Below are 114,717 nucleotides of genomic sequence, written 5' to 3' on the forward strand. Positions count from 1 at the left end.
CCCGAGCCGGGAGTTGGCCCGGTGGACGCTGGGGGAGCGGTCGTCGGAGCGCGCGTCGGGTCGACGGGGCGGCTGACGCACGGTTCGGCCGGCCGGTCGGCGGGGGCTGGCCGCGATTTCCGAGGCCCCCTGATTTCGCGGTCCCCCGGTCTCAAGTCCCCTGATTCCAGGGCGGCCAGGCACGCGACCTCTTGACGGCGCTGGTTCAGACCTTTAGCGTCACGGCACACGCAGGTTCACAGGTGAACGCGTTGTTCACTCACATGAACAGTGGGTCCCTTGCCGTCTGGTCCGGACGATCGCCAGGAGGGACGCCGCCATCACCGGGCGGACCGGTTCACACCGGACCCGCGGAACGCCTTCCGTCCCCCACGATCAGCGAAGGACGTCAACATGACCCGTTCCAGCCTTCTGACGACGGCCACCGTCGCGGGCGTCGTCGTCGCAGCGACCGTCCTCGGCACCGGCGGCGCGGGCGCCGCCGACCCGAATGTCGCGCCCGGCGGCAACTTCGACCTCTCCGTCTGGCAACTGCAGGAGCCCGTGGGCTCCCCGGGCTCGCCCACCACCATCTCCTCGTCCCGGCTGCAGGGCGCGAACGGCTACCAGGACGCGTACTTCTACACGGACACCCGCGACGGCGCGATGACCTTCTGGGCGCCCGAGAAGGGCGTCACGACGCCGAACTCCTCGTACGCCCGCTCCGAACTGCGGGAAATGAACCGCAGCGGCAGCGCGGCGAACTGGTCACTGAGCGGCAGCCACCGGCTGAGCGCGACGCTGCGGGTGGTGTCGGTGACCTCCAACGTGTGCGTCGGTCAGATCCACCTCGGCACCGGCGGATCATCCACCAAACCGCTGGTGGAGCTGTACTACCGCTCCAGCGGCGACATCGTCGTCGGCACCGAGAACTCACCGTCGGGCGGTCAGACACCCCACACCGTCGGGCATGTGGCGGTCGGCAAGACGTGGACGTACACGATCGCCGTCTCCGGCGGCAACACCATCGACCTGACGGTCAACGGCAGCACCACGCACTACCCGATTCCGTCGTCGTTCTTCCCGTACAAGCAGTACTTCAAGGCCGGCTCGTACAACCAGTCGTCCTCCGACAGCACGACGAAGGGCGCGCGCGTCGCGTTCTACGGGCTGAACGTCTCGCACGGCTGACGGGCCGGTCCCTGCGGCAGAGGGGTGAGCACGGCGAAGACGCCGCGCTCACCCCTCTGCCGCAGGGAACGCTCGGTCAGAGCGACGTCATGACGTGCTTGATCCGGGTGTAGTCCTCGAAGCCGTACGCGGAGAGGTCCTTGCCGTAGCCGGACTTCTTGAACCCGCCGTGCGGCATCTCGGCGACGAGTGCCATGTGGGTGTTGATCCACACGCAGCCGAAGTCGAGGTTCTTCGACATCCGCATGGCCCGCGCGTGGTCCTTGGTCCACACCGAGGAGGCCAGCGCGTAGTCGACACCGTTGGCGTACTGAACGGCCTGGGCCTCGTCCGTGAACGACTGGACGGTCATGACCGGGCCGAAGACCTCGTTCTGGATGATCTCGTCGTCCTGCTTCAGGCCCGAGACGACGGTCGGGGCGTAGAAGTAGCCCTTGTCACCGACCCGGTGACCGCCGGCCTCGACCCTCGCGTGCTCGGGCAGGCGCTCGATGAAGCCGCTGACCTGGGCGAGCTGGCCCGCGTTGTTGAGCGGTCCGTACAGCACGTCCTCGTCGTCCGGCTGACCGGTCCTCGTCTCGGCCGCGGCCTTGGCGAGGGCGGCGACGAACTCGTCGTGGACCGACTCGTGGACCAGGACGCGGGTCGCGGCCGTGCAGTCCTGACCGGCGTTGAAGAAGCCGCCGACCACCAGGTCCTCGACCGCCTTCGCCAGGTCGGCGTCCTCGAAGACCACGGCCGGGGCCTTGCCGCCGAGCTCCAGGTGGACCCGCTTGACGTCCTTGGCCGCGCTCTGGGCGACCTGGATGCCGGCACGGACCGAACCGGTGATGGAGGCCATCGCCGGGGTCGGGTGCTCCACCATCAGGCGGCCGGTCTCACGGTCGCCGCAGACCACGTTGAAGATCCCCTGGGGCAGGCCCAGCTCCTCCAGGACACCGCCGATGATCTCGGCCATCAGCACGGTGGAGGCCGGAGTGGTGTCCGAGGGCTTGAGGACCACCGCGTTGCCCGCCGCGAGCGCCGGGGCGAACTTCCACACCGCCATCAGCAGGGGGTAGTTCCACGGCGCGACCTGTGCGCACACACCGACCGGCTCGCGGCGGATGATCGAGGTCATCCCCTCCATGTACTCGCCGGCCGAGCGGCCCTCCAGCATCCGGGCCGCGCCCGCGAAGAAGCGGACCTGATCGATCGCGGGGGCGAGTTCCTCACTGAGGGTCAGATGCAGCGGCTTACCGGTGTCCCGGCTCTCCGCGGCGACCAGCTCCTCGGCCCGTGCCTCCATCACGTCGGCGATCTTCAGCAGCGCCCGCTGCCGCACGGACGGAGTCGCGTCACGCCAGACGGGGAACGCCGCGGCCGCTGCCGCCATCGCCGCGTCGACATCGGCCGCCCCCGAGAGCGGGGAGGTCGCGTAGACATCACCGGTGGTGGGGTCCACCACATCGAGCGTCCGGCCGTCCGCGGCGTCCGCGAAAGCACCGTCGATGTAGTTGCGGAACGTGCTGCTCATGGAACGTCTCTCCTGGTCAGGCGGTGGTACGGGCGGACAGGTGCTCGTGGACGGCCGCCCAGGCGCCGTCCGCGGAGCGGGCGAAGACGATGGTCTCCCGCTCGTGGACCGTCTCCTCGCCGGCGTTGGTGGCGACTCGGGTCTCCACGTCGTGGCTGAAGACGGCCGTGTCGCCGAAGGGCTGGATCAGCTGCGCGGACGAGGTGCACCCGAGGATGCGGAAGCCGTCCTGTTCCACCCACTGCTGCCACAGGGCGCGGTACTCGGCAGTGGAGCCGAGCCGCTGCGGCGTGCTGTGGAAAACGAACGTCGCGTCCGGCGCGAAGGCCCCGAAGTAGTCGTCGAGGCGGCCCTCGGCGAAAGCGGCGACGAGCGCGTCCGCGGCGGTCCGGACTTCCTGCACGGTGGTGGTGCTCATGCGCTGCTCCTGGTCAGGGGCGCCCGGCGGTCAGGACCGGGCGCCCAGTCGGGGGTGTCGGTGACGGTGAGGACTCAGAGAGCCGCGGCGGGCTCGGGGGTCTGCTCCTCGGTGCCACCGGTGATCGGCGCGATGTCGGCGTCGGTCGCTCCGACGAAGCGGGGGCCGGCGGGCCCGTACACGGCGCGCGGCTCGGGGAACAGGGCGAGCGCGGCGAGGTAGAGCACGACCGCCAGACCGAGGCCCACCGGCAGCGAGATGTCCGCGCCGTTCGCGAGGTTGCCCAGCGGGCCGACGAACTGGCCCGGCAGGTTGGTGAAGAGGAGGGCCACGACGGCGCTGACGATCCAGGTGCCCATGCCGCGCCAGTTCCAGCCGTGCGCGAACCAGTAGCGGCCACCGCGCTGACGCCGGTTGAAGACCTGCAGTGCCTCGGCGTCGTACCAGCCGCGCCGTGTGACGTAGCCGAGCGCCATGACGACCATCCACGGCGCGGTGCAGGTGATGATCAGCGTGGCGAAGGTGGAGATGGACTGCGTGAGGTTGAGTGCGAAGCGGCCGAGGAAGATGAATCCGATGGACAGGACACCGATGAAGAAGGTGGCCTGGACGCGGTTGAAGCGCGGGAAGACGCTGGCGAAGTCCAGCCCCGTGCCGTACAGGGACGTCGTGCCGGTGGACAGGCCGCCGATCAGGGCGATCAGGCAGAGCGGCAGGAAATACCAGCCGGGGGAGATCGCCAGCAGTCCGCCCACGTAGTTCGGGGCGGCCGGGTCGACGTACTTCGCGGCCTTCGTCGCGATGATCGACGCCGTGGCCAGGCCGAAGACGAATGGAAGCAGGGTGGCGATCTGGGCGAGGAACGCGGCGCCCATCACCCGGCGGCGCGGGGTGTTCGCGGGGATGTAGCGCGACCAGTCACCGAGGAACGCGCCGAAGGAGACCGGGTTGGAGAGCACGATCAGCGCGGCGCCGATGAAGGACGGCCAGAACAGCGGGTCGGCGGTCGAGGCGAAGGCGCCCGCGTATCCGGGGTCGAAGTCACCGGCGAACGCGAACGCGCCGAGCACGAAGAGGGCCGAGGCCGCCAGCACCGCGATCTTGTTGACCAGCAGCATGAAGCGGAACCCGTAGATGCACACGACGAGCACGAGTCCGCCGAAGATCGCGTACGCGATGCCGTAGGTGACGTCCGACTCGGGGAGGTTCACGAGCCGGTGCGCGCCTCCGACGAGCGCGTCTCCCGAGGACCACACCGAGATCGAGAAGAACGCGATGGCGGTGAGCAGGGAGAGGAAGGAGCCGACGACCCGCCCGTGCACGCCCAGGTGCGCGGAGGAGGAGACGGCGTTGTTCGTGCCGTTTGCGGGGCCGAACAGTGCCATCGGGGCCAGCAGCAGCGCACCCGCGACCAGGCCGAGGACGGTCGCCGCGAGCCCCTGCCAGAAGGAGAGGCCGAAGAGGATCGGGAAGGCGCCCAGCACACAGGTCGCGAAGGTGTTGGCACCGCCGAATGCGAGCCGGAACAGGTCGATCGGCCGGGCCGTGCGGTCCTCATCTGGGATTCGCTCGACGCCATATGTCTCGATTTCGGTGACCGAGGTCGTCACGGGCCCTCCAGTGTCCGTTAGTGCACCGTTCAAATCGGTGGCCTCCACAGTGTGGGGCCCCCGGTGACCTGCGACAATGGTGTCCATCACAGATGCGTACGATGTCATTTGTGGCCAGCAACAAACTCACCATCCAGGACCTGCTCTCCTCCCCGGCCCTGCAGCTCACGCTGAAGGCGGGCGGCGGTCTGGACCGGTCCGTCTCCTGGGCGCACGCCAGCGAGCTCGTCGATCCGACGCCGTGGCTCCTGGGGGCCGAGGTGATCATGACCGCGGGCCTGGCGATCCCCCGTACCGCCGACGAACAGCGCGCCTACCTGGAGCGGCTGGACGACGCCGGGGCATCCGGTCTCGCGCTCTCCGCGCAGCTGCACATGCCCCCGCTGCACGACGCGTTCTTCCAGGCGGCGGAGGAGCGGGACTTCCCGGTCCTCGAAGTGCCGCTCGCCGTTCCCTTCATCGCCGTGGCCCAGGAGGTCGCCGCCTCGGCCCAGGAGGAGGCCCGGCACCGGCTGGGCGCGCAGCTCCAGGTCTTCGGCGCGCTGCGCTGGCTGGTCACGGAGGATCTCGACACCCCGACACTCCTGCGCCGGCTCGAAGGCCTGTCGGGCTACGACGTCCTCCTCTGCACACCTCAGGGCCGCCCGCTCCTGCCCGGGGTCCCCGTCCCGGATCCCGCCGTCCTGCCCACGTCCGTCGACGCTCCGCCGACGATTCCCGGCGGATTCGTCCTCCCCGTCCCGGCGCCCGGCGGCCCTGCCGGCTTCCTCGTCGCGTACGAGCGCGCGGGCGCCCGGCCCGCGGGACTCGCCGTCGTCCAGCACATCGCCACCGTGGCGGCGCTACGGCTGGCCATGGTGCGCAACGAGCGCGAGACGCTGCGCCGCGAGGGCGCGGAGACACTCGCCGAACTGCTGCAGGAGGTGCTCGACCCGGAGGCGGCCCGCCGCCGGCTCGCTCGGCACGCGATCGAGGGCGACACCGTCCTCCTCATCGTGCGCCACACCACCGACGAGGCGCTGCTGCGCTGCCTGGAGGACCGGCCTCATCTCCTCCTCACCCGGGGCGAGGACCGTTACGTCCTCGGGGCGCCGGAGCTGGCGGCGGCCGTCGGTGAGCTCCCGGCGGTGGCAGCCGGGACCAGCCGCCCCTTCCGGCCGGGCGCCGCACTCAAGGTCGCCCAGCGCGAGGCGCTCTGGGCGGTGTCGAAAGCCGTCGAGTCGGGCCGTCCCGTCGTCCACTACGGCGACGACGGCGCGGGCCGGTGGCTGCCCGACGACCCCGCTGTCCTGAGCGCGCTGGTCGAGCACGTCCTCGGTGACGTCCTGCGCTACGACGAGACCCATGACTCGCAGCTGCTGGTCTCCGCCCGTACCTGGATGGAGCGGGACCGCCGCACCGAGACGGCCGCGGCGGCCCTCCACATCCACCCCAACACCCTCGCCTACCGGCTGCGCCGCTTCGGCGCTCTGTCCGACCGTGATCTGACGTCGACGGGGGCCCTGGCCGAGGTCTGGCTGGCGATCCAGGCGGCGGGAGCTCTGGGCCTCACCGACTGAGTGGGCCCGTGGGCGGCTCGGCGTGATCGGCCTCGAACTCGATTCGACCTGGGCTTGGGCTCGTGGTCGGCCCGGGCGGCTGTCCGGGCCGTGGTCAGTGGGGTTGGCGCAGGCCCGCGATGAGGAGTTCGACCAGGCGTCGTGCGTCGTAGCGCTGGTCGTTGTGGGCGCCGATGCAGAGGTTGCCGACGCCGCGCATCAGTTCGTACGCCGTCAGCCCGGGCCGGATCTCGCCGGAGACGGCCGAGGCGTCGAGGAGTTGGGTACATACGGGGAGAAGGCGGTCGAGGAAGTAGGAGTGCAGGGCGTCGAAGGCGGTGTTGTCGGGCTGGAGAACGGCGGCGAGTCCGTGTTTGGTGACGAGGAAGTCGACGAAGAGGTCGATCCATTGCGCCAGCGCGGCATGGGGGGATGCGCAGGTCCTCAGCAGGGCCGGCCCCGCCTCGGCACAGGCTTCGACCTGGTGCCGGTAGACGGCGACGATGAGATCCGCCCGCGTCGGGAAGTGACGGTAGATCGTGGCCGTCCCGACGCCTGCCCTGGCCGCGATGTCGCGTACGGGCGCTTCCACGCCTGACGTGGCGAAGACCGCGGCGGCCGCTTCGAGCAGCGTCTCCTGATTGCGCCGGGCATCGGCTCGTCTGGGCCGGGCCGGCTGCCCCGCGCTCTCGTCGCTGTCGTTCATCGCGCCCTTCCCTCCGTGACCCGGCCGCCAAACGGAACGGTGTCCCGTATCGCCTTGCTAAGCGGGACAGTGTTCCGTATCGTCAAACGGGACGGCGTTCCGTTTGCCCATGATGGCAGATCAGGGACCAGGCAACCAATCCACGCCGCCACCACGCTTCACCCGCAATGGAGGAGTCACGGTCATGCAGTACCGCACCTTGGGCCGCACCGGTGTTCAGGTCAGCTCCCTCGCGCTCGGCGCGATGAACTTCGGCAGCATCGGGCGCACCGGCCAGGACGAGGCCACCGCCATCGTCGATGCCGCTCTCGAAGGCGGGGTCAACCTCATCGACACCGCCGACATGTACGGCGACGGCGAGTCGGAGGAGATGGTCGGCAAGGCCATCGCGGGCCGCCGCGACGACATCGTGCTCGCCACGAAGGCCGGCATGCCGATGGGCGACGAGCGCAACCACCGGGGCGGTTCGCGCCGCTGGCTGGTCACAGAGCTGGACAACAGCCTGCGCCGTCTCGGCGTCGACCATGTCGATCTCTACCAGATCCACCGGTGGGACCCGGACACCAGCGACGAGGAGACGCTGTCGGCCCTGACCGACCTGCAACGCGCGGGAAAGATCCGCTACTTCGGCTCCTCGACCTTCCCCGCCTACCGCCTCGTGCAGGCCCAGTGGGCCGCCCGCGAACACCACCTGAGCCGCTACGTGACCGAACAGCCCAGCTACTCGATCCTGCAGCGGGGGATCGAGACCCATGTACTGCCCGTGACCGAGCAGTACGGGCTCGGTGTGCTGGTGTGGAGCCCGCTGGCCTCGGGCTGGCTGTCGGGCGCCGTCCGCGAGGGCCTGGACGTCACGACTCACCGCTCGACGGTCATGCCGCAACGCTTCGACACCACCCTCCCCTCCAACCGGGCCAGGCTCGACGCCGTCGAGCGACTGGCCGCGGTGGCCGACGAGGCCGGTCTGACCATGATCCAGCTCGCCCTCGGATTCGTGACCGCGCACCCCGCCGTGACGAGCGCGCTCATCGGCCCCCGCACGCCGGACCACCTGCACGCGCAACTCGCCGCCGCGGACACCGTGCTCCCCACCGACGTCCTCGACGCGATCGACGCGGTCGTCGCCCCCGGCACCGACCTCGCCGCCCACGAGAAGTTCGACACTCCGCCCGCGCTCCTCGACCCGTCGCGGCGACGCCGCTGATCACCCGGGGTCGCCCTCCGCGCCGTTGCTCCCGAGTCCGCGGACATCGCGCGGGTGCCCGGCGCCCGCCGAGCGACCGCTCTTCCTCCAGCCTGCCGGAGCGCTGCGGTCGGCGTCGCCGGCGTCGAAAGGACCGATGGACCCATGCCGCACATACCCCGGCCCCGTTTCGGCATCATGACCGCCCCCTCGCAGGTCGACTACCACGACGTCCTACGGGTCTGGCGCGAGGCGGATGCGATCCCACAGATAGAACACGCGTGGTTGTTCGACCACCTCATGCCGATCTTCGGCGACCAGGACGGACCGACGTACGAGGGCTGGACACTGCTCTCCGCCCTGGCCGCCCAGACCCGACGGCTGCGGCTCGGCGTGATGGTGACCAGCAACCGGTTCCGGCCGCCCGCGATGCTCGCCAAGATCGCCGCGACCGTGGACATCGTCTCCGCCGGACGGCTGGACTTCGGCATCGGCGCCGGCTCACGCCCGGGCCATCCCCTGGCCCGGCGCGAGTACGCGGCACACGGGCTGCCCTTCCACGACTCCGCGCACGCCGTCGGGAGCCTTGCCGAAGCCTGTACGGTGATCCGGCGGCTGTGGACCGAGGAGGAGCCGTTCGATTTCCTCGGCACCCACCACCAGCTCACCGGAGCGTTCGGCAACCCCAAGCCCGTCCAGCGCCCCCACCCGCCGATCCTCATCGGCGGACGCTCGTCCGCGACGCTGCGCGTGGTCGCCGAACACGCCGACCTGTGGAACATCCCCGGCGGCGACATCGACGACGCGGTCCGTCGCGGCGCGCTGCTGGACCGCTACTGCGCCGAGATCGGCCGCGACCCCGCCTCGATCTCCCGCTCCATGGTCCTGCCCGTCTCCTACGACCGGCCCGACATGACCCGGGACGCTATCGGTGACGCGCTCGCCGCAGGCTTCAGGCACATCGTCCTTGGGATTCCGGCGCCCTACCCCGCCGACGTCGCACGGTGGGTCACCGAGAAGCTCATCAGCCCGTCGGCCTGACCGGCCCGTGACGGAAGCCCTTGGCGGCCCCGGCCCGGACCAGAGATCCGGGCCGGGGCCGCCACGAACACGGAGGAACACGGAGGCACGCGGAGGAGAGTCCCCGTAGTCAACTCAGCCGCTGTAGGCCTCGAGTTCGGAGAGTTGTCCCGCGGGCCAGCCGGTGTTGCCCGTGATGAGGACACGCAGATAGCGGGTGGGGGTGCCGGACAGGGTCAGGGTCACGGTGTTGCCGCTCGACGGGTCGAACGTGTACCCGGCTGAGGGCTTGAGTGTGGTGAACGTGGAGTTGTCGGTGCTGCCCTGGACACTCAGGGTCTGCGTGCGCGTGGCCCACGCGGCCGCCGGGGGAAGCTTGAGGACGACACGCTTGACCGCTTTCGCGGCGCCCAGGTCGACGGTGACGGACTGCGGGAAGGCGTGGTTGGCGCTCTCCCAGTAGCTGTCGGCGTTGCCGTCAACGGCGTTGGTGGCGGGGTAGACGTCGGTGTGACTGGTCTCGGTGACCGGCCGGTTCTTGGCGAGATTCAGGGTGGGGTCGGTGGGCGGGTCGGTCGGAGGATCGGTGGGCGGGTCGGTGGGCGGTGTGCCCCCGCCCGGCACCCCACCGTTGGTCCATTTCGGCTCCGGCCAAGTACCCGTGCAGACCGGCGGGTCGGCGTACCAGCCGCTGTTGCCTGCGCCGCGGGTGATCTGGAAGCCGGAGCCGACGCAGTTGTGGATCGGGTTGGACTGGCCGATGTTCGTGGCCGTGACATTGCTGAACGAGGCTGTGCCCGGCGCCTGGATCTGGAGGGCGTAGGTGCCGGCTCCGTCGATCCGCACATGGTCGAAGTGCAGGCCGTTGGTCGCCCCCTCGATGTTCATGATCGCGGCGTAGGAGCTGTCGAGGATCTCGCTGTCGGTGATGTTGACGGTCGCGTTCAGGGGCTCGTTGAGGCCGCTGAACCAGACCGCGCCGACCCCGAACTGCCAGTTGTAGTCGTTGTTCCCGGTCCGTATCAGGGTGTTGCGGGCGGCCGTGGTGGTTCCGGAAACGGCCGTGCCCTGGCCGGAGTTGACCCCGGGGTAGCGGTTGGCGACGTGCAGGCCACCGCCGTTGGTGATGGTGTCCGCCATGACGTTGTCGGAGATGGTGATGTCCTTGCCGCCGTACGTGACGATGTTGTTCGCGAGGATCGGCAGGATCACCGTGTTGAAGGTGAACTTGTTCTTGACGTTCGGGACGCTCTCCGCCCACATCGCGAGGCCGTCGTCACCCGTGTTCCTCACCAAGGTGTTGGTGACGGTGGAGTTGGTGACGCCCATGTGGAAGTTCACGCCGTCGGCGGTCTGATCGAGGATGCGGCTGTTCTTGACGGTGAAGTTGTCCATCGGCCCGTCCATCCAGGCCCCGCACTTGGTGTGCTGCATCCACACGTTGTCGACCGTGGAGTCGGACATCGCGCCGCCGATGGCGTTGACCTGGTCGTTGTCCACCCGCTCGCGGATGTCGCCCATGATGGCGAAGTTCTTGAGGGTGACGTTCTTGCTGCCGCCCTGGCTCGCGTACTTGCCGTAGACGCCGACGGCCTTCGACCGGTCGACCGGGTCGCGGCCGGTGAGGACGCTGTACCAGGGGCCCGCCCCGGCCAGCGTCACCTGGTCGACGACGATGTGATCGCGTACCTGGAAGGTGCCCTGCGGGATGTACACGGACTTGCCCTGCGCCTTGCCGGCGTCGACCGCCGCCTGGAACTTGGCGGTGGAATCGGATGCTCCGGTCGGGTCCGCGCCGAAGTCGCCGACGACGTCGAGGGCTCCGGACGGCTTGCCGACGGGTGCGCCCACCTGCTCGAAGTCGGCGAGGTCGATGGTGAACGTGGGTGAGGCGCTCGTGGAGGAGACCTGGAGGCGCACCTTGCTGCCGGCCGGCAGCGTGGAGCCGAACATGGTGCGGGTCTCGTCGTAGAAGTGGTGCGGGTTGGTGTCGCCGGGGTTGTTGTTGAACGGGTAACCGCCGTAGTACCAGCCGTACTTGGAGGTCACCGGGACGCTCTTGAGCTGGTTGCCGTCGACCTTGAGGTCGAGGCTCGCGTCGCGGCCGCTGCCGGCCGCGTTGTCGGGCAGCGAGTAGCGGAACGACATGGCGTTGGCCGGCGCGGTCAGCGTGAACTCGACGTACTCGCCCGTCGCGTCCAGCGTCACCGCCTGGCGCCCGGACGCCTCGGAGGGGAGATGACCGTACAGGCGGTCCGGACCGATGAGGGCGCCGTTGGTGGCGGCGTACTCGGCCTCCTGTTCCTTGAACGGAACATCGGCGCCCCGGCCGGAGATCCCGACGGGGGAAGGGGCGGGCACTCCCGCCGCGACCGCGCTGGGGGCGAGCGCCACGGCCGCGACCGTACCGGCCGCCGCGAGTGCCAATGACACGGATGCCGCTACGCCGCGGCGCAGGGGTCTGCCTTGGGGAGAGGAAGTCACAGGCGTGCGTCCTTAGGGCTCGTGGGGTGAGCGGACGCAAGAAGGCTAGGAGTGGCAGTAAAGGAAGTCCATGTACGTGCGCAAGATTGATACTAGCAGCCGCAAATAATTGACTGCGCGTCCCGGAGAAGACCGACCCCATCCGCAACCGAAAGAAGCGCGGCTCCCTCGGCGGCCGACCGGCCAAGTTCGACAGGTCGACTACCGTGAGGGCCACGCCGTGGAGTGCGGAATCAGCCGCCTGAAGAGGCACCGCGCCGTATCAACGCGATACGACAGATCGGCCGTCCGCTGCTGAGCGACCGTCCTGGTCGCCGTCATCAACGAGGTGCTGTGACCAGCGCCTTCCCAGCGGACCTCAATCCTTGATGTCGAGCGCCGTTCCGTACATCTGGTCCACCTTCAACCGGATGACGACGCGGCGTTCGGCGACGAGCTGCCTCAGGAACGCATCTTCGTCTTCCGGCTCCGCGCCCTTCGGGATCATCCCGAGCAGTTCCCGCCCCACCTCGTCACCGGGAAGCATCGTCACCTCGGAGACCGCGGCCTTGCCCTCGGCGACTGCGAAAGACCACACGTCGTCGCCCTGCACATGCAGGGCTGCATGCGGGTCGCGCCGCAGGTGCTTGACCTTGACGCGGTCGGCTGTCGTCGAGAACCGCAGGATGCGGCCCTCGGCATCCCAGCTGTAGAGCATGGTGGTCAGGTGGGGATGGCCGGTGCGCTTGACAGTGGCGAGGGTACCGAACTGCTGCTTGCCGAGCAGCTTGGAGAGGGCTTCGTCGGACAGTGGGCGAGGAGCGGGTCCTTGACTCATGACCTGATCAACGTCGGTGGCTACACAGGTATTTCTGGCGATCCAGTTCGCAACAGGCCCTGGTTTGCCGAGGTGGGCGAGGGCCGCCGGACCGTGGTCCCCGACCGTGAGTTCCGGTCCGGCGGCGGGGTCCGTCAGTCCTCAGGCCGCTCGGGCGCCAGCAGCTCCCGGAGTTCGTCCATCGCCTCCCGGAGCCGGTCGGCGAACGTCCGCATCTGCGGGGCGACCGCCAACGGCGTGCTCAGGTAGAGGTTGAACCGCTCGGGAAGCAGCACATAGGCGACACCGATGCACTGGCTGCTGGTCGACCCGAAGCCGAAGTACTGGATATTGACGGACGGCGCGGAGCTCGTGCTCAGGTAGTCGTCCCGCATGGTCAACCAGCCCGGCGTCCGGTACAGCGCGGGCTGCTCGGTCACCCCGAGCTCGGCCCCCCGCCGGCGCTGGATCAGCTCCAGCTCCCACAGGTGCTGCTCCGGCACCTGCCCGGCCTGGCACGCCTTCGCGCGCGCCACATGGGCCTCCGTGGCTGCCCGAAACGCGGCGCGCCGGGCGTCCGCGTCCGCTGCCGGGTCCTCCATCGCCGCCACGAAAGCCACCATCTCGGTGGTGACGACGCGCATCGCCTCGGTCCGCCCGTGCCGGTACTGCCGGGTGGCGATCGACTCGTACGTGGCGCCCAAGTGCCCCTTGGCGCGCTGGTGGGCGAGCTGGTAGGCGGCCTGGACGAACGCGTCCGGCGAGACCCCCAGCACCTTGGCCGCGCTGCTGCCGAAGTCCGCGAACGACAACGTGCTGGTCGCGGTGTTCTCCCCGTACGCCGCGAACGCGTCGGCGGCGGAGCGCGCCTGGTCCCGCAGCGCGTCGTCCAGTTCGAACACGATCGGCTCCAGCGCCGGCAGCCCCTGGGAGCGGGCTCCGGACTGCCGGGACTGCTCCTCTGCCGGGGTGTTGAGCAGGGCGTCGGTGAAGGTGAGGATCGTGGTCCCGTCCAGCTCGCAGTGCTCGACGTTGATGCCCGCCCGTCCGTCGGCGAAGACGACGAAGGACACGGCCTTGTCGAACCAGCGGTTGCCGCGGTCGCCGTACAGAAGCTGGTCACAGGCGTCCTGGACGTCCGCGGGGGCGAAGTCCTCCAGAGCGACGCAGAACAGCGCGGTCTCGACATCGTCAAGAGCGTCGGCGTTGCGGGGGTGGCAGGCGAGAAGGGACTCCCGGGCGGCCGCCCACTCCGCGCGGGCCATGGTGGTGAGGTGGCCCACCGAGGTGTCCGCGTCGGCCGGGTCGGCCTTCATCACGGCGCGCAGCCCCGCCTCGATGTCGTCCAGGCTGTGCGGGACACCGTCCGGACCCAGCACGTCCAGCCGGAACATGCCGCCCCGGAAGAACACCACGACGTGCCGGGCCTCGGACGGGCCAGGCCACTCCTCGGTGTAGGGGGCGCGGACGGTGTCCTGCCGCGCGCCGGGGATACGCGTGTTGGAGAACAGGAACTTGTTCTGCACCATCGACTGAGGTGCTCCGCGCTGCACCACCGGTGGAATCAGCCCCTGATCGAGCTGCCGCTTGTAGTTGAGGGCCCCGGCGACGAGCCCGGCCGACCGCTCCACCTGCGCCTGGCCGGAGTCCTGGAACAGGAAGAAGAAGTTGGCGTTGAGGGCGATCCGGTCCCGGCGGCCCAGGTAGCGGTACGGCCAGAAGGTGTCGAGCCAGCTGTGCACGCCCTCCGTGGCGTCGTGTTCCTCCAGCGCGGCATGCAGTACCCGGCCGGGGCCACCGGGTCGGAGAAAGGCGGCGACCTCCGCCTCGGTCGCCGACCGCTCGTCGGCGGTCAGCAGCGGCGTACACCAGGCGAGAAACCTCTCGCAGCTCGCATCCAGCGTAGGCAGCGGCACGCGCGGGAGGCTGTCCTCCTGGGCGAAGGTCGCGTTGCCTGACGCATCCTGACTGATCTTCAACTCTGTTCTCGATTCGGATCGTCGGTATCTGTGATGTCGTACGGCCGGGAAAGGTAGAGCTGTGCGTACAGCCAGCCTTCCGCCTCCAGGCCCCGTGGATCCACCCCTGCGGCCGACATGCTGTCGAGCACGAGCGCCTGCTCGTGCGGGGAGGCGAACCGCCGCTGTCTGAACACCTCGTCGACGCGGACGGTCCGGTAGCCCAGACTCGCCAACGCGCGCTCGACGGAGTCGAACGGGAACATCCGCAGTACGAAGTGCGCCATCCAGGGCCGGCGGATGCCCTGCGCCTGGACGACTCGCGTGAGCGTCCGCTCGGTGACGTAGCCGACGCAGCCCGTCGAGATCACCAGGTCCGTACCCGAGAGTTGGGCGCGCTGTCGTGGTGTGGGCTCGTGCTTCTCCAGGTCGGCGTGCACCACGTCGTCGAGGAACCCGGCCTCAAGAGCGTAGGACAGCGCGCTGCCGGAGGTGTCGAGGCCGACGAAGCGGACCGCTTGCGGGGGTTGGCGTGACCGAGCGAGCTCCCGGTCGCGGGCCAGCAAGGCCTCGCGGGTCTCACCCGCACGCTCCTCGTCGCCGTAGCGCGCGTACAACTCGTCCATGGTCGCGTCATACTTCAGCAGGGCGGCGTTGATTCCGTACGAGCAGCCGATGTCCAGCACCTTCGGTACCGCGACGTGCTGGGACTCGCGGTACTCCGTGATGATCTTGCCGAAGTAGGGCTTGGCCTGCTGAGGAACGCCGTAGTCGAGCGGGCGCAGCGCCGTGAAATAGGTTCGCGGGTCGGGCTGGTCGTAGATGTGGTCGAGTGAGACTTTTCCGGTCACGTCGAAACGCACAGGGCTTACTCCTCCGTGGGATCGCACAGGGGGAAACGGCCTACGGCGACTACGGGTTCTCTTCGCCCGCTAGTCGAGGAGCCGGTCGCCGCGGACCGCACGGCCCTCGGCCGCCAGGTGCTCGGGCAGCACCCGGCCGAAGAGCTGCCGGGTTCGTTCCACGCTCCCGATGACGCCGGGGCGCTCGCTGTAGGCGAATATCGCGGAGTGGCGCGCGACCTCGCCGCGCACCGGGCTCACTCGGTGCAGCGAGTAGCGCCCTTTGAACAACTGCAGGTCACCCGGTTGCAGGGGGAGGCGCCGGGTCAACCGCTCGCCCCGGCCGTCCACTACGTCCCGGACGTCGTCGAAATTCTCGTCCTGCGCGGTCCGAATGTTCGGGCAGTACTCGAAGACGCCGCCGGCCTGCGCCTGCTGGGTGAGCATGCTCACGGTGAACTCGTTGGTGTCGAAGTGCCACGGGTGCTCCATGCCCGGCGCGATGACGTTGAGAACCAGCCCGGAGAGCGGGTCCGCCAGCTCGTGCAGCTCCGGCAGTTCGAAGCAGCCGGCGATGAAGTGCCGGAACACCGTGTCGGAGTAGAGCCGGCTGATGAGGGAGTCCACGGGGATGCGGTCCCGCGCGACGAAGGCGTTACCCCGCTCGAAGGTCTTCCGGCCCGGATGGTCCTCCGGCAGCGCCGAGTCCACCGCGATGTTGTAGACGTTCACCGTCTCGACGTCGTGATGCGCCCGGGGGGCGATGGCCGAGCACTCCTGCCGCAGCACATCGCGCAGTGACGGGCGGACGAAGTCCGGCAGCACGGTGCAGCCGAGAGTCGACAGGTCGCGCCGGGCACGGGAAACCACGGCCTGTCCCCTGGGGCTCGCGAGTTCCGACAGGGGATAGCGAGCCGTATCGACTACCTGATCAAGCGTCAGGGCTTCCAAAGAGCGCATTCGATCCTCTCCACTCCGCATGCGGCCGCCCCTCTCGCCGGTTCCCTCGCCGGCCCGCGGTTCCACCTCGTACGCACACACGGGACGAGCGAGCAAATCCGTGCGGTCGGCCGGACCTCACTCTCGGCTTATCGGTAACTCGGCTGGCAGGAAGGGCACTTGAAGTTCCCACAGCGGTGCCGTGTTGTCTGTGACGCGTCACACTGCCCAACTGTGCGCTCCAACATGCCTCCGCGGGTTCGATATGGCCCGCCGACGCTCACCCTCGGCCCGCAGCCTCCTGGTCCGTGGCCGAAGCGCCGGACAGGCTCTGGCCGATGGTTCCGTACGCAGCCATGAACATGTCCAGGAGTCCGTCGACCGCGTCCTCGTCGATGGGGCGGTTCGACAGCAGGCTGCGGTAGTACAGGGCGCCGCACAGCACCTCGGCGGCGAACTCCAGGTTCGCCTCCGCGTTCAGCTCACCGGTGCGCTGGGCGCGGGTGATCCTGTCGAGGGTGCTCTGCTCGACGGTGGCCAGGAAGCGTTCGTGCAGGGTCGCCCGTAGCGTGGAATCGGCCTGCGCCTCGGCGATGACCGCTCGGTAGACGGGGCCGATCGGCGGGCTGGACAGGGCGAGGCCCGAACGGAGGAACTGTTCGCGCAGGTCCTCGCGGACGTCCCCGGTGTCGCGGTAGTCCAGGTCGCTGGTCCATACCCGGCTCAGCGCGTCGAGCAGCAGTGCCGCCTTGGAGGGCCAGCGCCGGTAGATCGTGTGCTTTCCGACCCCGGCCCGTCGGCCGACGGCCTCGATGCTCAGGCCCGCGTAACCGACCTCCGCGGCCAGATCGAGGGTTGCCTGCAGCAGTTCGTCGGTGCGCGCGGCGCCCCGGCGGCGTGGCGTGGCAGGCAGGTCGGTCATGAAGCCATCTTATCGGCACGTGCCGTGCCGTTGACAATGCCGACGACTGAGCGGAGGATTCATTCCATCATCGGCACGCTGCGTGCCGATGATGGAATGGTGGCGTGTCGCCACCTACGAGCCCAAAGATCCCGCACATCAGATCCTCAAGGGGACATCTGCCATGAGCACCACCGAAAGCGGTAAGCACGAGGGATTCACGGCCGAGGAGCGGGCCGCGATGAAGGACCACGCCCAGGAGCTGAAGAAGGAGGCCCGCCGCAGCTCGCGCGCGGACAAGGCCGCCGAGGCGGAGCGGGACGTACTCGCGAAGATCGCCGAGATGCAGGACTCCGACCGGATCATGGCCGAGCGCGTCCACGCCGTCGTCAAGGCCGTCGCTCCGGTCCTCGCGCCGAAACTCTGGTACGGCATGCCCGCCTACGCACTGGACAGCAAGGTCGTCTGCTTCTTCCAGAGCGCGGAGAAGTTCAAGGCGCGCTACGCGACGCTCGGGTTCAGCGATCTGGCGAAGCTGGACGACGGCACGATGTGGGCCTCCGCCTTCGCCCTGACCGAGCTGACGCCCGAGTCGGAGGACCGGATCGGCGCGCTCGTGAAGCAGGCGGTGAGCTGAGGCGCACCCGGACACCACTCCGGCGAGGTCGGCGAGGCACGGACACCCTTCCGGGCCGTGGGAACGGGGGCGCTCTCCGCGGCATCGTTCGACGAACCGGACCTCACCCGGCTCGATCGAACGCGAGGGCCCGGAGCGTCACGCCCCGGGCCCGCGCGGGACGGGCGCCGCTGAGGACATCTCGTCCGGCGTCAGCGGCTCTTGCGCACCCGGGCCGCCGCACGGGCCTCCGCGGCCTTGCGGGCGTCCGCGGTCTTTCGGGACTCCTTGGCGGGACGCCCCGGACGGGTGCCGATGCCGCGGAAGGGCGCGTTGCCGGTGGGCTTCGGCCCGGTCGGCGGGCGCTTGGCACCGGTGATGGCGGTCAGGGCCGCCTCGCCCGACCGCACCTGGGTGACGATCGGCCGGATGCCGGCCTCGGACATCATCCGGTTCACGTCGCGCCGCTGGTTGGGGGTGACCAGGGTGACCACGCTCCCGGACTCCCCGGCGCGAGCGGTGCGCCCGCCCCGGTGCAGGTAGTCCTTGGCGTCGGCGGGCGGGTCGACGTTGACGACGAGGTCGAGCGCCTCGATGTGGATGCCCCGGGCGGCGACGTTGGTGGCCACCAGCACGTTGATCTCACCGTTCTTGAACTGGCCGAGCGTGTGCGTGCGCTGCGGCTGCGACTTCCCGCTGTGCAGGGCGGAGGCCCGGATGCCGCTGGCCCGCAGGTGGCGGGTGAACTGGTCGACTCCGGCCTTGGTGTCCAGGAACATCAGCACCCGGCCGTCCCGCGCGGCGATCTCGGTCGCCGTCGCGTACTTGTCGGCGCCGTGAATGTTCAGCACGTGGTGTTCCATCGTGGCGACCGAGCCCGCCACCTGGTCGACCGAGGCGAGAACCGGGTCGTGGAGGTAGTTCCGTACGAGCTGATCGACGTTGTGGTCGAGCGTGGCCGAGAACAGCAGCCGCTGCCCGTCGGAAGGGATCTGATCCAGGAGGTCGGAGACCTGCGGCAGGAAGCCCAGGTCGCACATCTGGTCCGCCTCGTCCAGCACCGTGATCCGCACCTGGTTCAGAAGGCAGTCACGGCGTGACACCAGGTCGGTCAGTCGTCCCGGTGTCGCGATGACGACCTCGACGCCGGTCCGCAGCAGCGCCTGCTGCCGGTTGATCGACAGGCCGCCGACCACCGTCGCCAGTCGTACGTTCATGGTCTGCGCGTACGGTTCGAGCGCGTCGCTCACCTGCTGTGCGAGCTCCCGGGTCGGCACCAGGACCAGTGCCAGCGGCCGCTTCGCCTCCGCTCGCCGGCCAGCCGTCCGGGCGAGCAGGGCAAGTCCGAAAGCCAGCGTCTTGCCGGAACCGGTCCGTGCCCGTCCGAGGACGTCGTGACCGGCCAGCGCGTTGGGCAGCGTCGCGGCCTGGATCGGGAAAGGATCGGTCACCCCGAGGCCGGACATCTTCGTCACCAGCTCCGGCGGCAGTCCGAGCGCGTCGAACGACGCCGCGGGAGGCAGACCCGTGGAGACCGTCTGCGGTGTCGAGACGTCGCCCTGCGGCGCTGTCGTCGGCTGGTGCCCGCCAGCAGAGGAGCGTCCAGGGGCCGGCGGCTTCGCGTTCATGGGGGAACCTTCCTCAGTCTGACGCCCGGAACGCCCCGGGGCCCGTACCCCTCGGCACGGGCCCCGGCGACACGAAGCGTGTCCTTATTTTACCAGCGGGCACCAAGGCGCCCGTTGCGGTCCGCGTCCCAGTGGTGTGCGTGCTCGCCTTACGGCGGACGGCCGCGCGGCACGCGCGACAGGTACATGGCCGAATCCGGGCAAGGCCGCCATACCGACTCGACTCATTCGGACAGGGTGGCCCGGATGTGACCTTTTCCATTGCGACCGGCGGACCGGTACGGCAAGTGTCTCCCGCAACGAGTCTCCGAAGAACTGTTATCCGAGGTTCTGCGGGCGGTCTCCCAGGTGACGGCAGCATCGTTCGGAGTCGAGGACAGGGAAGTTTTCATGAGGAGACAGCACGGGGTGGCGACGGCGGCACTGGTGACTGCCGCCCGAGGGGGCGACCCGGAGGCCCAGGACGCCCTGGTCGGCGCTTTTCTCCCCTTGGTCTACAACATCGTGGGGCGAGCTCTGAACGGCTCCGTCGATGTCGACGACGTCGTGCAGAACACCATGCTCCGCGCCCTGGACGGTCTGGAGGGGCTGCGTACTCCGGAGAGCTTCCGCTCCTGGCTCGTGGCGATCGCGATGAATCAGGTCCGAGCGCACTGGCAGGACCGGCAGCGCGCCCCCGGCACCGTGGAGGAGGCCGAGGACCTCGCGGACCCCGGCGCCGACTTCGTGGACCTGACCATGGCGCGGCTCCAGCTTTCCGGCCAGCGCCGGGAGACCGCGCTGGCGACCCGCTGGCTCGAGCCCGACGATCGCGGCGTTCTCTCGCTTTGGTGGCTGGAATGCGCCGGTGAACTGACCCGGACCGAGGTGGCCGAGGCCTTGGAACTGTCGCCTCAGCACACGGCGGTCCAGGTACAGCGGATGAAGGCGCAGTTGGAGACGTCCCGCGTGGTGGTACGGGCCCTCGACGCGCGGCCGCCCTGCGAGGAACTGCGTGGTGTCCTCGCCTCCTGGGACGGTCGGCCCTCGGCTCTGTGGCGCAAGCGCATAGCCCGGCACGCCCGCGACTGCGCACGCTGCTCCGGCCTGTGGAGCGGGTTGGTGCCCGCGGAGGGACTGCTGGCCGGCCTGGCGCTGATCGCCGCATCACCTGGCCTGCTCGCGGCCCTGCGTACCACCTCCGACGGGATGGCTGCCGCAGGCTCGGCGTCACAGGTCACGGGCGCCGCGGGCCGCGGAGAAGCGGGCTCGGCGGCGGTCGGGCACCGTGGGCCAGGTGCCAGGTCGACCTCCCGCAGCGAGGCTCGCCGACGCCGACGTGTCCGGCGCCGGGCCCTCGGCGGCGCCCTTCTGGCGGTCTGTGTGGCGGGCGGCGGACTCTGGTACTTCGGTATCGGGCCCGGAACGCGAACCGACGGGGCGACCTCCTCGCGGACCGCGGGCGACCCCGTCATGGACCTTTCGGCCCCCGGCGCCGCCGGCCCCTCCGCGTCCGACACGGCATCGGCCTCTCCCTCTCCGTCGGCGTCCGGTTCGAAATCGCCGAAGGCGAAGCCTTCCAAGAGACACCGCTCGGCCAAGCCGAGTGCGTCGGCTGCCGCGACCTCGACTCCGCCGACTCGGCGGGTGTCCGGCACACCGCAGGCGCAGTCGGCCCCGTCGACCACCGTGGGCCAGGTGGTCGCGCTGGTGAACAAGGAGCGGGCCGCCGCCGGTTGCGGTCCTCTCACGGAGGACGCGCAACTGGAGGATGCCGCCCTGGCCCACTCCGCGGACATGGACGCCCGCGACTTCTTCGACCACAGCAACCCCGACGGCACCGACCCCGGTGAGCGCATCACGGCCGCCGGCTACCGCTGGTCCACGTACGGCGAGAACATAGCCATGGGCCAGCAGACCCCGCAGGCGGTGATGGATTCGTGGATGAACAGCCCGGGCCACCGCGCGAACATTCTCAACTGCTCGTTCAAGAACATCGGGGTGGGTGTGCACCGAGGTTCGGGCGGCCCGTGGTGGACACAGGACTTCGGGGCCAAGCTGTGAGGTCTCGTGATCCCTCCGGCGTGGGAAATCCGTCGGTCGTGGTCGTCCCACAGGCCTCAGGTGACGTGCCAGCCCGGTTCGAGGCGGTCGAGGAGGGCGTGGAAGGCCGCGTCGGCCCGGTCCAGGTCGCCGTCGGGCAGCGAAGCGATGAGCACACCGAAGGTCGCGTCGACCAGGACGGCGGCCTCGGTCCGGGCACGGGCCTCGGTCATTCCGAGGTCGCGGAAGGCGGAGCCGAGCAGGCCGGTCCACTCGGTCAGGATGTCGTGCAGGACAGGCCCGTACCGCTCGGTGTGGAGCAGGCCGGCGGTCATGATCTCGAGGTAGAGGGGGAGCGCGGAGCGCAGGTCGGGAGCGCGGAACTGCTCCCAGACCTCCTCCATGAAACGGCGGAGTTCCGCCGGGTCCCGGGGGGATCCGACGTGTTCGAACACGCTCCGGGCTCGCAGCAGTGGGCGCCTCTCGTCCAGGGCGAGTGCCTCCGCGACCATGCCTTCCTTGGTTCCGAAGTAGTAGAGGAGCATGCGGTCGCTCGTACCCAAGGCCTGCGCGAGGGGGCGCAGGGAGAGGTCGGCCAGGCCGTTGCGAATCAAGTACGCGCGGACCCGGTCGATCAGGTCGAGGCGTTTGGCCTGGTCGGTCGGCCGTGGCATGAAGGCTCCCCACTGTGGCTAGGGTGTGGCGACGTAAGACCGAATGCATCCCATACGCCTGGATGAGTAGCATTAGCATGCATATTTACCGTAACGAGTGCTACATGTATATTTGTTATCGTGACGAGCGCCACGTGAACGCGTGACCTGGCACATGCTCGGACCGGTCGGTCGACGGATCCGAGCCGCTCCGGCAGTCGTCGTCGCCAGCAGTGAAGAAGGGACTGATTCCCATGGCCCCGGGGGCCATCGATCTCCTGGCGACCACTCGTCGGGGGCGCTTCGCCCGGTTCTACCGCCGGCGCGAGCAATCGGGGCACGAGGACGCCGCGAACCGCGCTCAGGAGAAGGACCCGTCCTCAGCGGCCGTACCCACGTCGTGGATCGCCCGCAACCAGGCTCTCTGGTCACGCGCGCTGCAACCCATACGACCGTTCGACGCGCCTCGGGCCTGTGTCACCCCCTGGGACGCCTCCTGGCCCCTGTCGCGGGAACTGACCTCGGCCCGCCGGGCCCGCCAATTGGTGACCGCGCAACTCGGCGAGTGGGATCTGGAAGGCCTGGCCGACACCGCCGAGCTCCTGGTCAGCGAACTGGTCACCAACGCTCTGCGCCACACATGCGGCCCCCTGCGGCTCAACGTGTGTGTGCGTGACTCCCGCCTGCGGTGCGAGGTCGAGGACACGGACCCCGCCGGCCCCGTACGCCGCGAGGCCGACACCGACGCGGAGAGCGGACGCGGTACCGAACTGCTCGATCTGCTCGCCGAAGCCTGGGGCAGCAGGCGCATGCCGACCGGCAAGACCATGTGGTTCGAAATACCGACGGACACGTCTTCGCAGTTCCTGCTGTAACCGGTCTTGCTCTCATCGCTTCTGAGCAAGTCCCCGCCCGGAGCCCGCGGCGCCCATGAGGACAGCAGCGGCCCGTTCTACGGGTCCTCCGCGACGGGCCCGGCCCCCCGCCTGCGCACCCCGGCACACAGTCGATCAGGCGGCGCCCGCAGACCGCCTAACGCCGCCCCTCCCGCCGACGCGGAAACAGCGCGCCGAGAGTCGCCGCCACGGCCGTCCCGAACAGCAGCCCACCCCAGGGCAGCGCCCCGAGCGCCCGGTGCCGGAACAATCCGTACGCGATCACGCCGAGCCCGCCTCCCAGGAGGAAGAAGGCTCCGCCGCGCAGCCCGAACCACCATCGGGGGCGCTCTCTCTCCGACATCATGACGAGGATTATCCCCTTGCGACGCCACGGCGGGGCGAAGTCAGTGTTCAGCTACGGGTGGCCACATGGGTGGCGAGGAAGTCCAGCAGCGCGGCGTTGAACCGGCCCGGCTGTTCGGCACCGGGGAGGTGGCCGGCGCCCTCGACGACGGTCAGGATCGCGTGCGGCACGAGGCCGTGGATGGCCTCGGCGTCGGCGACCGGCGTGAAGGCGTCGTCGGCACCGACGACGATCAGGACCGGGGACTGCACGGCGGCGAGGGTGTCCCGGTAGTCGGGACGTTCGGCCCGGCCGCGCAGGGCGGCCGCGGCGCCACGGGGGTCGGTGGCGCGCATCATCCGCAGGACGTGCGCGGCGACGTCAGGCATCGCCATGACGTTGTAATCGGCGAGCATCTTGCCGATGACCTCGTCCGCGTAGCCGTCCATGCCCTCCGCCAGGAGACGGTCGGCCAGCCGATTGCGGAAGGCCTTGCCCTCGTCCGTCTCGGCCGGCGCGGAGGTGTCCGACAGGACGAGGGCACGTACGCGATCGGTGTGGCGGCGCTGGAGTTCCATGGCGATCTGGCCGCCCATCGAGACACCGCCGACCACCGCCCGGTCGATGCCCAGGTGATCCAGGAGTCCGACGAGGTCGTCGGCGAAGTCGGCGAGCAGGACGGGGCCGGCGTCGACCCCACTGTCCCCGTAGCCGCGCAGGTCCGGGGTGACCACACGGTGCCCGGCCGTGACGAGCGCCTCGACCTGCGGGGCCCACAGGGTCCGGTTGAAGGGATGCCCGTGGATCAGCAGGACGGGCAGCCCGGCCGAGGGACCGGCGTCGTCGAAGTGGAGCGTGGTGCCGCGCAGGACTATGGAGGTCATGCCCGGCACCCTAGTCTCAAGATCGTTTCGAGGGAGAGTACGGAACCGGTCTACTCGGCCATCCGCGGGACGCTGTAGGCCTCATCGGCGCCCGTGTCGATGTAGTGGGAGGCGTGCTCATGTGCGGCGGGCCATTGAGGGGAGGCGGACGACCAACTGTCGGCCTGCGGGCCGTGGTGCGCCGTCGACGCCGACGCGGTCTCGATGCCCGGCACCGGCACCGGCATGCGGGTTCCGCTCACCGCGGCCGCGGAGCGTCCCCGGGCGGACTTGTTCCACTCGCCCTCTCCGAGGATCAGGACCGGGTCGAACATCACGATGGCCGCCGCCAGGATGAGGAAGATGACCGGGCCCAGGAGCATGGGCAGCAGCAGGGAGGCGCCGGACTGGCCGCTCGCGGCCTCTTGCGTGCCGGTGTGCAGATGGACGCTCACGGCGGCCATGCCGGTGTAGTGCATGCCGGTGACCGCCAGGCCCATGACGAGGCTGGCGCCGAGGGAACGAAGGACGCCCTGCACGGAGACGGCGGCCCACAGGGCGGCTGTCGCCGCGACGAGGGCGATGACCAGGGACATGGCCACGGTGAACACGTTGTAGCGGAGGTCGCCGTTGAGCCGCATCGCGAACATGCCGAGGTAGTGCATCATCGCGACGCCCACACCGGTGACGCCACCGGCCACGGTGAGGGAGGTCCGCGTGGCGCCGCGGTAGCCGACGATGAACACGCCCGAGGAGACCACCACGATCGCCACGATCAGACTGAGCACGGTCAGAGGGACGCCTGGTAACGATGACAAATTCTCAGGCCAGTGCTGTTTGAAACTTGCACGATTGTTATCGGTGCCCTGTGGGGTGGTCGGCCCTGCCGGTCGGCGGCACGGCTGACCCCTCTCCGGGCCCAGGGTCCCGACCGGGAATTTCGACCGGCACTTTCGGCCTTGTGCAGATCGGTGCCGTGTCGCTGCGAAGGCGGGGGAGAGATGGACCGCCGAGAGTGCGCGCGGCGGCGCCTGTGCGAGTCTGTCGGAGACAAGGAAGAAAGGGTGCGTGCGATGAGCCGGAACGAGGAGAAGGCGCTGCTGGCGGGCGGCTGTTTCTGGGGCATGGAGGATCTGATCAGGACGTTCCCGGGCGTGCTGGACACGCGGGTGGGATACAGCGGCGGCGATGTCGCCGACGCGACGTATCGCAACCATGGCACGCACGCCGAGTCGATCGAGATCACGTTCGATCCCACGAAGACCGACTACCGGACGATCCTGGAGTACTTCTTCCAGATCCATGACCCGTCGACGAAGAACCGGCAGGGCAACGACATCGGTCTCAGCTACCGGTCCGCCATCTTCTACGTCGACGACGAGCAGAAGCGTGTCGCCGAGGAGACCATCGCCGACGTCGACGCCTCCGGGCTGTGGCCGGGGAAGGTCGTGACCGAGGTGGCACCGGCCGGTCCGTTCTGGGAGGCGGAGCCGGAGCACCAGGACTACCTGCAGCGCTACCCCGACGGCTACACCTGCCACTTCGTACGTCCGAACTGGCGGCTGCCGAGGCGCACGGAATCCTGAGCCGGGTCTGAACCCCCAGCGCCTGCGCGCACTGCGCGCGCGGGCCGTGCATCCCCATACCGACGTCGGCCGGGCCGCCACCGTTCAGCGGTGGCGGCCCGCTGCACGCGCTGCCGTTCGCCCCCAGAGAGGCGTTTTTAGAGAGGTGCCGCCGACGGTGTGCTCTCCGCTCCGGAATTGCCCATGTGCCCTGGCCGAACTCGTCGCCGATGAGGGGGATCTGCGGGCTCTCCGGCTCTAGACCGAGGTGGAGGCGCGGGTGAGGGTCTGGTGCAGCGCGGCCAGGCCCTGCGTGTAGATGCCGTGGAACAGGGTGACGGCCTCGCTGTCGCTGATGCCGTCGGGCGTGAAGGTACCGGACCATTCCACGCGGGCCCTGTCCTGGCGGGGCGTCTCGTGCACCGTGAGAGTGGAGCGGTAGCCGGTGACCGGGAACGGGGCCCGGACGATCGAGTAGCTGTACGTCCGGGCCTGGTCGTCGAAGGCTTCGAGCCGCTCGATGATGACGTCGCCTTGCTCGTTCTCGAGGCGGCGCAGGCGTCCGCCGTCACAGAGGTCGCTGGTGGGGATGTAGGGGAGCCAGTCGGGCAGCGAGTCGAAGCCGCCGATGAGCTGCCAGACGCGGTCGGGTGATGCGGCGATGTCGATGGACGCGGTGGTCGTGGCCACGGGATTCTCCTGGGAGTGTGCGGGTGGGAAGGGTCAGGCGGCGGGGACGGGAGCGTCCTGCGCGATGAGCCGCTCCTCGCGCAGGTCGGTCCAGAACGCGGCCGGGATCGTCTCGCCGAGAGCGGCGACGTCCTCGGCGATGCGACCGGGCCTCGTCGCGCCGGGGATCGCGGCCGCCGCCGCCGGGTGGGAGAGGGAGAACTGCAGCGCGGCGGACTTGATACCGACTCCGTGCCGCTCGGTGAGCGCCTTGATCCGCTCCACCTTGTCGATGATGTGCGCGGGCGCCTTCTGGTACTCGAAGTGCGTACCTCCGGCGAGGATGCCCGAGCTGTACGGGCCGCCGACCACGATGTCGACGTCGTGGGCCGCGGCGGCGGGCAGCAGACGCTGCAGGGCCCGGTCGTGGTCGAGAAGGGTGTAGCGGCCCGCGAGGAGGAAGGCGTCGGGCTTCGGCTCGTCCAGGTCCAGCGTGAGCTCCAGGGGTTCCACGCGGTTGACGCCGAGGCCCCAGGCCTTGATGACCCCTTCCTCGCGCAGCTTCTGCAGCACTCGGAAGGCGCCGGTGCGGGCGCTCTCGTAGCAGGCCAGCCACTCGTCCCCGTAGAAGTCCTGCGCGACATCGTGCACCCACACGATGTCGAGGCGGTCCGTCCGCAGACGCTTGAGGCTGTCCTCTATGGAGCGCAGGGTGGCGTCGGTGGTGTAGTCGTTGACCATCTTGTTCGGGCGGCCGTGCTCGAACAGGCCGCCCTTCTCGCCGAGGTCGCGGGCGGCCGGGTCCTCGGTCTCGTCGAGGACGACGCGACCGACCTTCGTGCTGAGGACGAACTCGTCGCGCGGGTGCTGTGCCAGGACGTCACCGAGCCGGATCTCGGAGAGGCCGGCGCCGTAGAAGGGCGCGGTGTCGAAGTAGCGGATGCCCTGGTCCCAGGCTGCCTCGACGGTGGCCGCGGCCTCCTCGTCGGGGATGGCGCGGAACATGTTGCCGAGCGGTGCGGTGCCGAAGCCGAGCGCGCCGGGCAGGAGGGACTTGATGCTCATGGGGGGATCCTCGCGGTGGTGGTTCAGACGGAACTGTCACGGAACGTGCGATCCGTCGGGCTTGCGTGTTCGAGGCTAGGATCCGTAGATGAGACTGTCCAAGACTTGCTTGGACACAGTTGAGTCCTCCGAGGTCCTACATGCTTGACCTGCGTCAACTCCGCTACTTCGTCGCTGTCGCCGAAGCCGAACACGTCGGCCGTGCCGCCGAGCGGCTGCACATCTCCCAGTCACCCCTCAGCCGGCAGATCGCCCAGCTCGAGAAGAACCTGGGACTCACCCTCTTCGAACGCAGCCAGCAGCGCATCCGGCTGACCTCCGACGGCAGGGTCTTCCTGACCGAGGCGCACGCCCTGCTGCGCCACGCCGACCGGCTGGAGAACCTCGGCCGACGGCTCGGCCGCGGCGAGGAGGGCGGCCTGTGCATCGGCTACGTGGCCGATGCCATGCACACAGGCGTCCTGCCGTCCGCCCTGCGCACGCTGCGTGACCAGCGACCGGGTATTCACGTCGCGCTGTACGACCAGGAGTCGGCGGAGCAGTTCGAGGGCCTGCGTCAGCGCAGCCTGGACATCGCCCTGGTGCGTACGCCGCCGCCCGAGGACGACCCGGACCTGGACGCGGCGTCCTTGCTCCGGGATCCGCTGCTGCTCGCGCTGCCCGAGAAGCATCCCCTCGCCCTGACGGAGGAGCTGACGCCCGAAGTCCTCGACGGTCAGCCGTGGATCGCGGTGGGCGACGCCCGGGATCCGGCGTGGCGCGACACGTTCGTGGCGTCGTGCGTCGCCTCCGGCTTCACGCCGGACATCCGTCTCGACGCGGCCGACCCCCTCACCGCGCTCGGTCTGGTCGCGTCCGGACTGGGCCTCGCGCTCATTCAGAAGAGCATGGTGCGCGGCACGTCCGACGGCGTCGCGGTACGCGAACTGCCCTGGTACGAGGGGTCCGTTCAGCTGTGGGCGGCCTGGCACCGGGTTGACCTGCGGCCCGTGGTGGCCGCCTTCCGCGCAACGGTCCTCGATGATCGGACCGACCGGTGATCGGAGGCGGCGGCGAGTACGCGGATACAGATCGCTCCGCAAGCAGCGACCGGTGTGGCCGCCGACCTCAGCGGTAGTCGTTCTCCTTGAGTTCGATCACCCATGCGCGGCGTTCGCAGATCTTCCCGTCGCGCATGCGGAACACCTCGGCCATCGACATGCGCATCACGTCACCTGCCTCGCGCTTCACGTTTCCGGTGAGCTCGGCCACGACCACGTCGTCCTCCTCGACCATGCGTACGACCTCCAGCTGCGGAGGCGGGACGAAGCCGGAGCCTTCGATGGCGGCGTCGTACGCCTCCTTGCCGGTCAGATGGAAGCCGCCGAACACGGTCCACTCGATGTCATCGGTCAAGCAGCTCAGGATCTGTGCGTGATCGTTCTTGCGGAAGCCGTCCAGATAGGTCTCGACGGTCTGCTTGTTCCGGGACATGGTTCCTGGTTTCCTTCCGCTTGCGCCGTGCAACTGCTCGCACACTATCCGCCACCACCCGCGGAAGGGCTCGACTGCGGGGGCGGCGCCGGCCAGTGGCTGCGACTGGTGGGGACGGCCGGTACGCCCGAGGCTCCGGCCAGCGCGACGGGGGTCACGATGCCGGCCACCACGGCCTGGATGAGGACGTCGTTGGCGGCCCGTTCGCTGCCGACTCCGGCCAGGTAGAGACGCACGGAGACGGCCACCATGAGGGCCCACCAAGGGGAGTGGAGCCAGGTCAGAGCGGCGGTCAGACCCACGATGGCGTAGGCGACGTTCTTGCGGAACTCGGCCTCACCCACGGCGCGGTCGTACTCGTTGAACAAGTCGTAGTTGGCGATGAGGAGTTTGGTGCGCAGTTGCCTCGTCTCGCCGAGGATGTCGCGGGCGACGAGGTTCATCACCAGGCGTTCGCCCTGGGTTCGCGCGGGCTCCCCGGCCGCGTCGGCGCCCGACGACGGAGCCGGGATGCGCCCCTGTTCCTGGAGGAACGAGATCAGGTCGTCGAACGCGATCCGGGACACCCGCGGTGTGAGGGTGGCGCCACCCTTCCAGAACCGTGCGGATTTCGGTGCTTCATGGGTGTTCACGGGCACGACGCGGACCGCGAGCATGGCGCCGACGAGGTAGGCGAGAAAGGCTCCGGCCGCGAGCACCCCGGCGGGCCCCACCACGGCGCCCAAGCGATACAGCGAGGCCCACACACCGCCGGCCTGTTGCCGCGTCGGGACCCGCTCCTCCAGGAACAGCCAGAGCGTCAGAAGCCAGATGCACCCCGTCGACAGGGGCGCTCGCACATCCCGCAGTCCGGGCAGCAGATTCGTGAGCACACCGTCCCCCTGATCCTTTCCGCGGACCGCCACTTTCCGACCAGGCAGCGTGGCACACGTCCTGGATGCTCAGGCGCGATCAACCCAACCTCTGTACGGCAACTCCGCCAAAACGACCGATACGAAAGGGACAAGAACGGCAAACGGGGCCCGGTTCGGTATGGCAAGCCCGGCAATCCGGCTTGCGGACCGGGCCGCACGCCGTCGACGCACCTCCATAGCGCTGTTGTGTGCAGGAGGCAAGCACCGCTCACTCGAAGGTGTGGTGGTCTACGGCAGATAGAGTGACCGTCCTCGAAAGGCGTAGTGTCATATGCCTGTTGCCCAGGGCAGAGGGGTAACTCGCAGGCGGGGGCCAGGGGAGAGGACGGCATCACGAGATGACGAGCACCGACTGGAGCGACCGGGGACTGTGCCGTACGGCCGACCCCGACGACCTGTTCGTCGAGGGCGCCGCGCAGAACCGGGCCAAAATACTGTGCAGCGGCTGCCCCGTACTGACCGAGTGCCTCGCCTACGCGCTGGACCATCGCATCGAACACGGCGTGTGGGGAGGCATGACCGAGCGCGAGCGCCGGGCCCTGCTGCGCCGTCGGCCCACGGTCACCTCCTGGCTGCACCTTCTGGAAACAGCCCGCGTGGAACACGAGCGCACACACGACGCAACGGCGGTCGCCCACAGGGCGAGTTGACGCCCCGAAGTACCCAGGCGCGCGCGGCACTCGGCGATACGGCGCCCGGACCCGGTGTGCGACGCAGTGAGTGGTGCTCGGATCGCCGCTAGCCTGTGAGGCATGTATCAGTTCCGGCGGCGCGACCGGCGCCCGGCTCGCCGTGGGGGACCGGAGTCCGCTGAGCGCCGGGCTGTGCCCATCGAGGTGGCGGGGGCCAATGTCATGATCGTCGGCTACTTCTCCGCGAAGGAGAAGAGCTACGTCGCGCTCATGGATGCGGCGGCCTCGGAACTGACGGCGCGCGGTGCTCGTATCGTCGGGCGGACCGTGCAACGGCGTGGCGTATCGGACGGCGGGGTCAAGAAGATGGCCCTGCCGTATTCCTCGCGGACCCTGCTGAGTTCTGGGAAGGTCCGCGAAGTTGCGGCAGCCTGTGAAGGGGCCGATGCCGATGTCGTGGTCTTCGTGGCCTCGCTGACGGAGCATCAGCAGCGTGTGCTGACAGGGATACTCGGCCGCCCCACCGTGAGCCTCTCCGAGACCCGCGCTGCTGACTGACGGCCCACTCGGCTGGAGACCGCTTCCGCCGCTCCCGACCCGCTCCCGCGCGACACGTCAGAGCAGTGAAGAGAACTGCAGCGGGGACTCCGGCGCACGCGACCGCCGCCAGAGCCCCCTTGGGAGTCAGTAGGCGGCGAGTCCGTGGACGTCGGTGCTGGTGAACAGCAGCCAGAAGTTGGTGCCGTCCCTGACGTCGGTGGCGGCCAGCCCCCAGGTGTTGGCGTAGACCGTGCGCCAGCCGTTGCAGTAGTAGCCGCCGCTCGTGGGTGCGAAGCAGGTCTGCACGTCGATCGTCCGGGTGATCTTGACGTTGATGTCATTGCAGTTGGACGTGGTGTACGTGGAACCACTGGGCGGCCAGTGGCCGTTGTCGTCGGTGCCGTTGATGGTCTTGGCGCTGCCGTAGCACGAGGTGGCCGCAGCGGACGCCATGGGCGCGGGGGCGAGGAACAGCCCGGCCATGGCGGTGGTCGCCGCCGCGAGCGCGATCATCCTTCGTCTCTTCAATGGTCCTCCCCTGTCGCGCGCAGAGAATTCTGCGCGGTGGACGCGGGGCCAGCATGTCGGCACCGGGTGCGGGGCAACAATGCCGTTCAAGCCTCGTGTTGGCGTGTTTTGCATCAGGCGCAGCTTCAGGTGGGGACTGGGGCAACCGACTGTCGAGCACCATGCCGATGACCCGCGCCGCGAGCTCGGCGAAGTCCAGGCACGACACCTGCTGGACGAGGTACGACCCGCGCTGTACGCGGCACGGCAGGCGTTGGCCACCGTGCCCACCTTCCCCGAACACCCCATCCTGCGTCCCCGTGGCACGCCCCCTGCGGCCCTGCGCCCCCCGGGGCACGCACTCTGCGGCCCTGTGCCCCCGGTGGCACCCTGCGGCCCCCGTGGCGCCCCGCGGCCGCCTCGGCCACTCCGTCACGGCGGATAGGATGAAAGGGCTCGGCTGCCGCCCCGGCTCCAGGCCCACGCAGCCGGAGAGGACTCCGTAGTGACCCAGCATCCTCCGGCCCGTGCGGCGGTGTTCTCGGCCGGGTCCTGGGGTACCGCGGTCGCCAAGATCATGGCCGACGCCGGCGCCGACGTCATCGTGCACGCCCGCCGCAGCGAGATCGCCGACGGCATCAACACGAGGCACCGCAACCCCGGTTACTTCCCGGACGTCGAGCTGCCCACCTCCCTGACGGCCACGACCGATCCTTCCGCCGCGCTGGACGGCGCGCACTACCTCGTCCTGTCCGTCCCCGCGCAGTCCCTGCGCACCAGCCTCGCCGCCTGGGCGCCGCACATCGGATCCGGCACCGTGATCGTGTCGCTGATGAAGGGCATCGAGCAGGACACCGGGAAACGCGCGAGCGAGGTCATCACCGAAGTGACCGGTCTCTCCGCGAGCAGGGTCGCCGTGCTGTCCGGACCGAACCTCGCCCGCGAGATCATGGCAGGCCTGCCTGCCGCCGCCACCGTCGCCTGCCCTGATGCGGACACCGCCCGACGCGTTCAGCAGGCCAGCCACACCCCCTACTTCCGGCCCTACACCAGCGCGGACGTGGTCGGCTGCGAGTTGGGCGGCGCGGTGAAGAACGTCATCGCGCTGGCCGTCGGCATCGCCGCCGGCATGGGCCTGGGCGACAACGCCGCGGCCCTGCTCATCACCCGCGGGCTGGCCGAGACCACTCGCCTGGCCACGGCGATGGGAGCCCGCCCGGCCACCCTGTCCGGTCTGGCCGGACTGGGTGATCTGGTGGCCACCTGTACCTCCCCGCTCTCCCGCAACCGCACCTTCGGCACCCACCTCGGTCACGGTCTCAGTGTCGAGCAGGCGGCGGCCGCCACGCGGCAGACCACCGAGGGCGTCAAGAGCGCGGAGGCGGTCCTCGCCCTGGCTCGGGCCCATGACGTCGAGATGCCGATCGCTGAAGTGATCTCCGATCTGCTGCACGGGAAGGTCACTCTCGACCAGGCCGCGACCGCGCTGATGCAGCGGCCCCCCAAGCCCGAGAGCTGACCCTCGGCGCCGCGTAGCCGGAGCCGGATCATTCCGGCGAGGCGGCCCCCAGGCCCCCCAGGCCCCCCCCAGGCCCCCCAAGTCCCCCAGGCTCTGCGGGCCCCCAGGCTCCGCGAGCCCCCGATCGCCGGATCGACCCTCGATGCCCAGACCACCCCGTCACCCCGGTCGGCCTGGCCGACGGCTCGGCGGACAGGGATACTTCGGTAGCCTTGCGGCCGCTGCCGACCAAGAGCCGACTCGGTCGCACGCCGGAACACGCCTCCGGCACTGGGAATTTGAGTGCCGGGGTCGGCAGAGACCCTCACGTCCGCGCATCAACACCCACTCACAGAGGTCCGATGCCCACTCTCAGATTTGGCAAGTACCTGACATTAGCGGCTGCCGCCCTCCTGCTGCTGGCCACCGCTCCCGGGGCGGTCGCCGCCACCGCCGATCCGGGGGACGGAGCACCGACGGCCTCGGCCGGTGCTCTGGCGACCGAGACGTGGCAAGCGCCGCTGTCCACCCGCGGGCGTTACATCGTCGACGCCGACGGCAACCGTTTCCGGCTGAGGTCGGCCAACTGGGACGGTGCGCAGGGTTCCTGGACAGGCAGCGGCAGCACGGCCGACCCGGCCAACCACCACGCCGGCCAGAACTCCTACGGCATCCCCCTCGGCCTGGACCGCGTCCCCCTGCCCCAACTGCTCGGTGACTTCCACCGACTCGGCATCAACAGCATCCGGTTGCCCTTCTCCAACGAGATGATCCATGCGACGACGCCTGTTCCGGACGTCGCCGTCACGGCAAACCCGGGGCTGCGCGGCAGGACACCCCTGCAGGTCTATGACGCTGTCGTCGCCGCCCTCACGCAGGACGGGTTCGCGGTTATCCTCAACAACCACACCAACACCTCGCGTTGGTGCTGCGGCGTCGACGGCAACGAACGGTGGAACAGCGGGCAGTCGACCCAGCAGTGGGCGGACGACTGGGTCTTCATGGCCCGCCGCTACGCCGGTGAGCCACGCGTGGTGGGCGCCGACCTCTACAACGAAGTACGCCGCGACATCCTGGACGACCCCAACTGGGGCCTGGGCGACGCCCACGACTGGTACGCGGCCGCCCAGCTCGCCGCGGACCGTATCCTCGCCGAGGCCAATCCGCGTCTCCTCGTCGTCATCGAGGGGATCAACTGGACCGGCCTGCCGGTCGACGGGCTGCCCCACGGCCGCCCCACCCTCACCCCTGCCCGTACGCTCTCGCACACCCTCGTGGCCAGCCACAAACTGGTGTACTCCGCCCACTTCTACGGCTACACCGGCCCCAACCACAGTGGCGCCACCGGGATCGGCGAAACGCACGACGCCCGCTACCAGGACCTCACGCGCGACCAGCTCTACCAAGTCCTCAACGACCAGGCCTTCTTCGTCTCATCGGAGGGAAACCAGCACTTCACCGCGCCCGTGTGGATCAGCGAGTTCGGCATCGGTGCGGGAGAGACAGGCACCGCCGCCCGCACCTGGTTCGGCAACATCACCGACTACTTCGCCGACCACGACGTCGACTTCGCCTACTGGCCGCTCGTCGGGTGGGAGGGCCACGACGACTGGTCCCTGCTGCGCTACGACGCCTCGGGCAACCGGTACGGCATCCTCGACCAGGCCGACTGGCGCGGGACCGCCTGGAACAGGCTCATGACCGCCCCGACTCGCACCGGGTCCGTCGCCTCGGTCCCCAGCTGGAACATGCTCGCCACCGACCACGGCGACTACGTGCAGTCGCTGCGGGTGCGAGCGAACGGTGACTGGAACTCCGGTGCCTCCAAGGCCACTTGTCCCGATGGTCAGAGGCTGCTCGGCCTCGGCCACAGCGGCGTTCGCGGGCTGTGCACCGATGTCTCCACCGGTGACCTTCGTGCCGCGGGCACCGCCCAGACCGTCGTCGCGGACGAGCGCTATGTGCCCGCGGGCGGCGACTGGGCGTCGGGATACACCAAGTACCAGTGTCCGGCAGGCGCCTTCCTCATCGGCTACAGCCGCCGAGGCAACCGGACGTCGGCGGCCCTGTGCGTGCCCGCCGGCCACTCACTGGCGGGCGCCGGGCGAACCGTGTGGTTCGACCGGTCGGACAACCGGCCCGCCAACGCCTCCGGCGGCGACTTCGCCAACGGCGACTACAAGGGCCAGTGCGCCGACGACGAGTACGCCGCCGGCATCGCCTTCACCACCCGAGTGGGCGCCAACCCGGGCCCCGCCGCCCTGCTGTGCCGCAAACTGAACTGATCAAAGGCATTGCAGCCGAGGCCCGGTTGGCCAAGTGCCACGCACCAGCGCCAACCGGGTCCGCACGGTGTACATGCACCCCAACTCGCCGTGCTTCACCGCTTCGTGGCCGAGTAATTCGGTCGCGTGTCCTGAGGCCGGCCGCTAACTTCCGCCTGTGCGTGATGAGGTACGAGACGGCACGGCGAAGGGAACCAGGCATGGAGATCGCAGGCGCGCGGACGGACCGTTTGGGCTTGCTCCTCGACCAGTTCGACAAGGCCAGGGAGATGGCCCAGGTGCGGCTGGCAGGGCTCGGTGACGAGGAGTACCTGTGGGAGCCGGTGCCCGGTTCCTGGTCGATCCGGCGCCGGGGCGAGGCGGCGACGCCCAGAGCGTTCGGGCCGGGGGAGTGGGTGCTCGACCTGGGCGACCCGGACATCCCCGCGAACGAGTACGCCGAGGTCGCCCGGCAGGCCGCCGGAGGCATGACGGTCGAGAAGATCGCCGATGACTGGAGCGTGAGTGTCGAGCGGGTCGAGCAGATCCTCGCCCACACGGGTACGCCGGAGCCTGACGAAACGCCGATCACCACCATCGCGTGGCGGCTGGGACACCTGCACTTCCACTTCGCGGGCGGATGGGAGTGGACCTTCGGCGAACGGCGGCGGGAGCCGAAGCAGCTGGTCGACTTCACGCCCTCCGCCGCCGTGGCACTCGACCGTTTCTGGGCGCTGATCGACCGCTGGCGCGACAGCGTCGCAGGCGTCACCGAGGAGCAGCTCGACACGGTCGGCTTCTCGCAGTACCCGTACGGCTCCGACCCCGACGACCCGTTCATCGCAGTGCTGGCGGGGGCGAATCTCGAACTCATCCACCACATGGCCGAGATCGCGTTGCTCCGGGACCTATGGAGGGCCCGTTTCACCACTTCCGGGTAGGCGAGGGCCGCGCCCGGTTTCCGGGCACATGGACGAGGCCGCGATGGGACGCAGCACATCGGACCGGACACGGTCGACAGGATGCCATGCGTGGTGGAGGGGAGTGAGGGCCCGAGACCGGGCAGGGATTCGGGCCCTCACGTGCCGCGCATCCGTCGGGGGCGTTTGCGCGATGACTTCTTCAACGAGCTCCGTGCCCGACGGATACGATTCGCCTCAACGGCAGAGCCGAACCTCCGGTCCTTCAGGACAGATACTCGATGAGTCGGCCGGCAAGGGGGGCCGGGTGGGACAGGGCGGCCAGGTGCCCGCCGGGAATCGCTTCGGCCTTGATCCCGAGACGCTCATGGGCCACTCGGCGCTGGAACTCCAGGGGGAAGAACCGGTCTTCGGCTCCGGCGAGCACGTGGGTGGTCACGTCGGGCCACGCTCGGATGTCACAGGGCTGGCTGAAGGCGATGTCGGCCTCAGGTTGCTGATGGTCTGCCCCGGCGGCGGCGACCTCGGCCGGCACGTCGTGCAGGAAATAGGTGTCCAGGTCGAATTCGGTTCCGTATCCGCCCGCTTCGGCTGCCGCGAGGCGGGCAGGCTCGGATCCGGTGTTGCCCCACCACTGCCCGGGCGTCTCACCCGGCAGCGGGACCATCGCATTGACGAGCACCAGTCGTCCCACGGGAACGCGGGCGCATGCCATCGGCGCGGTGAAGCCACCCATCGACTGGGCCACCAGGACGACGCCGCGGTGGTCGCCGATCGCCGCAACCACCGCGTCGGTGTACTCGGGCAGCCCCGCGGACTCGTCGGCGCCGGGCAGATCGACAGCGACCGCCTCGTGCCCCCTGGTACGCAACTCGGACACGACCCGATGCCAGAACCAGGCCGAACCCCCGGCCCCGGGAACCAAGACAAACACGCTCATCCTCGCCTCCGTCCGTTTCGCTCTCAGGACGTACAGACCGCCGGAAGCAACGAAAGTCATCGCCCGCAACGCTGTCCGTTCCTTCGGCACGCAGGAGAATGTACGACTCGATCGTCGACTTCTGGGGCACGACCCGGACGTGTCACCGAAGCGATTCGCTCATGCCCGGACCACCAGCAGCCCGCCCTTCCTCGGCGTCGAGCTGGTGGTCGGCCCAGACGTAGCTTTCGGGCAGCAAGTCGGTGACAAGGACGGTTCGGACGCGGTCGTCCTCGCCGACGATGACCTTGAGGGCGGGAAAGTAGTCGAGAAGGACCTGACGGCACCGGCCGCACGGGGGAACGACCCCCCGGTCGCGGTCGCCCACGGCGACAATCGTGTCCAGCTCGTAGGCGCCCTGGGCGGCTGCCGCGCCAATGACGACCAGCTCGGCGCAGGGGCCTCCCGTGAAGTGGTAGGCGTTCACCGCCGTGACGATCCGGCCGTCCCGGGCGCGGGCCGCGGCCGCCATGGTGTGGTTGTCGCCGCGGCAGCGAGTGCGAGCGACGTGCGCCGCGGCCTGGATGAGTTCGTGGTCGACGGGGTGGGTCTGCGTGGTCATCTTCTCCGCCTTCGTCAGCTGTCAGGCGACGTTTGCCCGCGTGACGAGGGTGTGCAAGCGAATATCGGCGCTGTGCTTGTTCCGCTGCCGCGCGGATGCTCGCGCCCGACATAGCGATATCCCCGTCCCGGCAAGTTCATGCCGGCCAACCTGGACCGGCGCAGCCATGGAGGAGGGCCCCCGTTCCACGTCGCGCAGGTCATCGGGCTCACCTCCTTGACCGTGCGTAGCCCTCACGGGGATCGGGCGGACCACGAGGGACCGCAACCACCGTCAGATGGACGGCGTGTGATCCGGTGGGACGGCATTCGTGCGTCCTGGGCCGAATGTGAGGGGGAGCCGATGACGCAGGACCCGGCCGGGGAGGCGACGTCGCAGATGAGACCGGGCGCGAGGCGGACCGGGACGGTGAGAGGGCGTGTCGTGCGCGCGATGTTCCGTCTCTTCATGGCTGCGCTCATCCTGCTGCTCGCGGTGCGCACTTACGAGGAGACGGCCGTCGCACTCGCTCGGCCGAACGGATCACTGCGTATGGTCGGGGCCACCGTCACGGGGCTCACCGACCACACAGAATCCGGGAGGTCGGGCGGAGGCCAGGACGGCGGCAGCGGCGACTGGTTCGTCCACACCGAGCACACGATCGAACTGCGCGTCGGCGACCAGCTGAAGACGGTGGACGGTGTCCCGGACGACGCGGCGGACACCCTCCAGGAGGGACAGCGGGTCGAGGCGGGGCTGTGGCGCGGGCGGGTCGTGGAGATCGACGGGCGTGACGTGTGGCCCGGCTGGCATCCCGGAGCTCGGGACATCACGCTGTTCGCGCTGTACCCACTGATCGTGGGGTACCTGATCGCCCTCGCCGTGGCCGCCGCCGCGTACGTGACCTGCCGTGGCGACCGGGTACGGCTGGAGCGGCAGGACCGGTCCGGGCCCTGGCTGCTCGGATTCCTCGTCGCCGTGGCTGCGATTCTCGTCCTCATCGTGTGCGCGGCATTCGGGACCCGCCCCGCGTTCTGGCCGCTCGTTCCAGTCGCCGCCGGAACCGTGGCTGCGCTGGCGAGGCTGCGGGTGGTGGTCCGGCGCACCCGGGCCGCCCGCGCGATGGATGCAGCCGGCGGGACTGGATCGGCCCCGGTCTGAGGGCGTTTCATCAGGGTGGTCACCTGGCCGCGGCCGCCGTCGTGCCGGACGTGGATACGGGCGAAGGATCGAACAGGGGGCTGAGCACGTCGAGTTGGGTGTCGATCTCGTCGAGGGCGGCGAGGACGGGGACGGTGGCGAGCACGGACTGGTTGGGTGGCGCTGCCCCACCAGTCGTAGGGGGCCGTTCCGAAGGTGTCGCTCCCGCGGCGGCGGGCGGGGCCGGGCGGCGGCCGATGGCGCGGCGCACGGTGAGGGCGTGTGCCGCCAGCCGATGACGGCGTTGTGTCACGACCGGATCGGAGGTGAGCGCGTCCGGTGCCGCCCTGATGGCGCGGGCGAGCTCGTCGACGGGGCCGACGCAGTGCCGCAGGGTCGTCACGGACCGGATCGTGAAGTGGTCGGGGTGCCGACGAGAGGACAGGGCCCCGGGTGCCGGCAGAGCGGCCAGGATCCGCATCGGCGCAGTCACGGCTGCCAACTGATCGACACGGTAGGTGAATCGAGCCTGCGCCATGCGCACGGCCGGGGCGTCACGCCAGTCGGTCTCCATCATTTCGCCCAGACCGGACAGCGCCGCGGCCGTCCGGGCCCGTATCACCGCCTCGGTACGGATGGGCAGCACCAGCCAGGACGCCGTCACGCCGAGAACCGCACCGACCGCGATTCCCGCCAACCGGGTGTGCAGAAGATCTCCGGGACTCTGGCCGAACCAGTCATAGAGCAGCGAGAGTACGGCGGTGACGCAGGCCGCCCAATACGCGTAGCTGAGTTCACGCAGCCACGTGGCCACGGCCAGCACGACGAAGATCAGAACGACCGCGGTGTCCGACCGCGGTCCGAACAGTCCGGAGACAGCGGTGGCGACCACCGTGCCGGCCGCGGCGCCGAGTGTTCGCCAGGCCCCTTTGACGAGCACGTCCCCACGGCTGCGCGCACCGCTGCACACCAGGAAAGCCGTGAGCACCACCCACGCCCAGTGGTCGGGCCACAGATTCCGGCCGATCGCGAACGCGGCGGTCAACGCCGCCGCCATCTGCAGAGCCATCCGGCTGCTTGGCGGCATCCAGCGGTGCGGGGCGCGGGTCGCCGTGGTCACCCGTGCGGAGGGTGGGCGCGCTACGAGACCGGTGCGCTGCGCCGTCCGCGTCAGCACAGCTCCCCAGGCGACCGCAACCAACGCCGTCGCCGCCGCCCATACGGTGCCCGTGTGCCCGCTCACGGGTGGTGCCCCGCCGGGCACCACCAGGACCGCTATCAGCGGCAGCACGACGAGCGTGCCCGCCCGGGTGGCGCGCGCTCCGAACCGGCGTACCCAGATCGCCCCCGCGACCCCCAGGACGAACACCGCGTCACCCGCGAGGGGGTGCCGCTGGATCAAGGTGCTCAGCTCCGTGCCCCCGGCCGCCGCGCAGGGCAGCACGGCGCAGGCCAGCAGCCGATCGGCGCGGTCGAAGAGGCGTTGCACGCGACCGAGCGCCGAGGCGATCACCACGGCCTGCACCACGCTGTCCACGCGCAGCCCGGCCTCGTGCTCGACGAGCAGCGCCCAGGCGTACGTGCCCAGAACCGTGGCCATGGTCACGGCCGTCGCACGCAGGTGCACCCCTCGCGGGTCGAAGTGCAGCGCACGACGTGTCGACCTCGAAATGGTACGCAGCACGTAGAATCACCGCCAGGAAGGCCCTTGTAATCAGCCATATAAGGTTTCACCCTCAGGTCGTATCGTAAGTGATACCTTAGCAATGTGATGGGAGAGCGAACAGAGACCGAGGATGCGGAGCGATCGGTGACCGAGGGCCGGGACGGCCGGGCGTCCGCCGAGATCCGACAGGGCGTCATCCGGCTCGCCCGCAGGCTGAGCGCGGAGCGCCCAGCGGACGGGCTCAGCCTCAACAAGAGCAGCGTTCTCGGTCACCTGCGGCGCAACGGTCCCATGCCGGCCGGTGCGCTCGCCGCCGCCGACCATCAGCAGCCGCAGTCCCTCACGAGGGTCTTCGCCGACCTCGAACAGGAGGGCCTGATCAGCCGGACGCGCGACATGCACGACGGGCGACAACGCGTGCTGCAACTGACCGACGCGGGCCGCGAGGCCCTCGCCCGTGACATGGCACAGCGCGACGCATGGCTCGACGTCGCCCTGGTCGACGTCACCGAGACGGAGCGTCAGGTCCTGCTGCTGGCCGCCCGCCTGATGAACCGCCTCGCCGACTCCCCGGCCGCCGCGCCCGGTTCCACGACCCGACCCCACTGACGGAGGCTGCCGTGTCCTGGCCCGACCACGCCATCTGGTGGCACGTCCACCCGCTGAGTTTCCTGGGCGCGGAGCCGACCGCCCTGCCCACCGACGCACCCCCGCGGCACCGCCTGCCGGTTCTCGTCGACTGGCTGGACCATCTCGTCGGCCTCGGCTGCAACGGCCTCGCCCTGGGGCCGGTCTTCGCCGCCGAGAGCCACGGCTACGACACGACCGACTACTTTCGTATCGATCCCCGGCTGGGAACCGAGGACGACCTGCTCGAACTGGTCGAGCGCGCCGCGGCGCGCGGGGTCCGCGTTCTGTTCGACGGCGTCTTCAACCACGTCGGCCGATCCTTCGCCCCCTTCGTCGACGTGACGCGGCGCGGTACCGCCTCCCCGTACGCGGACTGGTTCGTCCCCGAGGGCGACGACTTCCGCACCTTCGAGGGGCACCACCATCTGGTCGCTCTGAACCATGCGCACCCCGCCGTCGCCGACCACGTCGTCGCGGTCCTCGACCACTGGCTCGACCGTGGAATCGCCGGCTGGCGGCTGGATGCCGCCTATGCCGTTCCGCGCCCCTTCTGGCGCGCCGTCACCGATCGGGTCAGGGACCGCCACCCCGACGTGTGGTTCAGCGGGGAGGTGATCCACGGGGACTACGCCGCGTACGTCACCGAGGGCGGACTGGACTCCGTGACGCAGTACGAGCTGTGGAAGGCGATCTGGAGTTCGCTCAACGACAGCAACCCGCACGAACTGGCCTGGGCACTCAAACGGCACAACGCCATGATCGACACCTTCGCGCCACAGACATTCGTCGGCAACCACGACGTCACGCGCGTCGCCAGCCGGCTGCGCGAGCCCCGCCACCTGGCCCACGCGCTCACGGTGCTGTTCACCGTCGGGGGGACGCCGTCCGTCTACGCCGGGGACGAGCGCGCGTGGCGGGGTGTCAAGGAGGAACGCGCAGGCGGGGACGATGCCATCCGTCCCGCGTTCCCCGCCTCCCCTTCGGATCTCGGTCCCGGCCAGATCGCCGTGCAGCGGCTTCACCAGACCCTGGTGGGCATCCGCCGCCGCCACTCCTGGCTCGTAGGCGCCCAGGCAAGGACGCACACGCTCAACAACACCGTCCTCAGCTACACCCTGGCCGCACCTGACGGCGCTTCCACGCTCGCGGTCGCCCTCAACTTCGGCCCCGATCCGGCCACTGCCGGCATTCCGGCCGCGCCTTGGGCGCATGCCGCGGGTGACGCTTCCGCCGATCCCGCCACCGGCTCCGTTTCCCTGCCCCCACTGGGTTGGTTCATCGGTACGGCATCGGGAAGCCACAACTGATCCTTTGCCGCCTCACCCTCCATGTTCCAGACATCGGGCCAGGGAGATGTCGGCATGCCGACTACGGAGTCGTGGCGCGGAAATCATTGATGGATCAAATCTGTACGGTCGGAAAACGTCTCGGCCGTCTTAATGGCGCTGCAATCTTCAGGCGTTGAGTTGTTCTCGGCAGGTGATTTCAGACAGTCGGCTCATGCGGCATGGGCTCCGAATGCGCGAGCCCATGCGTTGCGCCAGAGCGTAACCTGGCGCCCCTGGTGACCACATGCTCGAACATAGGCGACGAGGAGTTCCTCCGACGGCATGCGAAAACCGGACAGAATGTCGGCGACAGTGCTGCGGGGCAGTGGTCCTGCCCCGAGGTCGCGGGCCTTCTTCTCCATTTCACGCAGGGACGGCTGACCGGCGGCGAGCCGTGCCTGATGCATCGCCTCCAGGAGATGAGCCGGGTGGTATACGAGTTCGAGTTTGCGTCCGATGCGTGGCACGGACGGAACCTCGCGGCCGTCGGGAGTCTGAGCGGATCGCCGGGCCGCCTGCTCCCAGCGCAGTCGGGCTTCACGCCGTGTGGCACCGCAGACCTGCGCATACGCTTCCACGACATGGCGACGGGGCAGAAAGGTGCCACGGTCGGCCCGGGAGAGAGTGACGGCTGAACAGGCCGGATCCGCGATCCGCAGTCCCTCGGTCAGCTCCGCCATCTGCCGGTAGGTGAGCCCGGATCGTTGGCGCAGCGAGCGGAGCCACTGAGCCAGTTCGTAGCACTGCGCGGATTGCGGGATCGGTGTTCTGCTCCGCCCCACCACTGCCCCCTGGATGTCGAGACTGTCGGATGCGCGACGCTTCCGATGGTATGTCGATCGACGGCGATCACTGATTCGGTAGATGTCGGGACCCGAGGGTTGCGTGCCCTATGAGGGCCCGTTTTGGTCTTTACTTGGGCACTCGTATATCGACGCTATGGACGGCCTCGATGAAGAGTCAAGGAGGCTTTACTTTACTTTACTCTGCATGGGCATCCCTTGCCTTCAGGTGGTGCTTGGTTCATTTTGTCCGGGAAGCGGAGTGATGGCATCCGTGCGTCCACGTGGGGTTTTGAACCGAAGTTCCCTAAACGGCCCAGTGGCTGTCCAGAATCCTGTTGCATAACGGCCTTGCTGGCTCATTCGCGGCTCTGCTGACATGGATTGCCCGGCCGGAGAGGCCGGCCGCTCCTGATCCTGCAGAAGCCGTGGAGGAATGCAATGACAACCGTGTCCAACGCTGCTCTGGGCGAAATCATCGAACTGATCAAGGAAGTCAAGCCGGGAACAGCCGACCAGCAGGTCGAGCCGGGGCATTCCGTGGTCGAGGACCTCGGCCTCGACTCGCTGGACCTGCTGCAGCTCGCCCGTCGTATCAACCGGCACTTCGGTGTCGAGTTCGACCTCGACCGGTGGAACGCGGAAGCCGACGAGCACCACCGAAGCGTCGCCTCGATCGTGGCCCTCGTAGCCGCCGGCAGCCGTGCCTGAGCCGGCTGCCGCCGCCCGCGTCGCACTGGTCACGGGTGGTTCGCGGGGGATCGGTGCCGCTGTCGCACACCGCCTCGCCGCCGACGGAGTCGCTGTGCACCTCGTGTGCCGAAGCGCCGTGGACGCCGGGCGTCGCGTGGTGAAGGAGATCGAGGCCGCCGGCGGCCGCGCCGCCCTGCACCAGGCGGACGTCGGCGACGAGGCCGAGGTCGAAAGCCTGGTGGAACGGGTGACCGCACAGGAGGGCGCGCTGCACATCCTGGTCAACAACGCGGCGGTGATCGACGACCAGCTCCTCGCGGTGACGCGTACCGACCGCTGGGAGAGCGTGCTGCGGACCAATCTCACCGGTCCGTTCCTGACCAGCAGGGCAGTTCTGCCGGTGATGCTGGACCAGGGCTGGGGCCGCGTCATCAACATCTCGTCCAACTCGGCGCGTACCCCCGGCCCGGGACAGAGCGCCTACGCGGCGTCCAAGGGCGGCGTCGAGGCCCTCACCCGCGCCCTGGCCGTGGAGGTCGGGCGCAAGGGCATCCGGGTCAACTGCGTCGCACCCGGCAAGGTCCGCACCGAGATGACCGCTGCCGTCGCCGACCGGCTCGGCTCGGACGGCGACGGAACCCGCTGGGGGCTGCCCGAGGACATCAGCGGACTGGTCGCCTTCCTCGCCGGGGACGAGGCGGACTACATCCAGGGCCAGACGTTCACCGTGGACGGCGGCCGCATGGTCATGCGCGGCCCGGGCCGGCGACCCCGGTGAACCCGGGGCGAACGGAGGAACAGCCGTGGGGGCAGTGAAGTACTGGGAGGACCTGGCGCACGCACCGGTGCGCCGGTTCGGGCCCGTCGTGTTCGGCGGCGCGCTGCTGGACCAACTCCTCGATCTCATGGGAGAGAAGCACCCGGTCCACGACAGCGACGACTTCGCCCACGGCACGGACCGCAGGCAGCGCATCGTGCCCGGAGGTTTCATCCACTCCATCACCTCGGGCTGGGTGGTCCAGTACGGGTCCCCGGCCGCCATCGTCGGAATGCGGAGACTGAGCTGGGACTTCGTCAGGCCGCTGTACCCCGACACCCCGTTCTGGTTCACCACCGCCACCGACCGGGCGGAGGAGATCGACGAGCGGCTCGGCCTGGTCGAAACCACGCGCCGGGTGCTCGACGAGAACGACAGGACGTACGCCATCGGACGCATGAGCGTCGTACTGCTGCGGCACGCCGCGCAGCGGACCGCCGCGGCAGGGAGGGCTCAATGATGGACAGTCAGTACCAGCCGCTCAAGGGGCGGGTGGCCCTGGTGACCGGTGGTTCCCGAGGCATCGGCGCGGGCATCACCCGCAAACTCGCGGCCTGGGGAGCGACCCTGGCCGTCAACTACGTCGACCGGGAGGGCCCTGCCAAGGAACTCGCCGCCGAACTCGGCGAACAGGGGACGGAGGTGACCCTGCACCGCGCCGACCTGAGCGATCCCGCGGAGATCGAGAACCTGATCGCCGAGATCGGAGAGATCCACCAGGACCTGCACATCCTCGTGCAGAACGCGGCCGCCACCAAGTTCGCCAGGCTCGCCGAAGCCTCACTCGGCGACTGGCAGTTCGTGCAGGACACCAACTCCCGGGCCACCTGGCTGCTCGCCAAGCACGCGCTCCCGTTGATGCGTGACCGCGCGGGAGCCCGCTTCATCACCATCACCAACTCCACGACCACACGCATCATCCCGCGTGCCGGTCTCTTCGCGGCGGCCAAGGCGGGACTCGAGGCGCTGACCGACTACCTCTCGTACGAACTGGCGCCCTACGGCATCGTCGCCAACTGCGTGCGTCCCGGGCTCGTACAGACCGGGGTCTTCAAGGTCCGTCCCGACTTCGCCCACGGTGTCACCAAGGAACTGGCCGTCTCTCCGTGGCCCGGTGACCGCATGACGACGCCGGGGAACAGCGCCGACGTGGTGGCCCTGCTCTGCCTGGAGGAGGCGTCCTGGATCGCCGGGCAGACCATCACCGTGGACGGCGGATACCGCCTGTGGGGCGGCATCAGCGGGGGAGGACGCCGTGCCGAGTGAACGCGGCGGGCGGCCGGACCGTCCCGAGATCGTGGTCACCGGTACCGGTGTGATCTCCCCGGCCGGCATCGGCACAGCCCGGCTCTGGGAGGCCATGGCCGCGGGCAAGACGTTCTTCGACACCGGCGGCCACGACGGGCCGGCCCCCGCGCTGCCCTGGCCGTCGGCGGCCGTCGACACCGCGGAGGTCACCTGGCCCGCCGGCCGGGACTGGGCCAACGCCGGCAAGTACGCCAACCAGTCGGCCCGTTGGGCGGTCAGCGTCGCGCGTCAGGCACTCGAACAGGCCGGGATCACCGGTGACACGGAGGACGTGCGGGGCGGGACCGTGATGGCGGTCGGCAGCAGCAGCGACGAGCTCAGTGACGTCATCCCCCAACTGGCCTCCCGGTTCCGCAACGACCCCAGGCCGCTGGCGAAGTTCCTCCACGACGAGGTGCCCGACTACTCGTACATCCGCGGCATCCCCTCCCAGCTGGGCCAGTTCGTCTCCATGGCGAGCGGATTCCGCGGCTCGAACGTCGCGGTCTACGGCGAAGCGGCGGCCGGCGGCACCGGCGCACTCGCCCTGGCCGTGCGGCTGTTGGAGAGCGGCGAACTCGACCGGACGCTCGTGGTGGGCGTCGGAGCACCACTGTCGATCACCGCGATGGCCGCCTTCGACCAGGACGAGCCGTTCGGCACCCGCGCCACGGCCGGTGCCGGCCCCTTCGACGTCGACAGGTCGGGGACGCTGATCGGGCAGGGTGCCGCCGCCGTCCTGCTGGAGCGTGCCGACACAGCGCATGGAACGGCTCGCGCCCGGCTCGCCGGCTGCGAGGTGCTCGTCGCAGCCGACGTCACCTCCTCAGCGGGACTTGCCGTCGACGCCGTACTCGCCGACGCGGACACACCGACCGTGTGGTGGGCACACGGCGCGGGCTCGGCCCGCCTGGACCGCCTGGAGACCCTGGCGGTACTGCCACGCGTGGGCGACGTCCCCGTCACCGGGTCGAAAGGGACCATCGGCAACGCCTTCGAGTGCTCGGCACTCATCGACACCGCACTGGTCGTCGAGAGCCTTGCACGCGGCGAACTTCCGCCCGTGGGCCTGCTGTTGCGCCCCGACCCGGGACTCGGCGGTCTCGATCCGGTCATGGGGGAGACCCGTCCCACAGGTTATGCGGCGACAGCGCTGGTCACGGCGTTCAACCAGGGACACCACTCGACAGCGGCCGGCGCCATCGTCATCGCATCGACGGACCGGACCTCGGCGGACGACGGGAAGGCACGGACATGAGCGGCGACATCGTCATCACAGGCATGGGGGTGATCACCCCCATCGGCGCGGACGTCGAGACCTTCTGGTCGGCCAACCTCGAAGGCCGCTCCGGCGTGGTCCTGGAAGAGCGGATGGACACCGCAGGACTGCCCTGCGGCTGGACGGCCGGGCTGATCCCGGAGGACGTCAAGAAGAAGGTCGCCGCCGACTACGGCGCACCCGACCGGTCCTGGGGCGACACCCTCATGCTCGCCTCCGTGGACCAGGCACTCGTGGACGCCCGCCTCACCGAAAGGCCCGCAGACGATGGTCCGGCTGCCCTGGTCTACTCGCGCGTGTGGCCAGGCCCCACGGGATCGTTCCCGCAGGACTACGTCACGCACATGGAAGACCTCGCCGAACGCTACGACAGGATCGGCAACGCGCCATCGGCCGTCCTGGAACACCTCCGCGACAGGCATCTCCCGCCCGAGACACGTGACTTGTCCGCGTATCCGGGTGAGATCACCGAACGCCTGGGGACGGCCGTCATCCCCGTCCGTCTGGAAGCCACCTGCTCCGGAGGTCTGCGCGCCATCGTGGAAGCCGCCCGGCTGCTGCGTTCGGGGCGCGCGCAGTACGCGGTGGTGTCGGCGGCCGTCTCCCGCAACACGCCGTACGTCCTCTCCCAGTACGGCCAGCTCATGGCGCTGTCGCGCTGGAAAGGAGACCCGTCCCTCGCCTCCATGCCCTTCGACAAACGCCGCACGGGCATGGTCATCAACGAGTCCGCGGGAGCGCTCGTCCTGGAGACGGCCGAGCACGCCGCCCGCCGTGGCCTGGCGCAGTCGTACGCCGTCATCGGCGGCTGGGGCCTGGCGGTGGACACCCGCCATATGACCGCTCCCCGCGTGGAGATGATCGAACGGGTCATGCGTACCGCTCTCGAAGAGGCCGACGCGAGGCCGGACGACGTCGACACCATCAACGCCCACGGCACGTCCACCCGCCTCAACGACGTCACCGAAGCCCGCGCGCTGCACCAGGTCTTCGGCGAGCGGATGGCGGAACTCGACGTCAGCGCGGTGAAGTCGCTGACCGGGCACGGCTCCGCGGCGTCCGGTGTCGTGGAGACCGTGGTGGCGGCCCTCACGATGTGCCGGGGAGTCGTCCCGCCGGTCGCCACCTGCACCGAGCCCGACCCCGCCTGCGCCGTGCGCACCTCCCTCACCCCGGTCCGGCGACCGATCGGCACGGTGCTGAAGAACTCCTTCGGATTCGGCGGCCAGTACGCCTCGATGCTCTTCCGCCGCCCGGCCACGCCACGGCCGGCGCCCCAGCCGGTATGAGCACGATGGACCGGCTGGAATACGAGGCGATCGATCCCGCCGGACCGCACCGCGGCACCGTGGTGTGGCTGCACGGCATCGGCCAGGCGCCGGGCGATCTGGCGGTCGTGACCGGGCGGTTCCGGCTCGCCGAGGCGGGTGTGCGCGGGGTGTTCCCGAGCGCGCCCGTCGCGGCCCCGAGCCTGCTCACCGGATTGTCGGTGCCCTGCTGGTTCCCGCAGAACCTCCTCGCGATCGACCAGATCGACGTCGAGGGCCTCTTGGCGGTGCACCGGCCGCTCGCGACGCTGCTGAAGGCGGAAGCGGAACGGATCGGCGCCGGACGGATCGTGCTGGCGGGCTTCTCCCAGGGAGCCACGGTCGCTCTGACACTGGCACTGACGTATCCCGAACGGCTGGCGGGCGCGGCGCTCTACGCGCCCTTTCTGCCTCCGGATCTGCCCGCGCTGCTCCCGGCCGGCCGGCCGTCGGCTGCCAACAGCGGCCTTCCGGTGTGGATCGGCCATGGAGCACGGGACTGGGTCGTCCCCGAACGCAATGGTGCCCGATTGAGGGACCTGCTCACCGGCTGGGGACACCCGGTGACGTGGCAGCGCTATCCCGGCGGACACCAACCCTTCGCCGGAGTGCGGGCGTCGCTTCCCGCCTACCTCAATGACGTCCTGGACATCCGCGTGCCGCAGATCCCCGGACCCGGCCCGGCAGCACGGGCAAGTTGAGCACGCCGACGCGCGCGCGGACCGCAATCGGTCGCTGCACCGGGAAAGGACGGGCTCCGGTGGTAGTGAGGTCGGCGCGACGTAGGCGGAGGAGGCGACTCGGGCCGGCGCACGGGCGATCCGTATCCCGGTCGGCGGTGCCTTCCACACACCCTTGATGGCCTCGGCCGGGCCGCGCCTGGCCGAAGCCGTGGACCGTACTCCACCGGACGAAACCCGATAGCAGCCGACCAGCACGAACAGACCGGCGGAGAGCCATACTTGACGCCATGGATACGCGTTCCACACGGGTCTGGTTCGGGGGAGGCAACGTCCGGTGAGTGGTGTCGGCAAGGGACTCGCGAAGGTCGAAGTGAAGCTGCGGTGGGATCCCAGTCCCTGGGGCCAGCCGCCGCGCCATCTCGACATCATCGCGGCGACCTATTCGGTGGACGATCCTTATGGACGTCCGGTGTACGTCGTCCACACCGAGAGCAGGTCGCCGGACGGCACCATCAACATGACCCGGCACAGCGAGACGGGCCAGGGTTACGGATTTGTCGAGGTGATGGTTCTGGAGCTCGACCGGCTTGCGTCGTCCTACGCTCGGGTCGTGGTGGGTGTGGCCATCCATCAAGAACATGGCCCCCGGACCTTCGGCGACATCGCGAACGCGGGGGTACTGATCGTCGAGGGCTACACGAAGTTGATGACGGACGACTTCGCGCAGGTGGCCGGGTCGACCGCGACGACGGTCGCGGAATTCACCAGGGGCGACTCCGGAGGGTGGGCGCTGCACGCGACGCTCCGTGGGTTCGACAGCAGCCCGACGGTCTTCGCCGCGGAGATGGGCACCGTCCGGCAGCCCTGACGCGGGATGAGGTACGGCCGAAGTGGATGACGTACGGCCGAAGCGGCCGGGCGTCAGAGATCCTGCGCGGGCCAGTCCAGCAGTCGCGCCCCGATCACCGCGGTCTGGAGCATGTAACGGTGAGCCGGATCGGCCGGATTGGCGCCGGTGAGCTTGTGGATGCGCTCCAGCCGGTAGGTCAGGGCGCGCACGCTCAGGGTCAGACGGCGGGCGGCCTCGGCGGCGACGCAGCCGCAGTCGAAGTACGCGGTGAGGGTGTCGAGGAGGGGTTGGGCGCCGCCGCGGGCCGTCGTGAGCGGGCCGAGCGCGTCCAGGACGAGGTCGGCCATGGCCTGGCGGTCACGGGTCAGGACCGGGTAGACGAGCAGGTCGGCGGCGCGCAGCACCGGTTCGTCGAGACCCAGGCGCTCCGCCAGTTCAAGGGCGTTGAGTGCTTCCTCGTAGGAATGGACGACCCCTCCGGGGCCGTGCTGGGGGCGGCCGATGGCGACATGCCCGCCGTTGGTGGCGGCGTATGCCTGTTGGGCGAAGTAGGCGAGGATCTCGTCCTGATGGCCGGGGGCGATGCACAGCAGCCGGCCGTCCTTCGTGGTGATCAGGATATTGCGGTCGCCGAAGCGGCCGATGAGCGCGTGCTCCACCTGCCGGGGTACCGCGTCGCCCTCGTCGTAAGCGGCCGGCCCCTGGGCGACGGCGACCGCGTGCGCGTGGGACAGCCGCAGGCCGAAGCGTTCGGCGCGCTCGGCGAGGCGGCCCAGATCGCTGCGGCCGTAGAGGAGGTCGTCGATGAACTCGCGTCGCGCGGCTTCCTCTTGGCGTACGGCCTGGCGCTGGGCGCGTTCGTAGCCCTCGGCGAACGCGTCTATCACCTGCTGTACGGCGGCGAGCGCGGTGTCGGCGGAACCGAGCGCGTGCGGCCAGGCGGATCGCGCGGCGGTCAGGTGTTCGCTGATGAGGGTGCGCAGCCCGTGTCCGGCGTCCGCGGCCTGTTCGCCCAGGACGCGCCGCGACTCGATCTCCTCGCGCGTGAGGCGCCGACCGGTGGCCGAGACCTCGGCCAGGATCTCGGCGTAGCCGTGCAGAAAGCGCACGGGATTCTCGCGGTCGGTCACGTCTTCCCCCGAATCTTGACGCGCCGGTGACGGTTTCTTAGCGGCTCACCGGCATGCAGACCCTAGTGAACACTGCCGGGAGTCGGCAATGCGGATACGGTCCCCGGCCGTGCACCATGACCTGCGGGGAGCACTGCGGGGGTTCTGGTGCCGGACACCGGCAGGTGGTGCCCGGCCCGGAACCCGGAGGGGAGCAGTGCGCCGTCGAGGTGTGCCGTGAGCGGGAAGGGGGCCGGGAATGCGGACGTTCGTCGAGGCCGCCACCGGCCTGCCCGGCATCCTCTTCACCGCCGCCCTGGTCGTGGCCGCCTGCTTCTGGCTGCTGGTCGCCGTCGGCGCCGTGACCGTGGACAGCTTCGACGCGGACGCCGACCTCGGCGCCTGGAGCATGGGCGGCGTGCCGGTGACGGTCGCGTTGTCACTGCTGACGGCGTGCGCCTGGCTCGTCAACGTCGCCGTGACCGTCCTGCTCACCGTCCAAGCGACCTCGGGCACCGTCACCGGTGTGCTGCACCTGCTGGCGCCGGCGGGTTCGCTGCTCGTCGCCTGGCGGCTGACCTGCCTGTTCGTACGGCCCCTGCACCGACTCTTTCCCGACAACTCCGGGCCGCCCGGCGACCGTCGGAAGGACCGACGCCAAACACCCCGGTGAGCCGCTCGCGGCTCAGGCCCACGCCGCCCGAGCCCACCTCCGTCGGGACCGGTCCCGCCTCCTGTTCCCCGCTTCAACTCCTCTACTCAACTCCTCTACGTCTGAAGGACTTCTGGACCTGATGGCATTCGCCGAGCTCGCAACACGCCGCCGGCCGGCAGAGGCGTGGCGTGCCCCGCACGTCTCCGGCCGTCACCGGGGCACCGACGCCCGCCACGTCCTCGCCCGTCCGAGCGGGCGACACGCGACCGCGCGACAGGAGCAAAGATGACGTACTTCATGGCACCTCTGGCCGCCGCCCTCGCCGTCGTGGCGCTCAGTACGCTCATCCTGGTCCGCCGGGACCGACGGCGGATGGCGTTCCGACGGCCGTTCCCGGGCGAGCACGACTGAGAGAACCGCGGGCTGCGAGGCGCATGCGGGGCGGCCGAACGGAGAGCACCGGCCGCTCGGGCTCGCGCCTTGCCGGGAATCGGCAATCTGACGCCTTCCGGAGTGCCCGGCAACAACCTGTCAAAGGCGCGTCAAGAATCGGTAAGGTTCCCAGCGGTGTGCCGGGAAGCCTGGTCGGCGAGCAGGGGATCACTCTGTCTTCCGATCGGGGCGTCCGACATGGTGCTGGTGGTGGTGTTCGGCGTCGCGCGCAGGACGGTGCAGCCCCTCGCCGGAACCGGAGCACCGTGAACGACTGGCACGGCTGGGCCGCGATCACCGTGTTCGTCGGCGCGTACGCCCTGATCATCAGCGAGAAGATCCACCGCGTCGCCGTAGCCCTGGGCGGCGCGGGCCTGATGCTGGCTATCGGAGCGACCGACGACGTCTCGGCCTTCTACTCCGCGGACTCCGGCATCGACTGGAACGTCATCTTCCTGCTGATGGGCATGATGATGATCGTCGGTGTGCTCAAGAAGACCGGCGTGTTCGAGTACCTGGCCATCTGGTCCGTGAAGAGGGCGAAGGCCCAGCCCTTCCGGGTGATGGCCATGCTCGTCGTCTTCACGGCGGCCGCCTCCGCGCTCCTCGACAACGTCACCACGGTCCTGCTGATCGCCCCGGTGACGCTGCTGGTCTGCGAGCGACTCGCGCTGCCGGCCGCGCCCTTCCTCGTCGCGGAAGTGTTCGCCTCGAATATCGGCGGCACCGCGACCCTCGTCGGCGATCCGCCCAACATCATCATCGCCAGCCGGGCCGGGCTGACCTTCAACGACTTCGTGGTCCATCTCGCCCCACTGGCCATGCTGCTGGTCTTCGTTCTCGTGGCGCTGTGCCGAGTGATGTTCCGCAGATTCTTCGTCTACGACGAGGACCGCGCCGCCGAGATCATGGCCCTGGAGGAGCGGGAAGCCATCAAGGACCCCCGGTTGCTGGTCCAGGGTCTGATCGTCCTCGCCCTGGTCGTGACCGGGTTCGTCCTCCACCCGGTGCTGCACTACGAACCGAGCATCGTCGCCCTGCTCGGCGCGGGACTGCTCGTCGCCGTCTCCAGGACCGAGACCAGCGAGGTCCTGGCCGAGGTCGAGTGGCCCACTCTCGCCTTCTTCGCGGGTCTGTTCATCATGATCGGCGGCCTGATCGACACCGGCGTGATCGACGAGATCTCCAGGGCACTGGCCGATGCGATCGGCACGAACGAACTCGGCGGCTCCCTCACCCTGTTGGGTGCCTCGGCGGTTCTGTCCGGTGTCGTGGACAACATCCCGTACGTCGCCACCATGGCGCCGATCACGAGCCACCTGGTCCACACCATGGGCGGCGGCAGCCACGTCATGTGGTGGGCCCTCGCCCTCGGCGCCGACCTGGGCGGCAACGCCACTGCGATCGGAGCCTCCGCGAACGTCGTCGTCCTCGGCATCGCCGAACGCAACCGCCGACCCATTACCTTCTGGCAGTTCACGAAGTACGGCCTGATCGTCACCGCCGTGACGGTGGCGATCTCCCTCGGCTACATGTGGCTGCGCTACTTCGCTCTCGCCTGACCCGAGGCCGCGGTCGACCGGGGACCGCGGTGAGAGGGGCGGGGCGGTCGGATTCGAACCGACGTCCTCCGAGATGATGTCGCGGCGCACTACCTCTGTGCTACGACCCCGCCTTGCTGGTGATCATATGGCCCAACTCCGCTGATGGAAAAGGGATATCGGCGTGACGAGGATGCTTCAACGACCTGGGCGCTCTGAGTACGGCGCTTCCTGCCCGCCCGCCGCTCCACGTCCCCGTGCGTGTTCCCGGTGACGACAGAGCGCCGACGTGAGGTCTGTCGTGCTTCGGGGCAGGCAGCGAGTCACCCCGGCGGGCGCCGCGGCTTCGCCCAGGGAAGCTCCTAGCCGATGGCCAGTCGACGGACAGTGAGGGTAAAGTGGGCGTTCGGTGTGTGGGTGACAGGGGCCGATGAAGGCAAGACCCGAGCGGGAGCAAGCGAACGTGCTCAGCGAACGAGAGCCCGACGTCCCGGTGGTCAGCCGGTCCGCCCAGGCGGCGGCGACACGGCAGCAGATCGTCGAGACGGCCCAGCGGCTCTTCGCCGACCGCGGCTACCAAGCGACCTCGTTGCAGGGCATCGCGAACGAAATGGATATCACCAAGGCCGCGGTCTACTACCACTTCCGGACCAAGGCGCAGATCCTTCAGGCCGCGCTCGATCCGGCGGTGGAGGAAATGACGGTGCTTCTGGACGAGTTGGCGGGCATGCCCTCGCGCCAGGAGAAGCTGGACGCGTACGCCGTCGGCTGGGTCGACTTCCTGGTGCGCAACCGCGAACTCGGAACCATGCTCCTGCACGATCCCGAGATTCGGGCCGCCAGCGTCTACGCCGAGAACGACGGGCGAAGGCGCCGCATCCTGCGGGTTCTGTTCGGCACCTCACCGACGCCGGCGGAACGCATGGCCTATGTGATGTGCGTGTGGATGCTGGAAGGCCTCGGCGAACTCTCCGACCTCTCGGACGATGATCTGAGAGCCACGCTCCTCCTGACCGTTCGTGGTCTACTCGCCGTCCCGGGCGAGACGAAGGTCGGCGACGCGAAAACCGGCGACGCGAAAACTGGAGACGCGTGAGCCGACGTCGGTGACGGCCACCATCGGGTGCTGGCCGCGACGGACGACGCGGCCTCGCCCCGGTGGGACCACGTCCTAGGTACGGAACGTTCGGAGCGCTCCCTGGTCAGCGTGTGCTGCGGGGAGCGAAGGGTGCGACTCGGGCGAGACCTTTCCCGGAGTGGGACCAAATTCACTAGCCGTCGGCTAGTGAGCGGCTATTCGTTGGTAAAGTATCGGCGGGTGCCTGAGAGGACCTGGGGTGGCACTCACGCCGCGCCGTACCGGACCCTTGCGTGCAGATACCGCCCCCGAGCAGTCCCTGGAGCCCTGACCACGATGACGACGACCGCCACAAGCCATGCCGCGACGCCCGAACCCGAGGAGCCGCACCCGGTCTGGCGCGTGCTCACCGAGCGCGCGAGGGTCGGCAGCCGACCCGGCGCACGCGAAGACGGGCACCGCGTCGCACTGGCCATCGAGGGCGGCGGGATGCGCGGCATCATCGCCGGCGGAATGGCCCTGGCGCTGCACGAACTCGGACTCACCAACAGCTTCGACGCCGTCTATGGCGCCTCCGCCGGTGCCGCCTCCGGTGCGTGGCTGCTGAGCACCAGCCCCCAGTCACTGCGTTTCTGGGCGGTCCCCAAGTACGCCAGAACGCTGATCCGGCGCTCGAACCCACTGCGCGGGCGGCCGCTCGTGGACCTGCACGCCTTCTACGAGGTGCTCTACCGCTACGGCGACCAGGACTGCGCGCCGATGGACTTCGCCTCGATCCTGGCCAGCGATGTCGAGTACCACCCGCTGGCCACCGACGCCGCTACCGGGGAATCCACCGACCTTCGGCCCTTCATCGGCGACGCCGCGGAATTGCGCCTGGCGCTGCGGGCCAGCGCCGCCCTGCCGGTCCTGGCGGGCGACCCCGTGATGCTGCGCGGGCGCCGGTTCTACGACGCCGGCGTCTCCGAATCCGTGCCGTACCGCACCGCGCTGGCCCAGGGCGCGACCCATGTCATGGTGCTGCGATCCCGGCGTGAAACGGACACGGCGCGCCCGTCGCGCTCGGCCCCGCTCATCGCCAAGACGCTGCTGCGCCGTGAACCCGCGGCCCTGCGCCAGGTGTTCCTCGACCGCGACGCCCGCCTGGCCGAAGACGACGCCCGCCTGGCCCGCCACTCGGACATCGTCTCGATCCGCCCCGCCGCGGACTCGCCGCCGGTCGGCCGCCTGGCGCACGAGGGCGACCTCCTCGAAACCGCGTTGGAAGCCGGGCGCACCGCTGTCCACGAGGCCTACAACCACCTGGACGACGCCACAGGGCCCAACGGCAACTGACTGATGCGCGAGCCCTCGCACGCATGGAGACTTGAGGAGAAGCCTGCACCAGGACGTCCTCGGCCTCCGGCGAACTTCCCGTCGCAGTCGTCCTCCTTGGGTCCGCCCGCGGTCAAGCGGGCATGCCTTCTGGCGTGTAATGGCGCAAGTAGTCACGCAACTGAGGCTCGAGCCCGGACTGGTCATTTCCGTGGAGTGCGTGCCAGAGACGGTTCTCGATCCAGAACCGATGGGCGAACTCCTCGAAAGAAGGCGCACACCAGAGGATCGCGGCTTGTTGTTCCTCCGGATCGTCGAGGTTGGACTCCGTCTCGTCCCCGGCGCGCTGCGCCTCGTACGCGTACTCGTAGTCGAGATAGGAGGTCACCACGAACACCTCGCCCGAAGGACGGAGGTAGAGGTACCAGATGACGCAGTCCTGCTGGTCCCGCAGGAATCGTACGAGGAAGGCCCCGGGCTCGACCGGACTGGGCAGAGGCTCCGAGATATCTGTCCAGCAGCTGGTTACCGAGACCTCGTCCAGCGAGTGGCGCAGCTTCGAGTCGGCCTGAAAGGTGACGAAGTCCCGCGGCAGCGTCAAGTTCCTGGCCGCCAGGTCCTCTGCCAAGCGATCGAGCTCCGTGACCTGTTCGGGAACAGGTTCGCCGGTACCACCGAGCCACTGAAAGGCGCCGGTGAACTGCGTGGAGTCGAGAGGCGGCAGACTCTCGTACGGGTAGTACTCGTAGGTGTACCGGCAGGTTCGGTATTCACCCAAGTCGGTGGCGCACCACGCAGAGTCGAAACCGACCGAGGTCAGGTCGGACTCGGATCGTTCGCCAGGCATCGGACCACCTTTGGTCACCGTCAGCGGAATTGACGGAGTCAGCATGGCACCGCCCACTGACACTCCGAGCCGCGCCTGAGACAGCGTTCGAGACCTGCCGTGCCTCGGTGCGAAGGGCCAGGTGGTGGCCGTCTGCGTCGTTGCCGCGAACAGCAGGATCGCGATGGCGCGAAGGGCCCACTGCTGTGGACTCGGCTCGACCACCCGGGCGGCCGGAAGGTCTGGGCCGACCAGCAAGAGGATCAGCTCCTCGCCTCCTGTCGTGCGGCCGCAACCCGTGACGGGGTTCCGCAAGGGGAATGGTTGGATACGAGGATGGACACTGGCGGCCACCCGGAATCAGGTCTTTCCAAGAGCGTCTGGAGCGACGCCGACTTCTCGGAGATGGGCTGGCACGACGCCACCATCCACGGTCTGTCCGTGCAGCCGACAGACGACATCTTGCCGCGCCTTCTCCTCGACCTCGACTACATCGTCCGCTGGGTCCACCCGGTCCCGCCGGCGACGTATTTCTCCTTCTGGATCGCCCCGGCGACGCTTGTCTTCGAAGACGTTTGGGACCTTGAGGGGGACCTCGACTTCAAGGGCACGTCCCCGGACCTGGAGATCGATGGCGTGCACCGACTGGTGCCGGACGACGGACGGCAAGACCTTCCGCTCTGGCACATCGAAGGGCATGCGTTCGACCTGAAGTTCCGCGCATCCGGCTACCGCCAGTACTTCCGGCAGGCTCCGGCACTCGTATCTCGACGGGCACTGCCTCACGTGGCGCGGGGTGGGTGCGCCTTCACCGAGGTCGGCTTCTGCTGACACACCAACTCCTCGGCCGGCGGTCAGCAGCAGGCCTGGCACACGGCGTTGGCCAGATCTCACATACGGTCCGAGGCCGACGGCCGACTGAACTCCGGCACGTCGCGATGACGGCCATCGTGGGACTTGGCTCGTGCGAGTCGGCAGGTCAGGCTCAGGGGCGTGGATGCCATCCCTGTGAGCCGGGGCGATCTTCGGTGGGCCTTTCCGGAGGCGCAGGTCGGCGAGAGCCCGAAGCTGGTGTCGCCCTCTGCCAAGACGCTCCGGACCGCGTCGGGGTCCCCCAGCCCCCACCCAGCCCCCACAGATCCGCCCTCCCCAGACGGGGGTCCATGTTAGAGGGCTGTCACGGACACCCGTGGGAGCCCACCGGCTCCTGCACGACCCGACACTGCCCGACCGGCCGTTTTCAGCCGTCACCAGTACCAGCGCCAGCACCAGCCTCAGCCGCGGGGTGACGACAACGCTCAGCCCGGCCAACTGGAAGGTTGTGATGCGGGGCACCGAACAGGGCAGATCCCGGCCAGCCCGGCCAGCAGGCCAGTTGGCGGTGAAGGTGTGGTGGATCGGCTGCGGCACGAGGAAGCTGCTGTGGTGTGTCCGAGGACGCGGACCTGCAGGGTGGGCCTGGCTCGAAGAGGGCGAGGTGTATCCCGACGGCGTCCACGGTGCTGTGGTCGGCCACTGGTGAGGAGACGTCACATGAGGATCATCGTCACGGGTGCGTCAGGGTTCCTGGGACGTCTGCTCGCCGGGAGGCTGCTCCAGAAGCGGACGTTCGCAGGCGCGCCGATCGCCCGGCTGGTGCTCGTCGACCGTGTCGTGGAACCCGGTTTCCCGCCGGCGGGCGACCCGCTCGTGGACGTGGTGCACGGTGATCTGACCGAGCGTCTCGGCGAGGTGTTCGCCGCGCCGGTTCACACGGTGTTCCATCTTGCCGCCGCGGTGTCGGCCGAGTGCGAGGCGGACTTCGATCTCGGGATGAGCGCGAATCTTGACACCACGCGTGCCCTGCTGGAGGCGGCGCGGGCACAGTCACTGGCCGGCGGGCCGGTGCCGCGCCTGCTGTTTGCCAGCAGCCTTGCCGTCTATGGCTCTGACCCGGCGTTGCCTTTGCCTCCAGTGGTCAGCGAGGCAACAGTGCCCGCGCCGCAGTCGAGTTACGGAACGCAGAAGCTCGTATGTGAGCATCTGATCGCGGACTTCACCCGCCGCGGCTTCGTCGACGGACGTGTGGCCCGCCTGATGACCGTCGCCGTGCGACCGGGCCGGCCGAACGCTGCCGCCTCCGGCTTCCTGTCCGGCATCATCCGCGAACCGCTCGCGCAGCTCCCCGCAACCTGCCCCGTGCACCCTGATATGCGGGTTGCCCTGGCCTCGCCTCGCCGCACCGTCGAAGGCATCCTCCGCGTCGCCGAGGCCGAGCGCGGCATCGGGCCGGGGCGCCTGGAGGGCCGGTTGCCGGTGAACCTTCCCGCACTCACAGTCCGCGTCGCCGAGATGCTCGCCACGCTGCGTCAGGTGGCCGGCGCCGCCACCGCGGACCTGGTGACCATCACATCCGACCCTGCCATCGAGGCTGTCGTCGGTTCGTGGCCCGCCGTCTTCGACAACCAGCGCGCCGCCGCACTCGGTCTGGAGCCCGACCCGAGCTTCCTGTCAGTGGTCGAGGCCTACCTCGCCGATCACCCCGACGCGGTCACCGCTCCTCGGAGTTCGGGCGAATGATGACACCGCTCGGGTGATCGCCCGGGTGATCGTGGGGTGTTCGCCGTGGTGCGCGTGAACTCTGGACAGGCGGACCCGGCCGTGCTGTCATGTCGGCGGCACCATTTCCAACGTTGTAGAAGGCCGCAGCGCTTCCTCCTCAGAGGAGACGCCGTGGACCCGCATCTGGCTGATCCGACGTTGTCCGATGACTGGAGACAACGTTGTCGCGCTGCAAGTCGACCCCTCTTGGAAGGCAGGTCACCTGCATGTCATTGAGCAGACGGACCTTGAGCAGACGGAAACTCCTCGGTATGGGCTCCCTCACTCTCGGGGCCACGGCTCTCGGAACGACGTTCACAGGAGCCGCGGCAGCGGCGCCTCAACCGCGGGCTGACACCCAGACGCCCGACAGATTCCAGAAGCTGCCGCCCGGCAGCGTGAGCGCCCGTGGCTGGCTCGCCGGTCAACTCCGCTTACAGCTCGACGGCCTCTGTGGCAGATACGAAAGCCTCTCTCACTTCCTCGACTTCTCCACGTCGGGCTGGGTGCATCCCGAGCACAACGCCTGGGAGGAACTGCCGTATTGGCTGCGCGGCTACATACCGCTGGCGATCGCTACGGGTGATCAGCACGCGCTGACCCGGTCCCGCGCGTGGGTGGACGCGATCCTCGCCACCCAGGTGAGCGACGGATTCTTCGGGCCGCGTGCCCTGCGCACCGCGCTCAACGGCGGTCCGGACTTCTGGCCCTTCCTGCCGCTGCTGCAGGCCCTGCGTACCCACGAGGAGTACACCCACGACCAGCGGGTGGCGCCGTTCCTCACCCGATTCCTCCGCTACATGAACGCCCAGGGGCCGGGCGCCTTCAACACCAGTTGGGTGTCCTACCGTTGGGGCGACGGTCTCGACGTCGTCGTGTGGCTCTACCGCCGTACGGGCGAGGCGTTCCTGCTCGACCTCGCCGCCAAGATGCACACCCATGGCGCCGACTGGACCGGCGCGACACCGACTCGGCACAACGTGAACATCGCCCAGGGGTTCCGGGAGCCCGCTCAGTATGCCCAGTTGACCGGTTCCGCCGACCTCACGCGGGCCACCTACCGTGCCTATGACGCCGTGATGAACTCGTACGGCAGGTTCCCCGGCGGCGGGATGGCCGGCGACGAGAACTTCAGGCCCGGATTCGCGGACCCCCGACAGGGCTTCGAGACCTGCGGCATCGTCGAGTTCATGGCCAGCCACGAGCTGCTGACACGGATCACCGGGGACCCGGTGTGGGCGGATCGCTGTGAGGACCTGGCCTTCAACATGCTCCCGGCCTCCCTCGATCCCGACGGCAAGTCCGTCCACTACATCACCAGTGCCAACAGCGTCGACCTCGACAACCGCCTCAAGACGCAAGGGCAGTTCCAGAACGGCTTCGCCATGCAGGCCTTCCAAGCCGGCATCGACCAGTACCGGTGCTGTCCCCACAACTACGGTATGGGCTGGCCGTACTTCACCGAGGAACTCTGGCTCGCCAGTGCCGACGGCGGCCTGGCCGCCGCACTGTACGCACCGAGCACCGTCCGAGCCACGGTCGCAGGCGGAACGACCGTCACCATCACCGAAGAGACGGGCTATCCCTTCAAGGACACGGTCACCCTCACCATCTCGACGCCCCACCCTGTGCGCTTCCCCCTGCAACTGCGTGTACCCGGATGGTGCCGAGGTCCCCAGCTACGCGTCAACGGCACTTCAGCAGTGGCGTCGGACGGCCCGTCCTGGGCGCGGGTGGAGCGGACCTGGCGCGACGGCGACGTCGTGCGTCTGAGGTTCCCTCAGCAGGCCCAACTGCGCCACTGGCCCGGCCAGCACGGCGCGGTCAGCGTCGAACGAGGCCCGCTCACCTACTCGTTGAAGATCGGGGAACGATACGACCGCTATGCGGGAGACGAAACGTTCCCCGCATACGAGGTCCACGCCACCACCGCATGGAACTACGGCCTCCTCCCGGAGACCTCGCTGATCCCCACACAGACCGGTGCGGCCGTACCCGCCCAGCCTTTCACTCCCGGCACCACGCCCCTGTACATCTCGGCGCAAGCCCGGCGAATCCAGGAGTGGGTCGCGGACGACGAACATGTCGTGGCGCCGCTCCAGGACGGTCCCGCCCGCAGCGACGCTCCCATCGAGACGGTCACACTCATCCCCATGGGCGCGGCGCGACTTCGCATCACGTCCTTTCCCACGGCGACACCCGACGCACGGCCCTGGACGCCAGAAGCACCGTTCCGCAGAATCGCGAACAAGAACAGCGGCAAGGTCCTCGCCGTCGACCAGATGTCCACCGAGAACAGTGCACGCGTTGTGCAGTTCGACAACACGGGGACGGGCGACCACGCCTGGCAGCTCGTCGACAAGGGCGACGGCTGGTACCTGATCCGCAACGGCCACAGCGGCAAAGTGCTGGGCGTCGACCGCATGTCCATGGACAACAGCGCGATCGTCGTGCAATTCGAGGACAACGGAACAGCCGACCACCTGTGGACCCTGGTCGGCGACGGCGACGGCGACGGCTGGTACCGGATCCGCAACAAGAACAGCGGCAAGGTCCTCGGTGTGGACCGCATGTCCTCCGACAACAGCGCGCAGGTGGTTCAGTTCGACGACAACGGCACGGCCGACCACTTGTGGCGGTTCGTGTGAGGCCGAGCCCACTTCGCTCTGTTGCAGAACTTCTATGACGTCGCCGGCCGGCGAGGGATGGCCGTGGTGGTCTGGGTTGACTGAATATCGCAGAGCGCCTCGGAGGCAAGGGATCACCGGAGTCATCGTGTGTCCCCGGGGACGGACGGCGGTGATGGCGTTTGTGCGCGGCTCAGTCCCTGATCAGTAGGAATTGAGCCACCCGCAGCCCAGGGGCCGGCTCGATGGTGCCGCTGCGGGAGAACCCGAGGCGCTCATAGAGGGCGACCGCCGGAAGATTGTCGGCACCGGTACTCACCAGGACCCGTCCGCTCGGGACCAGGTCGGTCAGGAGATGAGCGAGCAATCGTGACGCCAGGCCCCGGCGGAACCATGCGGGATCCACGCACACACGGTCGATCTCGAGGACACCTTCCCCCGCCGGCAGCTGCCAGGCGACAAAGGCGGCAATCCGTCCGTCGTTCGTCAACGCCCCGAGCCAACGCAGAGGCTGGGCCTGCATCTCTTCAACGCTCTCCCGCAGGGCGGGAATGCCATCAAAGCCGATCAGGTCGGCCTCGACCGCGTACGCACGACGACCGATCCTGATGCACGGCTGCCGCCGTCGCCTCTTCAGTCAGGTCCAATTCACCCACCATGAAGGCATGGCGGTCCCGCTCATCGCGCTCAAGAGGCTCGGAAGACAACATCCGCCGATGCTATGCCGTGCCTAAACGCTCGGCGAATTCTCTGCAGGACAACGTCGGAGGCGTCCCTGCGGGAACCGGGCAACAACAACCTGACGGCGGCGGCCGTATCCAAGGCCCTGGCCAGAGCCGGCGCAGACCGGACTCCAGCCACTCAGCCAGCCCCGCCGAAGAGCTCCCGTACCTCCCGTACGCCCTGGAGGGTTCAGGAACCTGCGGTCAGCCTGTCGAGCTCACGGATTTCGGCGGCGACCTCGACCTCCCGCGGGTTGTTCACCTCGCCGAGTCCGGTGCGGGCGGCCAGCAGGGTCTCGCGGGCCTCCTGGTAGCGGGCCAGCCGGCGGAGCACCAGTCCGAGATCGAGCCGGGCCGGCTCGCTCCAGGCCCGCATCTTCGCGGCCTCGAAGCCGGCCAGGGACTGCCGGAGCGGCGGCTCGGCTTCGCTCCAGCGGCCCAGGGCCGCAAGGTCGTTGCCGATCTGCTGCTGGGCCGTGGCCTGGTACATCGCCATCAGCTCGGTCGGCTGCCCCGGCATCCCGGCGTGGCAGATCGCTTCGCAGCGCCGGTGAATGGCCAGCGCCTCCTCGGCCCGGCCGTGCCGGCGCAGAATCGTGCCCAGGGTGTTCAGAACGGTGAGCTCGCCGAGGCGGCCCTGGACCGATGTCTGGGTACCGAGGCAGGCAGCCGCCTCACGGAGCCGGTCGAGGGACTCGCCGATCCTGCCGAGCCGGTCCAAGGCCCCTGCTCCGTAGCCCAGCGCCCAGCCCACCTGGAGCTCGTCCCCGATCGCCCGAGCCACCTGGAGGGCGGCGTCAGCGGCCATCAGAGCGGCGTGGTGGTCGTAGACGCAGACGTTGTAGGACCAGGCCAGGTAGTTCAAGTGGATGGCTTCAGCCTGCCCGTCGCCCAGAGCACGCGCCGCGTCGACACCGCGCTGGAAGACCTCCACCCACACCTCCCAGTGCTGGTTCAGGTCGGAGAACCAGTGCATGGCCTCAGCCGCGTCGATGACCTGCTGGTGGTGGCCGGCGGCATGGGCCCGGCGCAGTGCGGCGAGCCACTGGGAGCGCTCGGCCTCCAGCCAGACGCGCGCTTCCTCACGGTCGGCGGGCGCACTGGCCGGATCCGGATCGCCATCGGGTGTGTTCCGGTGGTGGTCGGCGTCGAAGCGGAGCGCGGCCGCTGTCGCCCGGCGCAGCATCCACCGGGCGGCCCTGTCCTGGGCGGCGTCGCACATATCCGTGCTGTCCTCCGCGGCCGACTGTTCGGCGGCGAACAGCTTGAGAAGGTCGTGGAAGCGGTAGCGCTCGGTGGCGGCGTCGGGCTGCAGGAGCCCGGCGTCCACCAGGTCCTCCGCGTACCGGGCCGCCTGGGCGAGTGGCAGATCGGCCAGCAGAGCGGCGGTCTCGGGGCTGAAGTCGGGCCCGGCGGCGAGTGCGGCGCGGCGCAGCAAGCGCCTGTGCACCGGGGCCAGTTGCCGGTACGACAACGCGAAGGCGGCCCGCACCTGCAGGCCGCCGGCCTGGAGCGTGTCCAGGCGGCGCCCTTCCTGGGCGAGTTGGGCGGCCAGGCGGGAGAGGTGTTCACGGGGTCTGGCGGCGAGGCGTTGCCCGGAGATGCGCAGGGCCAACGGGAGGTGGCCGCACAGGTCGGCGATGTCGCGGGCGGCCTGAGGCTCCTGCTGGACACGCCGGAGGCCGATGATGCGGGTCAGCAGTTCGATCGCCTCCTCCCGTCGCAGCAGCCCGAGTTCGGTTCGGTGGACCGATGCGAGACCGGCCAGAGCGTGGCGGCTGGTGATGATCGTCAGCGAGGGGCCGGTTCCTGGTAACAGCGGGCGGACCTGCTCCTCGTCCGCCGCGTTGTCCAGCAGAAGCAGCAGACGGCGGTTGCGGATCACGGATCGGAGGAGTCCTGCCCGGTCCTCCGTTTCGGCCGGGATCGCGCTGTCGGCCACGCCCACCGCGCGCAGGAGGCGAGCGAGCGCGTCGCGCGGAGTGGTCGGCACCGGGTCCATACCGTGCAGGTCGAGGGCGAACTGCCCGTCCGGGAAGTGCGGCGCGAGGCGGTGCGCGGCGTGCACGGCGAAGGAGGTCTTGCCGAGTCCGGGTTTCCCCGAGACCAGGACGACCGGAGGATTGGCGGGGTCGATTTCCCGCGTCAGGGCGAGCAGTCGGTCGAGAGCCGGGCCGCGAGCGGTGAAGTCCTGGATGTCACGCGGCAGGGCCAGGGCGTTGGGGGCCGCGCACCCCGCGCTGGGACGGGGGCGTCCGAGGCTGGCGGCCTGTTCGAGCTCTGCGGTGGTGGCGGGGTCCAGCCCGAGAGCGTCGGCAAGGGCCTGCACGGTGCGGCGCTGCGGCCCCCGGGTCCGTCCGCGTTCCAGATCCGCCAGCGCGCGGACGCTCACACCGGCGGCATGGGAGAGATCCTCCTGGCTGAGTCCTGCGCGGGCGCGGAGTTCGCGCAGCTGCTGCCCGAGGTCTCCCTCGGTCGGCGTACCGGTGTCCATGGCGTCCCTCGATCGGCCTTGTACGGAACGGAGGCGAACTACCGGCAGAAGTATGGCGGACGGTGTTTCCGCGGGTGGAACTGCCTGGGAAGCCGCGCATGGCGATGGTCGACTGGGATTCAGGTCCGCGGGGAGCTCTCCTCGGGGCGCTGTTTCGTCAAGGTCGGCGTGTCCTCGGTCCACGACCGTTCCGGGGCTCCGCGCCGCCTTCCGCTCGTCCGTGTGGGTGCCGGTGGCCATCGCCACGTGGTGCCCGTGACCGCACGGCCGACCACTGCAAGACCAGGGGAGAAGACATGAGTACGCATGACGGCAGGGTGAATGTGTCGAGGCGCCGGGTTCTCGCGACCGGGGCGTGGACTGCCGCGGCCGTGGCGGCGCAGAACACGGCCTGGGCAACCGGGGCTTCGGCCGCCGCGAAACCGCCGGCCATCTTCTACTCCCCCCACCAGGACGACGAGGCGCTCGGCCTGGCCGGGTCGATCCTGGAGCACAAGGCCGCTGGCAGGCCCGTGTACTTGGTGTTGGTGTCCAGGGGCGAGAACGACAAGTTGGCCGTGAAGATGAACGCCGACCCGTGCCCGCTCACCACGGAGGATTCCCGGCATCCGTGCGCCGCAGGCGGTCACCACAATCTGTCGTGGCCGGTGGACGGGACGAGCATGATCGTGCCTGCCCGGACCGCCGAGTTCATGGCGTCGGCCAAGACCCTGGGCGTCGACAAAGTCATCAACTTCAAGCTGAGCGACTCCCCGTACAACTCGCCCGCGAACTTCAGCAACTTCGTGAAGGCGGTGGAGAAGAAGGTCAGGGCGCTCGCCGATCAGTACCCCGGAGCCTCGCACAAATTCACCGCCGGGTGGCTGGAGGTGACGGATACGCACAAGGCGCTGAGCGACGTCGCCTACCGGCTGCTCAATGACGGCACGATCACGGACGCCCGCTTCAACCACGTCTACGCGTACGACCGCCCGCTGGAGACGCGCGCAAACGGCGCATCCTATGTGCTGAACATCCCGGATTCCCACATGGCGATCAAGCGCAAGGCGATCTACTGCTACAACACCTGGGACCCGAGCCGGAACTTCTATGCCCTCGGCTACCACAGCGTCCCCGACAAGTTGGAGCGCGCACACAGCGACCCCCGCGAATTCGTGTACACCCTCCCCTCGAACTACAGGACCGGACCGATCAGTTAGTACTCGCCGGCTCCGCTCCGCGCCGCTCCCCGTCAGTCCAGGAGGAACTGACGGGGAGCGCGCGGAGCAGAGATGGCGACGGCAAAGAATCGCGAGGCGGGATCACGTCATCGCCGTTGGTTCTGGCGCCGTGTGATCAGGTGGAGCACAGGGACGGGCCCGCAGAGAACGACAGTGCCGGCAAGTAGATACCAGCCACCACCCATCATGGTGATGACCCAGAACAGATAGACCACCAGCGTGCCGACTGCCGCGGTCAGCAGGAAGATCAGCGCCCTCCACGCGACCGTGATGCCGGCGCGGGAGCGATGCGCTTCGGTCATGGCGCCTTCCCCCTGGGCTCTCGCAGACACTGACGGAACCGGAAGGGACAGGCGTCGGTCGCCTGCCGGGGCTCCTGTCGAGGTCTTGTCCTGCATGTGTGTCCGAGCCCCTTCGCGCAAACAAATCGACATTCGCTGAATGAAATTCGATGGAGTTCTGGCGCTTGGGCGGATGGCTTTCCTTGCCCGCCTCATGTCTCCCGCGATTCCGGAAGAGGCGACAGATCCCCGATGTCAGGCGGCGATCATCATCACATGAAGGTCCGTCAGATGGGAAATCTTGGGCGCGCGGTCCAGCGGTTCGTGACGAATGGTGCGTGCGCCCTGTTTGGTCCAGCCTGGTGGAGATCTCGCAGGTCAGCGGTGACCAGCTTAATCGGCCGTGCCAATTCTTGATCGATCGCCAATCGGATAGCGTGAGAATCCCCGCGGACTCCTTTGGTTAGCCTGTGCAACGGCTATGCGGTGGCGCGGCTCGCGGGGCGGCGGCGGGACCGATGGAAGGCACGGTGATCCGACGGTGCTTCGTCGGCGGATTCGGCTGGCCACGGCCGAGACCGACGGGGCCGGCGGCCCGGGCAGGCTTCGCAGAAATGGATGCGTCTGCAAACCGCACAACGGTCCATCGTATCGGCGGAGTGTTTCCCGTCGTAGCGGCCAGGGCGCGTTCGTTATCACGCGGCGAGATGAGCAACTCGCACGCGGACGTGCCCTGATGACCTGCTTGTCCCGTGCGTGGTTGCCCGAACGGGACCCTTGATGACAAAGGGTTCTCGAAGCTGTTGATCACGAACCAGGGTTCGCGTTCGCGTGCCCTCTTCCCTGATCGACGTTCTACAGCGCCGCCGTGAGGACGTCGACCTGCCGCACCTGTCTGCGGAGCTGTCCGAACTTGCTTCGCTGTGTGAGGTGTTGGACCGGCTATGCACGACGGGTGCGAGGCCGCCGCTACAGGCTGGGCCGTACGAGGCGGCCGCACCGGCGAGAAGGCGGCCATCCACCTCCGTTCGCACAGTGGCTACCGCTGCTCCCACTGTTCCTTGGTGATCTCGTACCGCACGCCCCCGTGCTCGGAACCCTCGACCATCTCCATGTCGGGGGGAGTGGGGATGGTGTCCGCGAGCGTCATTTCGAGCTTCTCCATGACGTTGCGCGAACCGTGGTTCACGGCCATCGTCTCAGCCCAGACCATGCGCACACCGAGCCCTGTGAACGCCTTGCCCAGCAAAGCCCGCGAGCCTTCGGTGGCATAACCCTTACCCCAAGCCGCCTGCCGCAGCCGGTAGCCAAGTTCGACCTCGTCCAGCGGGCCCTGCGGCTCGGGACGCAGGCAGAACCAGCCGATGAAAGCGCCGCTGTCCTTCTCCTGCGCGGCGAACAGCCCAAGATTGCCGCGCCACCTCTCGTATCCGGCGATGATGCTAGGCAGGTGGCGCTCGCGCACAATCTTCGGGGCGGTCGGATTGCCCCCGGTCAGATAGCGCATCACCGCGGCGTCGCTGTCCAACTCGATCAGCAAGTCCGCGTCGTCGGTAGTGAAGCGGCGCAGGGTCAGGCGCTCGCTCTCCAGGTAGGTGTCCACAGAGTTGATCATGCCTAAGGCAGAGCGGGCGGTTCAACGGCTTTACACGGCCCGGCGCGACGTTCGTCGGTGACCGACGTCAACGCGGCTGGAGTCCCCCTGCTCGAAGGGCTTGGGGGAGTGGAGTGGGTGCCGGACCCCGCGTCTGCGGCATGGCCCGAAATCGTCCGAACAGCAGCCCCTGCGGGGTGGGTTTCGGCACGCCGGTCCAAGGGTCATCGACGGCCAGGAGTCTCGCCTGCGTCCCGTGTGAGCTGCTTCCCGGCCCTGACCGGGAAGCAGCTCAGCCCACACCCTGATGCAAAATGACTCAAACCAGTTCGGGCTGCGGCTCGAGTTGTGGTTCCGGTGCCTGCGCCGGCGCGGCCTTCGGATCCCACAGTTTGGTCGTCTGCATGTATCGGTGGATCACAGAGGCCATCGCCAGGATGACAAGTGGTCCGAACACCCATGGATGTTCGGCCATCTTCATCGGGAGATAGCGGTACGAGACCAAGAGTGCGGCAAAGACCGTCGCGCCGTGAGCGACGAGTTGAATTCCTGATCGGTCCCAGCCGCGTGCGAGCGAGCGCAGACCCGCCTCGATCGTGAGCGTGAAGACGACGCCGGCAACGATATCCGCGCCGTAGTGGTAGCCGAAGCCCAGCGTTGCGCCGAGTGTGGCGATCAGCCAGAACGCGCCCGCGAATTGCAGTGTCCGTGGGCCCTTGCGGGAATGGAGGAAGATCGCGGTGGCCCACGCTGTGTGCAGGCTGGGCATGCAGTTGCGTGGGGTGATCTCGTCGAACGGCATGTGCTGCGGAGTGGTGATCGGCGGCGGGGTGTTCGGCCACAGGTCGGCCACCGCGAAGTGGCCGCCGTCGGCGCCGTAGGCGAAGATCGGTCCGACCACAGGGAAGATCATGTAGATGCCCGGCCCGAGGAGGCCGATGACCAAAAAGGTGCGCACCAGATGGTGGCGCGGGAAGCGGCGTTCTGCCGCGACGTTACGTAGTTGGTAGAGCGTGACGATGACCGCGGCCACCGCGAGCTGTATGTAGACGTAGTCGAGAACATGGGCACCGATCGGGCCGGTGGTCCTGACGATCCGGCCCACCAGCCACGACGGGTTGCCCAGCGCGTGATCGGCGGTTGCCACGTACTGGTCGAGCACTGCCGGGCGGGTCTTCGAGGTGATGAGTAGCCAGGCGTCGCCGGTCTTGCGGCCGGTCACCAGCAGCAAGGCCAGCCCGACGCCCTTCAGCAGCAGGATGCGTTCCCGGCCGGTGCGGCGCGTGACGGCGATGACCGCGTAGGCCAGAATCACCCACAATGCGCCGTTGCCGAACATCATCTTGGCGTCGACCGCCCACCGGACCAGGAAGAACGCGACATCGATGCCGATCGCCGCACCGGCCGCGATGAACCGTTGCCGCCAGGTGAGCACCACCATCATCAACGCCATGCTGGCGTACAGGAGAGGACCCGATTTAGGGGCGAATATCACCTCTCGCACTTGGTTGGTGATCGGCCCCGGTAGGCCGTACTGCCGCGCGGCGAACTCCAGCGTGATGAGGAATCCGAGGGCCACCACGCCCACCGTGGCGTACAGCATCGCCTGCGGATGACGCCACATGGCGGTCGGAATTCTGCGGGTTATTCGCGAAAACACCCGCGATGCTATAGGTATCAATTGTTTGGCCGATTTGTTAGATATTGGTTGGTAGCTCACCCTTCGTCCTAGATGGCATGGTTTCTAGTGAAGGACGGGTGATCGGGGTGATCACCGTGAGGCCGATCATGTTATCTGAGCGGTAAGAGTGGGTTTAGCTGGTCGTGGTTGACATGAAAGTCGGCTGATCCTGCGCTTGACGGTTCGGAGTCTCGGGATGACCGGGAATCTCTCGACGCCTGGCGGGCATCGAGAGCGTCACGGGTTACCCAGTGGTGCTAAAACGCGTGTACGAGGAATGAACCAGGGGCGAATCCTGCCTTGTGCCAGGTATGACGCACAAGGGTTCGGTCGAGGCAGCAGCAGGATCCGGACGGCGTCTCGCCTGCCCTCGGCTCAATGCAGTGACCACATCGCGCACCTCGGCTTCCCGAGCCGGCGGCGCGCGCAGCCGTTCGATCGCGTCATGCCGAGGGGCCGGCCGAGAGATCGCCAGGCGCGAACCAGAACTCGGTCACCTTCGTCACCCCATCGTCCCGCCGGGGGATCCGTTCCCTGAGCGCGGAGTTCTGGGTCGGATCGCTGACACGATCACGGACGCCCGCTGGCTCGGCCTGGTCCCGGGTATGCCGGTGGCGCGCTGGAGAGCGCGGGCGCGAAGTCGTCGCGGTGGGCATCGGCTGCCGACGGGGGAGCATGGTCGGGCAGGGGCCGGGGGATTTCGCGTGACGTCGAGGATCTTGGACGATCTCACTCCGCTCCGCTCCGCCGGGACCTCGCGCCATGCGGTGGGCTCGGACACGGCGGTACGACGACGCGGCGGCATGACGACACGGCGCACCCAGGCTCATCCACGAAAGCCGAAAAAAGTCGGAGGCTGATGTCGAGAACCCGTGGCTGGCTCCGTCCCCGTAGTGAACGCGACCAGAATGGGTCGCACCAGTACCGAGGAGAAACACGATGGCGAAGTACTTGCTGCTGAAGCACTACCGCGGCGCTCCCGCTCCGGTCAACGACGTGCCCATGGACCAGTGGACGCCGGAGGAGATCTCGGCCCACATGCAGTACATGCACGACTTCGCGACCCGGCTCGAGGGGACCGGCGAGTTCGTCGACGGTCAGGCGCTCGCCCCCGAGGGGACGTTCGTCCGGTACGACGGCGAGGGGCGCCCGCCGGTGACCGACGGCCCGTTCGCCGAGACCAAGGACGTCATCGCCGGCTGGATGGTGATCGACGTCGACAGCTACGAGCGCGCCGTCGAGCTGGCCGGGGAGCTGTCGGCCGCCCCCGGGGCAGGTGGGAAGCCGATCCACGAGTGGCTCGAGCTGCGCCCGTTCCTGACCGCACCGCCCACCATCACGGAGTGACCTCACCGATGGACGAGGTCCTGCTCCGGAGCCTCACACCGAGCGTGCTCGGGATCCTCGTCCGCCGCGGAGCCGACTTCGCGGCGGCCGAGGACGCCGTACAGGACGCGCTGGTCGAGGCGGTCCGCGTCTGGTCGGCAGACCCCTCCCCAAGCTCTTCGAGCGGGGGAGACCCTGTGCGGGACCCGAAGGGGTGGCTGGTCACCGTGGCCTGGCGCCGGTTCCTCGACGCGACCCGGGCGGACGCCGCCCGCCGCCGGCGTGAGCTCCTCGTCGACGAGGAGCCGGCGCCCGGGTCCGCGCCCGCGGTGGACGACACCCTCCAGCTCTACTTCCTGTGCACCCACCCGTCGCTCACGCCGTCCTCCGCGGTCGCGCTCACGCTGCGCGCCGTCGGAGGGCTGACCACCCGCCAGATCGCCCAGGCCTACCTGGTGCCCGAGACGACCATGGCGCAGCGCATCAGCCGGGCCAAGCGCACTGTCTCCGGCGTACGGTTCGACCAGCCCGGCGACGTCGCCACGGTGCTCCGCGTCCTCTACCTGGTCTTCAATGAGGGCTACTCCGGCGACGTCGACCTCGTTGCCGAGGCCATCCGGCTCACCCGGCAGCTCGCGGCCGCGATCGACCACCCCGAGGTGGCGGGGCTGCTCGCCCTCATGCTGCTCCACCACGCCCGGCGCGCCGCCCGGACCGCGCCCGACGGAAGCCTGGTACCGCTGGCCGAGCAGGACCGCGGCCTGTGGGACACCGAGTCGATCGCCGAGGGCGTCGAGATCCTGCAGGCGGCTCTCGCCCGCGACCGGCTGGGCGAGTTCCAGGCCCAGGCCGCCATCGCGGCACTTCACGCCGACGCACTCACCGCCGAGGAAACCGACTGGGTGCAGATCGTCGAGTGGTACGACGAGCTCGCGCGCCTGACCGACAGCCCGGTCGTCCGGCTCAACCGCGCGGTGGCCGTCGGCGAGGCCGACGGACCGCGCGCCGGTCTGGCGGCGCTGGCGGCACTGGACGACTCGCTGCCCCGGCACACCGCGGTGGCGGCGTACCTCCACGAGCGCGACGGCGACCTGGCGACGGCGGCACGGCTGTATGCCGAGGCGGCCCCCAAGGCGCCCAACCTCGCCGAACGCGACCACCTGACGCGCCAGGCCGCCCGGCTCAACGCCCTCAGGCGTCGCTGACGGGTCGCGCTCGATTCATACGGGATGGTGCGCTCGAGGGGGTTCGGTGCGTCGTGGATGTCCAGGGCGCCGACGGCCGTCTGCTGGTCACACGAGGTGATCACCCGCCGATGGCGCCATCAGCGTGACGTACAGCTGCAAGCGCAACCGAAGCGGCCGCTGCGGAACTCTGGATGGGTAGTTCCGCAATTCACTCGGTGAGGAGACAGAGATGGCCCCCTGGAGCAACGAGAGCCTTGGTTCCTGCGCCTTCGTCGACCCCTATGCCGTACAGGCCCGCGACAGCGCCTGGCCGACACTGGCCGAGCCCCGCGATGACGGCGACTACTTCCTGCCGCCGCCCAACCCCGCCCAGCGCCTCAGCTACACCCTCGACCCGCACGACCAGCGACGCCTCGCCCTGCATGCGGTACTCACCGCCGCCGGCATCCCGCCGATGCCCGAAGACCGTGCCGTCATCGACCAGCTCAGCGCTCTGCCGGCCGACGTGAACAACGTCCTCCAGCGCTGGCTGCACCACGCCTTGTAGACCCGCAGAAGCTGCTGCCCCCACGCGACGGCCGGCGCTCCAGCGCATACCCCGCGCCATGAAGCGCCGGCGCCGCCCGCCACACAGAGTGGTGACTCTTCGGCCGGTGGGAGGCTCAAGCAAGCACGGACAGGGATACGGACAGGGATACGGACAGGGATCGCGAGCCGTAGCCACCCGCTTCGACGGAGTCCCGCCCCGGCGTGGCTTCTCTCTGCCTGAGGACCCCGAGGCCGATCAGGGGCTGTGGTCCCGGGAAGCGGCGGACAACACCATCCGGGAAGCGGGGGCACCGACGAAATGCGGCTCGTGAGGTGACGGAATGCCCGCGTGGGCTCAGCGGGCCGGGCATCTCCGTGCAGCGGTCAGGCCTGAACTGCCTTACCTGGCAACTTGCTTGGGTACCGGCTGAGTCCGCGTGTGGACCACACACCGTCGAACAGTGAGATGTGGGTCACATCGGGGCGTTGGTCTCACACTCTCGGGGCTCGCCTGCGTCTCAGGGGGAAACCGTAGCGACTGCGGCAGGAGGCGCTCATGAGTTCTGACACCCGACTTGGCGCACTGTGGAAGTCCCGGCCAGGCGGCGGCATAGATGGCGCCACGCTCCCCGGCGTCCTGGTCAACGGCAGCCTCGCTGTTCGGTGCCGCAGCCGCACGGACACCACCTCCGCACCATCGCAGTTCCGGAGACGCCGGACGTGTGCGGAGCCGAGCCTCGGGTCACGCAGGGGACGCGTACCGCGAGTTCGACGGAAGCCTGAGCAGTTCGGGGCTTGATCGACATGGCCGAAATTCACACTCACACAGGAGTCAGGATGAAGATCTCTCGACTGGCCGCAGCAACCGTTGTAGCCGGTTTCGTTGCCACCATCGCTGCTGTGCCGGCAGTCGCCGCGGTCAACCAGCACCAGGACCGCATCGCGGCGGTCGCTCCGGCGAACTGGCACAGTGACAGCATTACGGCGGTCGCTCCGGCCAACTGGCACAACGACGGCGTGTCGGCGGTCGCTCCGGCGAACTTCCACACCGACGGCACTACGGCGGTCACCCCGGCGAACTGGCACAACGACAGCACTACGGCGGTCACCCCGGCCAACTGGATAGCGAACGTCTGAAACCGGCGCTGAAGGCGTTCCGTACAGCCTTCCTGGTCACCGTCTTGCTCCCCTCGGCAAGGCGGTGTCAGACCGACTACAGACGCGCCGTCGGTGGTGACAACTATCCCAACGAGGCGCAGTTCGCTGGGAATCTCTACGCCTCATCGCGGGACCTACGCATGTCGTGAGCCACGTTTCAGCAGGTCAGCGAATTCCGTCGGTTCGTCAAGCACAGCCCCCTGCCGGACGACTCCGCCACCCTGCACCGCCGCTTCACCCGACTGGGCATTGGGGACCAACACAAGCACCTGATCCGGTTCGCCGTCTCCACCCTGCGACTGCAGGCCGATCAGCATGACGCGGCCGGTCGCCGGCCCGACAAGCTGATTCGGACCCGCACCAGGGCGGGCGGCCTCGGAATCGAGGAATCGGGTGCGGCCTGGAACCTCGCTCGCGCCGAGGCGGATGAGCAGGGCAAGGCCCGCGGTGACCGCGGGCACCCGTGCCCGAACTGCCTGTCTACCGGTTCGACGCCACCGCCTACGATGCGGAGATCGCCCGGGCGGAAATGGACGACCACTGGTCCTGGCCCGCCCGCACCATGGCCCGCCTGATCAAAGCAGGGCCGATGAAGCGCCGGAGCTGCTGACCCGGTGGGATGCAACCCGGGGCTGGATCAGCGGTGGCTTCGACGACCCGGACACCACTTTGGTGACCTTCTCGTAGGCGCCACGACTTGCCTCTGGTAAGCCGGACGGTACCGACAACGGCGAACCCGCCCCCGGAACAGCACCGTCACCGTCCCGGCTGTGAGGCGCCCGAAAACCAGTGGAGCAGCGCCGCTGTGCGCCATTACCGTGCTGCCGAATCCAGTCGTCTGGCGAAGGACGTGCCGTTGTACACCGTGTGAGACCTCCCGAGCGCTGAATCGTCGCGCGTCGCGCCTGTGCGCCGCGCTCCTTTTTGCTGCGGATTTCTCACTGAAACCGGTGTACTTCTGTGCTCAAAACCTGGGTGGTCGTGCCCACCTGCCTGCCGCTCGTTCTCCGCCGTTGCCACGCGTGCGCGTCCGAGCGCTTCCGGGCAAGCGGCAAATTCCGTGTCAACGCAAACCACAAGCTCATCGACGCCTGGCTCCTCGCGCTCTGTACCACTTGCGGGGAAACGGCAAAGCTCACGGTCCTTGAGCGGACGAACGTGCGCTCCGTACGGCCTGAGCTGCTGGACCGGCTGCATGACAACGACCTCGGCCTGACAGCTGAGCTGCTCCAGGATCCGGTCGTGCGGCGCCGCAATCGCATCGCCCTCGACTGGGACAGCGCCTGGCGCCTCGACACCGGCGGATCGGATGACCTGGATCGCGAGGTGATCGACGTTTCGGTCCGCTTCGCGGCGCGGATCCCTGTCCGGCCGGTGCGTCTGATCGCTGAAGGGTGCGGTCTTTCGCGGGCCGAGGTCGAGAGACTGGTCACGGAGGGGCGACTCGTTTCGGCAGTCCGGCTGAGCGGCAAGCTCTCCGGCGACTTCACCTTCACGCTCAAACGCTGAGCCCCCCTCGGGACCAGGGGCCTGTCCGGCAACATGAGTGTGGCGCACCCGAGCCCGTACGGCGGCCGGGTCCGCGAGCAGTCGTTCCGCGAAGGCCTCTTGCCGCGCGCCGCGGGCCTGGGCCAGGTCCAGAGCCCGCTCGCGCGCGGTCGCGTCGCTGAGCGGCGACGACGCGACGAAGTGGACCCGGCTGCTGCCGCACGTGGTGACGAGCGCTGCGGTCACATACGTTTCGTCGTCGATCCGGTCCACGTCGTCCAACTCCTCGGCGAGGGTCGGCCGAGGGAGGGCGGGGAGCAGGAAGTCGGCCTGTGAGGAACGCCAGAGGAAATCCGCCTCCCGCAACCGCTCGGCCAGCTCCGGCCGGAGCCCGGCCCAGACATCCCCGGACCAGCCGGCGAGCTGCGGATGATGCCCGGGTTCGGCCAACACGTGCAGCATCGCGGTCAGCTCGGCCAACGGGGAGGCGGCGAACCGCAGTTGCTCGGACGGCAGGCCGCTGATGTCGATCCTCAAGGTCACCCCTCATCATTACCGACCGGATGGCCCGCGGCAGCGCCGGTTGACGGTGTCCGTCAACCGGCGTGGCCGGCCCGGCGGTTGAACGAACCGTTTGCGCCATGGCACCCACCACAAAGATTCGGCCCCGCGCCCTCGTCCGTGCTTCCGGAGGGCCCCGCTATGCCGTCGCCCTGGCCGTAGACGCGCTCGGCACCGGCCTGCTGCGGCCCTTTCTGCTGCTCTACGGGGTGACGGTGCTGAGGTTGTCCGCGCCGGTCACCGACATCGCGATGACGGTCGGCGTCGTCGTGGGTCTGGTGTGCATGCCCGCGGTGGGCCGATGGCTGGACCGAGGTGCACGCTGGCGGCGTCGATGCTGGTACGGGTGCTGGGCGTGGCGCTGCTGCTGGCCACCCCGGCGGGGCACGTCCGGCTGTTCGCGACGTGCTCTTCCTCGGCATCGGCAACCAGGCATGGCCGGCCGCCCACGCAGCTCTCGTGGCCACCGTCGCTCACGGCCGGGAACGCGACGCCGCTCTCGCGGGAGGCCGCGCCCTGCGCAACGCAGGCCTGGGCGCGGGCGGGCTCCTTGCGACCGCATGCCTGGCGGGCGGCACCACCGCGTTGCAGGCGATGGCAGCCGTCACTGGGCTCGCCTATCTCACTGCGGCGGCCTTGGCATGGTCGGTCCACCTGCATGCGGATCCGGCCCTTGCCCCGGCCAACGGCAGGGACGACGGGCCCGCACCCCGGATGCGTGTCCTGCTGGCCGCGAATGTGGTCTACGTCTTCTGCCTCAACGTCCCAGAAGTCGCGCTCCCGCTGGTCCTGATGACACAGTTGCACGCATCACTGGTGTGGTCGGCAGCCATTTTCGTGGCCAACACGGTGCTGGTGGTGACCCTGCAGGTTCCGGTCACCGTCCTGATGTTCCGCTTCTCCCGGCGGACCGTGCTGGCTCTCGCCGGCGTGGTACTCACCGCGTCCTATCTCGGCTTCCTCGCGGCCACCTCACTGGGGCACGGCTGGGGTGCCCCGGCCGTCGCCACGGTGTCCGTGGTCTGCACTCCTGGTGCTCACCACCTTCGACCTCGACGCCTACGTGTACGAGGCGCTCTGCGCCGGAGCCTCGGGCTTCCTGCTCAAGGACGCCCAGCCCGAGGAACTCCTCTCCGCCCTCCGCGTCGTGGCCTCCGGCGAGGGGATCCTCGCTCCGGCCGTCACCCGCCGCCTCATCAACACCTTCGCCCAGGGCGCGCCCCCACCGCCTGCCGTCACCGGAGCACTCGGCCAACTCACCCCACGCGAAACAGAAGTGCTGCTCCACATCGCCTCGGGCCTGACCAACGCGGAGATCGCAGCCACCCTGGGCGTGGCCACCGGGACCGTCAAAACGCAGGTCAACGCCCTGCTCACCAAGCTGGGACTGCGAGACCGGGTGCAGGCGACCATCCTGGCCTACGTGAGCGGGCTGATCCGCCCGCGCGGCGTGCCCAACCACTGACTCCCCTGCCGCCGCGCGGTCGCCGAGTTGCCCGGATGAATTGAACCGAGTCGGGACGCCGAAAGCCCTCAATGCACCACAATGACGGGGGCAAGCGGGGGTGCTTGCGTGAAGGGGGAACAGTGAAGGACACCGAACTCGTCGAGCTCGATCTCCCCGAGGGAGGGACTGTTCTCGTCCGGGCCCATCAGGTGGCTGATGAGGAAGACGGTTCCGGGGACGGCCCCACCAATGTCGGGTTGCGGGAGACGCTTTCGTTCTCCGCAGTCAGCTCCGCATTGCGGGGAGTGGCCACCGATGTGCACCGCGGCGTTGCCGCGGCCAATCCCGACTCTGTCGAAGTCGAGTTCGGCTTCGAACTGGCCCTGAAAGGCTCACGCCTGGTGTGCCTCCTGGTCGACGGCGACACCAAGGCGACCATCCGCGTGCGATTGCAGTGGCAGAAGGGCGAGGCACCGGGCGGGCAGTGATCAACGGTGGACACCTACAACTCACTGCTCACCTTCCTGGGCCGCTTTGTCGTTCGTGTCTCCGGTTCAGGCGTGCCCGGCGGAACGGGTTTCTTCGTCGCGCCCGGCAAAGTCCTCACGTGTGCCCATGCAGTAGGAGCCTCCCAGCCGGATTCCGGGAGACGGTCTGCCGTGGAGCGAGTGCGGGTGAGCTGGCCCGGCGGGGGCTGCACAGGAGTGGTGACCGCACATCCGCCGGTGCACAACGGCAAGGGGCTTTGGCCGTTCCCGGATCTCGCCGTCATCGAACTGACCGAGCCGGTGCGAGATCAGCTCTGGGTGCCGCTGGGTGACACGATGCCTGCCATCGGAGACCGGTTGTATGCCGCTGGCTACAGCACGGTGTACGAGAAGGGTGAGCCGCGTCTGGGCGGCAGCACCGTCGAGTACGAGTTCCCCCAGGCGTTCGACGGCCACGGCGTACTGAAGGTCAAGGGCGGCGAACTGGCGCCCGGCATGTCCGGGGGTCCACTCCTGGTCCCGGGCGAAGGCCGTGTGTGCGCGGTGGTGACCACGACCCGCAGGGAGGGGTGGCCCCATGGCGGGTTGGCCGTGCCTGTATCCGCCGTACGCGAGTGCTTTCCCGATCTGTGGGAGGAGAACCAGCATCCGCATCGGCACAACAGTGCCTGGCCACGCATGCTCTCCGTTCTACGACATCACTCGGCACACCGGAACCTGTTGTCGGCGTCGGAGCGACAGGCGTTGGAAGCAGCTGCGCAGGGACTCGGGTTGGATCCCACAGCGTTGTACTGGCAGGCCGTCGGTGATCTCGGCCCGGCACTCGACAAGCCGCTGGAGGACTTCGAGGAAGTGCTGCGTGAGTGCGCGGACGCACAGCCTGCTCAGCCCGGCGCCGTGCATCCGCTGGTCCACCTCGTCGAGTTGCTGGCAGCGGACGTTCCGGTCGAGGCCGTGGCGCGACATCTGATGGATCTTGCCGGCAGGCTCGCGGGCCGGCTCGGCCAGTCGTACACGCCGCCCGCCGAACGGCCTCGATCCCGCGTGCCCCGTGCGCGTCTGTCGGCGGTGGAAGTCCGCCTGACACCGGACGGCTGCAATCGCCGCCGCCATCTGCTGAGCGTCTGGAAATACCCGGACGTCAACGAGATGCCGGTGCCGGTTCTGTGCACGGATACTTCGATGACACTCGTTCAGATACGTGAGCAGGTCAAGAGAGTGCTACCAGCGGCCGTGCAGTCGCTCAAAGATCATGCCGACGATCTCGTGGTGGAATTCACCTTCCCGAGCAGCATGCTGCACAGAGCGAACGTGGACGAGTGGAACCTGGGCAAGGACTGGGCGCCTTTGGGCACGCAGTTCATGGTGGTACTGCGCGCCCTGGACCGGCCGGGAGAGACCCACGGCCACTGGGAGAGACGCTGGAGAAACCTGCACTCCGAGGTCTCCGATGGCTCACGGCCGACCATGGACTGGGTCGACTGCCGCAACGCGGACACCATCGACAAGTTGTTCGCGTCGTTCCAGACGGCGCAGTCATTGGCCGTACTGGCGGTCTCCTATCAGCCGGACAGCAAAGCGGGGAAACTGGCGCTCCAGGCGGCCCTGTACGCGGGAGTACCGGCGGCGATCTGGCCACGTGTCGAGTGTCCGGAGCATGCCGACATCGCGTCCGGCCGTGCCCGCGAAACCGGGCCGGCATCCGGTCCTGCCGACGGCGCCGACATCGGCTCGACGAGTGCTCCGACGCCGTGTACCGGTGACCGGTTCCTGGCGGCGGTGGCCCAGCAGCTGGCCGACACGTCGCTGTCCGACCTCCCCCAACTGGTGAAGATGCTGCGGCTCGAGGCACGGGCTCAGGACCAGGGGACAGACCACTGCGGCCGAGGACTCACGCTGTTGTGGGACGACCCCACCCGCTGGTCCCCGGCGGACGGCACCGCCTTGGCAGCCCCCGCCCAGGGACGGTAGGGCACACCATGACGGCTTCGGCGGACAGACTTGGCGAAGGAGCACAGCGGACGTGAGCGATTGGCGGATCTTCCGGGGGACGAACGAGCCGCACGACGGCATCGACGCCCTGCCCGAACCACCGCAGTGGCGGATCTTCGACGGAGGACCGATGCTGCCGCCCGTGACCAGCGGCTGGAGACCAGCCGACCTCATGCGCGCCGCCTCCTATCAAGCGGATCCCGACGTACTGGACCTCGTGAATGCCGCCCTCTACCTGCGCCGCCCCCTGCTGGTCACCGGGAAGCCGGGCGTGGGCAAGTCGAACCTGGCACTGGCTCTGGCACATGAGCTGGGGCTGGGACCGGTACTGCGTTGGCCGATCACCAGTCGGTCCACCTTGCAGGACGGACTGTACAAATACGACGCCATCAGTCGGCTGCACGACGTGGGGCTCAAGAAGCCTCACACGGAAACGGACATCGGCCGGTACATCACACTCGGCCCGCTGGGCACCGCCCTGCTGCCCTGGGCACGCCCACGGGTGCTGCTCGTCGACGAGATCGACAAGAGTGACATCGACCTGCCCAACGACCTCCTCACTGTTTTCGAAGAGGGCGAATACGGCATCCCCGAACTTGTTCGGGCAGCCCGCGATCAACCGACGGTGCAGGTCAGCACGGCCGACGGGGAGACCCTCGTGCCGGTGGAGCGAGGACATGTGCGGTGCAGCGCGTTTCCCGTCATCGTCCTCACCAGCAACGGCGAACGGGAATTCCCACCTGCCTTCCTGCGCCGTTGCACACCGGTGGAGATCCCGTCACCCACGCGTCAGCGACTCATGCAGATCGTGCGGGCGAGGCTCGGCGAGGAGATGAGTTCGACCGCTGCTGACCTGGTGGACCGGTTCGTGGAGCGGCAACAGCACGGCGACCTGGCGACAGACCAACTCCTCAACGCGATCTACATGACCTTCCACACCGTTCGGGAGGAGGGGCGAGGACGGGAGGAACTGGCCGACAAACTGATGCGCTATCTCCAATCGCCCTCCGCGTAGTCATGACCGTCGAGCGACTCTTGGGCGCACTGGCCGGGGCTGATATCGAGGCCTCTCCCACCGAGGTGGCGGAGGCGCTCTGGCTGGCGGCCCGGATCGAGGCACAGCAGGGCAGCGAGCCCCCGCACGGACTCCCGTCCTCAACGGACGCAACCGAGCCCGCCGCGGCGAGCGAGGCTCCGACGTCCAGCCCGGCCGAACCCCTCCCCTCCGGACCCGAGCCCCCGGCCGGGCCGGACGCCGTAGCCCCGCCCCCGGAGCCGCCCCCGGTCCCGGGGGACCTGTACGCTGCACGCCCCCGCGATACAGCCGGATCCGGACCGGTGGTGCCGGCGGTCGCGGTCCGGGCTCCGGCGGCAGCCGCTCTGCCGGGAGGGCTCGACCTGCTGCGGGCGCTACGCCCACTCAAGCGGAACGTTGCGTCCACCCGGCACGTCATTGTCGACGAGCAGGCCACCGCGGACCGTATCGCCGAGGAACAGGTGGTGCTGCCACGGCTTCTCCCGGCGCCCGAGCGCTGGCTCAGCCTGGTGATCGTCGTGGATGGCGGCCCCTCGATGCTGGTGTGGCATTCCCTCGTCCAGGAACTGCGAACACTGATGGAGGGTCTCGGGGCCTTCAGGGACATCCGTCTCTGGCACCTGCAACAGGGGAACGACGGCCGACTCGGCATCCGCTCCCGCGCTCTCTCCTCCGCACCGTTGCACGACCCGCGCGAGCTGATCGACCCCTCGGGCCGCCAAGCCGTATGGGTGGTCAGCGACTGTATCGACGGCACGTGGCGATCCGGCGAGGCGGACAGGGTGCTCGGCCTGTGGGGCCGCAAAGGGCCGCTGGCCGTTCTGCAGCCGTTGCCGCAGCGCTTGTGGCACCGCTCGGGAGTCCGTCCCGTGTCGGCCCGCATCCACGCGGGTGAACCCGGGATTCCCAATCCGCGGCTCAGAGTCGAGCACCATGACCTTCTCCCCGGCAGCCCGCCGCCCCAGGGCATGCCCGTGCCGGTCCTGGAGATCGAACCCGCGTGGCTGAAGTCCTGGGCCCGGCTCGTCACCGGGACGGCGTACGGCGGCGTGGACGGGATGGTGGCACTGGTCGGGCCGGGGCGCCCCCGAAGCAACGACCGGCCGGAACCTGCCTGGCCGACGCCGTCCAGTGTGCGGGAGCCGACCTCCCCGATCGAGTTGGTGAAGAGATTCAGGGCCACGGCGTCCCCAGAGGCCTTCCGGCTGGCAGGCTACTTCGCTGCCGTACCTCTGACGCTGCCCGTGATGCGCCTGGTGCAGCGGGTGATGGTGAAGTCCCCACGGCCGGCGCATCTGGCGGAAGTGTTCGTCAGTGGCCTGCTGATGCGACAGAACGAGGCCGGCTCACTGGAAGAAGCGTCGTACGACTTCGTCGCCGGAGTACGGGATGTGCTGCTCGGGACCATGCGCGCATCCGAGATGAGGCAGGTGTGCGAGGAGGTCTCCCGCTATGTCGGGGCGCGCATGGGCCATACCCGGGACACCGCCGCGCTGCTGCGGCTGCCGTGGGGATCGGGCCATCATTCGCTCGGTGTGGAAGAGCGGCCGTTCGCCGGCCTGCCACCGGAGGTCCTGCGACGTCTGGGCTTCACGCAGGACCTCACGGAGGAACAGGGCCTCACGGAAGAACAGGACCTCACGGCAGGACCTTCGACGAGGTCCGCCGAAGAGGCCCCGTCGCCGCCGGCCGAACCACCGAGCGAGGACGAGACGAGCGGGCAGGACGACCAGGTGGACCCGCGTCCGAGGATGCCCGCACGGACGTTCACCATGCGCACACCACCAACCCCTGTCTCCAAGTTGTTCCAGCCCATGCTCTTCGTGGGCCTGGGCGGCGTCGGTTGCCAGATCGGGGCCGAACTGGAGGCCGGCTTCCGTCGCGCACTGTGCGGACCTGACGGCAGGGCACTCGGCGGCCACCCCGGCATGGTGCCCCACCAGCTGCCGAACGTCCTACAGTTCGTCTACGCGGATTTCAGCCAGTCCGAACTGGCCGGACTGCCGCATCTGAGCGTCGAGAACTCCCTGCGCCCCGCCTACGCCGGCACAGCACGGGCCACCCACGATCTCCTCCCCGAGCCCGACAGCTCGCCGGAGATCACCCGCTTGCTGCGGCTGACCATGCGAGACGAGGTCCAGGACTGGTTGCCGCCGAACGTGAACGAGCCCCGGGTCACACCGCTGCGCTTCGGCGCCGGCCAACTGCCCACGGTCGGGCGTGCCGCTCTGTTCGGCACACTGCGACACGGCCTGGACCCCGTGATGGGGCCGCTGTTGGAGGCCGTCGACTCCATCGGCAGGTCGGTCGCCGAGATCAGAGATCTCGGCGGGGGACAGAACTTTGGCTGCGACGTGTTCGTGGCGTTCTCGGTCGCCGGAGGCACCGGGGCCGGGATCTTCCTGGACTATCTGCATCTGATCGGTGAGGCGTTCAGAGTCAAGGGCTTCCCCGGAGCGCGAATCCACCCCCTTGTCGTGATGCCATCAGCGTTCCCCGCCTCGGCGGGGGGTGGCCGGGAGGCGGACCTCAATGCCGCACGGGCCTTGGTGGATCTGTTCCATCTCGTGGACGAGCAGAACGCGCCGGCCGATGAGCACGATCTCGACAGCGATCTCAGTGATCCCCCGCGGGGCATCCGCTACCCGGGGAACGCGTATCCGATTCGGCTGCGCCCCGCCACGGTGCCCACCGCGTTCCTGTTCAGCGGGACCGCCGGAATCCACCAGGACGACCTGCGCAGCTCCGTCGTCTCGCTGGTGATGTCGCTCGTCGGCACCGAACCGAGCGGCGGCAGTGGGGCCAACGTCTCCCGGACCGAAGACCACCCCACCTTCAGCCGCAGCTTCGTCGATCACGGTCTGCACCGCGGGATGCGGACCAGCTCCGGCATCGGTGCCCGAGGCGCGTCCACCAGCCTGGTCGCATCCATGACCACGCCGGTGGACGAGCTGGCCGAGATGTTCTCCACGCGGTTGCTGGCGGCGTCGGTACGCCGCCTGAGCGGCCCGGTGGCGAGGCCCTACCACGAGTACGCCTCCATCATCCGGCAGACATTCATCGACTCCGGCCTGGGCGACCTGTGGAACCGTGGTTCCCTGCCCGTGCCCGAACCCGACCCGGTGCCACGTGGTGGCGCCGCCATCGAACAGGTTCTGCGCGATCGGATCGCCGAAATGGAGATCCTGCTCAGAGACTTGGAGCACCGGGTCACCCGCCGCGCCCCGATTCTCGCCGAGCAGTTCGCTCCCCGGGTGACGGTCGAGCGGCTGCTGCACCGCATGGATCCGTTCCAGGTCGAGCAGATCCTCAACGGTGTTCCCGGCGACCGGGATCCGGTCACGGCACTCGGCTTTCTCGGCATGCTGGACAACCGCAGCCGCGAGCCCGCGAGGCCTCCTGGGGTGGAGGCGCACCCCCCGCTCGTGTCGCGGATCCAGCGCAGGCTCGGCGGGTTGTCCAGGCCACGCTGGGGTGACGACGAAGTGGTGGCGGCGCTCGAGGAACAGGACCGCTGGTACCGGTGGCGCAGCGGGACGATCTGGCACCAGGCCTGGCGGGCGCAACGGGAGCGCTGGCGCCCTGCCCTCACAGCGGCCCACGAGGAGTTGACGCGGCTGGTCGACGCGTTCCGCGAGCACGCCGATCACGAACCCCGGGCCTTCGCCGAGTATGTTCAACAGCTGTACGGTGACCGCTCCGGCGTCGCGTTCCTGCTGCCGCCGCAGAGAAACCTGGACGCCTTCTATGACGACCTGCGAGTACGTCTGACCGAGCGAGCCGACCTGCGCGACGGTGACGACGAGGCACTGCTGCCAATGAAGCTGATCGACGGGGACCGCTGGCAGGCCGCGTACACCATGGGTCGGCGCAACCCGCGGTCCGCCGTCGACGCTGTCAAAACCGTGCTCGCAGAACAAATCCGGACGCTTCTCCAGGAGCGCGCGACACCAACGCGCCGGCGGCCTCTCCTGCCGTCCATGGCGACGTTGCTCAGGGTTGCGGCCGGAGTGGAGAACGCTACCGAGGAGGTGTCCAAGGGCGCCGTCGAGCAGTTCGGACTCAAGCTCGCCGCTCTGCTTCCGCACGGCTTCGTCCCGGACGGCACAGGGCCGCTGAAAATCCTGGTTCGCCACCCGCACGTCGGTACCAAGAACGCGGCGGAGGAATACCTGCGCCGGATTCTTCGGCTGCCGGGGAACGGTGTGGGGTCCATCGAGTTCCGAGGGGAGGACACTGATTCGATTACCGTGGTGCTTCTCCGCAGCGAGATGAGCCTCAATGATGTGCCCGAGGTCCGCAAGGTGCTCAGGCAGTGGGTCAGAGCCACGGATGACGAGCGGGCCGAGGACATGCTGAGGTGGCGTCAGCGGCTCGGATACCGCGACAACTGGCCGACCAGCACGGAGACGGACCGGCGGTACATCCTGCACCACCTGCTGTGCGCCATGTGGAACGGCCAGGTGGACGTCGTCGAAGGCGATGTCGCGTCGCCCCGGAGCGTCCGCGTCCGGCTGCAGGCGGACAGCCGCAACGACGGGCCAGGGGTGACGCTCCGTCTGGACGGGTACGCCGCGGGGGTCTCCGCCTGGGTCGGGCTGCTGCGCGCGTATGAGCGGTGGGTACTGCTGGACGAGGCCGACGTCACCGAGGCCTATGGCGGTGTGCTGATGGCGACCCGGCCCGAAGGTCTTACCACCGCCCCTGTCTCGCCCTCACGGCTCTTCATGACGCTGGTCCACGAAGTGGCCCCGTCACAGGTCACGTTGTTGGACGGCCTGGCCAGGGAGTCCGGACGGGCGGACGATTCATGGCTCGTCCCGTTGCGGCACTTCTGGGAGAACACCTTCCCCAGTGCCCTGGACCTTCCCTTCTCGGGATCCGGGCCGTTTCTCGCAGGCAACCTGCGCGATCTCGACCGAGGTCAGAGCCGGGGTTGGTCAGGTGCTCGCGATCGAAACCCCGACGATGAAGCGGCGGAGTCTTTCGAGGAGGGCGCGGAGCCGTGGGAGGAAGAGACCGGCGAGTCTCAGGGGGTTGATCGCAGCAACGGCGATTTCCCCTGGGACACGGACGATTGGCCGACAGACGACAGGGAAGAAGGGGGCGAACCGTGACCGCGAAGAAGAGGGCTGCGACGAAGACGACCGTGGCGGCCAGAAAGGCGGTGCTGCTACCGCGCGGTGGCGCGAGGCGACTGGCCGCTAATCGCCTTGCGGCAACGGAGACTTCTCGCGCCCGGCTCTGTGCAACTTCGGACGATCGGCCGGCGGCGGAAGGTCACATCCAACGGTGTGACGTCCCAAGACGGGCCGCGTCGATCAGGCCCAGTTCGCTGAGAGGACGTCGTCCCAGTCACCGAAAGGCAATGAAGTCGGTGCACGTGCGGCTGCCGGGGCTGTGCCGATGGGGACCAGGCGCACGGTGGACAGCCCTATTCTGAGGGGCTGTTCGGCGGTGGAGGCGAGCACGGCGATGCCGTCGGCCGCGACGACGGGTTGAAAGCACACCCATTCCGGCTCGACGCCGTAGCCGCCTGGGGCATCCTTGCCATCGGAGATGGCGTTGTAGGCGTCGAATCCTGCGTCGACGGCGGGCAGGCGAACTGCCAGCCTCCGATCAGGAGGAACCAGGTGGAGACAAGGGCGAGGCCGGCGTAGACGATCCACCGCTCCCGGACCCCACACTCATGACAACGGCCTTCGGTTGATCCCGTATCTCTGTGACGGAGCACAGGATCAAGCGAAGGCTGTTGCCATGTCTGGCAAATGCCCAGGTGAGCAGCCAAGTTCGAGGCGCATTTCGACACCGCTAGATAAAGAACAAGCTGAGGGCCCAGGAGTTCCGGACGACGCTGGCCGACCAGGACTGACGGGCGCCGACCCGTCGCCTCTTTGTCCCTGGCGGGTACCGTCCGGGTACGGGTATCCGGCCAGGGGAGCCACTGCGTTGTGGCCCTGGAGTGCGTGGCTCGGAAGGCATGCCCCGGATCTCTACCGTCACGGCGACACCATCAGTCGCCTGTGCGGGCCAGTGAGGCGCCCCAGGTGTAGCTCCCGTTGAAGGGGATGGTCGCGACGACGGCGGAGGTGGCCGTGCCTCCGCTGCGGGGCGTTAGGTAGGACGTGATGGTGTAGTCACTAGCGACGGAGGTCTCGAGTGCGTTGCAGACCGTCCAGGTGTAAGGGCCTGCTCCCAGCCAGATCAGCCTGGTGTCGAGGTTGACGCCGGTGATGAATTTGTTCCAGGCGTAGGTTCCTGATGCCAGGTCGATCGTGCGGGTGATGCAATGAGGAGAGTAGAAAGTGGGATCTCCCAGACTCAGTTGATCCGTCTGCCGGAGGTAGGCCGTCGGGTAGGTCGTGGCGGACGCCACACCGGGGAACGCCAGGATCGTGAAAGCCACGAAGGCCGCCGTCATCATCCGAGGGATTCGTGCCAGGAGCCGCATAGGGGGAGCCTTTCGATTGTCCAAACCGCCCAAACGGGCCAACTGATCATCGCATGCCTGGCGAGCGCCTCGGGTGTGCGGAATGGCGCTGTCAAGTTGAGTGCCTGTGCCAGGTCTTTGCATGACAAGTCGAGTGGTCTGTTGATGCAGTTCAGGAGCTCTTCTCCTCGACTCGTTGCTTCGGGTGGATCCGCCCGAAGCGACGACTGGGCCACAGGTACCGTCCGCCGTACGGTGGTCGTATGGGCAGGGACGGAGTGCCTCGGCTGCGGCTGGTCGTCGTCGCGGTCGACGGGGGCGGGCCGAGGTTGTGCCGGGGGTGCGGTGGGCCGTTGATGCCGTCGGCGAAGTCGACGGCGGTGTTCTGTGAGGACGCGTGCCGTTCGAGGCACTGGCGGAGGATGCGTCGGGCTCGGTCTCGGACCGGGGCGGTGACGGCCGGCGTGACGGCCTCGTGTCCTCAGTGCGGGGTGTCGTGGACGGTCGGGGTCGACCGCCTGGTCTCGGCGGTGTGTGCTCTCCCGCCTGCCGCAAACGGTCATGGCACGCGCGGCGCGCGCGGCCTGGCGGGGTGTGAGCCTGCGCGTTCGATGGAGGCGGGGCTGCTTCGGGCGCCGGGGCCGTACGCCCTTCTCTGCCGGGTGAGGCGGTCGGATCGTGCGAAGCGACGGGCTTCCAGGGCGAGTTGGCGGCACATACGGGTGTCGCACCCGGGGTTCGTGGGGGTGGTGTCCGGATGACCGGGATGGTCGGCAGTGTGACCCGGCAGCGCTACGACGAGCTGGTCAAGCTGGGGCGGGACTGGGTCGAGACGATGAGCAGCGTCCAGTGGCAGCTCGGGGACGCGGCCACGGAGATCGAGCCGATGCGCCCCTACGGGGGCACCAACCCGTCGGGGAGCGAGGAGTTGTTCACGGTCAGCGAGGCGATCCGGATGTTCGCCGAGGACGTCGGCCTGGCCTACTCGACGGTCCGGGACTACCGGTGGGTGGCCTCGCGCTGGCCGAAGGAACACCGGCGGGCCGACGTCTCCCACACCATCCACAAGATCCTCGCTTCTCTCCCCGACGAGCGGGAACGGTTCGAGGCGGTGAACAACCCCCCGGCCAATCCGCGCGGCGGTACGCCCCGGTGGACCCACGACAGCGCGAAGCGGATCGTCGGCTGGAAGGTCGACACCCCCGAGAGCGTCCAGGAGAAGGTGGATGCGATCCACGACCTAGCCGCCGACGACCAGGTGGCCGCCCGGGTGGCCACCGACTTCCTGCGCCGCCCGGCGGTCGCCTCGAAGGCGATGGCCGACGGCACGGCCAGGCACGCCGTGAACGAGGCGCAGTTCGACCAGTTCCGCCAGCAGGTCCAGTACGGGCAGGAGGAAGCCGCCCCGCAGCTGGACCAGCTGCGGCGGATGGAGCACAACACCGATCTTGCGGCGCGGGGCCGACTGCCTGGAGGGGCAGTGTGGGCCTGTGCGAGCTGATCGCCGACGTCTGGAGCTGGCTGGACTACAAGCCAGCCATGGCCGACCCGCGTCGGCCGGGCCGTAACACCTGGGCGGAACTGACCCGATCCTGGGTGCCGGACGAGGACCTCCGACGCCTGGCCGCGTACGACTCCAACCCGGCTGGCCAGCTCGCCGTCGTGACCGGCGACGACGAGGCGGGCATCGAAACGGAGAGGACTCGGCGACGCCTCCAAGCTGGTCGACACCGCGCTCGGCTACCTCCTCGGCTCCGAGCAAGTCATCAGTGTCGCGGGCGCGGAGCACACGGACGACGAGCCGACCGCCAAGGCGGCTGCGGCGCTGGCCGTACAGGACAAGCTGAGAGCCTGGGCGGAGAAGGAAATGCTGCCGCTGCGCCTTCAGCAGGCCGAGCGAACCGCGATCCTGCTGGGCGACGCCGTCTACACCCTGGCGTGGGATGCCGCGAAGGGCTGGGTCCTACTGAGTACTTGGGACCCGGGCACGTACTTCCCAGAGTGGCCGGAGGACGGGGAGTAGGACGGTGCCGAGTTCCCGCTGCGCGTTCACCTGGCACACCGACAGTGGCGACCCGATCCTGGTCACAGGCGATGCGCTCAACGCTGACACGGGACTCATCACTCGCACCTACCCGTGGGCACCCACCAGGCACTCCCTGTGGACGTGCTACCTGACCGACGCGGAATGGGACCTGGACGACCTAAAGTACGCCGACCGGCTGTACGACCTGCCGATGCACAAGGCTCGGTACCGGGTCCGCTCGGACGGCGAAGTCCTCGACAGGCTCGACCTGATGGCGGACTTCATACCCGGCATCCACATCACGAACAGCATCCCCGCCAGCGGAGAGCACTGGGGCAAGCCCACCGTGGCCGCCGTCCTCCAGGCCCTCGATGAACTGTCCGCCACGGACACCGACAGTTCCGGCGCTTCGGCTACCACCGGCTCGCCAATCATCGGTCTGGCCGGGGCCCGACTGCCCATTGACCGCGCCACCGGCCAGCCGCTCCCGATCAAGGTGCGGGCCGGGACGGTGTGGCAGCTCAACGACAACGGGCGCATGGATGTCCTCAACACTGCGGCGCAGTTCGCCGAACTGCTTGCCCGCGTCGACCACATCCTCGACCGCATCGCCGCGAACAGCCGCCTCACTGCCGCCAGCCTCGACCTGACTGCCCTGCCGTCCGGGTACGCGCTACAGCTCGCACTGGGCCCACTCGACTTGCTGGTCGCCGCCATGCGCTTGGCCCGCAATCACAAGTACGCCGTCCTGCTGCGGATGGTGCAGCGCCTCCACCAGGCAGGGCAGGCCGAGGGCTGGCCCGCGGGAGAGTCGCTGCCCGCGCTGCTGATGTGGGGCCCGCATACCCCGACCGACCGGGCCGCCGTCCTCGACGAGGCGGTCAAGGGCGTAGGGGCTGGAGTGCTATCCGTCGAGACCGGCGTCCGGATGCTTGTCGATGCCGGATATCCGATCGATGACGCGCAGGCGGAGATCGAACGGATCCAGTCCCGAGCTTTCGATGCCGCCGCGCGCCTTGCCGATGCAACGGGTGACAACGCCGGTGTCCGCGAATACCTAGGGCTGCCCGAGGGGAGTGTTGAGATGCCCGTGACTCCCTTGATTCCTGTTGCGCATCATGACCAGCACACTCAGGCAAAGAAGTCCGAACTGTCGTTGACCGCGCCCTGCACCATGTAGTCGAGCACAACTAGTCCAGGGCTAAGGAGAGCACAGCGTGCGCGACAAACCGCGACTGTACGACTCCTCCGACGCAAGCGTCGATGGGCCACAGCCTCCGCGAGGCCAGGGGGCGGAGACCGCGCACCCAAACGTTTGGCCAGCGACATGGCACCGCTCCATGGAGCAACGTGGCACCGGGGAGGGCCCTTCGAGCAGACCGGTCGAGCTGAGGTTCCAGCCAGTTGAAAACGGCATGGACCGTCTCAGTGTCAGTGAGTGCCTGGCTGGTGAGCCGACGCCACGCGAGCTGAAGTACGCGGTGTTGCATCTACAGCCCGCTGTCGAAGTCCTCCTTAAATCCCGCTTGGCGGGAGAGCGGTGGGCGTTGGTCTTCGACAGGATTGAGGACGCTAGCCGCGAGAAATTTATGAGCGACGTTGCGCCGTCACCGGAGAACAGCGGAGCGGATGGAGGCAGCGCCCGACCCTCGCCAGGCTTATCGAATCCGTGGCAGGTGTGCCATCAGAGTGGATCTGCGGCTCCGGCTGTAATGGGTCTTCATGACTGGGTATGCATTTATGGATTGATATCTAGCGCCAATGGAAGAGTGCCTATTTGTAGGAGCGGAGTGGCCATGCCCGACCACACGCAATTCCGGCGGGCGACCGCCTGGATGAGGACAACTGCCGTCGAGGACATCGACGCCGTCCGCTCCTTGGCTGCCTTGGACGACACAACCGGCCACTCCCTGTTGGAGCGTGACATCGCCGGCGACGGCTGCGGACCCGGTTCCATGGCGCTGGAGCCGGGGCGACTGTACCGCAGGATCAGCGGCAGGGATGACCGGGCGCGGCCCGTCAGTGACGAGGAACTGGCGGCGTTGGGCGATCCGATGGCGGTCGAGTTCTTCCGCGTGGGCACGTTTCCGACCACTGTGCAGGAACTGCTGTCCAGACTCCCCGCGACGGCCGCTGCCTCACGCAAGGTGTATCTGGTCAGCGAGGCCGGGCAAATCCCGCCGGATGCCATCGGCGAGCGCGACATGCGGTTCGCGATCACCACCGCCGTCGGAGGCAGCCAGGTCGACCTTCTGGTCAGCGCCCAGGCTGGTGGCGACCCCAAGAAGGGATTCCTTCAGGTCGCGGCCTGGGATCCCGGCGCGAGGGTCTTCAACTTCTATGCCCGGTTCGAATCCAGCTGGGTGTGGGCCGGCAACTCCTGGCATGCGCTGGAGCCGGACTCGCGGGGCAAAGGATGCTTCGACAGCCACGTCAACGGCAGCGTCGTGATGAAAGAGCTGAGAATCCCCTGGAACAACTGGCAGTCCGAGCGGGCCACGATCCGGCTCGCCGAGGATGACCCACTGCACAATGACCAGTTGTTCCAGCAGACCGTCGGAGCCGAGCGGCTGGAACTGACCGTGAGGTCCCTCATCACCCGGTGGACGGCGGCCCGCCTGGCCGCAGTCACCGCGAACGGCGTTGTGGACCACCCCGACCGGCTGCTGCGCCACCTGTTCACCAGCACCACGGTCAACCTCACCAGCACCGACAGACAGAGCAGCAACATCACGGCGGACGATCCCGACCTGACGCTGCCCCCGGGCTTCTGGCTGAACCAGGACGTCCTGCTCGACGACCTCCGCCTGTCCACGCAGGCCGCCCCGCCCAGGGCACCGGCCGCCCGCTATCTGGCCAGCCGGACCCGGTTCGACTTCCAGCTAGAGGAGAAGCACAGCGGGTTCTCCCAGCCGGGGGACACGTTCTTCGCCTTCGTGGTCCCCGAGGCCGCCCACGAGGACAACGAGGTGGTCCGGCAGATGGTCCGCAAGGGGCTCGTCTCGGCGAAGTTCGCCGCCTGCGTGCTGATCGTGGACTTCCCCAACCCGGTCTTCAGCCCTGCCCGCAGTCTTCTCATGCAGTACGTGCCGACCACGCCGACCAAGGCGGTGGAGTTGTGCGACAAAGTCGCCCAGGCCATCTTGGACGCCGCGCGAACGCGAAACCTGCCCGCCGACAGTCCCGAAGGCCGCTTCGCCGCGCACTGGCAGGTACCTGACGACGCCTGGCAAGCAGTGTTCGGACAGCGGGTGGACGCCTATCTGCGCAAGGTCAGCCAACAGATCCAGACCGCATCCGGATTCGACGCCTACGTCCGGCTGGCCGAGTCCCGCCGTCGGCAGTTCCGCCTCATGAAACTGAATGAGTTCGAGCTCACCCTGCCGGTCACCAACATTCCTCCCGGTGCGCCACCGCTGGCGATGCGCGAGGACGCCACCGTCGCAGAGCTGACCTGAAGCCGCCCCCTCACCTGCCGGCACGGCATCACCTTCAGCGGCGCTACCGACCGCTGCGTTCCGCCCTTCCGCCCTCACGAGCAAGGAGAACGCCATGGCCACACTGGATGCCTACGGGCCTCCCGGCAACCTCGACGATCTGGACGACTTCGGCCGCAAAGCCTGGAACACGTTCATCTCCGACACGGTCGACGAGGCCATTCAGGGCCCCGATCCCCAACAGGTACTGAACGACAGCCCGAGACCGCAGTTCTACAACCTGACCAGCACGGACACGGCTGCGGACGTTCAGCGCGCCTCCATCACATGGACCGCGTTCCCACGCACTATTAAGATCACCTCCGTTGGCGACCTCCAGCGATGGCAGCGTGCCGACGCCAGCCGTGACGTCCAGGACGAGTACTGCGAGTGGAGCGTCACCCGGGATGGCTCAGAAAAGATCACCCAGGTCACGTTCACCTGTGAAGGTCCCGAGTATTGGGAGATCCTGGCGCAGACGAACCCGGACAAGGTGGTCGAGCTCTACCAGAGATTCATCAGTCCGGACGTGCGCAAGGAGGATCTGTTCTCGCCCAGCGCCAGATACCAGCCGCGCAACAAGTGGAACAACTCCACGAGCCACGGCGCCATGCACTTGATTCAGCCGAACAACACTCTAGGCGCAGAGATCGAACTGGCTGCGGCAGCCACCATCCGGCGCGTCATCAACGGCCAGGAGCTGACCACTGAGCAGGAGCTCATCACCTGCAGCAAGTACGGTGCCGCAGAGCGCAACAGCGATCCCCATATCGGCGCAGGAGTCAACGCCCTGGCCCGCCAGAAGGCCGACATCAGCCTCGCCGACCCAGTGGGCCTGTACTTCGACGAGTTGTCGACGGATGGCTGGGAGACCCCGGACGGCTCCGACCCCAAGAGTTACTGGACCTATTTGAGAGGCGACTTGGAGCACCGTGTCCGCGCCGTCTACGAAGTGCCCCCGGACAAGGGCTTTGGCGTCGGGGACATCACCATCGGCGGGAGGCCCATCGAGTTCGGAGCCCAGATCGCGGACTTCATCACCATCAGGCTCACCGGCGTCGCCTGCCGGTTCGACGACTCCACGGCCCAGCCGCAGATCGCCTGTAAGGAGTTCCCCGCGGTTGACATGCGGGAAGAGGGCTTCAACGCAGCCGCGTTCTCCGCCTCCGGCCGCTTCTTGGATCCCCGTCCCACCCTCTCCCACCGCTCTTCCCGCGTCACCTGACAGGTTCCATCGCGGAGCGCGTCGCGCTTCACAAGGCATGGTACGACGAACGCGGATCTTGCGGTGCGGCCTGTGGATAACCCCCTGACCGGGCCCGTTCAAGGCGCGGGTTCAGCGACGGGGCCGCAGACCGGTACGTATCGTGCTGCGACTGTCTGTGGAACCGATGCTGGCGCAGGCCCGTGACCGTCTACCCGCGCCGGGAGCCCTGCCCGGCGGGCTGGTCTTCCACCGCCTCGAACAGGGCCGCCCCCTTCTTCGAGGCCGTGCTGACCACCCTCGCCCCCGCCCTGCTGGCCCGCAGTGCACCGGATGCTGGAGGTCCTGGGCGAGGTCACCGGCCTTCGTCGTCAACCACCGCCCGGACGTGATCGGCACCAACCGGCTCGCCTGCACCCTGATCACCGACTTCGACGAGGTGTAGGAGTCGGGGCTGACCCCGGCCAGCAGGGCGACCTCCTCGCAGCGCAGTCCGGGAACACGGCGGGCGCCTGGCCGGCGGGCAGCCCGGCCGGTCGATTGCGCGCTGTGGGATCTGTTCCTCGAACCGATGGTGCCGCTTCCACGGGCTGGGGACGACCGACGGCTTACGGGGCGTCACTAAGCCAGTTCAACGACAAGCGAATCATCCATTCGAGTTATGCAATCAACGGCCCACTGGATACCGCTGGGCTGAGAGGGAACGTGCCGCTACCCATGGCTGGTCCGAGAGGCGTTCAAGGTCCTCGCGAGAGATACTGGCAGTGACTACTCTGCGACCTTCAGCGACGTGGGTCGCTCCAGCGTCCGCCAAAAGCACGAGATGCTGCTCGGTGGGAGCCTCCATGCGTCGGCACCGTGGCCACAGTGGGACGAGGCCCTGGCCCAATGGCGGCGCGATGTGCATCTGCCCGAGCGGGTGTACCTGAGCGAGGCCGACCAGTGCATGGCCATGGATCTGGCGGAACCCTCACACCGGGCCCTGCTGCGCACCCACCTGGACCGCGACGGCAAGGTGACGCTGCACCCCGCACCGCAACCCCAGGACCTGGGCTGGACCAGCGGCCGCGCCCACGAAGTCGTCATCCCCTTGGCGGCCGCAGACCAGGCCATCGCCCCCGTCTGGGCGCCGGGCCACGTCGTCAGCCGCGAGCACGGCCACCTGCCCGGCTGCGGCAACCGCATCTACCTCCAGCTCCACGGGTACCGAGACCGGCAGAACCCGGTCCTGACCCGGCACCTGCCGACCCTGCTGGAGGAACTGGGCGACCCCCAATGGTGGTTCGTCCGCTACCGAGACCCCGGCGACCACCTTCGCCTCCGCCTGTCCTGCGGGCCCGGCACACTCGGCTCCGCCGTCGAGCAGATCGGCGAGTGGACCCGGCAGCTCCGGCGCAGAGGACTGATCACGCACGCCAGCGTGGAGACGTACCACCCGGAGACCGCGCGGTTCGTCGGCCCCGTTGCGATCGACGCGGCCGAGCAGTATTTCGCCGCGGACTCCGCCGTCGCCCTGGCCCAACTCGCCACCCAGGTCGGGAAGAACGCACCGGACGCCCGCGCGATGACCGCCGCGAGCATGGTGGACATCGTCACCGGCCTGCTCGGCGACGCCACCGCGGCGATGCACTGGCTCATCGCGCACGCCCGCACCGACCAGGCCGCTCCGCCCCGCGCCGTCTACCGCCACGCCGTCGACCTGGTGAACGGCGCCCCTTCGGGCCTGGACGAGCGTGTCACCACGGTCTGGTCTGCCCGCCGCTTGGCGCTGGCCGCCTACTGTCGCGCGCTCAAGGACGCGGCCACGGACCCTCACGATTTGCTGCCGGATCTGCTGCACCTCCACCACGTCCGGATGTGCGGGCCGGGACTGGCCGAGGAACGCACGCACCTGCACCTGGCGAGAGCTGCTGCCTTGAGCTGGACGGCACGAGCAAGGAGAACAGCGTGACGACGACAGTCCCCGCCCCCGCCGCCCTGTCGACCGCCGACCAGTTGGCCCGCGCGCTGGCCGACCCGAGCACCGTGTGGTCCGGCGGCCGGCCCGACGGCGGTCGGGCCTGGCCGCAGTCGCTTGCCGGAGGAGCCTCGGGTATCGCCCTGCTCCACATCGAGCGAGCCCGGACCGGCCAGGGCGACTGGGGCACCGCCCACACCTGGCTGGCCACGGCTCTGCGCGGCGAAGTGAGCGCAGCGGCCAACGCGAGTCTGTACTTCGGTCCGAGCGGCCAGCGCGTCGAGCCGGTACCTGCGCGTCCTGGAACGCCTGGACACGGCGACCTGCACCGTCACCCGGAACCGCTTGGCCCAGGCCCACCAGCGCATCGACCGCGCCGAGCAGCCTCCGATGGAAGAGTTCGACCTGATCCGGGGGTTGTCCGGGCTGAGCGCCCACCACCTGAGTCGCCATCCGCACCTCGAGATCACCCGGGACGCCCTGGCCTACCTGGTACGCCTGACCGAGTCCCTGCCCGATCCGGCGCTGCTGCTGCCGCCGTGGTGGATGAACGTCGCGCCCACCGGTGCACCCCACGCCGATTACCCCGGCGGACACGGGAACTTCGGGCTCTCCCACGGCATCGGCTCAGCCCTATCCGTACTGTCCCTGGCTCTGCTGCGCGACCTGGCCGTGCCCGGCACGGTCGACGCGGTCGAACGGATCTGCGCCTGGACCGACCAATGGCGTCAAGGCGACGAGAGCGCCCCTTGGTGGCCGGGCTATATCTCGATGCAGCAGGCGACCGACAACCACATCCATTCCGACCTTCGTCCCCGCCCCTCCTGGTGCTACGGAGTCAGTGGCACCGCCCGCGCCCAGCAGCTGGCCGGACTCGCCCTCCGAGATCCGGTGCGCGTGCAAGCCGCCGAGAACGCGATCCTCGCGACCCTGCGCGACCCTCTTCAACTGGACAAGCTCCCCGAGATCGGACTGTGCCACGGCTTGGCCGGACTGCTGCATGCCGCGTGGCGGATGACCACCGAAACGGGCAACTCCGAGATCACTGCGGAGCTGCCACGCCTGGCCGACCGTCTGATCACCGCGCTCGACCTGGACGACCACGATCCGGAACTCCTCGACGGAGCAGCCGGAGCAGCCCTCGCCCTCCACACCCTCGGCACGGACACCGCGCCCGCACCGCACTGGGACACCTTCCTCACCCTGGCGTGAACATCACGGAGACCCACCCATGAACTCACCTACCTGGTGCCAGGCCAACGTGGCATTCCCGGACTGGGAACGCGCCGAGCCGATCGCCTTGGCCCGACTCGCCCCGCTCCTACGCGCCGCGGAAGACGAAGGCGCCCTCGCCGCCTGGTTCATCATCCGCAAGCGCCCTTGCTGGCACGTGCGTTACTTGCCCGTCGTCGACGGGCAAGACCGCATCGGTCACGGGCTCGATGCGCTGATCGCCGAAGGGGACATCACAGCTTGGACGGAGATCATCTACGAACCCGAGGTCCACGCCTTCGGCGGCGCCGAGGCCATGGCATCCGCGCACCGCTTCTTCCACCGCGACAGCCGCAGCATCATCGACGTTCTCCAGAGCGACGCTGGCGGACACCGCCGTGAGACGTCCCTCTTGCTGTGCAGCCTCCTGATGCGCTCAGCCGGACTGGACTGGTACGAGCAGGGAGACGTCTGGGCACGCGTCGGTCTCCACCGCGCGCTGCCCCCCGACGTCGAGCGGGAAAGCCGCGACCGACTGCAATCCGCAGTGCACCGGCTGATCAGGGTGAGCGGAGAAGACCTGATGCGCACGGGCGGGCCGATGGCCCACTTCGCCGAATGGGCACGCGCCTACGCCGACGCCGGACGAGAACTGGCCCACCTCACGGATTCCGGGCAGCTTCACCGCGGCCTGCGTGACGTCCTGGCCCACCACATCATCTTCGCCTGGAACCGGATCGGCCTGCCCTACGCCACGCAGGCCAGCCTCGCGGCCGCCGCGAAGACAGTCATCTTCGGCCCCGACCCCACCACCGAGAGGAGCGCCGCGGACCGTGTGGAAACTCCCTGACGCCACAGCCCGGCGCTTCCCGCTCATCGCTCGCCCCCGCCCCGCCTGCCTACCCCTGCCCCAGCGCGTGCACGCTCTGGCCGAACTCGCTGACACCGCGGCGAAGCTGGGCGACCCGAGCATGGCCTCCACGGTACAACCAGGCCGCGTTGATCGCCTCAGACATCGGAGACCCGGACACCGCGCGCGCGATCTGCCACCAGCATGCCGCTGCCTATCTGTACGCCGCGCCCTTGCCCGGCAAAGCCGCGATCCGGGCCCTCGAACCCACCGTCAACCTTGCGCGCCTCCAACTCCGCGCCGGACAGCACGCCGACGGCCGCCAACGCCTCCTGACACTGTTCGACGCTGTCAGCACCGAGTCCCCGGCTCAGGTCGAGGACATCGCCGTACCAGCCGCCCTCACCGCGACCGCCGATGACCGCCAAGAGGTCCGCGCCTGGCTGTGGGGGGTCCTCCTCGCCGACGGGACACGTGCCCTGACCGCTGCCGGCCGCTGGACCGAAGCACTCGCCCATGTCGAGGCACACCGCGGCGTCGGACAGCGCATGTTCGACGGCCGCCAAGTCGCCGTCCTCGCCGCCCTCACCACGGGAAACACACTCGGCGCCAACAACCTGTTGGCCGCCACGCAGTCCGGGGAACCCTGGGAGCAAGCCGTCACGGAATGCCTGACCGTCCTGTGTCGCCGGGCAGCGGGCCTGCCGTGGTGGGACCGCCTGCAGAACCTGGTGACCACCTACCTCGAACGACCAGACGAGGACGGTATGACCGTCTTCAACACGCGGTTCGGACTTGCGTTGCTGGATGTGGTCGCTTTGCCCGAGGACCCGGCTGCGCGTCTGGTGGCCGCGGAGCTGCACCGCCGGACGATCAAGGCAACCGATGGCTACGCCGCCCGCGAGACCCTGGCGCACCCCTTGTTCATCACCCTCGCCACCGATCAGGAGGCACAGGACTGCCGTGCTCTCCTCCACGCCTGCGTACTCGGAGCCGGATCGTTCCCGACCGAGTTGCATGACCAACTCGCCAAGGCACTGCGTACGAGCGACCACACGATCCGGAAGAACGTTGCCCATTTGGCACGGGCTTGCACAACTGGGCAAGAATGATCTTGATCATGGGTGGTGCCCAGCCGTCGCCACGAGCCGGTCACGCCCTGGAAACCTCATTCGGCACAGGCTTTTCAGGCGTCGGCGATTCGGTCAATCCTCGCCACCCGAGGGCGGCCCCGTCACGGCGGCCATGCGTTCGACCCTTTGCGTTTCAAGGGCCCCAGCGCGTCCGGAATCGAGAGCGTTCGAAAGCTGAGCAGTTTCTCCCGTGCAGTCTCCAATTCCACTGGCGTTCACTGCCGGAACCACACCCAGAGTCCCCAGGCCGGCCCCGGGAATACCGCAAGGGCGGCACCAGACCGGTTACCTGCCCAGCGGTGTCCAAATCACGCATCAATGCTGCCGCACCGATTGCGATCATTCCTGCGCCAAGCCCCAGCATTCCGGCGCTAAGCCAGATCTGTCGCCCGCTCATCCCCCGCATGCCCTCACGATGGCCCGACGAGGCCGCGGTGTCCCCCATTTGCACGAGCCCTATGTCGCCCGGGGTGACGCCGGGATGGAACCCTGCTGGTTATGGCGGAGGCGGCTCAGCGCGGTGTCCGTTCTGCGTCACTATGGGCCTGCGGCGGCGACGCTCGACCAGGTGGCGGCGGAGAGGCATTCCGGGCCCGGCGCTACTCAGCAGGCGAAGGAGTGGGACGTGCAGGAACTGGCAATCATCGAGGCACCGTCCGTGCTGGGGCTGTGGCCATCCGGCGTCCAGGACCTCCCAGCGGCTCTGCTCGATGCCGGTCTGCTTGTCCACCCTGGGGCGGTGTGGGCCAGCCGGGTCGAAGCGCCGGCGTACAACCCGATGCGAGACGCTGACACCAGCATCCTCAACCCCGTCGGCATCGCGCAGTACTCCGTCAAACTGGCCGACGCGGTCGGCAGCGTCCTCGACGCTGGCCGCTTTCCCGTAGTCCTCGGCGGCGACTGCAGCATTCTGCTCGGCAACCTCCTCGCCCTGCGCCGCCGTGGACGCTACGGCCTGCTGTTCCTCGACGGCCACACCGACTTCTACCAGCCGTCGGCGGAGCCGGCTGGCGAGGCGGCCTCGATGGAACTCGCCCTGGCCACGGGCCGCGGCCCTCGGCTGCTTACCGACCTCGAAGGCCGCAGGCCCCTGCTCCAGGACGAGGATGTCGTCGCCTTCGGCTTCCGCGACTCTGCCGAGTCCGCCCAGGCTGGGATGCAGCCTCTACCGCCACAGCTTCATGCGATCGACCTCGACGGTGTGCGTGCGGCCGGCGCCGCCTCGGCAGCACGCCACGCGGTCGGCCTGCTCACAGGCGGTGAGAGCGCCGGGTATTGGGTTCACCTCGACGTCGACGTCCTGGATGACGCGTTGATGCCTGCCGTCGACTACCGCATCCCCGGAGGGCTGACCTGGCCGGAACTAGAGAGCGTGCTTCGGACAGCACTGGCCGGCGAACAAGCCGTCGGCCTTGATGTCACGATCTTCAACCCCCATCTCGACCCCGAAGGGAGGATCGCAGCCCGCCTCACCGAGTGCCTGCGTCGAGGGCTGTCAGCGCGGACCGACCATAAGAGATGAGCCAGAGCCCCGCGCCGCCCCCAGGCTCACCTATCAGCGTGACGCCATCGGGCAGTTCGGTTCGATGGGGAGCGCGCGAGGACGAATCCGTCCTGTCGGCTGACGCGGCTACGCTCGACGTATGAGCATTCCTGCTGAAGGGCTGACCCTGGGGGCCGTCAGCGACCTGATCAAACGCAAGATCCTCACCGACACCGTACGCATCAGCAGGGACGGCGAACCGGTCTTCAACCCGGACACGGGCCAGTACGAGCCCGGCCCGCCCGTCATCATCTACCTCTGATCTTGCGAGAGTGCCCCGGCCTTCAGGCCGGGGTGAATCGCATCTCTGGAATGCTCTGACCTCAGCCGTGGGCATGGATCCGCACTGCTGCCCGCGCCCATGGCTGCCTGTGCTCAGTAGTCCGGGCGCTTCTGTTGCGCGATGTAGTCCTTGACCGCCTGGAGTGGTGCGCCGCCGCATGAGCCCGCGAAGTACGAGGGTGACCAGAACCGGCCGTGCATGATGGCCCGGTTCACCCGGCCGGTGAACTCCGCTCGCAGCCGGCGGGAGGAGACGCCCTTGAGGCTGTTCACCAGGCCGGCCAGGGCGACCTTGGGCGGGTAGTGCACGAGCAGGTGGACGTGGTCCGTTTCGCCGTTGAACTCCTTCAGCTCCGCGCCGAAGTCCTCGCACACCTTGCGCATCACCTCTTCGCAGCGCGTCAGCATCTCCTCATCGAGGACGCCGCGCCGATACTTCGTGACGAACACCAAGTGCGCATGCAGGTTGAAGACGACTGCTCGACCCCTGCGGATATGGGGATTTGGATCCCATCGTGGCGACATAGGCCAAGGGTAAAGTGACCGCTATGCAGCTTCGGTACAGCTTCCGCCTGTACCCGAGTGCCGGTCAGCGTGCCGCGTTGGCGCGGGCGTTCGGGTGTGCGCGGGTCGTCTTCAACGACGCGCTCCGCGTCCGCGAGGAAGCCCGCGCGGCGGGGCTGGCGTTCGTCACCTCGGCGGAGCTGTCCAAGAACCTCACCGCCGCGAAGAAGACGCCGGAGCGGGCCTGGCTCGGCGAGGTCTCGGCGGTGATCCTCCAGCAGTCCCTCCGGGACCTGGACGCCGCGTACCGGAACTTCTTCGACGGCCTCAAGGGCAAACGCCCCAAGACGGGCGCGCCACGCTTCAAGTCGAAGCGGGACAACCGGCAGTCGCTCCGGTTCACCGCGAACGCGGCCTGGCGGATCACGGTCGGCGGGAAGCTGCGGCTGCCGAAGATCGGCGACGTTCCCGTGCGCTGGTCCCGGGTGCTGCCCTCGGCCCCGTCGACCGTGACGGTCGTCAAGGACTCGGCCAACCGGTACTTCGCGAGCTTCGTCGTCGAAACGGGCGCCTGCGAGGTCCTGCCACTGACGACGCCCGAAGTGGGCATCGACCTTGGGCTGACGCATTTCGCGGTCCTCTCCGACGGCCGGAAGATCGACAGCCCGCGCTTCCTGCGCCGCGCGGAGAAGAAGCTCAAGCGGGAACAGCAGCGTCTGTCCCGCAAGACCAAGGGCTCCAGCAACCGGACCGAGGCCCGCATCAAGGTCGCCCGCGCACACGCCCGGGCGGCCGACGCACGCCGCGAGTTCCACCACCAGCTCTCCACCCAGCTGATCCGCGAGAACCAAGCGGTCGCCGTGGAGGACCTGGCGGTGAAGGGACTTGCCCGCACCCGCCTGGCCAAGTCCGTCCACGACGCCGGATGGTCGGCGTTCGTGAGCATGCTGGAGTACAAGGCCGCCCGGTACGGGCGCACCTTCCACCGGATCGGCCGGTTCGAGCCGACCTCCCAGGTGTGCTCCGTGTGCGGTGTGAAGGACGGCCCCAAGCCCCTCAACGTCCGCATGTGGACATGTGGGGCGTGCGGGGCCGTCCTGGACCGGGACATCAACGCGGCGGTCAACGTCGCCAAGGCCGCCGGACTGGCGGCAACAGCCTGTCGAGCGCAGGTAAGACGGGCACCCGTGCCCGCACAGCGCAGCGAAGCAGGAACCCACCCGAAGCAACCCACACGCCCTGTGCGGGAGCAGGCGGGAATCCCCGGCCTTTAGGCCCGGGAGGATGTCAATGGGCGGGGGAGTGACGGTTCCGGTGGTCCCGCGCGATCTGCCCATCCGGGCGGGGTCGCCGCTTCGGTGCCGGCTGCCCGTGGCCCGCGCCGAGGCAGCTTCCTGGGGGCAGTTCTCGTCTTGGTTCGACGTCGCCAACGCATACCTTCGGCGCCCCGCAACGCGGCGGCAGCGCCCGCCGGGCGCACCCACGGACCAGTACACGGATGATCGCGGCGAAGAGACCGCCTCATCATCGATGTTCGCGACTCGGCTCCTGCGGACGCACCCGCGCCGACGGCAGCAACGGCTTCGCGATCTCCTACACCCCTTCCGGGAGGGTCCAGCCCTACCACCGACTCCCCATGCCCGGCCCAACCACCACCTGACCGTGCAGGACGCGGGCTTCACCCGTACCGCCGGACGTACCGTCGTGTGGCCGTACGAACGCTCGCGCCGCTGCTGTGCAAGTACGGGATGGGACCGCCACCCCGGCGGGCTCGGACAGGAGGTTCCATGGAACCCGACGAGGATCTGCTGGTTCGCGCCGCGCGTGAGCCGTCAGCCTTCGAACCCCTGGTCGACCGGCATTCCGTCGCCCTGCACGGGTATCTCGTACGCCGTGCGCCGACGGCCGCCGACGACCTGCTCTCCGAGGTGTGGCTGCAGGCCTACGCCACCCGTCACACCTACGACGTAACGCGAGGCCCCGCCAGAGGCTGGCTGTTCGGCGTCGCGAGGAACGTACTGGCCCGCCACTGGCAGACCGTGTCCCGGGCGACCGGTGGCCCGAAGCCCCCGTTGGAGACCTCGGACGACGACCCGTGGCAGGCGGTCGACCAGCGCCTGGACGCCACCGCGATGGGGTCGGAACTGCGCAGACGGCTCGCCGAACTTCCCGAGTCGGAGCGCGAGTTGCTCCTGCTCGTGGCCTGGGAGCAGTTGACGCCGACCGAGGCCGCGGCCGTCGTCGGCATACCGCCCGGCACCGCCCGCTCCCGTCTGCACCGGGCCCGCAACCGGCTGCGCGACGGACTCTCCGGCACCAACCTCACGAAACTGACGGGAGACTTCGCATGACGCACGAGGACCACCACACCCGAGTGCTCGACTTCCCGGGCGCGACCGCTCTCAAGGACGCCGGCTTGGCCGAACCGCCGGACCCTGCCGTACTGGCGACGGCCCGCTCGCTCGTCCGCAGGGCAATCGCGGCGGACACCGAGGCCGACGTTGCGGCCACCGCCACAACCACCACCGTGGTGGTGCGCCGCTTCGGCAGGCGCAGGCTTCTCGCCTGCGCCGCCGCGGTCGCAGCCGTCGCGGCGGGTGCGGCCGTCCTCCCGGTCGTCGGCATCGGCGGTGAGCCGGCGGACAGTGCCTCCGCGGCCGAGCTGTTCAACACCATGGCCGACCGAGCCGCTTCCGGCAGCGACCGGAACGCCCCGTACTGGAAAACCACCGTGAAGACTTGGGTGGAAGGCGAGAAAGCCCACACCGACGACAACTTCCTGAGCCGCGACAAGCTCGTCATCAAGACCCAGAACGGCAGGACCGTCACCAAGAACGCTCCGTCAGGAGGCACCAGTTGGAGTGTCGGCAACCGGCAGGTCAGCTGGGACAACCTCGACAAGCTCCCCACCCGGCCGGACGCACTGCGCCGCGTTCTGTCCGCCGGCGCCGAGGGACCCGCCGCAGCCGAGCAGACGGTCCGGCAGTCGGGCGAGCTGCTGACCGGTTCCCCCGCCTCCCCGCAACTGCGCGCCGCGCTCTTCCGGGTACTGGCGGGTACCCCCGGTGCCGAGGTGACGGAAGGTGTGAAGGACGGAGCCGGCCGGATCGGCACCGAGATCTCCTGGAAATGGTCCAAGGAGTTGCTGCACAGCCCCCACAGTCCGAACTGGATCGTAAGGCCGTCCGACGGGCGGCTCCTTGAGCGAAACCATGCGCAGGAAGGCGACGCGGACCACATCACGCAGCGAGACACGTACCTGTACGCCGGGCCGGCCGACAGGATTCGCTGAGCCGTCGACAGTGGGAACCGCAGGGTCGCCACCGGCGGTTCCCGCAGCGGTCAAGAGACGTTCGGCGTGCGAGGCGCCGCTTGCGCGACCGTCTGGAGGCGGCGTGTCCATCAAGAAGGCATACGCGCGACGTCCTCGGCCGGCGTGCTGGGTCTGCCGGGACGTGCGCTACTATTGATCTTGAGTTGATCGGTGGAAGTCACGCCGGTTCGCGATGCGTCGGTGGTCCAAGGAAAGACGTCCCGCTTCCTGCGGGGAGATGCAGGTGCAAGGCCTGCTCGGCGCTCTGTGAAGACCCTGCCCCTTCTCTTATACGGGCAGGGTCATTTTTTTTGGGTGTATGGACCCGATGTGGGTTGCCCGGGTGGTCAACGCCTGTGCCTGTGGTGGTGGCTCGGTGGGTCCTCCGACGTGCGGCACCCACCCGAAGGGGCACCGTTCAATGGACGCAGAACTCGTTGCCCTCAGGGTCCTGCATCAAGACGGAGACAGAACCTGAGCCTTCCGAGTCCACGATGCGCAGCCGGGAGGCGCCCGCGCTTTCCAACCGCTCCATCTCGGCAAGGACTCGCTCCTTGCGAGTGGCGAACGGGACGCTACGCCCTCCACTCACGCCCAGGTCAAGGTGGAGCCGGTTCTTGACCACCTTCGACTCGGGTACCTGCTGGAACCAGATCCGCGGTCCGGCGCCCTGCGGATCGATGACGGAGTCGCTGCAGTCGCCTGTGCCCAACTCCTCCTCGGGCACGCCCTGGTCCAGCCAGTACGTGCGCCAGGTGGCGAACGGTGCAGGCGGCGGCTCGATCTCGTAACCCAGTGCAGCGGCCCAGAACGCTGCGAGCCGCTCGGGCTCAGTACAGTCGATGGTCATCTGGAGCTTGGGTTTGGTGGTCACCAGCCGACTGTATCGGCCGTAACAGTGGCGGCGAACGCGGAGGAGTAGGTGCAACGCCGAGCTGCCCCTGGAGGCTTGGCATGATCAACGGGTCAGTTTTGAAGTCGGGTTGGAGTCGTCGATGGACGGGACCGAGTCAGGGCATGCCGCGCGTGTGTCCGCCTACGCGGCCGTGGGAGCACGACTGTCCCTGTTCAGTGACCGTCAGCTTGAGGGCGCGGTGGCCGCCGCGCCGAGTCTCGGGTCCGGTATCGGCGGTCGGTCGGCGGAGATGGAAGTCGAGGGGCTACGGGTCTTCGTCAAGCGAGTCCCGCTGACGGACGTCGAGTTGCAGCCGGAGCATGTGCGATCGACCGGCAACCTGTTCGGCCTTCCCACCTTCTACCAGTACGGAGCCGGCTCGGCGGGATTCGGCGCCTGGCGCGAGCTGGCCGCGCACATGATGACCACGGGCTGGGTGCTGAGGAACGAGTACGCGGGCTTCCCACTGCTCTATCACTGGCGGGTTCTGCCGGACAGCGCCCCCGCAGGCTTCGTCGACGGGCTCGGGGGTGTTGAGGGTGCCGTCGCGCATTGGGAGGGCTCGCCGGCCGTGCGCCGCAGACTGGAGGCCATCGGAAGGTCCTCCTTCAGCCTCGTGCTCTTCCTGGAACATGTGCCCCAGACGCTCGCAGCCTGGCTCGGCAGCGTCCGTGACGCGGCCCCGCCGGACCCGGGCGGCGAATCGCCCTATCTGTGGATCGAGGATGAGCTGCGGCGGGGTACGGAGTTCATGAGTGGGCGCGGACTGGTGCACTTCGACACGCACTTCGCCAACCTGCTCACGGACGGCCGGCGGGTGTGCTTCGCGGACTTCGGACTCGCGTCGAGCCGCGACTTCGAACTCTCGGCGCAAGAGCGCGCCTTCCTCACCGATCACCTTGCGTACGACCGCTCGTACGCCCCGAACCACCTCCTGCGCCATCATCTCCCCGAGGATGTGCGCAGTGGCTCCGAGTACGGAGCCTTCCTGCGCGCATGGATCGAAGGCAGCCGACCCGTCGGCGTTCCGCCCGACATCGGCGCGATCATCGACCGGCACGCCCCGCACGCCATGGTCCTGGACGACTTTCACCATCGGCTGCTGACGCAGAGCAAGCGCACTCCCTTCCCCGCGGTTGAGGTCGAGCGCGCTCTCGCCACTGCCTCAGGGGTAGGCGACTGAGAGCCCGTTGCTCCGCTCTGTTCAGCCGACCCCGGCGCGTTCAGCCCGTGCTTCGTTAGGGGCGAGGCGGCGACGTGAGCGTCGCGGCTGCTGGGAGGGCGACCTGGTCGTCGGCGTCCGCGCCAGGCCTCCGGCGCCACGCTCGTCGATCGCCGCACCCTCCGCTGCCTGTCCACCGGCGCCGCGATGTCACAGACGGCACGGCTGTCTCGTCCCAGGTCTCGGAGACGAACTTCGGACGCGGGAAGGTGATGGACATGCGGGTGTTCGTGGCGGGCGGGACCGGGGTCCTGGGGCGGCGGCTGGTGCCGCGGCTCGTGGATCGCGGCCACCAGGTGACGGCCACGACGACGAGCGCGGCCAAACTCGACTCGGTGGAGCGATCGGGTGCCGAGCCGATCGTGATGGACGGACTGGACGCGGTGTCCGTCGGCGAAGCCGTGGCGGCCGCCCGACCGGACGTGATCGTGCACCAGATGACCGGGATTTCCATGGCGCACGCCGGTAAGCCCGACCTGAAGCACTTCGACCGGTGTTCCGTCCCCACCGTCCGGCTGCGCACCGAGGGGACGGACCACCTGTTGGCCGCGGCCGAGGCGACCGGCGTGACTCAAGCTCGGACACATGGGCCCGGTGGCGGACGCCTGGGCGGTCCTGCGTGAAACACAGCAGCTTTGTTCGCGCGCGGACTGAACCGAGGCGCTCCAGGTCCGGGGTGGCCCCTGACCGCTCGGGGAAACAGCGGCGGACGGCAACGACTTGCCGCGCCCCCATCAGGAACCAAGTAGCGACGGATCCAGCGCGCAAGAACCCAGAACCCCAATCCAACCCAGAACCGGAATCAAACCGGAACCAGTTGCGAGTACCAGCACAGGAGAATCGGACATGGTCAGGATCGGCATCATCATCGGCAGCACCCGCCCCGGCCGCAACGGCGAACAAGTGGCCCAATGGGTACGGGACTTGGCGGCCGAACACGCCGACGACGCCGCGGACTTCGAGCTCGTAGACCTGAAGGACTACGCGTTGCCGCTGCTCGACGAGCCCGTGCCGGCGCGCACGGCGCCGGGGCGGCAGCCGCACACCCGCCGATGGGCCGAGCGGATCGGCTCGTTGGACGCCTTCATCGTCGTCACGCCCGAATACAACACCGCACCGCCCGCCGCTCTGACCAACGCCATCGACTACCTCTACGAGGAATGGGGCGGCAAGCCGGTCGGCTACGTCGGCTACGGGATCTTCGGCGCGGTCATGGCGGTGCAGAAGCTGCGCGCGCAGGCGGGCCCGTTGCGGATGGCGGACATCGGGCCGCAGGTGGCGCTGTCGCTGCGCGAGGACTTCGTGGCCTTTGCGGACTTCCGGCCGCAGGAACCGCACGTGGCGCAGGTGCAGGGGCTGGTCGACGAGCTGTTGGCGTGGGCGCGGGCGCTCGGCCCACTGCGCGCGGCTTCCCGGGCCGCCGCCTGAGGTCTTCCGGGAAGAACGAGCAACTGCGTTCAGGACTCGGCCCCGGCCGGCTACGTGCGCATGCCGGGGCCGAAGTGCTCGTGGTCAGGGTCGGGTCGTCGCGCCCAGAGCCAGGCCGAAGCGCGCCTTGACCGCCGGGTGGCCCAAGTCCTCGGGGTTGAAGAGGATGGATCCTGTTCCGGTGGGCCCGTCGGGCGAGCCGGGGATGACGCTGACCGCACCGGTGCCGAGGTACTTGCCCGGAACGCCGACGGTGAGGTCGGCGGCGCCGTCCGCGTCGTAGTCGCCCGCAGCCACCGCCGCGCCGAAGAGGTCGTTGCCCTCGCTCGCGCCGGTCACGCCGGGCGTGGCCAGGGTGATGGTTCGCGCGTGCGCCGCGTCCAGGCCGGCCACCGAGCCCGGCACGACCGTGACCGCGCCCGCGTTGTTGAAGCCGTCGGGGTCGGTAGCGCCCGTATCGGAGGTGACCAGATCGGCGTGGCCGTCGCCGTCGAGGTCGGCGAGGACCGCGGCGCGGCCGGGCTGCGCCGGGCCGCCGTAGGCGACGCCCGCGCCGAGGCCCGCGGCGGTGCCCGGGAACATCCGGAGCAGGAAGTCGTCCGGGCCGTCCGAGAATCCGGTGTCCACGACGATGTCGTCCCTGCCGTGGGCGGTGACGTCACCGGCGACGATGCTGTATCCCGCGAAGGGCAGCCCGGTCTTGCCCAGTGTCTTGCCGGTGAGGCCCTGCGCAGAGCCGGCGAGGACACCGAGGGTGCCCTCGTCCGCCGCGTCGTCGAAGTAGGCGACCGTGGCGAGGTCCGTGTACCCGTCGCCGTTCACGTCGGCGGCAGCGATCTGTCCGGTGCCGGCACCGCCGCCGGGCGGGGTGAAGGACTTCATGGCGGGCTTCGCCGTGTCGCGGAGCTTGGCAGCGCCCTTCACCACCTGCACCTTCGTGCCGGCCGCGACCGCGATGTCGTCGCGGCCGTCGTGGTCGAAGTCGCCGACGGCGAGCTTGTTGCCGAAGGCCTGACGGGCCGTCGGAGTGGGCGCGTGGAAAGCGATCGCGTCGCCGCTCACCCCGCCCTTCGCGCCGAAGACGACGGTGACCGAACCGGCGCCCTTGACGGAGCCGATCGCCTCGCCGCCCGCGCCGATGACGAGGTCCGCGTACCCGTCGCCGTCCACGTCCCCGACGGCCACCGCGGAGCCGAATCGGTCACCCGCCTCAGGGGTACCGGGGATACCTGCCGTGCGCTGGGTGATGCCCTTGTGCCGGGAGGTGCGTACGCCCTGCGCCGTGCCGTACACCACCGAGACGTAGCCGGCCTTCGCGAACCCGGCGATCGTCCCCTCCGGCGAGCCGACCGCGAGGTCGCCGAAACCGTCACCGTCGAGATCACCGGCCCGGGCGGCGGGCGACCCGCTGCCGGGCGCCGCATGCGCGGGCATCACGACCAAGGCCGCGCCCGTTACCGCCATCGCCGTCGCACACGCCGCGAGGATCCGTCGCCGTCCCATGCTGCTCACACTCCTGTGTCGTCCTCTTGCGGTCACGCCGCTACGCGTACGGTCCGCGCGGTATGGGCCGTACCGCCACCACAGCAGACCCGTGAGACACATGAACGGTTGCCCATGGTGGCATGGAGAAAATATGAATGCCGGGCGATGCCGTGGGGTGTGGGCCTCCGTCGGCCCGGCTGGCTTTGCTGCCACGCAAGTGCTTCCAGAGAGAGAAGCGAACGCCTGTGTGATGATCATGGGGTGGACGATCTACGCTTTCGCCTGGCCGCCGACGCCGACCTTGTCGCCGTCGTGCAACTCCGTGACGACGCCGCACGCTGGATGAACTCCCGGGGCATCAAGGGACAGTGGCAGCCTGGCGAACTCGGTGAGGACCACTTCCGCCGGATCATGGAGAACGGGGAAGTCTGGATCGCGGAGGCCGACGGACGTGTGCTCGGGGCCTGGGAACTGTGGTGGGAGGACCAGGACGCCTGGGGCCCTCAACCGCGGACTGCCGGTTACGTCCACCGTCTGATGGTGGATCACGCCAACGCCGCCCCGGGCGTGGGACGGAGGCTTCTGCGAGCCGCGGAATGCCGGGTGGCGGAAGCGGGCCACGCCCTGGCCCGCCTCGACTGCTTGGCGGACAACGCCCGTCTGACCGCCTATTACCTCGACGCCGGATACCACGTCGTGGGCCACAAGACGGGGAAGCCGCAGCCGGGTGGCACGACCAAGTCGTTCACCCTCCTGGAAAAGCCCGTGCAGTACGGCAGTTAGTGCCGCGTCAGACACCGCTTCGCCCAGTCGGCCACCTCGCGTATCCGTTCGTCGGAGGCACGCAGGCACCGCCAGGTGTCATCGAGGCAGCGATCTTCTGTGCTGCTGTCCGGGCCGCACGGGCGTACGGGACGGGGGGCCGGTCGCGGCGAGCGCCACGGCCAGTATCACGATTCCCCATGCACGGTTGGTTCGTTCAAGGCCGAGTGGGGCTCCCGTGGCCGAGGGTCCAAGCCTCGATGTCGCGGTAGTGGATGGGTCCGCTGCTACGGCCGAAGTTGCTGCCGACCAGGTGCAGACGTTCGGTGGACCACCGCTGGCCGGTGAATTCGGCAAACCCTTGGGCGATTTCTGCCGCCGACGATCGGTCTCCTCGACGGGCGCGGGCCAATGTCAGATGAGGGCGCAGCGGTCGGTCCTCGAAGGCGACCCCGCAGTTCTTGACGGCGCTACGTACATCGGCCGCGAGTCCCTGCAGCTCGTCGAGGTCTCCGTCGATCCCGCTCCACAGCACGCGGTCGTCGAAGGTGCCGCTCCCGCGCAGTGCCAAGGACAGCGGTCGATGGTCCGCTGCGAGGTCGGCGAGAGGGGGTCTGAGGAGTTGAACGGTCTCGACCGGCAGTTCCCCCAGGAACGCCAGAGTGATGTGCCAGTCTTCTATGCGGTTCCACCGCATGTGAGGGTGAGTGCCGTAGGCGGGACGGAGCTCCCGTGCCAGTTCTTGTTTCGCGTGGTCAGGCGGTGCGAGGGCGATGAACACGCGAACGGTCGCGGGCTGAGTCTGATCGTTCACACCAGACTTCATACCGCACCTGCCACCTGTGCCGGCGCCCTCGCCCCTTCGCCGTAGCAGCGCGGGGCCGGCGGTCCAGAGGACGGCTAAGGCGCCGTCGCGGGCCGCGCTCGGGCGATGGTGTGGTGTCGGCCCGCACGATCGCTGTCCTGGCAAGATGGCGGCATGGAACGTGTGCTTGGAATCGGTGGGTACTTCATGCGGGCTGCCGACCCGGCGGCCCTGGGCGCGTGGTATCGCGATTGTCTGGGCCTGGACGCTGATGAGAACGGCCTGTGGCGTCAGGGAGCCGGGCCTACGGTGTTCGCGACGTTCGAGTCCGAGACCGACTACTTCGGGTCCCGCGCCCAGCAGAGCATGCTCAACTTCCGGGTCCGCGACCTGGATGCGATGCTCGCTCAGTTGCGTGCCAAGGGAGCGGACGTGGCTGAAGAGACGCAGGACATGGAGGGTGTCGGTCGATTCGGCTGGGTCACCGATCCCGAGGGCAACAGGGTCGAGCTGTGGCAGCCCGCCTGACCGCGACGTGCGCAACGGCCTGACCCGTGTCTCTGACCGAACAATCCGGGGTTACCGATCGCGGACGTTGAGATCCGCGACCGGGGCCCCCGCCGCCATGAGTCGGCCGGCCGCTCCCGGCTCGCACCGGCCGTCAGCCCTCCTCGCGCAGGCCCCACGGCGAGCCGTACTCGGTGAGCAGGTCCAGGAAGGGACGGGGCGGCAAGGCCTCCGGGCCGAGGACGCCGCTGGCCGACCACGCTCCACCCGCGACGAGTTCGAGCGCGATGACAGGGTTCACGGCGGTCTGCCACACCACCGCCTGGGATCCGTATTCGCGCATCGACCATTCATTGTCGACCACGTGGTAGAGGTAGACCTCGCGAGCCGAGCCGTCCTTGGTGCCCTTGACCCAGGTGCCCGCACAGGTCTTGCCGGTCATGCGGTCGCCCAGCGTGGCCGGGTCGGGCAGGCAGGCGGCGACCACGTCGCGCGGGGAGACTTCCACGGGCCCGTTCTCCGAGGGGACGGTGACCTTCTTGGTGGCGTCCAGACCCAGGTCATGGAGGGTCTTCAGCTTGGCGATGAAGTCGTCGCCGAGGCCGTACTTGAACGTCACCCGGCGGGCGTCCACCCAGCGGGGGATGAGCAGGACCTCCTCGTGCTCGACGTTGACGCACTCCACCGGGCCGATGCCCTCGGGGAAGTCGAAGACCTCCGGCTCGCTGAAGGGGGCGGTGGTGAACCAGCCGCGATCCTTCTCGTAGACGACCGGGGGATTGAGGCACTCCTCGATGGTCGTCCAGATGCTGAAGGACGGGGCGAAGTCGTAGCCCTCGACCGTCAGGTTGGCGCCGTCGCGGACGCCGATCTCCTCGATCTCGTCGAAGAGTTCGTCGGCTGCGTACCGGGCGAAGACGTCCGAGAGGCCCGGCTCCACCCCCATGCCGACCAGAGCCAGCCGCCCGGAACGCTCCCACGGACCGGCCTGTTCGAACTGTGCGTCGCCGAGCTTGACGCCGCATCGCTCGTACGGGTGGGTGGCATGCGGCGCGGACAGGGACATCGCCATGTCGAGATAGTGCGTACCTGCCGCGCGGGCCGCGTTGAACAGTGGCATGACGAACCGCGGATCGGTCGCGTTGAGCAGGGCGTCGCACTGCTCCTCGGCGAGCGCCTGACGTACCGCGTCCTCGTCGGAGGCGTCCAGGCGCCTCGCGCTGAACCGGTCCCCGTGTTCCTTGAGCGCCGCGACGGCCGCCTCGGCGCGTGCGAGGTCGTAGTCCGCGACGACCATGTGGGTCAGGAAGTCGCGGCGGGCCGCGATCCGGGTGACGGCCGTGCCGACGCCGCCCGCGCCCACGAGAAGTACTCGCATGTCACACACCTTTCGTCGCCGGAGACGGACGCCTCCGGGGCTGGACCGATGCAACGGGATGTCCTGGCTTAAGGTCTACAACGTTGGCATAAGAAAGCGTGCGCGGGGAGCAGAGGAGTCGGCATGGCGAAACAGGTGGTGCCGGAGGCGGCACGGCGCAGGCGCCGGCCGACGAGGCAGGGCACGGTGCTGTCCGAGAAGCTGATCGTGCAGACGGCGTTGCGGATGCTACGTGAGCACGGCAGCGCAGGACTGACGGCACGCAGGCTGGGCGCGGTCCTCGGTGCCGACCCCAGCACCCTCTACCGGTACTTCGCCGGACTGGACGACCTGACCAGGGCCATCGGCGAGGAGCTGATGGGACGGGCGCTGGACACCTGGACAGCCACCGGAGACTGGCGGTCCGACCTGCGGGCCCTCGGCCAGGCCATTCACGCCTCCTACCTCGCCCATCCCCAGGCCGCCGTGCTGACCGCCAGCCGAGTCACCGGCCGGCCACGGGAGATCGCGGTGGACGAGACGATCCTGGGCATCCTGCGCGCCGCGGGCTTCGCGGACGTGGACGCGGTCGTCGTCTACCACGCGTTCATCGACCTCACTCTGGCCTTCGCCGCCCTGGACGCCGGGTCGCTGGCACTGACGGGCGAGGCCCGCGCGGCGGACGAGGAGATGTGGCACTCCACCTACGCCGAACTGCCCGCCGAAACCCACCCGCACATTGCGGCCGTCGCGCGGCTCCTGGCCGGACGGATGACACACAGCGCCTACCCCGTCGTCCTCGACACGCTCCTGAACAGCGCGGCAGAGCAGCTTGCCTGGGCACGCGC

General features: G+C 68.9%; 102 protein-coding genes and 5 pseudogenes (2 of these 107 only partly in view). 68 read left to right on the forward strand and 39 right to left on the reverse strand.

Annotated elements, in window-relative coordinates:
- Window positions 1-76, forward strand: the end of a protein-coding gene (locus ABZX90_RS10240; RefSeq protein ID WP_355203201.1) for a hypothetical protein. It extends 977 nt beyond the left edge of the window; the window shows 76 of its 1,053 coding nt (coding positions 978-1,053); its start codon lies beyond the left edge, outside the window; the stop codon is at window positions 74-76.
- A gap of 317 nt (window positions 77-393) precedes the next feature.
- Entirely contained in the window at window positions 394-1,170 is a 777-nt protein-coding gene (locus tag ABZX90_RS10245) for a polysaccharide lyase family 7 protein (protein ID WP_351132584.1), read from the forward strand.
- 76 nt (window positions 1,171-1,246) lie between these two features.
- Here the strand turns inward: ABZX90_RS10245 and ABZX90_RS10250 are convergent, their stop codons facing one another.
- The 3 genes from ABZX90_RS10250 to ABZX90_RS10260 all read right to left on the reverse strand — a co-directional run bounded on the left by ABZX90_RS10250 (window position 1,247) and on the right by ABZX90_RS10260 (window position 4,714).
- Window positions 1,247-2,686, reverse strand: a complete 1,440-nt coding sequence (locus ABZX90_RS10250) for a gamma-aminobutyraldehyde dehydrogenase (protein WP_351132586.1) — start codon at window positions 2,684-2,686, stop codon at window positions 1,247-1,249.
- A gap of 16 nt (window positions 2,687-2,702) precedes the next feature.
- Window positions 2,703-3,104: a nuclear transport factor 2 family protein gene (locus tag ABZX90_RS10255; protein WP_355203205.1), complete on the reverse strand. Its 402-nt coding sequence runs from the start codon at window positions 3,102-3,104 to the stop codon at window positions 2,703-2,705.
- A 74-nt stretch (window positions 3,105-3,178) separates the two neighbouring features.
- Window positions 3,179-4,714 (reverse strand): cytosine permease, encoded by a 1,536-nt coding sequence (locus ABZX90_RS10260; RefSeq protein ID WP_355203208.1) that lies wholly within the window; start codon window positions 4,712-4,714, stop codon window positions 3,179-3,181.
- A gap of 101 nt (window positions 4,715-4,815) precedes the next feature.
- Between ABZX90_RS10260 and ABZX90_RS10265 the strand changes: the two genes are divergently transcribed.
- Entirely contained in the window at window positions 4,816-6,273 is a 1,458-nt protein-coding gene (locus tag ABZX90_RS10265) for a PucR family transcriptional regulator ligand-binding domain-containing protein (RefSeq protein WP_355203604.1), read from the forward strand.
- Between the two features lie 94 nt (window positions 6,274-6,367).
- On the opposite strand, the gene ABZX90_RS10270 is transcribed toward ABZX90_RS10265, so the two are convergent.
- Complete coding sequence (locus tag ABZX90_RS10270; RefSeq protein ID WP_355203211.1) at window positions 6,368-6,958, reverse strand: helix-turn-helix domain-containing protein; 591 nt, start codon at window positions 6,956-6,958, stop codon at window positions 6,368-6,370.
- A 184-nt stretch (window positions 6,959-7,142) separates the two neighbouring features.
- Between ABZX90_RS10270 and ABZX90_RS10275 the strand changes: the two genes are divergently transcribed.
- Window positions 7,143-8,162 carry an aldo/keto reductase gene (locus ABZX90_RS10275; RefSeq protein WP_351132593.1) on the forward strand — a complete coding sequence of 340 codons (1,020 nt, stop codon included), beginning with the start codon at window positions 7,143-7,145 and terminating at the stop codon, window positions 8,160-8,162.
- 144 nt (window positions 8,163-8,306) lie between these two features.
- A complete protein-coding gene (locus tag ABZX90_RS10280; RefSeq protein ID WP_355203214.1) occupies window positions 8,307-9,182 on the forward strand; it encodes an LLM class flavin-dependent oxidoreductase in 876 nt (291 codons plus the stop codon).
- 114 nt (window positions 9,183-9,296) lie between these two features.
- Here the strand turns inward: ABZX90_RS10280 and ABZX90_RS10285 are convergent, their stop codons facing one another.
- The 6 genes from ABZX90_RS10285 to ABZX90_RS10310 form a co-directional block, all read right to left on the reverse strand.
- Window positions 9,297-11,645: a discoidin domain-containing protein gene (locus ABZX90_RS10285; RefSeq protein ID WP_355203217.1), complete on the reverse strand. Its 2,349-nt coding sequence runs from the start codon at window positions 11,643-11,645 to the stop codon at window positions 9,297-9,299.
- A gap of 358 nt (window positions 11,646-12,003) precedes the next feature.
- A complete protein-coding gene (locus tag ABZX90_RS10290; protein WP_355203220.1) occupies window positions 12,004-12,462 on the reverse strand; it encodes a PPOX class F420-dependent oxidoreductase in 459 nt (152 codons plus the stop codon).
- Between the two features lie 134 nt (window positions 12,463-12,596).
- Window positions 12,597-14,357, reverse strand: a complete 1,761-nt coding sequence (locus tag ABZX90_RS10295) for a choline/carnitine O-acyltransferase (protein WP_355203223.1) — start codon at window positions 14,355-14,357, stop codon at window positions 12,597-12,599.
- A gap of 59 nt (window positions 14,358-14,416) precedes the next feature.
- Entirely contained in the window at window positions 14,417-15,262 is an 846-nt protein-coding gene (locus tag ABZX90_RS10300; RefSeq protein ID WP_355203226.1) for a class I SAM-dependent methyltransferase, read from the reverse strand.
- Between the two features lie 69 nt (window positions 15,263-15,331).
- On the reverse strand, window positions 15,332-16,201 hold the full coding sequence (locus ABZX90_RS10305) for an arpA protein (RefSeq protein WP_355203229.1): 870 nt from the start codon (window positions 16,199-16,201) through the stop codon (window positions 15,332-15,334).
- Between the two features lie 259 nt (window positions 16,202-16,460).
- Complete coding sequence (locus ABZX90_RS10310) at window positions 16,461-17,102, reverse strand: TetR/AcrR family transcriptional regulator (protein WP_355203232.1); 642 nt, start codon at window positions 17,100-17,102, stop codon at window positions 16,461-16,463.
- Between the two features lie 163 nt (window positions 17,103-17,265).
- Between ABZX90_RS10310 and ABZX90_RS10315 the strand changes: the two genes are divergently transcribed.
- Window positions 17,266-17,718: a DUF1801 domain-containing protein gene (locus ABZX90_RS10315; protein ID WP_355203235.1), complete on the forward strand. Its 453-nt coding sequence runs from the start codon at window positions 17,266-17,268 to the stop codon at window positions 17,716-17,718.
- A 191-nt stretch (window positions 17,719-17,909) separates the two neighbouring features.
- Here ABZX90_RS10315 and ABZX90_RS10320 read toward each other — a convergent pair whose 3' ends face one another.
- Window positions 17,910-19,325, reverse strand: coding sequence for a DEAD/DEAH box helicase (locus ABZX90_RS10320; protein WP_351131182.1), 1,416 nt, complete (start codon window positions 19,323-19,325; stop codon window positions 17,910-17,912).
- A gap of 390 nt (window positions 19,326-19,715) precedes the next feature.
- Here ABZX90_RS10320 and ABZX90_RS10325 point away from each other — a divergent pair, with 390 nt between their 5' ends.
- A complete protein-coding gene (locus tag ABZX90_RS10325; RefSeq protein WP_355203238.1) occupies window positions 19,716-21,368 on the forward strand; it encodes a sigma-70 family RNA polymerase sigma factor in 1,653 nt (550 codons plus the stop codon).
- Window positions 21,369-21,424: 56 nt separating this feature from the next.
- Here ABZX90_RS10325 and ABZX90_RS10330 read toward each other — a convergent pair whose 3' ends face one another.
- Window positions 21,425-22,021 (reverse strand): TetR/AcrR family transcriptional regulator, encoded by a 597-nt coding sequence (locus ABZX90_RS10330; protein ID WP_351131186.1) that lies wholly within the window; start codon window positions 22,019-22,021, stop codon window positions 21,425-21,427.
- Window positions 22,022-22,254: 233 nt separating this feature from the next.
- On the opposite strand from ABZX90_RS10330, the gene ABZX90_RS10335 reads away from it, so the two are divergent.
- Window positions 22,255-22,875, forward strand: a complete 621-nt coding sequence (locus ABZX90_RS10335; RefSeq protein WP_355203241.1) for an ATP-binding protein — start codon at window positions 22,255-22,257, stop codon at window positions 22,873-22,875.
- 157 nt (window positions 22,876-23,032) lie between these two features.
- Here ABZX90_RS10335 and ABZX90_RS10340 read toward each other — a convergent pair whose 3' ends face one another.
- The 3 genes and pseudogenes from ABZX90_RS10340 to ABZX90_RS10350 form a co-directional block, all read right to left on the reverse strand.
- On the reverse strand, window positions 23,033-23,242 hold the full coding sequence (locus ABZX90_RS10340) for a hypothetical protein (protein WP_355203244.1): 210 nt from the start codon (window positions 23,240-23,242) through the stop codon (window positions 23,033-23,035).
- Window positions 23,243-23,289: 47 nt separating this feature from the next.
- Window positions 23,290-24,105 carry an alpha/beta fold hydrolase gene (locus ABZX90_RS10345; protein WP_355203247.1) on the reverse strand — a complete coding sequence of 272 codons (816 nt, stop codon included), beginning with the start codon at window positions 24,103-24,105 and terminating at the stop codon, window positions 23,290-23,292.
- 50 nt (window positions 24,106-24,155) lie between these two features.
- Window positions 24,156-24,881 (reverse strand): annotated as a pseudogene (locus ABZX90_RS10350) (MHYT domain-containing protein); the annotation flags it as partial.
- Between the two features lie 276 nt (window positions 24,882-25,157).
- Here ABZX90_RS10350 and msrA point away from each other — a divergent pair.
- Window positions 25,158-25,670: a peptide-methionine (S)-S-oxide reductase MsrA gene (msrA, locus tag ABZX90_RS10355; protein WP_351131190.1), complete on the forward strand. Its 513-nt coding sequence runs from the start codon at window positions 25,158-25,160 to the stop codon at window positions 25,668-25,670.
- 237 nt (window positions 25,671-25,907) lie between these two features.
- Here msrA and ABZX90_RS10360 read toward each other — a convergent pair whose 3' ends face one another.
- Together ABZX90_RS10360 and ABZX90_RS10365 are read right to left on the reverse strand one after the other, a co-directional pair.
- Window positions 25,908-26,339, reverse strand: coding sequence for an SRPBCC family protein (locus ABZX90_RS10360; RefSeq protein WP_355203250.1), 432 nt, complete (start codon window positions 26,337-26,339; stop codon window positions 25,908-25,910).
- Window positions 26,340-26,372: 33 nt separating this feature from the next.
- Complete coding sequence (locus ABZX90_RS10365) at window positions 26,373-27,383, reverse strand: aldo/keto reductase (RefSeq protein ID WP_355203253.1); 1,011 nt, start codon at window positions 27,381-27,383, stop codon at window positions 26,373-26,375.
- A 140-nt stretch (window positions 27,384-27,523) separates the two neighbouring features.
- Between ABZX90_RS10365 and ABZX90_RS10370 the strand changes: the two genes are divergently transcribed.
- Window positions 27,524-28,423 (forward strand): LysR substrate-binding domain-containing protein, encoded by a 900-nt coding sequence (locus ABZX90_RS10370; RefSeq protein WP_355203256.1) that lies wholly within the window; start codon window positions 27,524-27,526, stop codon window positions 28,421-28,423.
- A 67-nt stretch (window positions 28,424-28,490) separates the two neighbouring features.
- Here the strand turns inward: ABZX90_RS10370 and ABZX90_RS10375 are convergent, their stop codons facing one another.
- On the reverse strand, window positions 28,491-28,856 hold the full coding sequence (locus tag ABZX90_RS10375) for a nuclear transport factor 2 family protein (RefSeq protein ID WP_355203259.1): 366 nt from the start codon (window positions 28,854-28,856) through the stop codon (window positions 28,491-28,493).
- Between the two features lie 44 nt (window positions 28,857-28,900).
- The gene (locus tag ABZX90_RS10380) at window positions 28,901-29,728 is read right to left on the reverse strand and encodes a hypothetical protein (protein ID WP_355203262.1); all 828 of its coding nucleotides are present in this window, start codon (window positions 29,726-29,728) and stop codon (window positions 28,901-28,903) included.
- A gap of 380 nt (window positions 29,729-30,108) precedes the next feature.
- Between ABZX90_RS10380 and ABZX90_RS10385 the strand changes: the two genes are divergently transcribed.
- On the forward strand, window positions 30,109-30,420 hold the full coding sequence (locus ABZX90_RS10385) for a WhiB family transcriptional regulator (protein ID WP_261705193.1): 312 nt from the start codon (window positions 30,109-30,111) through the stop codon (window positions 30,418-30,420).
- A gap of 102 nt (window positions 30,421-30,522) precedes the next feature.
- Window positions 30,523-30,960 (forward strand): hypothetical protein, encoded by a 438-nt coding sequence (locus ABZX90_RS10390; RefSeq protein WP_355203265.1) that lies wholly within the window; start codon window positions 30,523-30,525, stop codon window positions 30,958-30,960.
- Window positions 30,961-31,086: 126 nt separating this feature from the next.
- Here the strand turns inward: ABZX90_RS10390 and ABZX90_RS10395 are convergent, their stop codons facing one another.
- Complete coding sequence (locus ABZX90_RS10395) at window positions 31,087-31,455, reverse strand: hypothetical protein (protein ID WP_355203268.1); 369 nt, start codon at window positions 31,453-31,455, stop codon at window positions 31,087-31,089.
- A 499-nt stretch (window positions 31,456-31,954) separates the two neighbouring features.
- Between ABZX90_RS10395 and ABZX90_RS10400 the strand changes: the two genes are divergently transcribed.
- The 3 genes from ABZX90_RS10400 (at window position 31,955) to ABZX90_RS10410 (ending at window position 36,152) form a co-directional block, all read left to right on the forward strand.
- The gene (locus ABZX90_RS10400; RefSeq protein ID WP_355203271.1) at window positions 31,955-32,968 is read left to right on the forward strand and encodes an NAD(P)H-dependent glycerol-3-phosphate dehydrogenase; all 1,014 of its coding nucleotides are present in this window, start codon (window positions 31,955-31,957) and stop codon (window positions 32,966-32,968) included.
- Between the two features lie 341 nt (window positions 32,969-33,309).
- The gene (locus ABZX90_RS10405) at window positions 33,310-35,232 is read left to right on the forward strand and encodes a cellulase family glycosylhydrolase (protein WP_355203274.1); all 1,923 of its coding nucleotides are present in this window, start codon (window positions 33,310-33,312) and stop codon (window positions 35,230-35,232) included.
- Between the two features lie 200 nt (window positions 35,233-35,432).
- Window positions 35,433-36,152: a DinB family protein gene (locus ABZX90_RS10410; RefSeq protein ID WP_355203276.1), complete on the forward strand. Its 720-nt coding sequence runs from the start codon at window positions 35,433-35,435 to the stop codon at window positions 36,150-36,152.
- Window positions 36,153-36,396: 244 nt separating this feature from the next.
- Here the strand turns inward: ABZX90_RS10410 and ABZX90_RS10415 are convergent, their stop codons facing one another.
- Window positions 36,397-37,071 carry an alpha/beta fold hydrolase gene (locus ABZX90_RS10415; RefSeq protein ID WP_355203279.1) on the reverse strand — a complete coding sequence of 225 codons (675 nt, stop codon included), beginning with the start codon at window positions 37,069-37,071 and terminating at the stop codon, window positions 36,397-36,399.
- A 142-nt stretch (window positions 37,072-37,213) separates the two neighbouring features.
- The gene (locus ABZX90_RS10420) at window positions 37,214-37,672 is read right to left on the reverse strand and encodes a cytidine deaminase (RefSeq protein ID WP_351131211.1); all 459 of its coding nucleotides are present in this window, start codon (window positions 37,670-37,672) and stop codon (window positions 37,214-37,216) included.
- Window positions 37,673-38,119: 447 nt separating this feature from the next.
- On the opposite strand from ABZX90_RS10420, the gene ABZX90_RS10425 reads away from it, so the two are divergent.
- Entirely contained in the window at window positions 38,120-38,812 is a 693-nt protein-coding gene (locus tag ABZX90_RS10425; protein WP_355203282.1) for a hypothetical protein, read from the forward strand.
- A 19-nt stretch (window positions 38,813-38,831) separates the two neighbouring features.
- On the opposite strand, the gene ABZX90_RS10430 is transcribed toward ABZX90_RS10425, so the two are convergent.
- Window positions 38,832-40,391, reverse strand: a complete 1,560-nt coding sequence (locus tag ABZX90_RS10430) for an FUSC family protein (RefSeq protein ID WP_355203285.1) — start codon at window positions 40,389-40,391, stop codon at window positions 38,832-38,834.
- Window positions 40,392-40,562: 171 nt separating this feature from the next.
- Here ABZX90_RS10430 and ABZX90_RS10435 point away from each other — a divergent pair, with 171 nt between their 5' ends.
- Window positions 40,563-41,066, forward strand: a complete 504-nt coding sequence (locus ABZX90_RS10435) for a MarR family winged helix-turn-helix transcriptional regulator (RefSeq protein ID WP_355203288.1) — start codon at window positions 40,563-40,565, stop codon at window positions 41,064-41,066.
- 11 nt (window positions 41,067-41,077) lie between these two features.
- Window positions 41,078-42,394: an alpha-amylase family glycosyl hydrolase gene (locus tag ABZX90_RS10440; RefSeq protein WP_355203291.1), complete on the forward strand. Its 1,317-nt coding sequence runs from the start codon at window positions 41,078-41,080 to the stop codon at window positions 42,392-42,394.
- Window positions 42,395-42,585: 191 nt separating this feature from the next.
- On the opposite strand, the gene ABZX90_RS10445 is transcribed toward ABZX90_RS10440, so the two are convergent.
- Window positions 42,586-43,200 carry a helix-turn-helix transcriptional regulator gene (locus ABZX90_RS10445; protein WP_351131219.1) on the reverse strand — a complete coding sequence of 205 codons (615 nt, stop codon included), beginning with the start codon at window positions 43,198-43,200 and terminating at the stop codon, window positions 42,586-42,588.
- A 438-nt stretch (window positions 43,201-43,638) separates the two neighbouring features.
- On the opposite strand from ABZX90_RS10445, the gene ABZX90_RS10450 reads away from it, so the two are divergent.
- The 8 genes from ABZX90_RS10450 (at window position 43,639) to ABZX90_RS10485 (ending at window position 50,131) form a co-directional block, all read left to right on the forward strand.
- Window positions 43,639-43,908 (forward strand): phosphopantetheine-binding protein, encoded by a 270-nt coding sequence (locus ABZX90_RS10450; protein ID WP_351131220.1) that lies wholly within the window; start codon window positions 43,639-43,641, stop codon window positions 43,906-43,908.
- Entirely contained in the window at window positions 43,901-44,668 is a 768-nt protein-coding gene (locus ABZX90_RS10455) for a 3-oxoacyl-ACP reductase family protein (protein ID WP_355203295.1), read from the forward strand. The genes ABZX90_RS10450 and ABZX90_RS10455 overlap by 8 nt, the downstream gene beginning before the upstream one ends.
- Window positions 44,669-44,693: 25 nt before the next feature.
- Entirely contained in the window at window positions 44,694-45,167 is a 474-nt protein-coding gene (locus ABZX90_RS10460; protein ID WP_355203297.1) for a hypothetical protein, read from the forward strand.
- Window positions 45,164-45,973, forward strand: coding sequence for an SDR family oxidoreductase (locus ABZX90_RS10465; RefSeq protein WP_355203300.1), 810 nt, complete (start codon window positions 45,164-45,166; stop codon window positions 45,971-45,973). Before ABZX90_RS10460 ends, ABZX90_RS10465 begins: the two co-directional genes overlap by 4 nt.
- Window positions 45,963-47,252 (forward strand): beta-ketoacyl synthase N-terminal-like domain-containing protein, encoded by a 1,290-nt coding sequence (locus ABZX90_RS10470; RefSeq protein ID WP_355203303.1) that lies wholly within the window; start codon window positions 45,963-45,965, stop codon window positions 47,250-47,252. Before ABZX90_RS10465 ends, ABZX90_RS10470 begins: the two co-directional genes overlap by 11 nt.
- On the forward strand, window positions 47,249-48,562 hold the full coding sequence (locus tag ABZX90_RS10475; protein WP_355203306.1) for a beta-ketoacyl-[acyl-carrier-protein] synthase family protein: 1,314 nt from the start codon (window positions 47,249-47,251) through the stop codon (window positions 48,560-48,562). Before ABZX90_RS10470 ends, ABZX90_RS10475 begins: the two co-directional genes overlap by 4 nt.
- A complete protein-coding gene (locus ABZX90_RS10480; RefSeq protein ID WP_355203309.1) occupies window positions 48,559-49,281 on the forward strand; it encodes an alpha/beta hydrolase-fold protein in 723 nt (240 codons plus the stop codon). Before ABZX90_RS10475 ends, ABZX90_RS10480 begins: the two co-directional genes overlap by 4 nt.
- A 292-nt stretch (window positions 49,282-49,573) precedes the next feature.
- Complete coding sequence (locus tag ABZX90_RS10485) at window positions 49,574-50,131, forward strand: TerD family protein (protein ID WP_351131281.1); 558 nt, start codon at window positions 49,574-49,576, stop codon at window positions 50,129-50,131.
- A 53-nt stretch (window positions 50,132-50,184) separates the two neighbouring features.
- Here the strand turns inward: ABZX90_RS10485 and ABZX90_RS10490 are convergent, their stop codons facing one another.
- Complete coding sequence (locus ABZX90_RS10490) at window positions 50,185-51,243, reverse strand: helix-turn-helix domain-containing protein (RefSeq protein ID WP_351131230.1); 1,059 nt, start codon at window positions 51,241-51,243, stop codon at window positions 50,185-50,187.
- A gap of 238 nt (window positions 51,244-51,481) precedes the next feature.
- Between ABZX90_RS10490 and ABZX90_RS10495 the strand changes: the two genes are divergently transcribed.
- The 5 genes from ABZX90_RS10495 to ABZX90_RS10515 all read left to right on the forward strand — a co-directional run bounded on the left by ABZX90_RS10495 (window position 51,482) and on the right by ABZX90_RS10515 (window position 56,263).
- The gene (locus ABZX90_RS10495) at window positions 51,482-51,895 is read left to right on the forward strand and encodes a hypothetical protein (protein WP_355203313.1); all 414 of its coding nucleotides are present in this window, start codon (window positions 51,482-51,484) and stop codon (window positions 51,893-51,895) included.
- 267 nt (window positions 51,896-52,162) lie between these two features.
- The gene (locus ABZX90_RS10500) at window positions 52,163-52,288 is read left to right on the forward strand and encodes a hypothetical protein (RefSeq protein WP_355203316.1); all 126 of its coding nucleotides are present in this window, start codon (window positions 52,163-52,165) and stop codon (window positions 52,286-52,288) included.
- Window positions 52,289-52,575: 287 nt separating this feature from the next.
- The gene (locus tag ABZX90_RS10505; RefSeq protein WP_355203319.1) at window positions 52,576-53,871 is read left to right on the forward strand and encodes an ArsB/NhaD family transporter; all 1,296 of its coding nucleotides are present in this window, start codon (window positions 52,576-52,578) and stop codon (window positions 53,869-53,871) included.
- Between the two features lie 472 nt (window positions 53,872-54,343).
- Window positions 54,344-54,946 (forward strand): TetR/AcrR family transcriptional regulator, encoded by a 603-nt coding sequence (locus tag ABZX90_RS10510; protein WP_355203322.1) that lies wholly within the window; start codon window positions 54,344-54,346, stop codon window positions 54,944-54,946.
- Window positions 54,947-55,264: 318 nt separating this feature from the next.
- Window positions 55,265-56,263 carry a patatin-like phospholipase family protein gene (locus ABZX90_RS10515; RefSeq protein ID WP_355203325.1) on the forward strand — a complete coding sequence of 333 codons (999 nt, stop codon included), beginning with the start codon at window positions 55,265-55,267 and terminating at the stop codon, window positions 56,261-56,263.
- A gap of 112 nt (window positions 56,264-56,375) precedes the next feature.
- Here ABZX90_RS10515 and ABZX90_RS10520 read toward each other — a convergent pair whose 3' ends face one another.
- The gene (locus ABZX90_RS10520; RefSeq protein ID WP_355203328.1) at window positions 56,376-57,326 is read right to left on the reverse strand and encodes a hypothetical protein; all 951 of its coding nucleotides are present in this window, start codon (window positions 57,324-57,326) and stop codon (window positions 56,376-56,378) included.
- Between the two features lie 78 nt (window positions 57,327-57,404).
- On the opposite strand from ABZX90_RS10520, the gene ABZX90_RS10525 reads away from it, so the two are divergent.
- The 3 genes from ABZX90_RS10525 (at window position 57,405) to ABZX90_RS10535 (ending at window position 62,296) form a co-directional block, all read left to right on the forward strand.
- A complete protein-coding gene (locus ABZX90_RS10525; protein ID WP_355203331.1) occupies window positions 57,405-57,899 on the forward strand; it encodes a hypothetical protein in 495 nt (164 codons plus the stop codon).
- A gap of 702 nt (window positions 57,900-58,601) precedes the next feature.
- Entirely contained in the window at window positions 58,602-59,627 is a 1,026-nt protein-coding gene (denD, locus tag ABZX90_RS10530) for a D-erythronate dehydrogenase (RefSeq protein WP_355203334.1), read from the forward strand.
- Window positions 59,628-59,875: 248 nt separating this feature from the next.
- The gene (locus ABZX90_RS10535) at window positions 59,876-62,296 is read left to right on the forward strand and encodes an RICIN domain-containing protein (RefSeq protein ID WP_355203337.1); all 2,421 of its coding nucleotides are present in this window, start codon (window positions 59,876-59,878) and stop codon (window positions 62,294-62,296) included.
- Between the two features lie 172 nt (window positions 62,297-62,468).
- Here the strand turns inward: ABZX90_RS10535 and ABZX90_RS10540 are convergent, their stop codons facing one another.
- Both ABZX90_RS10540 and ABZX90_RS10545 read right to left on the reverse strand, forming a co-directional pair.
- Window positions 62,469-62,798 (reverse strand): GNAT family N-acetyltransferase, encoded by a 330-nt coding sequence (locus ABZX90_RS10540; protein WP_355203340.1) that lies wholly within the window; start codon window positions 62,796-62,798, stop codon window positions 62,469-62,471.
- A 389-nt stretch (window positions 62,799-63,187) separates the two neighbouring features.
- A complete protein-coding gene (locus ABZX90_RS10545; RefSeq protein WP_355203343.1) occupies window positions 63,188-65,491 on the reverse strand; it encodes a helix-turn-helix domain-containing protein in 2,304 nt (767 codons plus the stop codon).
- Window positions 65,492-65,787: 296 nt separating this feature from the next.
- Here ABZX90_RS10545 and ABZX90_RS10550 point away from each other — a divergent pair, with 296 nt between their 5' ends.
- The gene (locus ABZX90_RS10550; RefSeq protein WP_351131248.1) at window positions 65,788-66,690 is read left to right on the forward strand and encodes a PIG-L family deacetylase; all 903 of its coding nucleotides are present in this window, start codon (window positions 65,788-65,790) and stop codon (window positions 66,688-66,690) included.
- A gap of 107 nt (window positions 66,691-66,797) precedes the next feature.
- On the opposite strand, the gene ABZX90_RS10555 is transcribed toward ABZX90_RS10550, so the two are convergent.
- From ABZX90_RS10555 to ABZX90_RS10565, 3 genes are all read right to left on the reverse strand, one after another.
- The gene (locus ABZX90_RS10555) at window positions 66,798-67,013 is read right to left on the reverse strand and encodes a hypothetical protein (RefSeq protein ID WP_351131249.1); all 216 of its coding nucleotides are present in this window, start codon (window positions 67,011-67,013) and stop codon (window positions 66,798-66,800) included.
- A 1,018-nt stretch (window positions 67,014-68,031) separates the two neighbouring features.
- Window positions 68,032-68,595, reverse strand: a complete 564-nt coding sequence (locus ABZX90_RS10560; RefSeq protein ID WP_351131251.1) for a GNAT family N-acetyltransferase — start codon at window positions 68,593-68,595, stop codon at window positions 68,032-68,034.
- Window positions 68,596-68,905: 310 nt separating this feature from the next.
- The gene (locus tag ABZX90_RS10565) at window positions 68,906-70,189 is read right to left on the reverse strand and encodes a phosphatase PAP2 family protein (protein WP_355203348.1); all 1,284 of its coding nucleotides are present in this window, start codon (window positions 70,187-70,189) and stop codon (window positions 68,906-68,908) included.
- A gap of 1,017 nt (window positions 70,190-71,206) precedes the next feature.
- Here ABZX90_RS10565 and ABZX90_RS10570 point away from each other — a divergent pair.
- From ABZX90_RS10570 to ABZX90_RS10585, 4 genes are all read left to right on the forward strand, one after another.
- Window positions 71,207-71,614, forward strand: a complete 408-nt coding sequence (locus ABZX90_RS10570) for a YciI family protein (RefSeq protein ID WP_351131254.1) — start codon at window positions 71,207-71,209, stop codon at window positions 71,612-71,614.
- Window positions 71,615-71,622: 8 nt separating this feature from the next.
- Window positions 71,623-72,798: a DUF6596 domain-containing protein gene (locus ABZX90_RS10575; RefSeq protein ID WP_355203607.1), complete on the forward strand. Its 1,176-nt coding sequence runs from the start codon at window positions 71,623-71,625 to the stop codon at window positions 72,796-72,798.
- A gap of 211 nt (window positions 72,799-73,009) precedes the next feature.
- Window positions 73,010-73,327, forward strand: coding sequence for a hypothetical protein (locus ABZX90_RS10580; RefSeq protein WP_351131255.1), 318 nt, complete (start codon window positions 73,010-73,012; stop codon window positions 73,325-73,327).
- 818 nt (window positions 73,328-74,145) lie between these two features.
- Window positions 74,146-74,445 carry a hypothetical protein gene (locus ABZX90_RS10585; protein WP_355203353.1) on the forward strand — a complete coding sequence of 100 codons (300 nt, stop codon included), beginning with the start codon at window positions 74,146-74,148 and terminating at the stop codon, window positions 74,443-74,445.
- Window positions 74,446-74,600: 155 nt separating this feature from the next.
- Here the strand turns inward: ABZX90_RS10585 and ABZX90_RS10590 are convergent, their stop codons facing one another.
- On the reverse strand, window positions 74,601-74,927 hold the full coding sequence (locus tag ABZX90_RS10590) for a hypothetical protein (protein ID WP_351131257.1): 327 nt from the start codon (window positions 74,925-74,927) through the stop codon (window positions 74,601-74,603).
- Between the two features lie 2 nt (window positions 74,928-74,929).
- Here ABZX90_RS10590 and ABZX90_RS10595 point away from each other — a divergent pair, with 2 nt between their 5' ends.
- Both ABZX90_RS10595 and ABZX90_RS10600 read left to right on the forward strand, forming a co-directional pair.
- Window positions 74,930-75,076 (forward strand): hypothetical protein, encoded by a 147-nt coding sequence (locus ABZX90_RS10595; RefSeq protein WP_355203356.1) that lies wholly within the window; start codon window positions 74,930-74,932, stop codon window positions 75,074-75,076.
- Between the two features lie 350 nt (window positions 75,077-75,426).
- Window positions 75,427-75,975, forward strand: a complete 549-nt coding sequence (locus tag ABZX90_RS10600) for a DUF1062 domain-containing protein (RefSeq protein WP_355203359.1) — start codon at window positions 75,427-75,429, stop codon at window positions 75,973-75,975.
- Window positions 75,976-76,011: 36 nt separating this feature from the next.
- On the opposite strand, the pseudogene ABZX90_RS10605 reads toward ABZX90_RS10600, so the two are convergent.
- A pseudogene (locus tag ABZX90_RS10605) lies at window positions 76,012-76,497 on the reverse strand (DUF5937 family protein); the annotation flags it as partial.
- 98 nt (window positions 76,498-76,595) lie between these two features.
- Here ABZX90_RS10605 and ABZX90_RS10610 point away from each other — a divergent pair.
- The 6 genes and pseudogenes from ABZX90_RS10610 to ABZX90_RS10635 form a co-directional block, all read left to right on the forward strand.
- Window positions 76,596-77,550: pseudogene (locus ABZX90_RS10610) on the forward strand (MFS transporter); the annotation flags it as partial.
- Window positions 77,543-77,980: pseudogene (locus ABZX90_RS10615) on the forward strand (response regulator transcription factor); the annotation flags it as partial. The pseudogenes ABZX90_RS10610 and ABZX90_RS10615, both read left to right, overlap by 8 nt.
- A 122-nt stretch (window positions 77,981-78,102) precedes the next feature.
- Window positions 78,103-78,450 carry a CU044_2847 family protein gene (locus ABZX90_RS10620; protein ID WP_355203362.1) on the forward strand — a complete coding sequence of 116 codons (348 nt, stop codon included), beginning with the start codon at window positions 78,103-78,105 and terminating at the stop codon, window positions 78,448-78,450.
- 72 nt (window positions 78,451-78,522) lie between these two features.
- The gene (locus ABZX90_RS10625) at window positions 78,523-80,421 is read left to right on the forward strand and encodes a VMAP-related conflict system protein (RefSeq protein WP_355203610.1); all 1,899 of its coding nucleotides are present in this window, start codon (window positions 78,523-78,525) and stop codon (window positions 80,419-80,421) included.
- A 52-nt stretch (window positions 80,422-80,473) separates the two neighbouring features.
- The gene (locus ABZX90_RS10630) at window positions 80,474-81,457 is read left to right on the forward strand and encodes a MoxR family ATPase (protein WP_355203365.1); all 984 of its coding nucleotides are present in this window, start codon (window positions 80,474-80,476) and stop codon (window positions 81,455-81,457) included.
- A gap of 2 nt (window positions 81,458-81,459) precedes the next feature.
- Window positions 81,460-86,595, forward strand: a complete 5,136-nt coding sequence (locus tag ABZX90_RS10635) for a tubulin-like doman-containing protein (RefSeq protein WP_355203368.1) — start codon at window positions 81,460-81,462, stop codon at window positions 86,593-86,595.
- Between the two features lie 896 nt (window positions 86,596-87,491).
- Here the strand turns inward: ABZX90_RS10635 and ABZX90_RS10640 are convergent.
- Complete coding sequence (locus ABZX90_RS10640; RefSeq protein ID WP_355203371.1) at window positions 87,492-87,884, reverse strand: hypothetical protein; 393 nt, start codon at window positions 87,882-87,884, stop codon at window positions 87,492-87,494.
- Between the two features lie 781 nt (window positions 87,885-88,665).
- Here ABZX90_RS10640 and ABZX90_RS10645 point away from each other — a divergent pair.
- The 12 genes and pseudogenes from ABZX90_RS10645 to ABZX90_RS10700 all read left to right on the forward strand — a co-directional run bounded on the left by ABZX90_RS10645 (window position 88,666) and on the right by ABZX90_RS10700 (window position 101,571).
- Entirely contained in the window at window positions 88,666-89,409 is a 744-nt protein-coding gene (locus ABZX90_RS10645) for a DUF6192 family protein (RefSeq protein ID WP_355203374.1), read from the forward strand.
- Between the two features lie 366 nt (window positions 89,410-89,775).
- Window positions 89,776-89,931: a hypothetical protein gene (locus ABZX90_RS10650; RefSeq protein ID WP_355203377.1), complete on the forward strand. Its 156-nt coding sequence runs from the start codon at window positions 89,776-89,778 to the stop codon at window positions 89,929-89,931.
- 4 nt (window positions 89,932-89,935) lie between these two features.
- Complete coding sequence (locus ABZX90_RS10655; protein WP_355203380.1) at window positions 89,936-91,114, forward strand: hypothetical protein; 1,179 nt, start codon at window positions 89,936-89,938, stop codon at window positions 91,112-91,114.
- A 616-nt stretch (window positions 91,115-91,730) separates the two neighbouring features.
- Window positions 91,731-93,392 carry a hypothetical protein gene (locus tag ABZX90_RS10660; protein WP_355203383.1) on the forward strand — a complete coding sequence of 554 codons (1,662 nt, stop codon included), beginning with the start codon at window positions 91,731-91,733 and terminating at the stop codon, window positions 93,390-93,392.
- Window positions 93,393-93,486: 94 nt separating this feature from the next.
- Entirely contained in the window at window positions 93,487-94,635 is a 1,149-nt protein-coding gene (locus ABZX90_RS10665; RefSeq protein ID WP_355203386.1) for a hypothetical protein, read from the forward strand.
- Window positions 94,636-94,777: 142 nt separating this feature from the next.
- Complete coding sequence (locus ABZX90_RS10670) at window positions 94,778-95,059, forward strand: hypothetical protein (protein ID WP_355203388.1); 282 nt, start codon at window positions 94,778-94,780, stop codon at window positions 95,057-95,059.
- A gap of 345 nt (window positions 95,060-95,404) precedes the next feature.
- On the forward strand, window positions 95,405-96,565 hold the full coding sequence (locus ABZX90_RS10675; protein ID WP_355203391.1) for a thiopeptide-type bacteriocin biosynthesis protein: 1,161 nt from the start codon (window positions 95,405-95,407) through the stop codon (window positions 96,563-96,565).
- 351 nt (window positions 96,566-96,916) lie between these two features.
- Window positions 96,917-97,783 (forward strand): lanthionine synthetase C family protein, encoded by an 867-nt coding sequence (locus tag ABZX90_RS10680; protein WP_355203394.1) that lies wholly within the window; start codon window positions 96,917-96,919, stop codon window positions 97,781-97,783.
- Between the two features lie 19 nt (window positions 97,784-97,802).
- Window positions 97,803-98,633: a thiopeptide-type bacteriocin biosynthesis protein gene (locus tag ABZX90_RS10685; protein ID WP_355203397.1), complete on the forward strand. Its 831-nt coding sequence runs from the start codon at window positions 97,803-97,805 to the stop codon at window positions 98,631-98,633.
- Window positions 98,617-99,745 (forward strand): annotated as a pseudogene (locus ABZX90_RS10690) (hypothetical protein). The gene ABZX90_RS10685 and the pseudogene ABZX90_RS10690 overlap by 17 nt, the downstream one beginning before the upstream one ends.
- A gap of 646 nt (window positions 99,746-100,391) precedes the next feature.
- Window positions 100,392-101,288, forward strand: a complete 897-nt coding sequence (locus ABZX90_RS10695) for an arginase family protein (RefSeq protein WP_355203400.1) — start codon at window positions 100,392-100,394, stop codon at window positions 101,286-101,288.
- Window positions 101,289-101,409: 121 nt separating this feature from the next.
- Window positions 101,410-101,571, forward strand: a complete 162-nt coding sequence (locus ABZX90_RS10700) for a hypothetical protein (RefSeq protein ID WP_355203403.1) — start codon at window positions 101,410-101,412, stop codon at window positions 101,569-101,571.
- A 113-nt stretch (window positions 101,572-101,684) separates the two neighbouring features.
- Here ABZX90_RS10700 and tnpA read toward each other — a convergent pair whose 3' ends face one another.
- Window positions 101,685-102,116 carry an IS200/IS605 family transposase gene (gene tnpA, locus ABZX90_RS10705; protein ID WP_355203406.1) on the reverse strand — a complete coding sequence of 144 codons (432 nt, stop codon included), beginning with the start codon at window positions 102,114-102,116 and terminating at the stop codon, window positions 101,685-101,687.
- A gap of 23 nt (window positions 102,117-102,139) precedes the next feature.
- Here tnpA and ABZX90_RS10710 point away from each other — a divergent pair, with 23 nt between their 5' ends.
- From ABZX90_RS10710 to ABZX90_RS10720, 3 genes are all read left to right on the forward strand, one after another.
- On the forward strand, window positions 102,140-103,369 hold the full coding sequence (locus ABZX90_RS10710; RefSeq protein WP_355203409.1) for an RNA-guided endonuclease TnpB family protein: 1,230 nt from the start codon (window positions 102,140-102,142) through the stop codon (window positions 103,367-103,369).
- A 513-nt stretch (window positions 103,370-103,882) separates the two neighbouring features.
- Window positions 103,883-104,446, forward strand: a complete 564-nt coding sequence (locus tag ABZX90_RS10715; RefSeq protein WP_351131267.1) for an RNA polymerase sigma factor — start codon at window positions 103,883-103,885, stop codon at window positions 104,444-104,446.
- On the forward strand, window positions 104,443-105,387 hold the full coding sequence (locus tag ABZX90_RS10720) for a hypothetical protein (protein WP_355203413.1): 945 nt from the start codon (window positions 104,443-104,445) through the stop codon (window positions 105,385-105,387). Before ABZX90_RS10715 ends, ABZX90_RS10720 begins: the two co-directional genes overlap by 4 nt.
- A gap of 439 nt (window positions 105,388-105,826) precedes the next feature.
- Here the strand turns inward: ABZX90_RS10720 and ABZX90_RS10725 are convergent, their stop codons facing one another.
- On the reverse strand, window positions 105,827-106,282 hold the full coding sequence (locus ABZX90_RS10725) for a VOC family protein (RefSeq protein ID WP_351131270.1): 456 nt from the start codon (window positions 106,280-106,282) through the stop codon (window positions 105,827-105,829).
- Between the two features lie 121 nt (window positions 106,283-106,403).
- Here ABZX90_RS10725 and ABZX90_RS10730 point away from each other — a divergent pair, with 121 nt between their 5' ends.
- The 3 genes from ABZX90_RS10730 to ABZX90_RS10740 all read left to right on the forward strand — a co-directional run bounded on the left by ABZX90_RS10730 (window position 106,404) and on the right by ABZX90_RS10740 (window position 108,953).
- Entirely contained in the window at window positions 106,404-107,486 is a 1,083-nt protein-coding gene (locus tag ABZX90_RS10730) for a protein kinase family protein (RefSeq protein WP_355203416.1), read from the forward strand.
- 257 nt (window positions 107,487-107,743) lie between these two features.
- Window positions 107,744-108,148, forward strand: a complete 405-nt coding sequence (locus ABZX90_RS10735) for an NAD(P)-dependent oxidoreductase (RefSeq protein WP_355203419.1) — start codon at window positions 107,744-107,746, stop codon at window positions 108,146-108,148.
- Window positions 108,149-108,371: 223 nt separating this feature from the next.
- Complete coding sequence (locus ABZX90_RS10740; protein WP_355203422.1) at window positions 108,372-108,953, forward strand: NAD(P)H-dependent oxidoreductase; 582 nt, start codon at window positions 108,372-108,374, stop codon at window positions 108,951-108,953.
- An 84-nt stretch (window positions 108,954-109,037) separates the two neighbouring features.
- Here ABZX90_RS10740 and ABZX90_RS10745 read toward each other — a convergent pair whose 3' ends face one another.
- Window positions 109,038-110,456 carry an FG-GAP-like repeat-containing protein gene (locus ABZX90_RS10745; protein WP_355203425.1) on the reverse strand — a complete coding sequence of 473 codons (1,419 nt, stop codon included), beginning with the start codon at window positions 110,454-110,456 and terminating at the stop codon, window positions 109,038-109,040.
- Window positions 110,457-110,699: 243 nt separating this feature from the next.
- Here ABZX90_RS10745 and ABZX90_RS10750 point away from each other — a divergent pair, with 243 nt between their 5' ends.
- On the forward strand, window positions 110,700-111,221 hold the full coding sequence (locus ABZX90_RS10750; protein ID WP_355203427.1) for a GNAT family N-acetyltransferase: 522 nt from the start codon (window positions 110,700-110,702) through the stop codon (window positions 111,219-111,221).
- Between the two features lie 196 nt (window positions 111,222-111,417).
- Here the strand turns inward: ABZX90_RS10750 and thpR are convergent, their stop codons facing one another.
- A complete protein-coding gene (thpR, locus tag ABZX90_RS10755; RefSeq protein WP_355203430.1) occupies window positions 111,418-112,014 on the reverse strand; it encodes an RNA 2',3'-cyclic phosphodiesterase in 597 nt (198 codons plus the stop codon).
- A 165-nt stretch (window positions 112,015-112,179) separates the two neighbouring features.
- Here thpR and ABZX90_RS10760 point away from each other — a divergent pair, with 165 nt between their 5' ends.
- On the forward strand, window positions 112,180-112,533 hold the full coding sequence (locus tag ABZX90_RS10760) for a VOC family protein (RefSeq protein ID WP_351135014.1): 354 nt from the start codon (window positions 112,180-112,182) through the stop codon (window positions 112,531-112,533).
- A 133-nt stretch (window positions 112,534-112,666) separates the two neighbouring features.
- On the opposite strand, the gene ABZX90_RS10765 is transcribed toward ABZX90_RS10760, so the two are convergent.
- Window positions 112,667-113,890, reverse strand: a complete 1,224-nt coding sequence (locus tag ABZX90_RS10765) for a saccharopine dehydrogenase C-terminal domain-containing protein (protein ID WP_351135012.1) — start codon at window positions 113,888-113,890, stop codon at window positions 112,667-112,669.
- A 123-nt stretch (window positions 113,891-114,013) separates the two neighbouring features.
- Between ABZX90_RS10765 and ABZX90_RS10770 the strand changes: the two genes are divergently transcribed.
- On the forward strand, window positions 114,014-114,717 hold the 5' portion of the coding sequence (locus ABZX90_RS10770; protein ID WP_351135010.1) for a TetR/AcrR family transcriptional regulator C-terminal domain-containing protein. 40 nt of this gene lie beyond the right edge of the window; 704 of the gene's 744 nt are visible here — the first part of the coding sequence; its start codon is at window positions 114,014-114,016; its stop codon lies off the right edge, out of view.

The sequence above is a fragment of the Streptomyces sp. NPDC002935 genome (assembly GCF_040611295.1).
Classification (GTDB): domain Bacteria; phylum Actinomycetota; class Actinomycetes; order Streptomycetales; family Streptomycetaceae; genus Streptomyces.

Coding starts and splice junctions, on each gene's coding strand:
- ABZX90_RS10245 (WP_351132584.1), top strand. CDS start 394: ATGACCCGTTCCAGCCTTCTGACGACGGCCACCGTCGCGGGCGTCGTC.
- ABZX90_RS10250 (WP_351132586.1), bottom strand. CDS start 2,686: ATGAGCAGCACGTTCCGCAACTACATCGACGGTGCTTTCGCGGACGCC.
- ABZX90_RS10255 (WP_355203205.1), bottom strand. CDS start 3,104: ATGAGCACCACCACCGTGCAGGAAGTCCGGACCGCCGCGGACGCGCTC.
- ABZX90_RS10265 (WP_355203604.1), top strand. CDS start 4,816: ATGTCATTTGTGGCCAGCAACAAACTCACCATCCAGGACCTGCTCTCC.
- ABZX90_RS10270 (WP_355203211.1), bottom strand. CDS start 6,958: ATGAACGACAGCGACGAGAGCGCGGGGCAGCCGGCCCGGCCCAGACGA.
- ABZX90_RS10275 (WP_351132593.1), top strand. CDS start 7,143: ATGCAGTACCGCACCTTGGGCCGCACCGGTGTTCAGGTCAGCTCCCTC.
- ABZX90_RS10280 (WP_355203214.1), top strand. CDS start 8,307: ATGCCGCACATACCCCGGCCCCGTTTCGGCATCATGACCGCCCCCTCG.
- ABZX90_RS10290 (WP_355203220.1), bottom strand. CDS start 12,462: ATGAGTCAAGGACCCGCTCCTCGCCCACTGTCCGACGAAGCCCTCTCC.
- ABZX90_RS10305 (WP_355203229.1), bottom strand. CDS start 16,201: ATGCGCTCTTTGGAAGCCCTGACGCTTGATCAGGTAGTCGATACGGCT.
- ABZX90_RS10310 (WP_355203232.1), bottom strand. CDS start 17,102: ATGACCGACCTGCCTGCCACGCCACGCCGCCGGGGCGCCGCGCGCACC.
- ABZX90_RS10315 (WP_355203235.1), top strand. CDS start 17,266: ATGAGCACCACCGAAAGCGGTAAGCACGAGGGATTCACGGCCGAGGAG.
- ABZX90_RS10320 (WP_351131182.1), bottom strand. CDS start 19,325: ATGAACGCGAAGCCGCCGGCCCCTGGACGCTCCTCTGCTGGCGGGCAC.
- ABZX90_RS10325 (WP_355203238.1), top strand. CDS start 19,716: ATGAGGAGACAGCACGGGGTGGCGACGGCGGCACTGGTGACTGCCGCC.
- ABZX90_RS10330 (WP_351131186.1), bottom strand. CDS start 22,021: ATGCCACGGCCGACCGACCAGGCCAAACGCCTCGACCTGATCGACCGG.
- ABZX90_RS10335 (WP_355203241.1), top strand. CDS start 22,255: ATGGCCCCGGGGGCCATCGATCTCCTGGCGACCACTCGTCGGGGGCGC.
- ABZX90_RS10340 (WP_355203244.1), bottom strand. CDS start 23,242: ATGATGTCGGAGAGAGAGCGCCCCCGATGGTGGTTCGGGCTGCGCGGC.
- ABZX90_RS10345 (WP_355203247.1), bottom strand. CDS start 24,105: ATGACCTCCATAGTCCTGCGCGGCACCACGCTCCACTTCGACGACGCC.
- msrA (WP_351131190.1), top strand. CDS start 25,158: ATGAGCCGGAACGAGGAGAAGGCGCTGCTGGCGGGCGGCTGTTTCTGG.
- ABZX90_RS10365 (WP_355203253.1), bottom strand. CDS start 27,383: ATGAGCATCAAGTCCCTCCTGCCCGGCGCGCTCGGCTTCGGCACCGCA.
- ABZX90_RS10370 (WP_355203256.1), top strand. CDS start 27,524: ATGCTTGACCTGCGTCAACTCCGCTACTTCGTCGCTGTCGCCGAAGCC.
- ABZX90_RS10375 (WP_355203259.1), bottom strand. CDS start 28,856: ATGTCCCGGAACAAGCAGACCGTCGAGACCTATCTGGACGGCTTCCGC.
- ABZX90_RS10385 (WP_261705193.1), top strand. CDS start 30,109: ATGACGAGCACCGACTGGAGCGACCGGGGACTGTGCCGTACGGCCGAC.
- ABZX90_RS10390 (WP_355203265.1), top strand. CDS start 30,523: ATGTATCAGTTCCGGCGGCGCGACCGGCGCCCGGCTCGCCGTGGGGGA.
- ABZX90_RS10395 (WP_355203268.1), bottom strand. CDS start 31,455: ATGATCGCGCTCGCGGCGGCGACCACCGCCATGGCCGGGCTGTTCCTC.
- ABZX90_RS10405 (WP_355203274.1), top strand. CDS start 33,310: ATGCCCACTCTCAGATTTGGCAAGTACCTGACATTAGCGGCTGCCGCC.
- ABZX90_RS10410 (WP_355203276.1), top strand. CDS start 35,433: ATGGAGATCGCAGGCGCGCGGACGGACCGTTTGGGCTTGCTCCTCGAC.
- ABZX90_RS10415 (WP_355203279.1), bottom strand. CDS start 37,071: ATGAGCGTGTTTGTCTTGGTTCCCGGGGCCGGGGGTTCGGCCTGGTTC.
- ABZX90_RS10420 (WP_351131211.1), bottom strand. CDS start 37,672: ATGACCACGCAGACCCACCCCGTCGACCACGAACTCATCCAGGCCGCG.
- ABZX90_RS10425 (WP_355203282.1), top strand. CDS start 38,120: ATGGCTGCGCTCATCCTGCTGCTCGCGGTGCGCACTTACGAGGAGACG.
- ABZX90_RS10430 (WP_355203285.1), bottom strand. CDS start 40,391: ATGGCCACGGTTCTGGGCACGTACGCCTGGGCGCTGCTCGTCGAGCAC.
- ABZX90_RS10435 (WP_355203288.1), top strand. CDS start 40,563: ATGGGAGAGCGAACAGAGACCGAGGATGCGGAGCGATCGGTGACCGAG.
- ABZX90_RS10450 (WP_351131220.1), top strand. CDS start 43,639: ATGACAACCGTGTCCAACGCTGCTCTGGGCGAAATCATCGAACTGATC.
- ABZX90_RS10465 (WP_355203300.1), top strand. CDS start 45,164: ATGATGGACAGTCAGTACCAGCCGCTCAAGGGGCGGGTGGCCCTGGTG.
- ABZX90_RS10475 (WP_355203306.1), top strand. CDS start 47,249: ATGAGCGGCGACATCGTCATCACAGGCATGGGGGTGATCACCCCCATC.
- ABZX90_RS10480 (WP_355203309.1), top strand. CDS start 48,559: ATGAGCACGATGGACCGGCTGGAATACGAGGCGATCGATCCCGCCGGA.
- ABZX90_RS10495 (WP_355203313.1), top strand. CDS start 51,482: ATGCGGACGTTCGTCGAGGCCGCCACCGGCCTGCCCGGCATCCTCTTC.
- ABZX90_RS10500 (WP_355203316.1), top strand. CDS start 52,163: ATGACGTACTTCATGGCACCTCTGGCCGCCGCCCTCGCCGTCGTGGCG.
- ABZX90_RS10515 (WP_355203325.1), top strand. CDS start 55,265: ATGACGACGACCGCCACAAGCCATGCCGCGACGCCCGAACCCGAGGAG.
- ABZX90_RS10525 (WP_355203331.1), top strand. CDS start 57,405: ATGGACACTGGCGGCCACCCGGAATCAGGTCTTTCCAAGAGCGTCTGG.
- denD (WP_355203334.1), top strand. CDS start 58,602: ATGAGGATCATCGTCACGGGTGCGTCAGGGTTCCTGGGACGTCTGCTC.
- ABZX90_RS10535 (WP_355203337.1), top strand. CDS start 59,876: ATGTCATTGAGCAGACGGACCTTGAGCAGACGGAAACTCCTCGGTATG.
- ABZX90_RS10540 (WP_355203340.1), bottom strand. CDS start 62,798: ATGCAGGCCCAGCCTCTGCGTTGGCTCGGGGCGTTGACGAACGACGGA.
- ABZX90_RS10545 (WP_355203343.1), bottom strand. CDS start 65,491: ATGGACACCGGTACGCCGACCGAGGGAGACCTCGGGCAGCAGCTGCGC.
- ABZX90_RS10550 (WP_351131248.1), top strand. CDS start 65,788: ATGAGTACGCATGACGGCAGGGTGAATGTGTCGAGGCGCCGGGTTCTC.
- ABZX90_RS10555 (WP_351131249.1), bottom strand. CDS start 67,013: ATGACCGAAGCGCATCGCTCCCGCGCCGGCATCACGGTCGCGTGGAGG.
- ABZX90_RS10565 (WP_355203348.1), bottom strand. CDS start 70,189: ATGCTGTACGCCACGGTGGGCGTGGTGGCCCTCGGATTCCTCATCACG.
- ABZX90_RS10570 (WP_351131254.1), top strand. CDS start 71,207: ATGGCGAAGTACTTGCTGCTGAAGCACTACCGCGGCGCTCCCGCTCCG.
- ABZX90_RS10575 (WP_355203607.1), top strand. CDS start 71,623: ATGGACGAGGTCCTGCTCCGGAGCCTCACACCGAGCGTGCTCGGGATC.
- ABZX90_RS10580 (WP_351131255.1), top strand. CDS start 73,010: ATGGCCCCCTGGAGCAACGAGAGCCTTGGTTCCTGCGCCTTCGTCGAC.
- ABZX90_RS10585 (WP_355203353.1), top strand. CDS start 74,146: ATGAAGATCTCTCGACTGGCCGCAGCAACCGTTGTAGCCGGTTTCGTT.
- ABZX90_RS10635 (WP_355203368.1), top strand. CDS start 81,460: ATGACCGTCGAGCGACTCTTGGGCGCACTGGCCGGGGCTGATATCGAG.
- ABZX90_RS10645 (WP_355203374.1), top strand. CDS start 88,666: ATGACCGGGATGGTCGGCAGTGTGACCCGGCAGCGCTACGACGAGCTG.
- ABZX90_RS10650 (WP_355203377.1), top strand. CDS start 89,776: ATGCTGCCGCTGCGCCTTCAGCAGGCCGAGCGAACCGCGATCCTGCTG.
- ABZX90_RS10660 (WP_355203383.1), top strand. CDS start 91,731: ATGCCCGACCACACGCAATTCCGGCGGGCGACCGCCTGGATGAGGACA.
- ABZX90_RS10665 (WP_355203386.1), top strand. CDS start 93,487: ATGGCCACACTGGATGCCTACGGGCCTCCCGGCAACCTCGACGATCTG.
- ABZX90_RS10685 (WP_355203397.1), top strand. CDS start 97,803: ATGAACTCACCTACCTGGTGCCAGGCCAACGTGGCATTCCCGGACTGG.
- ABZX90_RS10700 (WP_355203403.1), top strand. CDS start 101,410: ATGAGCATTCCTGCTGAAGGGCTGACCCTGGGGGCCGTCAGCGACCTG.
- tnpA (WP_355203406.1), bottom strand. CDS start 102,116: ATGTCGCCACGATGGGATCCAAATCCCCATATCCGCAGGGGTCGAGCA.
- ABZX90_RS10710 (WP_355203409.1), top strand. CDS start 102,140: ATGCAGCTTCGGTACAGCTTCCGCCTGTACCCGAGTGCCGGTCAGCGT.
- ABZX90_RS10715 (WP_351131267.1), top strand. CDS start 103,883: ATGGAACCCGACGAGGATCTGCTGGTTCGCGCCGCGCGTGAGCCGTCA.
- ABZX90_RS10720 (WP_355203413.1), top strand. CDS start 104,443: ATGACGCACGAGGACCACCACACCCGAGTGCTCGACTTCCCGGGCGCG.
- ABZX90_RS10730 (WP_355203416.1), top strand. CDS start 106,404: ATGGACGGGACCGAGTCAGGGCATGCCGCGCGTGTGTCCGCCTACGCG.
- ABZX90_RS10735 (WP_355203419.1), top strand. CDS start 107,744: ATGCGGGTGTTCGTGGCGGGCGGGACCGGGGTCCTGGGGCGGCGGCTG.
- ABZX90_RS10740 (WP_355203422.1), top strand. CDS start 108,372: ATGGTCAGGATCGGCATCATCATCGGCAGCACCCGCCCCGGCCGCAAC.
- ABZX90_RS10745 (WP_355203425.1), bottom strand. CDS start 110,456: ATGGGACGGCGACGGATCCTCGCGGCGTGTGCGACGGCGATGGCGGTA.
- ABZX90_RS10760 (WP_351135014.1), top strand. CDS start 112,180: ATGGAACGTGTGCTTGGAATCGGTGGGTACTTCATGCGGGCTGCCGAC.
- ABZX90_RS10765 (WP_351135012.1), bottom strand. CDS start 113,890: ATGCGAGTACTTCTCGTGGGCGCGGGCGGCGTCGGCACGGCCGTCACC.